100 protein-coding genes, 1 other RNA gene and 1 pseudogene (2 of these 102 cut by a window edge) are annotated in these 113553 nt (G+C 70.5%); 76 read left to right on the top strand and 26 right to left on the bottom strand.

The genetic code is table 11. The features are described 5' to 3' along the window. Positions 1-219: the end of an ABC transporter permease gene (locus HNQ70_RS09340; RefSeq protein ID WP_183966610.1), read on the top strand. Its footprint begins 564 nt before the window's first position; 219 of the gene's 783 nt are visible here — the last part of the coding sequence; its start codon lies off the left edge, out of view; the stop codon is at positions 217-219. A 41-nt stretch (positions 220-260) separates the two neighbouring features. Further along, positions 261-668 (top strand): divalent-cation tolerance protein CutA, encoded by a 408-nt coding sequence (cutA, locus tag HNQ70_RS09335; protein WP_183966608.1) that lies wholly within the window; start codon positions 261-263, stop codon positions 666-668. Between the two features lie 139 nt (positions 669-807). Here the strand turns inward: cutA and HNQ70_RS09330 are convergent, their stop codons facing one another. From HNQ70_RS09330 to yihA, 3 genes are read right to left on the bottom strand one after another with little or no spacing between them, the layout of a single operon-like run. Further along, on the bottom strand, positions 808-1911 hold the full coding sequence (locus HNQ70_RS09330; protein ID WP_183966606.1) for a magnesium transporter CorA family protein: 1104 nt from the start codon (positions 1909-1911) through the stop codon (positions 808-810). 21 nt (positions 1912-1932) lie between these two features. Next, positions 1933-2958 (bottom strand): porphobilinogen synthase, encoded by a 1026-nt coding sequence (gene hemB, locus HNQ70_RS09325; protein ID WP_183966604.1) that lies wholly within the window; start codon positions 2956-2958, stop codon positions 1933-1935. Continuing rightward, positions 2945-3625, bottom strand: coding sequence for a ribosome biogenesis GTP-binding protein YihA/YsxC (yihA, locus tag HNQ70_RS09320; RefSeq protein WP_183966602.1), 681 nt, complete (start codon positions 3623-3625; stop codon positions 2945-2947). The genes hemB and yihA overlap by 14 nt, the downstream gene beginning before the upstream one ends. An 82-nt stretch (positions 3626-3707) precedes the next feature. Between yihA and HNQ70_RS09315 the strand changes: the two genes are divergently transcribed. The 3 genes from HNQ70_RS09315 (at position 3708) to HNQ70_RS09305 (ending at position 6073) form a co-directional block, all read left to right on the top strand. Beyond that, positions 3708-4364: a c-type cytochrome gene (locus HNQ70_RS09315; protein ID WP_183966600.1), complete on the top strand. Its 657-nt coding sequence runs from the start codon at positions 3708-3710 to the stop codon at positions 4362-4364. A 106-nt stretch (positions 4365-4470) separates the two neighbouring features. Then, the gene (msrP, locus tag HNQ70_RS09310) at positions 4471-5442 is read left to right on the top strand and encodes a protein-methionine-sulfoxide reductase catalytic subunit MsrP (RefSeq protein ID WP_425504348.1); all 972 of its coding nucleotides are present in this window, start codon (positions 4471-4473) and stop codon (positions 5440-5442) included. A gap of 10 nt (positions 5443-5452) precedes the next feature. Further along, positions 5453-6073 (top strand): protein-methionine-sulfoxide reductase heme-binding subunit MsrQ, encoded by a 621-nt coding sequence (locus HNQ70_RS09305; RefSeq protein WP_246434852.1) that lies wholly within the window; start codon positions 5453-5455, stop codon positions 6071-6073. On the opposite strand, the gene lysA is transcribed toward HNQ70_RS09305, so the two are convergent. The 3 genes from lysA to HNQ70_RS09290 all read right to left on the bottom strand — a co-directional run bounded on the left by lysA (position 6043) and on the right by HNQ70_RS09290 (position 9946). Continuing rightward, positions 6043-7302 carry a diaminopimelate decarboxylase gene (lysA, locus tag HNQ70_RS09300; protein WP_183966594.1) on the bottom strand — a complete coding sequence of 420 codons (1260 nt, stop codon included), beginning with the start codon at positions 7300-7302 and terminating at the stop codon, positions 6043-6045. The genes HNQ70_RS09305 and lysA overlap by 31 nt on opposite strands. Positions 7303-7372: 70 nt before the next feature. Next, entirely contained in the window at positions 7373-7522 is a 150-nt protein-coding gene (gene lptM, locus HNQ70_RS09295) for an LPS translocon maturation chaperone LptM (RefSeq protein WP_183966592.1), read from the bottom strand. 69 nt (positions 7523-7591) lie between these two features. Then, the gene (locus tag HNQ70_RS09290) at positions 7592-9946 is read right to left on the bottom strand and encodes a penicillin-binding protein 1A (protein ID WP_343060709.1); all 2355 of its coding nucleotides are present in this window, start codon (positions 9944-9946) and stop codon (positions 7592-7594) included. A gap of 377 nt (positions 9947-10323) precedes the next feature. Between HNQ70_RS09290 and HNQ70_RS09285 the strand changes: the two genes are divergently transcribed. The 10 genes from HNQ70_RS09285 (at position 10324) to HNQ70_RS09240 (ending at position 21659) form a co-directional block, all read left to right on the top strand. Then, positions 10324-11382, top strand: coding sequence for a pilus assembly protein PilM (locus HNQ70_RS09285; RefSeq protein ID WP_183966588.1), 1059 nt, complete (start codon positions 10324-10326; stop codon positions 11380-11382). Continuing rightward, complete coding sequence (locus HNQ70_RS09280; RefSeq protein WP_183966586.1) at positions 11379-12071, top strand: PilN domain-containing protein; 693 nt, start codon at positions 11379-11381, stop codon at positions 12069-12071. Before HNQ70_RS09285 ends, HNQ70_RS09280 begins: the two co-directional genes overlap by 4 nt. Before the next feature lie 5 nt (positions 12072-12076). Then, a complete protein-coding gene (locus HNQ70_RS09275) occupies positions 12077-12790 on the top strand; it encodes a type IV pilus inner membrane component PilO (RefSeq protein WP_183966584.1) in 714 nt (237 codons plus the stop codon). Continuing rightward, positions 12787-13308, top strand: a complete 522-nt coding sequence (locus tag HNQ70_RS09270) for a pilus assembly protein PilP (protein ID WP_183966582.1) — start codon at positions 12787-12789, stop codon at positions 13306-13308. The genes HNQ70_RS09275 and HNQ70_RS09270 overlap by 4 nt, the downstream gene beginning before the upstream one ends. Beyond that, positions 13305-15533, top strand: coding sequence for a type IV pilus secretin PilQ (locus tag HNQ70_RS09265; RefSeq protein ID WP_246434851.1), 2229 nt, complete (start codon positions 13305-13307; stop codon positions 15531-15533). Before HNQ70_RS09270 ends, HNQ70_RS09265 begins: the two co-directional genes overlap by 4 nt. 74 nt (positions 15534-15607) lie before the next feature. Then, positions 15608-17461 carry an Ig-like domain-containing protein gene (locus HNQ70_RS09260; RefSeq protein WP_183966580.1) on the top strand — a complete coding sequence of 618 codons (1854 nt, stop codon included), beginning with the start codon at positions 15608-15610 and terminating at the stop codon, positions 17459-17461. A 90-nt stretch (positions 17462-17551) separates the two neighbouring features. Further along, positions 17552-18115, top strand: a complete 564-nt coding sequence (locus HNQ70_RS09255; RefSeq protein ID WP_246434850.1) for a shikimate kinase — start codon at positions 17552-17554, stop codon at positions 18113-18115. Beyond that, positions 18108-19190, top strand: a complete 1083-nt coding sequence (aroB, locus tag HNQ70_RS09250) for a 3-dehydroquinate synthase (RefSeq protein WP_183966578.1) — start codon at positions 18108-18110, stop codon at positions 19188-19190. The genes HNQ70_RS09255 and aroB overlap by 8 nt, the downstream gene beginning before the upstream one ends. Further along, positions 19190-20374, top strand: a complete 1185-nt coding sequence (locus HNQ70_RS09245; protein ID WP_183966576.1) for a deoxyguanosinetriphosphate triphosphohydrolase — start codon at positions 19190-19192, stop codon at positions 20372-20374. Before aroB ends, HNQ70_RS09245 begins: the two co-directional genes overlap by 1 nt. 88 nt (positions 20375-20462) lie before the next feature. After that, positions 20463-21659, top strand: a complete 1197-nt coding sequence (locus tag HNQ70_RS09240) for an MFS transporter (RefSeq protein WP_183966574.1) — start codon at positions 20463-20465, stop codon at positions 21657-21659. A gap of 85 nt (positions 21660-21744) precedes the next feature. On the opposite strand, the gene HNQ70_RS09235 is transcribed toward HNQ70_RS09240, so the two are convergent. Then, positions 21745-22806, bottom strand: coding sequence for an alcohol dehydrogenase catalytic domain-containing protein (locus HNQ70_RS09235; protein ID WP_183966572.1), 1062 nt, complete (start codon positions 22804-22806; stop codon positions 21745-21747). Positions 22807-22963: 157 nt separating this feature from the next. Here HNQ70_RS09235 and HNQ70_RS09230 point away from each other — a divergent pair, with 157 nt between their 5' ends. The 6 genes from HNQ70_RS09230 to HNQ70_RS09205 all read left to right on the top strand — a co-directional run bounded on the left by HNQ70_RS09230 (position 22964) and on the right by HNQ70_RS09205 (position 32209). Beyond that, entirely contained in the window at positions 22964-27832 is a 4869-nt protein-coding gene (locus HNQ70_RS09230; protein WP_246434849.1) for a glutamate synthase-related protein, read from the top strand. 64 nt (positions 27833-27896) lie between these two features. Beyond that, positions 27897-29384, top strand: coding sequence for a glutamate synthase subunit beta (locus HNQ70_RS09225; RefSeq protein WP_183966569.1), 1488 nt, complete (start codon positions 27897-27899; stop codon positions 29382-29384). A 175-nt stretch (positions 29385-29559) separates the two neighbouring features. Further along, on the top strand, positions 29560-29994 hold the full coding sequence (locus tag HNQ70_RS09220) for a DUF2306 domain-containing protein (RefSeq protein WP_183966567.1): 435 nt from the start codon (positions 29560-29562) through the stop codon (positions 29992-29994). A 12-nt stretch (positions 29995-30006) separates the two neighbouring features. After that, positions 30007-30288 (top strand): 2TM domain-containing protein, encoded by a 282-nt coding sequence (locus tag HNQ70_RS09215; protein ID WP_183966565.1) that lies wholly within the window; start codon positions 30007-30009, stop codon positions 30286-30288. After that, positions 30285-31403 carry a histidine kinase gene (locus tag HNQ70_RS20520; protein ID WP_183966563.1) on the top strand — a complete coding sequence of 373 codons (1119 nt, stop codon included), beginning with the start codon at positions 30285-30287 and terminating at the stop codon, positions 31401-31403. Before HNQ70_RS09215 ends, HNQ70_RS20520 begins: the two co-directional genes overlap by 4 nt. Next, complete coding sequence (locus HNQ70_RS09205) at positions 31400-32209, top strand: LytR/AlgR family response regulator transcription factor (RefSeq protein ID WP_183966561.1); 810 nt, start codon at positions 31400-31402, stop codon at positions 32207-32209. The genes HNQ70_RS20520 and HNQ70_RS09205 overlap by 4 nt, the downstream gene beginning before the upstream one ends. Before the next feature lie 120 nt (positions 32210-32329). Here HNQ70_RS09205 and HNQ70_RS09200 read toward each other — a convergent pair whose 3' ends face one another. Further along, positions 32330-32800, bottom strand: a complete 471-nt coding sequence (locus HNQ70_RS09200; protein WP_343060708.1) for a MaoC family dehydratase — start codon at positions 32798-32800, stop codon at positions 32330-32332. Between the two features lie 201 nt (positions 32801-33001). On the opposite strand from HNQ70_RS09200, the gene HNQ70_RS09195 reads away from it, so the two are divergent. Beyond that, positions 33002-33403, top strand: a complete 402-nt coding sequence (locus HNQ70_RS09195; RefSeq protein ID WP_183966557.1) for an RNA-binding S4 domain-containing protein — start codon at positions 33002-33004, stop codon at positions 33401-33403. 54 nt (positions 33404-33457) lie between these two features. Continuing rightward, the gene (locus HNQ70_RS09190) at positions 33458-34069 is read left to right on the top strand and encodes a histidine phosphatase family protein (RefSeq protein WP_183966555.1); all 612 of its coding nucleotides are present in this window, start codon (positions 33458-33460) and stop codon (positions 34067-34069) included. Between the two features lie 75 nt (positions 34070-34144). On the opposite strand, the gene HNQ70_RS09185 is transcribed toward HNQ70_RS09190, so the two are convergent. From HNQ70_RS09185 to HNQ70_RS09140, 10 genes are all read right to left on the bottom strand, one after another. Further along, a complete protein-coding gene (locus tag HNQ70_RS09185) occupies positions 34145-34459 on the bottom strand; it encodes a hypothetical protein (RefSeq protein ID WP_183966553.1) in 315 nt (104 codons plus the stop codon). Positions 34460-34486: 27 nt separating this feature from the next. Further along, complete coding sequence (locus HNQ70_RS09180) at positions 34487-34984, bottom strand: FixH family protein (protein WP_183966551.1); 498 nt, start codon at positions 34982-34984, stop codon at positions 34487-34489. Positions 34985-35000: 16 nt separating this feature from the next. Beyond that, positions 35001-36431, bottom strand: coding sequence for a cytochrome c oxidase accessory protein CcoG (gene ccoG / locus HNQ70_RS09175; protein WP_183966549.1), 1431 nt, complete (start codon positions 36429-36431; stop codon positions 35001-35003). A 148-nt stretch (positions 36432-36579) separates the two neighbouring features. Beyond that, positions 36580-37506, bottom strand: a complete 927-nt coding sequence (gene ccoP / locus HNQ70_RS09170) for a cytochrome-c oxidase, cbb3-type subunit III (RefSeq protein ID WP_183966777.1) — start codon at positions 37504-37506, stop codon at positions 36580-36582. Positions 37507-37521: 15 nt separating this feature from the next. After that, a complete protein-coding gene (locus HNQ70_RS09165) occupies positions 37522-37677 on the bottom strand; it encodes a cbb3-type cytochrome oxidase subunit 3 (RefSeq protein ID WP_183966776.1) in 156 nt (51 codons plus the stop codon). Between the two features lie 2 nt (positions 37678-37679). Beyond that, the gene (ccoO, locus tag HNQ70_RS09160) at positions 37680-38288 is read right to left on the bottom strand and encodes a cytochrome-c oxidase, cbb3-type subunit II (RefSeq protein ID WP_183966547.1); all 609 of its coding nucleotides are present in this window, start codon (positions 38286-38288) and stop codon (positions 37680-37682) included. Between the two features lie 25 nt (positions 38289-38313). Then, complete coding sequence (gene ccoN, locus HNQ70_RS09155) at positions 38314-39756, bottom strand: cytochrome-c oxidase, cbb3-type subunit I (RefSeq protein WP_183966545.1); 1443 nt, start codon at positions 39754-39756, stop codon at positions 38314-38316. A gap of 117 nt (positions 39757-39873) precedes the next feature. Then, entirely contained in the window at positions 39874-40164 is a 291-nt protein-coding gene (gene ccoS / locus HNQ70_RS20635) for a cbb3-type cytochrome oxidase assembly protein CcoS (protein ID WP_183966543.1), read from the bottom strand. Between the two features lie 18 nt (positions 40165-40182). Continuing rightward, positions 40183-42696, bottom strand: a complete 2514-nt coding sequence (locus tag HNQ70_RS09145; protein WP_183966541.1) for a heavy metal translocating P-type ATPase — start codon at positions 42694-42696, stop codon at positions 40183-40185. After that, positions 42696-43460 (bottom strand): sulfite exporter TauE/SafE family protein, encoded by a 765-nt coding sequence (locus HNQ70_RS09140; protein ID WP_183966539.1) that lies wholly within the window; start codon positions 43458-43460, stop codon positions 42696-42698. The genes HNQ70_RS09145 and HNQ70_RS09140 overlap by 1 nt, the downstream gene beginning before the upstream one ends. A 148-nt stretch (positions 43461-43608) precedes the next feature. On the opposite strand from HNQ70_RS09140, the gene mtnA reads away from it, so the two are divergent. Together mtnA and HNQ70_RS09130 are read left to right on the top strand one after the other, a co-directional pair. After that, the gene (gene mtnA, locus HNQ70_RS09135; RefSeq protein WP_183966537.1) at positions 43609-44730 is read left to right on the top strand and encodes an S-methyl-5-thioribose-1-phosphate isomerase; all 1122 of its coding nucleotides are present in this window, start codon (positions 43609-43611) and stop codon (positions 44728-44730) included. Beyond that, positions 44727-45428 carry a class II aldolase/adducin family protein gene (locus HNQ70_RS09130; protein ID WP_343060707.1) on the top strand — a complete coding sequence of 234 codons (702 nt, stop codon included), beginning with the start codon at positions 44727-44729 and terminating at the stop codon, positions 45426-45428. The genes mtnA and HNQ70_RS09130 overlap by 4 nt, the downstream gene beginning before the upstream one ends. Here the strand turns inward: HNQ70_RS09130 and uvrA are convergent. After that, positions 45413-48316 (bottom strand): excinuclease ABC subunit UvrA, encoded by a 2904-nt coding sequence (gene uvrA / locus HNQ70_RS09125; RefSeq protein WP_183966773.1) that lies wholly within the window; start codon positions 48314-48316, stop codon positions 45413-45415. The genes HNQ70_RS09130 and uvrA overlap by 16 nt on opposite strands. 107 nt (positions 48317-48423) lie before the next feature. Between uvrA and HNQ70_RS09120 the strand changes: the two genes are divergently transcribed. The 4 genes from HNQ70_RS09120 to selB all read left to right on the top strand — a co-directional run bounded on the left by HNQ70_RS09120 (position 48424) and on the right by selB (position 53612). Further along, positions 48424-49638, top strand: a complete 1215-nt coding sequence (locus HNQ70_RS09120) for an MFS transporter (RefSeq protein ID WP_246434848.1) — start codon at positions 48424-48426, stop codon at positions 49636-49638. Between the two features lie 79 nt (positions 49639-49717). Continuing rightward, the gene (ssb, locus tag HNQ70_RS09115; RefSeq protein WP_183966535.1) at positions 49718-50254 is read left to right on the top strand and encodes a single-stranded DNA-binding protein; all 537 of its coding nucleotides are present in this window, start codon (positions 49718-49720) and stop codon (positions 50252-50254) included. A gap of 111 nt (positions 50255-50365) precedes the next feature. Beyond that, entirely contained in the window at positions 50366-51559 is a 1194-nt protein-coding gene (locus HNQ70_RS09110) for a CaiB/BaiF CoA transferase family protein (protein WP_183966533.1), read from the top strand. A gap of 94 nt (positions 51560-51653) precedes the next feature. After that, on the top strand, positions 51654-53612 hold the full coding sequence (selB, locus tag HNQ70_RS09105) for a selenocysteine-specific translation elongation factor (protein ID WP_183966531.1): 1959 nt from the start codon (positions 51654-51656) through the stop codon (positions 53610-53612). On the opposite strand, the gene gdhA is transcribed toward selB, so the two are convergent. After that, a complete protein-coding gene (gdhA, locus tag HNQ70_RS09100) occupies positions 53606-54949 on the bottom strand; it encodes an NADP-specific glutamate dehydrogenase (protein ID WP_183966529.1) in 1344 nt (447 codons plus the stop codon). The two genes, selB and gdhA, sit on opposite strands and share 7 nt — an antisense overlap. A 284-nt stretch (positions 54950-55233) precedes the next feature. On the opposite strand from gdhA, the gene HNQ70_RS09095 reads away from it, so the two are divergent. From HNQ70_RS09095 to clsB, 6 genes are all read left to right on the top strand, one after another. After that, complete coding sequence (locus HNQ70_RS09095) at positions 55234-55584, top strand: FmdB family zinc ribbon protein (protein WP_183966527.1); 351 nt, start codon at positions 55234-55236, stop codon at positions 55582-55584. A 69-nt stretch (positions 55585-55653) separates the two neighbouring features. Next, the gene (locus tag HNQ70_RS09090) at positions 55654-56301 is read left to right on the top strand and encodes a DUF502 domain-containing protein (protein ID WP_343060719.1); all 648 of its coding nucleotides are present in this window, start codon (positions 55654-55656) and stop codon (positions 56299-56301) included. A gap of 35 nt (positions 56302-56336) precedes the next feature. Continuing rightward, complete coding sequence (aspS, locus tag HNQ70_RS09085) at positions 56337-58133, top strand: aspartate--tRNA ligase (RefSeq protein WP_183966525.1); 1797 nt, start codon at positions 56337-56339, stop codon at positions 58131-58133. Positions 58134-58212: 79 nt separating this feature from the next. Continuing rightward, positions 58213-58701 carry a dihydroneopterin triphosphate diphosphatase gene (gene nudB / locus HNQ70_RS09080; protein ID WP_183966523.1) on the top strand — a complete coding sequence of 163 codons (489 nt, stop codon included), beginning with the start codon at positions 58213-58215 and terminating at the stop codon, positions 58699-58701. Continuing rightward, a complete protein-coding gene (locus HNQ70_RS09075; protein WP_183966521.1) occupies positions 58694-59614 on the top strand; it encodes an endonuclease/exonuclease/phosphatase family protein in 921 nt (306 codons plus the stop codon). Before nudB ends, HNQ70_RS09075 begins: the two co-directional genes overlap by 8 nt. Then, positions 59611-60846 (top strand): cardiolipin synthase ClsB, encoded by a 1236-nt coding sequence (gene clsB, locus HNQ70_RS09070; protein WP_183966519.1) that lies wholly within the window; start codon positions 59611-59613, stop codon positions 60844-60846. Before HNQ70_RS09075 ends, clsB begins: the two co-directional genes overlap by 4 nt. A gap of 36 nt (positions 60847-60882) precedes the next feature. Here the strand turns inward: clsB and HNQ70_RS09065 are convergent, their stop codons facing one another. Both HNQ70_RS09065 and HNQ70_RS09060 read right to left on the bottom strand, forming a co-directional pair. Further along, positions 60883-64314, bottom strand: coding sequence for a CHAT domain-containing protein (locus HNQ70_RS09065; RefSeq protein WP_183966517.1), 3432 nt, complete (start codon positions 64312-64314; stop codon positions 60883-60885). Next, positions 64307-65578 carry a ComEC/Rec2 family competence protein gene (locus HNQ70_RS09060; RefSeq protein WP_183966515.1) on the bottom strand — a complete coding sequence of 424 codons (1272 nt, stop codon included), beginning with the start codon at positions 65576-65578 and terminating at the stop codon, positions 64307-64309. The genes HNQ70_RS09065 and HNQ70_RS09060 overlap by 8 nt, the downstream gene beginning before the upstream one ends. Before the next feature lie 139 nt (positions 65579-65717). Here HNQ70_RS09060 and HNQ70_RS09055 point away from each other — a divergent pair, with 139 nt between their 5' ends. Further along, positions 65718-66596, top strand: a complete 879-nt coding sequence (locus HNQ70_RS09055) for a DUF429 domain-containing protein (RefSeq protein ID WP_183966513.1) — start codon at positions 65718-65720, stop codon at positions 66594-66596. A gap of 44 nt (positions 66597-66640) precedes the next feature. Here the strand turns inward: HNQ70_RS09055 and HNQ70_RS09050 are convergent, their stop codons facing one another. Then, the gene (locus tag HNQ70_RS09050) at positions 66641-67399 is read right to left on the bottom strand and encodes an HpcH/HpaI aldolase family protein (RefSeq protein ID WP_183966511.1); all 759 of its coding nucleotides are present in this window, start codon (positions 67397-67399) and stop codon (positions 66641-66643) included. A 184-nt stretch (positions 67400-67583) separates the two neighbouring features. On the opposite strand from HNQ70_RS09050, the gene HNQ70_RS09045 reads away from it, so the two are divergent. From HNQ70_RS09045 to HNQ70_RS09015, 7 genes are all read left to right on the top strand, one after another. Beyond that, complete coding sequence (locus tag HNQ70_RS09045; RefSeq protein WP_246434847.1) at positions 67584-68228, top strand: TetR/AcrR family transcriptional regulator; 645 nt, start codon at positions 67584-67586, stop codon at positions 68226-68228. Positions 68229-68252: 24 nt separating this feature from the next. After that, a complete protein-coding gene (locus HNQ70_RS09040; RefSeq protein WP_183966508.1) occupies positions 68253-70034 on the top strand; it encodes an acyl-CoA dehydrogenase C-terminal domain-containing protein in 1782 nt (593 codons plus the stop codon). Between the two features lie 86 nt (positions 70035-70120). Continuing rightward, a complete protein-coding gene (locus HNQ70_RS09035; RefSeq protein ID WP_183966507.1) occupies positions 70121-70597 on the top strand; it encodes a DUF2147 domain-containing protein in 477 nt (158 codons plus the stop codon). A gap of 77 nt (positions 70598-70674) precedes the next feature. Beyond that, positions 70675-73083, top strand: a complete 2409-nt coding sequence (locus HNQ70_RS09030) for a 3-hydroxyacyl-CoA dehydrogenase/enoyl-CoA hydratase family protein (RefSeq protein ID WP_183966505.1) — start codon at positions 70675-70677, stop codon at positions 73081-73083. Positions 73084-73106: 23 nt separating this feature from the next. Beyond that, positions 73107-74336, top strand: coding sequence for an acetyl-CoA C-acyltransferase (locus HNQ70_RS09025; protein WP_183966504.1), 1230 nt, complete (start codon positions 73107-73109; stop codon positions 74334-74336). Further along, positions 74336-75205 (top strand): alpha/beta hydrolase family protein, encoded by an 870-nt coding sequence (locus tag HNQ70_RS09020; protein ID WP_183966502.1) that lies wholly within the window; start codon positions 74336-74338, stop codon positions 75203-75205. The genes HNQ70_RS09025 and HNQ70_RS09020 overlap by 1 nt, the downstream gene beginning before the upstream one ends. Next, positions 75205-76053 carry an SGNH/GDSL hydrolase family protein gene (locus HNQ70_RS09015; RefSeq protein WP_183966500.1) on the top strand — a complete coding sequence of 283 codons (849 nt, stop codon included), beginning with the start codon at positions 75205-75207 and terminating at the stop codon, positions 76051-76053. Before HNQ70_RS09020 ends, HNQ70_RS09015 begins: the two co-directional genes overlap by 1 nt. On the opposite strand, the gene HNQ70_RS09010 is transcribed toward HNQ70_RS09015, so the two are convergent. Further along, a complete protein-coding gene (locus tag HNQ70_RS09010) occupies positions 75998-77119 on the bottom strand; it encodes a calcium/sodium antiporter (RefSeq protein WP_183966498.1) in 1122 nt (373 codons plus the stop codon). The two genes, HNQ70_RS09015 and HNQ70_RS09010, sit on opposite strands and share 56 nt — an antisense overlap. Before the next feature lie 41 nt (positions 77120-77160). Continuing rightward, complete coding sequence (locus HNQ70_RS09005; protein WP_183966495.1) at positions 77161-77553, bottom strand: acyl-CoA thioesterase; 393 nt, start codon at positions 77551-77553, stop codon at positions 77161-77163. A gap of 104 nt (positions 77554-77657) precedes the next feature. Between HNQ70_RS09005 and HNQ70_RS09000 the strand changes: the two genes are divergently transcribed. The 31 genes and pseudogenes from HNQ70_RS09000 (at position 77658) to lpxC (ending at position 109908) form a co-directional block, all read left to right on the top strand. Beyond that, complete coding sequence (locus HNQ70_RS09000; protein WP_183966493.1) at positions 77658-79505, top strand: ABCB family ABC transporter ATP-binding protein/permease; 1848 nt, start codon at positions 77658-77660, stop codon at positions 79503-79505. Between the two features lie 63 nt (positions 79506-79568). Continuing rightward, entirely contained in the window at positions 79569-80459 is an 891-nt protein-coding gene (locus HNQ70_RS08995) for a transporter substrate-binding domain-containing protein (RefSeq protein WP_183966491.1), read from the top strand. A 118-nt stretch (positions 80460-80577) separates the two neighbouring features. Continuing rightward, positions 80578-81303, top strand: coding sequence for an amino acid ABC transporter permease (locus HNQ70_RS08990; RefSeq protein WP_183966489.1), 726 nt, complete (start codon positions 80578-80580; stop codon positions 81301-81303). Beyond that, complete coding sequence (locus HNQ70_RS08985) at positions 81303-81989, top strand: amino acid ABC transporter permease (protein WP_183966487.1); 687 nt, start codon at positions 81303-81305, stop codon at positions 81987-81989. Before HNQ70_RS08990 ends, HNQ70_RS08985 begins: the two co-directional genes overlap by 1 nt. A 67-nt stretch (positions 81990-82056) precedes the next feature. After that, the gene (locus HNQ70_RS08980; protein WP_183966770.1) at positions 82057-82788 is read left to right on the top strand and encodes an amino acid ABC transporter ATP-binding protein; all 732 of its coding nucleotides are present in this window, start codon (positions 82057-82059) and stop codon (positions 82786-82788) included. Positions 82789-82876: 88 nt separating this feature from the next. Beyond that, on the top strand, positions 82877-83941 hold the full coding sequence (locus HNQ70_RS08975) for a tartrate dehydrogenase (RefSeq protein WP_183966485.1): 1065 nt from the start codon (positions 82877-82879) through the stop codon (positions 83939-83941). A 193-nt stretch (positions 83942-84134) separates the two neighbouring features. After that, positions 84135-85112 (top strand): tripartite tricarboxylate transporter substrate binding protein BugD, encoded by a 978-nt coding sequence (locus tag HNQ70_RS08970; protein ID WP_183966483.1) that lies wholly within the window; start codon positions 84135-84137, stop codon positions 85110-85112. 137 nt (positions 85113-85249) lie between these two features. Then, positions 85250-86080, top strand: a complete 831-nt coding sequence (locus tag HNQ70_RS08965) for an energy transducer TonB (protein ID WP_183966481.1) — start codon at positions 85250-85252, stop codon at positions 86078-86080. Positions 86081-86099: 19 nt separating this feature from the next. After that, positions 86100-86858 carry a MotA/TolQ/ExbB proton channel family protein gene (locus HNQ70_RS08960; RefSeq protein ID WP_183966479.1) on the top strand — a complete coding sequence of 253 codons (759 nt, stop codon included), beginning with the start codon at positions 86100-86102 and terminating at the stop codon, positions 86856-86858. A 1-nt stretch (position 86859) separates the two neighbouring features. Next, positions 86860-87282, top strand: coding sequence for an ExbD/TolR family protein (locus HNQ70_RS08955; protein WP_183966477.1), 423 nt, complete (start codon positions 86860-86862; stop codon positions 87280-87282). A gap of 7 nt (positions 87283-87289) precedes the next feature. Continuing rightward, on the top strand, positions 87290-88582 hold the full coding sequence (locus tag HNQ70_RS08950) for a glycerate kinase type-2 family protein (RefSeq protein ID WP_183966475.1): 1293 nt from the start codon (positions 87290-87292) through the stop codon (positions 88580-88582). A 31-nt stretch (positions 88583-88613) separates the two neighbouring features. Beyond that, positions 88614-89654, top strand: a complete 1041-nt coding sequence (gene pyrC / locus HNQ70_RS08945; RefSeq protein WP_183966473.1) for a dihydroorotase — start codon at positions 88614-88616, stop codon at positions 89652-89654. A 15-nt stretch (positions 89655-89669) separates the two neighbouring features. Next, positions 89670-90404, top strand: a pseudogene (locus tag HNQ70_RS08940) (DUF3025 domain-containing protein); the annotation flags it as partial. Positions 90405-90480: 76 nt separating this feature from the next. After that, positions 90481-90920, top strand: an RNA gene (gene rnpB, locus HNQ70_RS08935) — RNase P RNA component class A. A 290-nt stretch (positions 90921-91210) separates the two neighbouring features. Beyond that, entirely contained in the window at positions 91211-91639 is a 429-nt protein-coding gene (mraZ, locus tag HNQ70_RS08930; RefSeq protein ID WP_183966471.1) for a division/cell wall cluster transcriptional repressor MraZ, read from the top strand. A 17-nt stretch (positions 91640-91656) separates the two neighbouring features. Beyond that, positions 91657-92658, top strand: coding sequence for a 16S rRNA (cytosine(1402)-N(4))-methyltransferase RsmH (gene rsmH / locus HNQ70_RS08925; RefSeq protein WP_183966769.1), 1002 nt, complete (start codon positions 91657-91659; stop codon positions 92656-92658). Next, positions 92655-92954 (top strand): cell division protein FtsL, encoded by a 300-nt coding sequence (ftsL, locus tag HNQ70_RS08920; protein ID WP_183966469.1) that lies wholly within the window; start codon positions 92655-92657, stop codon positions 92952-92954. Before rsmH ends, ftsL begins: the two co-directional genes overlap by 4 nt. Next, positions 92951-94684: a peptidoglycan D,D-transpeptidase FtsI family protein gene (locus HNQ70_RS08915; protein WP_183966467.1), complete on the top strand. Its 1734-nt coding sequence runs from the start codon at positions 92951-92953 to the stop codon at positions 94682-94684. The genes ftsL and HNQ70_RS08915 overlap by 4 nt, the downstream gene beginning before the upstream one ends. Positions 94685-94686: 2 nt before the next feature. Further along, positions 94687-96282, top strand: coding sequence for a UDP-N-acetylmuramoyl-L-alanyl-D-glutamate--2,6-diaminopimelate ligase (locus tag HNQ70_RS08910; protein ID WP_343060705.1), 1596 nt, complete (start codon positions 94687-94689; stop codon positions 96280-96282). Next, on the top strand, positions 96275-97651 hold the full coding sequence (locus HNQ70_RS08905; protein ID WP_343060703.1) for a UDP-N-acetylmuramoyl-tripeptide--D-alanyl-D-alanine ligase: 1377 nt from the start codon (positions 96275-96277) through the stop codon (positions 97649-97651). Before HNQ70_RS08910 ends, HNQ70_RS08905 begins: the two co-directional genes overlap by 8 nt. Further along, on the top strand, positions 97651-98820 hold the full coding sequence (mraY, locus tag HNQ70_RS08900) for a phospho-N-acetylmuramoyl-pentapeptide-transferase (RefSeq protein ID WP_183966466.1): 1170 nt from the start codon (positions 97651-97653) through the stop codon (positions 98818-98820). The genes HNQ70_RS08905 and mraY overlap by 1 nt, the downstream gene beginning before the upstream one ends. 8 nt (positions 98821-98828) lie before the next feature. Then, positions 98829-100346 (top strand): UDP-N-acetylmuramoyl-L-alanine--D-glutamate ligase, encoded by a 1518-nt coding sequence (gene murD, locus HNQ70_RS08895; RefSeq protein WP_183966464.1) that lies wholly within the window; start codon positions 98829-98831, stop codon positions 100344-100346. After that, positions 100340-101533, top strand: a complete 1194-nt coding sequence (ftsW, locus tag HNQ70_RS08890) for a putative lipid II flippase FtsW (protein ID WP_183966462.1) — start codon at positions 100340-100342, stop codon at positions 101531-101533. Before murD ends, ftsW begins: the two co-directional genes overlap by 7 nt. Then, positions 101530-102594, top strand: coding sequence for an undecaprenyldiphospho-muramoylpentapeptide beta-N-acetylglucosaminyltransferase (gene murG / locus HNQ70_RS08885; RefSeq protein ID WP_183966460.1), 1065 nt, complete (start codon positions 101530-101532; stop codon positions 102592-102594). The genes ftsW and murG overlap by 4 nt, the downstream gene beginning before the upstream one ends. Before the next feature lie 10 nt (positions 102595-102604). Next, positions 102605-104026: a UDP-N-acetylmuramate--L-alanine ligase gene (gene murC, locus HNQ70_RS08880; protein WP_183966458.1), complete on the top strand. Its 1422-nt coding sequence runs from the start codon at positions 102605-102607 to the stop codon at positions 104024-104026. Further along, complete coding sequence (locus HNQ70_RS08875; protein ID WP_183966456.1) at positions 104016-104969, top strand: D-alanine--D-alanine ligase; 954 nt, start codon at positions 104016-104018, stop codon at positions 104967-104969. The genes murC and HNQ70_RS08875 overlap by 11 nt, the downstream gene beginning before the upstream one ends. After that, entirely contained in the window at positions 104966-105820 is an 855-nt protein-coding gene (locus tag HNQ70_RS08870; protein ID WP_343060702.1) for a cell division protein FtsQ/DivIB, read from the top strand. The genes HNQ70_RS08875 and HNQ70_RS08870 overlap by 4 nt, the downstream gene beginning before the upstream one ends. 38 nt (positions 105821-105858) lie before the next feature. Then, positions 105859-107091: a cell division protein FtsA gene (gene ftsA / locus HNQ70_RS08865; protein WP_183966454.1), complete on the top strand. Its 1233-nt coding sequence runs from the start codon at positions 105859-105861 to the stop codon at positions 107089-107091. Between the two features lie 74 nt (positions 107092-107165). Further along, a complete protein-coding gene (gene ftsZ / locus HNQ70_RS08860) occupies positions 107166-108332 on the top strand; it encodes a cell division protein FtsZ (protein ID WP_183966452.1) in 1167 nt (388 codons plus the stop codon). Between the two features lie 93 nt (positions 108333-108425). Then, positions 108426-108929, top strand: coding sequence for a peroxiredoxin (locus HNQ70_RS08855; protein ID WP_183966450.1), 504 nt, complete (start codon positions 108426-108428; stop codon positions 108927-108929). 49 nt (positions 108930-108978) lie between these two features. Then, positions 108979-109908 carry a UDP-3-O-acyl-N-acetylglucosamine deacetylase gene (gene lpxC / locus HNQ70_RS08850; protein WP_183966448.1) on the top strand — a complete coding sequence of 310 codons (930 nt, stop codon included), beginning with the start codon at positions 108979-108981 and terminating at the stop codon, positions 109906-109908. A 36-nt stretch (positions 109909-109944) separates the two neighbouring features. Here lpxC and HNQ70_RS08845 read toward each other — a convergent pair whose 3' ends face one another. Then, positions 109945-110394, bottom strand: a complete 450-nt coding sequence (locus tag HNQ70_RS08845; protein WP_183966446.1) for a hypothetical protein — start codon at positions 110392-110394, stop codon at positions 109945-109947. 183 nt (positions 110395-110577) lie between these two features. On the opposite strand from HNQ70_RS08845, the gene secA reads away from it, so the two are divergent. Continuing rightward, positions 110578-113370, top strand: coding sequence for a preprotein translocase subunit SecA (secA, locus tag HNQ70_RS08840; protein ID WP_183966444.1), 2793 nt, complete (start codon positions 110578-110580; stop codon positions 113368-113370). A gap of 55 nt (positions 113371-113425) precedes the next feature. Further along, positions 113426-113553, top strand: partial view of a bifunctional glutamate N-acetyltransferase/amino-acid acetyltransferase ArgJ gene (gene argJ / locus HNQ70_RS08835; protein ID WP_183966436.1) — the 5' portion only. The gene runs 1102 nt beyond the window's last position; only the first 128 of its 1230 coding nucleotides appear in the window; the start codon lies at positions 113426-113428; its stop codon lies beyond the right edge, outside the window.

The following is a 113553-nucleotide window of genomic DNA, read 5'->3' as shown; positions in this document are numbered from 1 at the left end:
TTCCTGTCCGGCGTCTACTACCCGGTGGATCGCCTGCCCGAATGGCTGTCCCCGCTGGCGTCGGTGCTGCCGCTGGCGGCGGCGGTGGAGCTTGCGCGTCCGCTGGTGCTCGGGCGCCTGCCGGAGGCGCCGCTGTGGCCGATCGCGCTGCTCGTGGCCTACGCGCTGATCGGTTTTCGGGTGGCGGTGGCGCTCACGCGTCGCCGCTTCGTCGCCTGAGCGCGCGCGGCGGTCCCGGGCAGGCTCGAAACGGAGGAATCATGTCAGACCAGCCCGATCCGGAACGCAAGGCCCCGCTGCCGGTCCCCGAGCCGGTGCGCATCCCGCCCCCGAATTCGATGCTGGTGGTGTTCACCACGCTTCCGGACGAGGAAACCGCCAACGAGATTGCCGATGTTCTGGTCGGCGAGCACCTGGCGGCCTGCGTCACCGTGATGGCCCCGTGCCGCTCGGTGTATCGCTGGAGGGGCGAGGTGGAGGAGGCAGGGGAGGTTCCGCTGCTGATCAAGACGGCAGCCGACCGCTATCCGGCGCTGCAGGCGCGGCTCAAGGAACTCCATCCCTACGATGTGCCGGAGATCCTCGCCTGGCGACCTGACGCGGGCTGGCCCGGCTACGCCGACTGGGTGATCGCCGAGACGCGCGCGCCCAGGCGGTGGCCGCGCTGACCGGGGCACTGACTGAGCGGGCACTGACACCTGGGCACTGACACCTGGGCACTGACACCTGGGCACTGACACCTGGGCACTGACCGGGGTGTCCCGCCTCCCCGTGCGGCCTGCGGGACAGCAAGGGCCTGCAGATCCCTCAGGGCGCTCCGCCGTCGCTCGGCCGCGCAGGCCTGCTGCGGCGTTGCGCGCTGGGTGCGCTCAGGTATCGACGCGCGCGGAACCAGGAGACCAGCAGCAGCGCGATCGCGGCCATCGCGCCGATGGCAATCCAGAAGCCGGCGCGCGCGTGCAGCCCCGGGATGAACTCGAAGTTCATTCCGAAGATGCCGGTGATCAGCGTGAGCGGCATGAAGATCGCCGTGATCGTGGTCAGGGTCCGCATGATCTCGTTGGTCCGGTGCGTGGTCGACGAGAAGTGCAGCTGGATTGCCGACTCGAGCGAATCCTGCAGCCTGCGGGCGTGGGCGTGCACCCGATGGATGTGGCTGACGACGTCGTTCGCGCGGACCTGGAGGGCGTCCGACAGCGCGCCCGGCCCGGTCGCCGCGCCCGCATCGCCATCCTGGTGCTCGAGTTCGAGGCGATCGTCCAGCCATTCCTGGAGCGCGTCGAGCTGCTCCTCGCAGAGCTGCTCCAGCTTGCGCAGTTCGCCGCGTGCCTCCAGCAGCTGGTACCAGTCGCGGAAGGGCCGGCGGGGATCGAGCAGCCTGCGCTGCCAGCGCTCCAGCTGGGCAGTCAGCGGGTGGCGGAGTTCCAGGTAGCGGTCGACCATGTTGTTCAGCAGCCGCAGCATCAGCGCCTCGGGACTGTCAGGCAGGCGCTGGCGCCCCGGGGCGGCGTTGAGCAGCCGCTCGCGCAGCGCTGGGACGGTGCGGCTGTCCGGGGCGCGCACGGTCACCAGGCAGCCCGGCAGCAGGAAGAACACGGTGGGCCGGGTCCGCACCCTGGTAGGCCCCTCGTCCTCCGGCCGGTCCTCGCCCGGCGAGCGCAGCGCCAGCCCGCGGAACACGATCAGCTCGTAGTTCTGGGTGGAATCGAAATACGAAGGATGGGCCGGGTTCTCGGCGTCCAGCAGATGGTCCTCGAACACGAAGGTGCCGGTGAGCCGATGGACGTCGGCGACCCAGGCTCGTGCCTCCTCGTAGCGGCAGTCGATCCACAGCAGCTCGCCTGGCGCGAGGCTGTCGGGCGCCGCGTCCAGCGGCCGGGCGAGGCCCGCGCGGATCGACAGGAACTGCATCGGGGTTCTCCGGGCTGCCGCTCAGCCCCGCGCCTCGCGCAGCCAGCGCGCGGCGTCCAGGGAGAAGTAGGTGAGGATGCCGTCCGCCCCGGCGCGGCGCATCGCGAGCAGCGACTCGAGCACCACCGCGCGCTCGTCCAGCCAGCCGTTCTGTGCGGCGGCCTTGAGCATCGCGTACTCGCCGCTGACCTGGTAGACGTAGGTGGGCACGCGGAAGGTGTCCTTCACCCTGCGCAGCACGTCCAGATAGGGCATGCCGGGCTTGACCATCACCATGTCCGCGCCTTCCTGAAGGTCGAGCGCCACCTCGCGCAGCGCCTCGTCCGAGTTGGCGGGATCCATCTGGTAGGTCTTCTTGTCGCCCTTGCCCAGGTTGCCCGCGGATCCGACCGCATCGCGGAAGGGTCCGTAGTAGGCGGAGGCGAACTTCGCGCTGTAGGCCATGATCCGCGTGTGGATGTGGCCGTCGGCTTCGAGCGCCGCGCGGATCGCTGCGATGCGCCCGTCCATCATGTCGGAGGGCGCCACGATGTCGACGCCGGCCTCGGCCTGCACGAGCGCCTGGCGAACCAGGATGGGCACCGTGCTGTCGTTGATCACGTAGCCGGAGTCGTCGATGACGCCGTCCTGGCCGTGGCTGGTGTAGGGATCGAGCGCCACGTCGCAGAGCAGTCCGAGTTCTGGGAAGCGCTGCTTGAGCGCACGCACGGTGCGGGGCACCAGGCCCTCGGGGTCGGTCGCAGCGATGCCGTCTGGCGTCTTGAGGGACGGGTCGATCACCGGGAACAGCGCGAGCACGGGCACCCCGAGCTCCAGGCATTGCTCGGCGACGCCGAACAGCTGGTCGGGGCTCAGCCGCTCGACACCGGGCATCGACGGCACCGGCTGGCGCTGGCCGCTGCCCTCCGTCACGAACACCGGGTAGATGAGGTTGTCCGGCGACAGGCTGTTCTCGCGCATCATCCTGCGGGAGAAATCCTGGCGGCGCATCCGGCGCATGCGGATCGCGGGGAAGCGGGCGGCGGAGCCGGGATCAGCTGGGTTCATCGGTGGGACCCTCCGGGGGTTGCGGTTGCGGTTGCGTGGATGCGGTCTCGGCGGCAGCGGCCTCGAACCACTGCTCGATGATGGCGCGGGCTTCATCGACGCCCTTGCGGTTCTCTGCGGAGAACAGCACGACCGCTGCGTCCGGGCGGGCGTGCTGCTCGGCGAGCTCGGCGAGCACGGCGCGCCGGGCTGCGGTCTGCTGCGCGGTGCCGAACTTGTCGCACTTGGTCAGCAGCACCAGCAGCGGCAGGCGCGACGGCAGCCAGCCGAGCATCCGCCGGTCGAGATCGGTGAACAGACGGCGGATGTCGATCATCAGCACCGCGGCGCGCAGCGGGGGGCGGTCGCGCAGGTAGTTGCCCGCCAGCACGTCCCAGGCCCTGCGAACCTCGCCAGGCGCCTGCGCGTAGCCGTAGCCGGGCATGTCGACCAGGAAGCCCTCGGGCGGGTCGGTCTCGCGGCCTATGGCGTAGTAATTCAGCGCCTGGGTGCGGCCGGGCGTGCTGCTCGAGAACGCGAGCCTTCGGCGCCTGCATAATGCGTTGATCGCAGAGGACTTGCCGGCGTTCGAGCGGCCGATGAAGGCCACCTCGGGCAGGCCCTCGCGTGGCAGCTGCCGGAGGTGGGCGACGGTGGTATGGAATCGGGCTGAAGGCAGGGCTGGCATTTCGCGCACGCCGCGTTGGTCGCGACGGCTCGCTATTGTAGAATCGGGAGTTTACGTGACCCATACAGGCTGTGAGAGCGCGATGAAGGCAACAGTGCAATTCGGTTCGGGTTCGGTGCGCGCAGCGGCGCTTGCCCTGGTGTTGGCAGCGTCGGGCGTGCAGGCGCAATCCGGCCCGGCGAAGGTCGATCTCGCCAAGGGCGAAGCGATCTCTTCGCAGGTCTGCGTTGCGTGCCACGCTGCGGACGGCAACAGCCCCACGCCGGCCAATCCAAAGCTCGCCGGCCAGCACGCCGACTATCTCTACAAGCAGCTGATGGACTTCAAGGTCAAGCAGGGCGCCAAGGAGGCAGCCCGCGCCAACGCCATCATGGCCGGCTTCGCGGCTGGCCTGTCCGACGAGGACATGCGCAACGTGTCTGCCTACCTTTCGAAGCAGGCACTGAAGCCTGCGGCGGCTGCGAACAAGGACATCGTCGAGCTCGGCCAGAAAATCTACCGCGGCGGCATCGCGGCCAAGAACGTGCCGGCGTGCGCGGGCTGCCACAGCCCCAACGGGGCGGGAATCCCGTCGCAATATCCGCGCCTGGCGGGCCAGTACGCCGAGTACACCGACGCGCAGCTGGTCGCCTTCCGCCAGGGGCTGCGCAAGAACAGCACCCAGATGACCGACATCGCCGCGCGCATGTCCGACGTCGAGATCAAGGCGGTCTCCGAGTACATCGCCGGCCTGCGTTGAGCACCATGGGCGCCCGCCCGTGGCGCCCTGGAGCGCGGGCCGCGGCGCGCGACGCAGCCCGGTAAGATCGGCGCGCGGGCGCCGACACACGGGCATTCTTCGGGGAATGTCACGCATGCTGCTGCGCAACCGTCGCGATTCCGACCCCCTCCCTTCCGAGATCACGCCTCGTGCCGTCTACGCGGGCAGGCGCCGTCTGCTGGGCCTCGCCGCCGCCGGGCTGGCCCTGTCGCCGCAGGCGCGGCTCTGGGCGGCGCAGCGCGAAGGCGCCGCTGCGCGGCTCGAGACTCGGCCAGGGCCGCACTCCACGCTCGAAAAGCCCACCTCGTACCGCGACGTCACCGGCTACAACAATTTCTACGAGTTCGGCACCGACAAGGAAGACCCCGCCCGTCGCGCCGGCGCGCTGAAGACCCGCCCCTGGACGGTTTCCGTCGAAGGCGAGGTCCGGCGCCCGAAGGTCTTTGGCATCGAGGAACTGCTGGCGCTCGCGCCGATCGAGGAGCGCGTCTACCGGATGCGCTGTGTCGAAGGGTGGTCGATGGTCATTCCCTGGGCGGGGTTTCCGCTGGCCGAGCTCGTGCGTCGGGTGGAGCCCACCGGCAATGCGAAGTACGTCGAGTTCGTCACGCTGGCCGACCGTGCGCAGATGCCCGGCCTGCGCTCCGACGTCCTTGACTGGCCCTATGTCGAGGGCCTGCGGATGGACGAAGCCGTCCATCCTCTGACGCTGCTGACGCTCGGGCTCTACGGCGAGCTGCTGCCGAAGCAGAACGGTGCGCCGGTGCGCATCGTCGTGCCCTGGAAGTACGGCTTCAAGAGCGGCAAGTCCATCGTCAGGATCCGTTTCGTGGAGAAGCAGCCACTGACAAGCTGGAACCGGGCAGGGCCGCAGGAGTACGGCTTCTACTCGAACGTCAACCCCGAGGTGAGCCACCCGCGCTGGTCCCAGGCGACCGAGCGGCGGATCGGCGAGGACGGGTTCCTGCAGCGCAAGCGGCCCACTCTGATGTTCAACGGCTACGCCGACCAGGTCGCCCCGCTGTATGCCGGAATGGACCTCCGCCGCTTCTTCTGAGCTGCGGCGGATGCGCCCCGGGCCGTCGCCGGCCCTGCGCGTGCTCGTCTTCGCGGCCTGCCTGCTGCCCCTGGCGCGGCTCTTCGTGCTCGGCTGGAGCGATGCGCTGGGCGCGAATCCCGTCGAGTTCGTCTCGCGCTCCACCGGTACCTGGACCCTGGTGATGCTGTGCCTGACCCTGTCGGTGACGCCGCTGCGCCGGCTCAGCGGCTGGAATGCCGTGATCAGGCTGCGCCGGATGCTCGGGCTGTTCGCCTTCTTCTACGGCTGCCTGCACCTGCTGTGCTATGTCTGGTTCGATCAGTGGTTCGACGGCATGGCCATCCTCGTCGATCTGCTCGAGCGGCCGTTCATTGCCGCGGGCTTTGCCGGCTGGCTGCTGATGCTGCCGCTGGCGCTCACCTCGAATGCGGCGATGATCCGCAGGCTGGGGCGCCACTGGGCCGAGCTGCACCGCGCGGTGTACGCGGTGGCGGCGCTGGGCGTGCTGCACTTCTGGTGGCACAAGGCCGGCAAGAACGATCTCGCCGAGCCGATGATCTATGCGGCGGTGGTGGGGGTGCTGCTGGGCTGGCGCCTCTGGCGGCGCCAGCGCGCGGCTCAGTCGGGCAGCCGCCGCTCGAGCGCGTAGAGCGACTCGACGGTTTCCCGCTCGCGGATCAGGTGCGCCTGGCCGCGATCCACCATCACCTCGGCGGCGCGCGGCCGCGTGTTGTAGTTGGAGCTCATCGCCATTCCGTAGGCCCCCGCCGAGAGCACCGCGAGCAGGTCGCCCTCCTCGAGCGCAAGCGCGCGGTCCCGGCCGAGCCAGTCGCCAGATTCGCAGACCGGGCCGACCACGTCCCAGCGCAGCGCCGTTCCGGGGCGGTCGACGACCGGAACGATCCGGTGGAAGGCCTCGTAGAGCGCGGGGCGCATCAGGTCGTTCATCGCTGCATCGACCACCGCGAAGTTGCGCGCGTCGTTCGACTTCAGGTACTCGACGCGGGTAAGCAGCAGTCCCGCGTTGCCGACGATCGACCGGCCGAACTCGAACATCACCTCCAGGCCGCGGACCGCCGGACTGGCGTCGATGCGCGCGAACACCGCGTCGAGGAGTGCCTGTCGCGACGGCGGGCGTTCGCCGTCATAGTCGATGCCCAGCCCGCCGCCGAGGTCGAGGTGGCGCAGTGCGATCCCCTGCGCGGCCAGCTGCCCGGCCAGGTCGATGATCCGGTCGAGCGCCGCGACAAAGGGTGCGAGCTCGGTGATCTGCGAGCCGATGTGGCAGTCGATCCCGGTGACCTCGATGCCGGGTAGCGTCGCGGCCTCCCGGTAGACGGCAATGGCAGCGTCATGGGCGATGCCGAACTTGTTCTCGCGCAGGCCGGTGGAGATGTAGGGATGCGTGCCCGCGTCGACGTCCGGGTTGACGCGCAGCGACACCGGCGCCCGCCGGCCGCAGGCGGTGGCGATGGCGGACAGCCGTCGCAATTCGCTGGTCGACTCCACGTTGAAACAGCGAACGCCGGCTTCGAGCGCGAAGCGGATCTCGTTGGCGCTCTTGCCGACGCCGGAGAACACCACCCTGGACGCGTCCGCGCCGGCGGCCAGCGCACGGCGGAGTTCGCCGCCGGAGACGATGTCGAAGCCGGCTCCGGCGCGCGCCAGCAGGTCGATGATCGCCAGGTTGGAGTTCGCCTTCATCGCATAGCAGACCAGCACCTCGCGTCCGGCTGCCGCGCGGGAGAACTCGCCAAAGGCCTGCTCGATGGCGGCGCGGGAGTAGACGTACACCGGGGTTCCGAAGCGTTCGGCGATCTCGGTGAGGGCGACGCCTTCGGCGTGCAGCCGGCCGTTGCGTGTTTCAAGCCAGTCCATGGGTACGGAGTCCGGAGAAGGAGGGTGCGTGCGTCGCGCCCGCCGGGCGCGGCGAGCGGGAACGGCTGGGTCAGCGTGCGGGGAGTTGCTGGGGCGTCACGCCGGCGGCTGCCGGGCGGGGCTTGGACGGGTCCGGCAGGTACAGCGGCCCGCGCTGTCCGCAGCCCGCCGCAAGCGAGAGGACGGCTGCGAGCGCGCCGAGGGCAATGATGGATTTCATCGTTCGAGTCTATCGCATGAGGCACTGCGCTGCAGGCCCCGGACGGGCGTCCGGAGACCCGCGCGGGGCTCAGATGCCTGGGTCGTGCGGCATGGCGGGCGTTGGCCGCAGCCACGACGGCAGGTAGGTCGCATCCGGGCCGCTTCCCGGGTCCGGCTCGGGCTCGGGCACCCCGATCGACCTGGTGCCCTGGCCCGGCGTGGTCTCGGAGTAGTACCACTCGCCATTGATGTTGGCGACCCCTGGCGGCGGAGACAGGCCCTGTTCGGGAACCGTGCCCAGCGCATGAGCCATGTAGGACATCCAGATCGGCAGCGCCAGCCCCCCGCCGGTCTCGCGGTCACCGAGCTTGCGCGGCTGGTCGAAGCCGACCCAGGTCACCGCGGCGATCTCGGGCTGGTAGCCCGCGAACCAGGCGTCGTGCGAATCGTTGGTGGTGCCGGTCTTGCCGGCGATGTCGGAGCGCTTCAGCGCGCGCGCCCTGGTGGCAGTGCCAGTGCGGACCACGTCGCGCAGCATGGTGCTCATGATGAACGCATTGCGTTCGTCGATGGTGCGCAGCGCGGGATCGCCGGCCCGGCCAGGCTGCGCAAGCGCGAGCAGCCGCCCCTGCGAATCAGTGATCCGCGCGACGATGTAGGGCGACACCCGGTAGCCGCCGTTGGCGAAGACCGAGTACCCGCCGACCATCTGCCACGGGGTCACCGAGCCAGCGCCCAGCGCCATCGTCAGGTAGGCGGGGTGGCGGGAGCGATCGAAGCCGAAGCGGGTGACGTAGTCCTGCGCATAGCGCGGCCCGATCGAATCCAGGATCCTCACCGAGACGAGGTTCTTTGACTTCACCAGGCCCCGGCGCATCGTCATCGGCCCTTCGAAGCGGCCATCGTAGTTCTTGGGCTCCCAGGCCTGGCCGCCGGTCCGCGAGGCGTCGAGCGTGAAGGGGGCGTCGTTGACCAGCGTGCTGGTCATCACGCTCTTCTCGAGGGCGGCGGAATAGACGAAGGGCTTGAAGGCCGAGCCGGGCTGGCGCCACGCCTGGGTGACCCGGTTGAACTTGTTCCGGTTGAAGTCGAAGCCGCCGACCAGCGCACGGATCGAGCCGTCGGCGGTATTGGCGGCCACCAGCGCGGCCTGCACCTCGGGAAGCTGCGTGATCTGCCATCCGCCGTTGCCGGCGTCGACGATGCGCACCAGCGACCCTCTGCGCAGGCGGCGTTCCGCCGGCAACCGGTCGCCGAGCGCGGCTGCGGCGAACTTCAGGCCGGCATCGCGGATCTCGATGACATGGCCGTCGCCGCGGCTGACCTTGACCGACTTCGGTCCGGCCGCGAGGACCACCGCGCCGAGAAAATCGTCGACGTCGCGCGCGCGCTCGACCGCGTCCTCGATCCGCTCCTCCGCATCGGCCGCGTCTGCGGGCAGTTCCACGAAGCCCTCGGGGCCGCGATAGCCATACCGGCGGTCGTAGTCGAGCACGCCCGCCCGGACCGCGGCGTTCGCTGCGCGCTGGTCGGCAGACAGCACGGTCGTGTAGACGTTGAGGCCGGCGGTGTAGATGTCCTCGCTGAACATTTCGTAGGCGAGCTGGCGAGCCAGCTCTGCCACGTAGGGCGCGCTCAGCTTCGGGTTGTTCGACGGTGCGGAGAAGCGGAGCTTCTCGGCAAGCGCCTGCTCGTAGGCGGCCTGCGTGAGGAAGCCTGCCTCGAGCATCCGGCCAAGGATGTAGCGCTGCCGCTCGGTGGCGCGCTTTGGATTGACCAGCGGGTTGTAGAGCGACGGCGCCTTGGGCAGCCCGGCGAGCATCGCCGCCTCCGCGGCCGACAGCGAGGACAGCGGCTTGCCGAAGTAGACCTGCGACGCGGACGCGAAGCCGTAGGCCCGCTTGCCGAGGAAGATCTGGTTCAGGTAGAGCTCGAGGATCTCGTCCTTGCCCAGGCTTTCCTCGATGCGCAGCGCCAGCAGGATCTCGTAGATCTTGCGGGTGTAGGTCTTCTCGCTCGAGAGGAAGAAGTTGCGCGCCACCTGCATCGTGATCGTGCTCGCGCCCTGGTCGCGTCCGCCCGAGAACACGTTGCTCAGCGCGGCGCGCGCGATGCCGACCGGATCGACGCCGCCGTGCTCGAAGAAGCGCGCGTCCTCGGCCGCGAGGATGGCGTTCTTCATGACCGGCGGGACGTCCTGGATGCGCACGAAGCTGCGGCGTTCCTCGCCGAATTCGCCGATCAGCACGCCGTCGGCGGTGTAGACCCGCAACGGGATCTTGGGACGGTAGTCGGTGACCGCCTCCAGCGAAGGCAGGCGGTCGTTGGCGAGCAGCGCGGCCAGCGACAGGCCGAGCAGGCCGGCCAGCGTGGCGAGGGCGGGAACCGCCACCAATGCCACCAGCAGGTACCACCAGGCGAAGCCGCGGGAACCGCGCGCCACCGGCGCGCAGGCAGCCCTGCCGGAGGCGAAGCGATCCGGGGGGCGGTCGGGCTTTGGGGGTATGGAGTGCATCTTGGAGGAGGGGCCGTCCGCGCCCCGAGGCGCCCGGACGTCGGGCTGCGATTATAAGCCGCCCCCCGATCCGGCGCTGCGAGGTGCGCAATTGCCTCGAAAAACGTGAATTCCTGCCGGATGGTCGGGAACGTACGACGGAAGGACGTTGCCCCCGGGTGCCCTGGGTGTCGAAAGACTTTACAGTACTCGAACGGGATCGGAAGTGCCTGGAGAGCTTCTGAATGGCTCCAGGAAGTGTCTGATTCGAAACGGTTTTTACGAAGTCTTTGGGGGTCTGCGTGGCGCTCGCACTGAACAGTTTCATGCGCAAGGCATCGCCGGCGTTACTCGGGATCGACATCAGTCCCTCGAGCGTCAAGGTGGTCGAGCTCGAGCCCGGGCAGAAGGCCGCGATGCGCCTGCGCCGGTATGCGATCGAGCCGATCGCCCGGGGCGCGATCGTCGATGGCAACGTCGAGCAGCCCGAGCAGATCGCCGAATCCCTGGCGCGGGCCCTGCGCCGGATGGGGACCCGGACGCGCGACGCGGCGCTCGCGCTGCCGACCAGCGCGGTGATCACCAAGCGGATCACCCTGCCCGCGGGCCTGGGCGAGGAAGACTACGAGATCCAGGTGGAGAGCGAGGCCAGCCAGTACATCCCCTTCGCGATCGAGGAGGTCAACCTGGACTTCCAGATCCTGGGGCCGACTGCCGGCTCCGAGGACGATGTCGACGTGCTGCTGGCGGCGTCGCGTAAGGAGAAGGTCGAGGACCGGGTCGCGGTCGCCGAGATGTGCGGCCTCAAGCCGGTGGTGATGGACGTGGATTCCTACGCGGCCCGCAAGGTGCTGGACCAGATCGCCAGGGGACTGCCCAACGGCGGCCAGGGCGAGGTGCTCGCCCTGTTCGACATCGGCAGCCTGGTGACCACGGTGACCATGGTGCTCAACGGGCAGACGGTGTTCGAGCGCGAACAGGCCTTCGGCGGCATGCAACTCACCCAGGACCTGGTGCGGCTGTACGGCCTGATGCCCGAGGAGGCCGAGGCGCGCAAGAAGAGCGGCGACCTGCCGGAGAACTACGCGCTGGACGCGCTCCAGCCCTTCATCGAGCACGGCGTTGCTGAAATCTCGCGCGCGCTGCAGTTCTTCTTCACCTCGACCCCCTACACCCGCGTCGACCGGATCTGCCTGGCCGGCGGCGCCTGCGTGGTCCCGGGGCTGGCCGAGGCGATCGCCGAGCGCACCGGCGTAGCCACCGCGATCCTCAACCCCTTCGGCGGGATGGAGGTCGACTCGACGGTCCGGGACAAGCAGCTTCGCCAGGAGGCGCCGGCGCTGCTGACGGCCTGCGGCCTGGCAATGCGGAGGTTCGACGCATGACGATCCGGATCAACCTGCTCCCGCACCGGGAGCTGCGCCGGGAGCGGCGCAAGAAGGACTTCATCGCGATCCTGGTGGCTACCGTGGTCGCCGGGGCCGGGATCGCCGCGCTGGTGGCGCTGGGAATCGGCGGTAGCATCGATGCGCAGCAGGCGCGCAACGACTTCATCAAGCGCGAGAACGCCAAGCTCGACGAGCAGGTCAAGGAGATCGCGAGGCTGCGCGAGGACATCGACTCGCTCAAGGCGCGCCAGCTGGCGGTGGAGAACCTCCAGCGCGATCGCACGCTGCCCGTCCACGTGATGGACGAGCTGGTCAGGCGCACGCCTGACGGCATGTTCTTCCGGCAGCTGCGGCAGGCCGACCGGAAAGTGACGCTGACCGGGCTGGCGCAGTCCAACGAGCGGGTCTCGAACCTGCTGCGCAGCCTGGCCAACGAGACACCGTGGCTCGAGCGGCCCGAGCTCGTGGAGATCAAGGCGATCACGCTGGGCAAGCCGGATCCCCGCGACAAGGACGCCCAGGGGCGCCGGGTCTTCGAGTTCTCGCTGAACGCGACGATCAAGGCGGTGGACAAGGCCGGCGAGGCCGATGGCGCCGCGCGGCAGGCGGGAGACAAGGGCGCCCCGGCTCCGGCGAAGCCCGCCCGGCCGGTCGCTCAGGCGTCGGCGGTTCTGGCTTCCAGGTGAGCATGATGGCGAAATCGATCGGATCAATCGACCTGCGCGCCATCGGCGCGCAGTTCAGCGGCCTGCAGGGCCGCCATCCCGGGCTGTGGCCGCTGGCCCCCAGGGTTGCGCTGCTGGTGGGCCTCCTGGTCGCAGTGCTGGGTCTGGCCTGGGCCGGCTACTGGCGCGACCAGCTCGCCGAGCTGGAGGCCGGCCAGGACCGCGAGGTCAAGCTCAAGGCGGAGTACGCCGACAAGCTGCGCCAGGCGGTCAACCTCGACGTGCTGCGCGCCCAGAAGGAGCAGGTGTCGGTCTACGTCGACCAGCTCGAGAAGCAGCTGCCCAGCAAGGCCGAGATGGACGCGCTGCTGTCGGACATCAACCAGGCCGGCGTGGGCCGCGGCCTGCAGTTCGAGCTCTTCAAGCCGGGCCAGGTGGTGCTGCGCGAGTTCTACGCGGAGCTGCCGATCAACATCCGGCTGGTGGGCGGCTTCCATGACCTGGGGGCGTTCACCAGCGACATCTCCAACCTGGCGCGGATCGTCACCCTCAACGACATGCACATCCAGCTCAACGACAAGACCGGCCTGCTGACCATGGACGCGGTGGCCAAGACCTTCCGCTACCTGGACGCCGACGAGATCGCCGAGGCCCGCAAGCAGGCGCAGCAGGCGCGGCTGGCCGAGGCCAAGGCCGGCAAGGGCGGCAAGCGCAGCGCAGCCAAGGGAGGCGGCAAATGAGCATGCGTCTGGCCGGCACGGTGATGACCGCGGCGCTGCTGCTCGCCGGCTGCGGCGGCGAGCAGCAGGAACTGCGCAGCTGGATGGAGGATCAGCGGCGCAGGACGCCGGTGGTCAACGAAAAGATCGATCCGCCCAAGCGTTTCGAGCCCTTCCGCTACGCGAACACGGGCGATGCCGATCCCTTCTCGCAGGGCAGGCTGGCGCTGCGCCCGGGCGAGTCCGGCGCGGGCGCGATGCAGCCTGACATGAGCCGGCGCCGCGAGGCGCTGGAAGGCTATCCGCTGGAGTCGATCCGAATGGTGGGGCACCTGAGCGACCGGCGCGGCAGCTTCGCGCTGCTGCAGGCGGAGGGCATGGTCTACCGGGCGCGCGTGGGCAACCACGCCGGCCAGAACTTCGGCGTGATCACACGGGTGAGCGAGTCGGAAGTGAAGTTGAGGGAAATGGTCCGCGATGCGGCCGGTGAATGGTCAGAACGCGAAACGGCGCTGCAGCTTCAGGAGAGCACGAAATGACAAGACCGATGGCTGCCGGCGGCGTTGCCGGGCGTCTCGCCCGGCGATTCCTCGCCACGGTTCTCGCGCTGCACGCGGCTGCGGCGTTCGCCCAGTCGAACGCGATCGAATCGGTGACCAGCGCGATGCAGGGCGGCGCGACCCAGTTGCGCATCCAGCTCAAGGAAGCCCCGGCGGGCCAGCCCGCGAGCTTCTCGGTGAACAGCCCGCCGCGGGTGGCGCTCGACTTCGCCGACACGACCAACGCCGCGGGGCAGAGCTCCTTCGACCTGCCGCAGGGCGACGTGCGCAATGTCGCGATCGTCCAGGCGGGCAGCCGTTCGCGGGTCGTGCTCAACCTCAAGCGGCCGCTGAGCTACACCACCGCGGTCGAGGGCAAGTCGGTGCTGGTCACGCTGACGCCGGCGGCTGCGGCCGCCACGCAGGCGGCTGCGCCGGCCTACAGCTTCGCCAAGGGCGATTCGGCGGCCACCACCCACGCGGTGCGCGATCTCGACTTCAGGCGCGGCAAGGACGGCGAGGGCCGGGTGGTGGTCGAGCTGTCCGACCCGGGCGTCGGCGTCGACATCCGCCAGCAGGGCGAGACCATCGTGGTCGACTTCCTGCGCGCCCGCCTGCCCGAGAACCTGCGCCGCAGGCTCGACGTGGGCGACTTCGGCACGCCGGTGCGTTCGGTGCGCGCCTCCGAGGAGGGCGGCCGGACCCGCATCGTGATCGAGCCGCAGGGCAAGTGGGAGCACAACGCCTACCAGAGCGACACCCAGTTCGTGGTCGAAGTCCGTCCGGTGCGCGAGGATCCGTCCAAGCTCGGCGGCGTGCGCGGCTACCGGGGAGATCGCCTGTCGCTGAACTTCCAGAACGTCGACGTGCGCTCACTGCTGCAGGTGATCGCGGACTTCACCAACCTGAACATCGTCACCAGCGACTCCGTGGCCGGCACCCTCACGCTGCGCCTGAAGGACGTGCCCTGGGACCAGGCGCTGGACATCGTGCTGCAGTCCAAGGGCCTGGACATGCGCAAGAACGGCAACGTCATCATGGTGGCGCCCGCCGAGGAACTCGCCACCAAGGAGAAGCTGGACCTGGAATCGCGCAAGCAGCTCGCCGAGCTCGAGCCGATCCGCTCCGAGGCCTTCCAGCTGAACTACCAGAAGGCTGAGAACGTGGTGAAGCTGCTCACCCACGAGAAGCAGCGCGTGCTGTCCAAGCAGGGCAGCGCGGTCTCTGATCCCCGCACGAACAAGGTCTTCGTGCAGGACACCGCCTCGCAGCTCGAGGAGGTGCGCAAGCTGATCGCCCAGGTCGACGTGTCGGTGCGCCAGGTGCTGATCGAGGCGCGGATCGTCGAGGCCGACGACCGCTTCTCGCGCAACCTGGGCGCCAAGCTGGGCTTCAACGACCTGCGCTCCTCGGTGTACCGCACCGTCGGCGTGACCAATCCGGTCACCGGCCAGCTGACCGCGATGAACGTCCCGGTCAACGGCGCCGGCAGCCGCATCGGCGGCGGCACCTACGGTTCGGTCGCCGGCAACCTGCAGGGCGTGGCGGACATCTCGTCGCAGAACGGCTCCGGCCTGCCGGGGCTGAACGCGGTGGGCCTGGGCCGCGCGACCGCGCTGGAGAACACCAACTTCATCAACCTGCCGGCGGCGGCGATCAGCGGCGTCTCGCCCGCCTCCTTCGCGATCAGCCTGTTCGGTTCCTCGCTGACCCGCTTCCTCAACCTCGAGATCTCGGCCCTGGAAGCCGACCAGCGCGGCAAGGTGGTGTCAAGCCCGCGGGTGCTCACCGCCGACCAGACCAAGGCGACGATCAAGCAGGGCACCGAGGTGCCCTACCAGAAGGCCACGTCGAGCGGCGCCACCTCGATCGAGTTCCGCGAGGCAGTGCTGAAGCTGGAGGTGACGCCGCAGATCACTCCCGAGGGCAACGTGATCATGGAGGTGGAGGTCAACCGCGACGCGCTCGGCGCGCTGACGCCGGGCGGCTACGCGATCGACAAGCGCTCGGTGCGCACCCAGGTGCTGGTCGAGAACGGCGGCACAGTGGTGATCGGCGGCATCTACGAGCAGGTCGAGCGCAAGACCGAGAACAAGGTGCCGCTGCTGGGCGACATCCCGGTGGTCGGGAACGTGTTCAAGAACACCCAGCGCCGCAACGACCGCACCGAGCTGCTGGTGTTCCTGACCCCGCGGGTGGTGTCGGACACGGCGCTGGCGCGCTGAGGACGGGCCGGCGGCGCAGCGCGCTGCGCCGGGGCCGGATGAATTCCAACGAAAACAGGGAAGAGAGAAACACGATGCATAGTCCAAGGCGAATCCTGGCCGCGCTCGCGGCCCTGGCGACCGTCGCCCTCGTCGCAGCCTGCGGCGGCGGCGGCGCGGGTGGGCAGGGCGACGGCGGCAGCGTCGGCGCCCCCAGCGAAGCAACTGCGCTGGAGCTGGCCACCAGTGCTCCGTCGATCGGGTCCGACGGCCGCAGCACGGCAACCATCACCGCCTTCGTCAAGGACGGCGCCAACCGCTCGATGGCCAACCAGACGGTCGAGTTCGGCACCGGCGACGCGGGCGCGGTGCTGCAGGTGGTGTCGGCGCGCACCGACGCCAGCGGGGTCGCCTCGGCGACGCTGAAGATCAGCGACCAGACCAACCGGACGATCACCGTCACCGCCCGCTCTGGCGCGCTGGTGCGGACCGTGGACGTGGCCGTGGTCGGCACCACGCTCAACGTGAACGGCCCTGCCAGCCTGGTGCTGAACGCGCCCACCGAGTTCACCATCGGCCTGAGGGATTCATCGGGTGCCGCGCTCGTCGGCAAGCAGGTCGGGCTCGCGTCGGCGGCCGGCAATACGCTGAGCGCCGCCACCGTGATCACCGACGCCGCCGGCCAGGCGCGCGTGCTCTTCACGGGCACCCGTCCCGGCGCGGATACCCTGACGGCCTCCGCGCTGGGCGCCAACGTGAGCACGCCGCTGGAGGTGGCCTCTACCCAGGTGGCATTCGCGTCGCCGGCGCCGGGCCAGGAGATCCCGGTCGCGACGCTCCAGACGGTCAGCGTGAACTTCACGCTCGCCGGCGCTCCGCAGGCGGGCCAGGTTGTGCAGTTCACCGCGACCCGCGGCACGCTGGGCGCGGCGAGCGCGGTCACTGACGCTGCCGGCAACGCCAGCGTGACCATCCAGTCCGCCACTGCCGGCGCGGCCACCATCACCGCGCTCGCAGGCAGCGTGGTCAGCTCGCAGTCGGTGGAGTTCGTCAGCCGCACGCCGGCCAAGCTCGCGCTGCAGGCCAGCCCGGCGAACGTCGGCGTCAACCTGTCGCCCGCCAGCACCAACTCTTCGCAGCTGATCGCGGTGGTGCGCGACGCGTCCGACAACCCGGTCAAGGGCCAGACGGTGAGCTTCTCCGCGCTGTCCGACCCGAGCAATGGCCGGATCGAACCGGCGATCGCCACTACCGACAGTTCGGGCGTCGCCACCGTCGCCTTCTTCCCCGGCGCGAACTCCTCCGGGTTCAACCAGATCGTGCTGAAGGCGGAGCTGCCGGGCAAGGGCATCTCCGGCTCCACCAGCCTCACCGCGTCCAAGCAGGAACTGGTGGTGCGCGTGGGCACCGGCAACCAGATGGAGGAAATCGACATCGCGACCAACTCGATGCCCTGGTCCGCTGTGGTGACCGACTCCAGCGGCAACCCGGTCGCCGGCGCGAGCGTGCAGGCTTCGCTGGTCGCCACTGGCTACAGGAAGGGCACCTACGTCTGGAGTCTCGGGCTGAAGCGTTGGGTGCAGACCGGCGTGTTCGAGTGCATCAGCGAGGACATCAACGGCAACCTGAGGCTGGATGCCGGCGAGGACGTCAACGGCGACGGGCTGCTCACCCCGGGCAACGTGGCCGCGGTGGTGGTCAGCTCGGACGGCGCGCGCACCGACGCGAACGGGCTTGCGAGCATCCGCGTGATCTATCCGAAGGACTTCGGCAACTGGGTGGACGTGCGCCTGCGCGTGACGATCACCACGATCGCCGGCACCGAAGGCTCGGATCAGCGCTCCTTCACTCTGCCAGTGCTCGCCAAGGACGTGACCAACGAGCAGGTCACCCCGCCCGGGACGCCGTCGCCCTTCGGCATGGCGCCCGACTGCTCGACCACCGACTGATCGGACCAGGTTCGGGTTCCCGGGCCGGCGGCCCGGAGCGCAGCGCGCGCTCCGGGCCGCCGGCCCTTCCGCTTGCGATAAGCTTCCGGCATGACCGAAGCGCAGGATTCCGCACTCGAGCGCCCGATCTTCCTCGTCGGCATGATGGGGTCGGGCAAGTCCACCGTGGGCAGGCGACTGGCCGCAGTGCTGGGCCGCCCCTTCATCGATGCCGACCGCGAGCTCGAGAGCCGCTGCGGCGTGCCTATCGCCACCATCTTCGACCTCGAGGGCGAGGACGGATTCAGGCGCCGCGAAGCGACGCTGATCGACGACCTCACCCGCCAGTCCGGGCTGGTGCTCGCCACCGGCGGCGGCGCGGTGCTGCTCGAGGAGAACCGGCGCAACCTGCATGAGCGCGGCTGCGTCGTCTACCTGAGCGCCACGGCCCAGGACCTCTGGCTGCGCCTGCGGCATGACCGCGCGCGGCCGCTGCTGCGCACCCCTGATCCGCGCCGCCGGATCGCCGAACTCGTCGATGCGCGCGGCCCGCTGTACGCGCAGTGCGCCCACCTCACCGTCTCCACCGGCCGCCAGCCGGTGGAACGCGTCGTCGCGGAGATCGTCGCCGCGCTGTCCGATTGCCCCACTCCGGATCTCGTCAAGAATGCGTGAAGTCGTCGTCCCCCTCGCCCAGCGCAGCTACACCATCGCCATCGGCGAAGGCCTGCTCGACCGGCGCGACCTGCTGGCCCCGATCGTCGCCGGCCGCCAGGTCGCGATCGTCAGCAACGTCACCGTGGCGCCGCTGTACGCAGCCCGGCTGCGCGCGGCGCTCGAGCCGGACGCCGACTGCGTCATCGAGGTGGCGCTGCCCGACGGCGAGGCCCACAAGCACTGGGGGACGCTGAACGCGATCTTCGACGCGCTGCTCGAACATCGCTTCGACCGCAGCGCAATCCTCGTGGCGCTGGGCGGCGGCGTGGTCGGCGACATGACCGGTTTCGCGGCGGCCGTCTACCAGCGGGGCATCGACTTCATCCAGGTGCCCACCACGCTGCTGGCCCAGGTGGACTCGTCGGTCGGCGGCAAGACCGGCATCAACCATCCGCTGGGCAAGAACATGATCGGCGCCTTCCACCAGCCGCGGCTGGTGCTTGCCGACGTCGGCTGCCTGGCGACGCTGCCGGAGCGCGAACTCTCCGCGGGGCTCGCCGAGGTGATCAAGCACGGCGCGATCGCCGACGCTGCCTACCTGGATGCGGTGGAACGCGCGCTGCCGGCGCTTCTTGCGCGCGATCCGGGCGCGCTCGCGGACACGGTGGCCCGCTCCTGCGAGATCAAGGCCGGCGTGGTCGGCAGCGACGAGCGCGAGTCCGGCCTGCGCGCCATCCTCAATTTCGGCCACACCTTCGGCCACGCGATCGAGGCGGGCCTGGGCTACGGCGAGTGGCTGCACGGCGAAGCGGTGGGGGCGGGAATGGTGATGGCGGCCGATCTGTCGCGCCGCCTTGGGCTGCTGGACGCGGCGGCGGCCGGGCGGCTGCGCGATGCGATCGCCGCGGCCGGCCTGCCGGTCCGCGGGCCGGCCTGGCCAGCCGACCGTTACGTGGAACTGATGAGCGTGGACAAGAAGGCCGAGCGCGGCACGCCCAGGTTCGTCCTGCTCGAGGGGCTGGGCCGGGCCTGCGTGCGCCGCGCGCCCGACGACGCGGTGCGCGAGACCCTCGCCGCCTGCGCCCCCGGCTGATGGACGGCGCGCGGCCGCAGTCGGAGCGTCCGGCGGGCGTCCGCTGGCGCGCGCCCCATGCGGCCGATCCCGGCGCGAGCCGCGGCCGCAGGGTCGCCGAGCGCAGCGCGCCGACCCGCAACGAGTTCCAGCGCGACCGCGACCGGATCGTCCATTCCACCGCCTTTCGCCGCCTCGAGTACAAGACCCAGGTCTTCCTGAACCACGAGGGCGACCTGTTCCGGACCCGGCTCACCCACTCGATCGAGGTGGCGCAGATCGCGCGTTCGATCGCCCGCAGCCTGGGGCTGGACGAGGACCTGGTGGAGGCGGTGTCGCTGGCCCACGACCTCGGGCACACGCCCTTCGGCCATGCCGGGCAGGACGCTCTCAACGAATGCATGCGCGGCCACGGCGGCTTCGAGCACAACCTGCAGTCGCTGCGGGTGGTCGACGAGCTCGAGCAGCGCTATGGCGGCTTCGACGGGCTCAACCTGTGCTTCGAGACCCGCGAGGGCATCCTGAAGCATTGCTCGGCCGCCAACGCGCGCCGGCTCGGCGAGCTCGGCGAACGCTTCCTGCTCGGCCGCCAGCCTTCTCTCGAGGCGCAGGTGGCCAATCTCGCCGACGAGATCGCCTACAACAACCACGACGTGGACGACGGCCTGCGCTCCGGGCTGATCACCCTGGACCAGCTGCTCGAGGTCGAGCTGTTCGCGCGGCATGCGCGCGCCGCGCGCGGCGAGTTCCCTGACATCGCCGGCCGGCGGCTGGTGCACGAGACCGTGCGCCGGATGATCAACGACCTGGTCGTCGATCTGCTCGACGAGACCGGGCGGCGCATCTCGGATGCCGCGCCGGATTCGGTCGACGCGGTGCGCGCGGCCCCCGCGCTGGTGGCGTTCTCCGATGGGATGCGCGTCCGATCGGCCGAGCTCAAGCGCTTCCTGCACAGGGAGCTGTACCGCCACGAGCGGGTGATGCAGGTGATGGCGCGCGCGCGGGAGGTGGTTCATTGCCTGTTCGACGCCTTCATCGCCGACACCTCGAGGCTGCCGGATGCGCACCGGGAGCGTGCCGAACTGCTTGGCCCGCGGGCGATCGCCGACTACATTGCTGGGATGACCGATCGCTTCGCGCTGCGCGAGCTCCAGCGGCTGGGGCTTCCGGGGGCGGGCGAGCCCTGGCCCTGGGCCGGGGTCTAGCCGGTTGCGGCGGCGCCCGCAGCGAACGGGCGCCGGTGCGGGACGCGGCGCCGCGCTGTGCGGCCCGGCAACGCCATGGGAGGAAGGGATGGGCCAGCATTCGCCGACGTCGCTGCTGCTGAACATTGGTCATGCGATCGACCACATGTTCCTGCTGATCTTCGCCACCGCGGTGGTGTCGATCGCGCAGGAGTTCGGCTTCTCCCGCTGGGAGGACCTGATGCCCTACAGCGTGGGCGCCTTCTTCCTGTTCGGGGTCGGCTCGCTGCCCTCGGGGCGCCTTGGCGACCTCTGGGGCCGGCGCGCGATGATGATCGTCTTCTTCTTCGGAATGGGGCTGTCCGCCATTCTTGTCTCGCTGACCAGCGGGCCGTGGTCGATGGCCGCCGCGCTGGCGCTGCTGGGCGCCTTCTCGTCCATCTATCACCCGGTGGGCATTCCGATGCTGGTCCAGGGGGCGCGCAATCCGGGGATGACGATCGGCATCAACGGCCTGGCCGGCAACCTGGGGATCGCCGTGGCTGCGCTGGTCACCGGCTTCCTCGTCAAGTACATCGGCTGGCGTGCGGCCTTCGCGGTGCCGGGCGTGGTCTGCCTGCTGTGCGGCATCGCCTTTGCCCGGGTGGCGCCGCGGGAGAGCGAGCCGCCGGCGCGCCGCACCACCCGGGTGGTGGCGCTGCCGCGGGCGACGATGCTGCGCATCGTCGCGGTGATGACCCTGACCGCGATCTCCAGCAGCCTGCTGTTCAACTTCACCACCAACGGCAACGGTCAGCTGCTGCGCGAGCGTTTTGCCGGCATCGTCGAGGATCCGGCGACGCTCGGCGCGATGCTGGCGGCGGTCTACGCAGTGGCTTCGTTCGCGCAGGTGGTGGTGGGCCGGCTGATCGACCGCTTTCCGCTGCGCCGCATCTACCTCGGGGTCGTGCTGGCGCAGCCGCCCCTGCTGGCGCTGGCGGCGGTCGCCGAGGGCTGGTGGCTGCTGGCGCTGCAGGCGGGCTTCATGGTGGCGATCTTCGGCGCGATCCCGTTCACGGATGCCATGATCGTCCGCTACGTCGACGACCGGATGCGCTCACGCGTCACCGGCATCCGGCTGGCGATTTCGTTCGGCGTCAGTTCGCTGGCGGTCTGGCTGCTCGGCCCGGTCGTTAAGGAGGCGGGCTTCGGGGCGCTGCTGTTCGCGATGGCGGGCATCGCGGTGTTCACGCTGCTGTGCGTGCTGTTCCTGCCGGAGCCGGAGCGCGAGGACGCGGCCGGCGCGCAGGCGGGGGCGGCGGTCTGAGGATCGGCGAAGAGGCGATCCCTTCGCGCGCTGCCGGCCGGAGCCCGTTCACGGCTGCCTGAACAGGGCCCGGCCGCCGCCGGGATCAGGGAGTCAGCACCGCCCGGCCGGGGAAATTTCCGGCGTGCAGGCGTCCGATCACCTCGTTGACCGAGTCCAGCGGCAGGGTCTTCACCGGCAGCGGCGGCAGCACGCCGGTCTGCGCGATCTCGAGCAGCTCGCGCAGCTCGCCGCAGGTGCCGACCATCGAGCCCTGGATCGTCACTGCCTTGAACACCACCACCGCCGGCACCACCGGCGTCGAGCCGCCGATCAGCCCGACCGAGACCATCTTGCCGCCCTTGCGCAGCGCATTGAAGCCGTAGGCGAAGGACTCGCCGGTGCCGACGAAGTCGACCACTGCGTCGACGCCGCCGCCGGTCGCCTTGGCAAGCGCCTTGGCCGCATCGGCGTCGTTCGGGTCGAGCGTCTGGCTGGCGCCGGCCTCGACGGCCAGCGGCCACTTGGCCTGGTCGATGTCGGCGACGATCGGCGAGATGCCGAGCACGTGCTTCGCAAAGCGCACCCCCGACAGGCCGACGCCGCCGGCGCCCAGGATCAGCACGGTCTGGTCCGGCCGCATCGGCGCGAGCTTCTTGAGCGCCGCATAGGCGGTGAGGCCGGAGCAGGCATACGGCGCAGCCTGCTCGAGCGGCAGCTTGCCCGCCGGGATGCAGTACTTGGCGTCGGGCACGAACACGTACTGCGAGAAGCCGCCGTCGAGCTGCAGGCCGAGGTTGCGCGGCGCCGAGCACAGGTTCTCGCGGTCGCTGGTGCAATAGGCGCATTTGCCGCAGCCGATCCACGGATACACCACCACCTTGTCGCCGACCTTGACTCCGGTGGCGCCGGCGCCCAGCTCGGTGACCTCGCCGGCGATCTCATGGCCAAGCACGCGCGGCGCGGCCACGCCGCGGGACAGGTCGATCTTGCGGCCGGTGCCGGTGTCGACGAAGCCGTCGTAGAGCATCACGTCGGAATGGCAGACTCCCGCCGCCAGGATGCGGACCACCACCTCCCCTGCGGCGGGCTCGCGCAGCGGTTCCTGGGTGTCGACCATGGGCTGTCCGTGCTGGACGAGCTTGAAGCAGCGGCACATCGGGCGCATTAAATTGTCTCCGTTCCGGTATTTGAATTCGAATTCATGACGAATATACTAGTAGGTTCGACTTGCTTTGCTGCACTGCACAGTGGGGCAGAAGCCATCGCCAACCTCATCGCCAACTCGTTGGCGACCAATTGTAAACGGACTGCGGAGCGCCGCCATGCGAGCAGATGAACACCGGATGAACGAGGAAACCGACGTCTGCGAGCATCGCAAACGACCCGACGGCAGGGGGGCTGGCGGGTCGCTCGAGGCGGGCGTCGCCCCCGAAGCGCAGGGTCTCTACGACCCCGCCAACGAACACGACGCCTGCGGCGTTGGCTTCGTGGCCCACATCAAGGGCAAGAAGAGCCACCGCATCATCGAGCAGGGCCTGCAGATCCTGCTCAACCTCGACCACCGCGGCGCGGTGGGAGCCGATCCGCTGATGGGCGACGGCGCAGGCATCCTCACCCAGATTCCCGACCACTTCCTGCGCGAGGAGATGGCGCGCCAGGGCGTGACGCTGCCGCCCGCCGGCGAGTACGGCGTCGGGATGATCTTCCTGCCGAAGGAGCACGCCTCGCGGCTGGCCTGCGAGCAGGAGGTCGAGCGCGCGGTGCGCGGCGAAGGCCAGGTGCTGCTGGGCTGGCGCGACGTGCCGGTCGACACCAGCATGCCGATGTCTCCGGCGGTGCGCGCCCGGGAACCGGTGATCCGCCAGGTCTTCATCGGCCGCGGCCCGGACGTGATGGTCACCGACGCGCTCGAGCGCAAGCTGTATGTGATCCGCAAGCTGGCCAGCCACAAGATCCAGGCGCTGAACCTCAAGCACGGCAAGGAATACTTCGTGCCGTCGATGTCGGCGCGCACCATCGTCTACAAGGGCCTGCTGCTGGCCGGGCAGGTCGGCGAGTATTACCGCGACCTGCAGGATCCGCGCTTCGTGTCGGCGCTGGCGCTGGTGCACCAGCGCTTCTCCACCAACACCTTCCCCGAGTGGCCGCTGGCCCACCCCTACCGGCTGGTGGCGCACAACGGCGAGATCAACACGGTCAAGGGCAACTACAACTGGCTGCGCGCCCGCGAGGGCGTGATGAAGTCGCCGGTGCTCGCCGACGACCTGAAGAAGCTCTACCCGATCGTCTATGCGGGGCAGTCCGACACCGCCACTTTCGACAACTGCCTCGAGCTGCTGGTGATGGCCGGCTACCCGATGGCGCACGCGATGATGATGATGATCCCGGAGGCGTGGGAGCAGCACACGCTGATGGATCCGAAGCGGCGAGCCTTCTACGAGTTCCACGCCGCGATGATGGAACCCTGGGACGGGCCGGCGGCGATCGCGTTCACCGACGGCCGACAGATCGGCGCAACGCTCGATCGCAACGGCCTGCGCCCGGCGCGCTACTGCGTGACCGACGACGACATGGTCATCATGGCCTCCGAGGCCGGCGTGCTGCCGATCCCTGAAAGCCGCATCGTCAAGAAATGGCGCCTGCAGCCCGGCAAGATGTTCCTGATCGACCTCGACCAGGGCCGCATCATCGACGACGCCGAGCTCAAGAACCAGCTGGCCAACAGCAAGCCCTACCGCGAGTGGATCGAGGCGATCCGCATCAAGCTCGACGAGATCGACGTGGCGCGCGACCCGGCCGAGGTGGAGCGCGAGGCGCAGGGGCCGACCGCCGCCGCCGCCCAGCGCGCCGAGGACATCGCCGGCGAGGTCTCGCAGCGCACGCCTGCGCCCACGGTGACGCTGCTCGACCGCCAGCAGGCCTTCGGCTACACGCAGGAGGACCTGAAGTTCCTGCTGACGCCGATGGCCGCCGCGGCCGAGGAGGCGATCGGCTCGATGGGCAACGACTCGCCGCTGGCGGTGCTGTCGAACAAGAACAAGCCGCTGTACAACTACTTCAAGCAGCTGTTCGCGCAGGTCACCAATCCGCCGATCGACCCGATCCGCGAGCAGATGGTGATGTCGCTGGTGTCCTTCATCGGCCCCAAGCCGAACCTGCTCGACCTTAACAACACCAACCCGCCGATCCGCCTCGAGGTGTCGCAGCCGATCCTCGACTTCGACGACATCGAACGCATCCGGCACATCGAGCGCTACACCAGCAACAAGTTCAAGTCCTACGAGCTGAGCGTCTGCTACCCCGACGCCTGGGGCAAGGAAGGCATCGAGGCGCGGCTGGCCTCGCTGGCCGCCGAGGCCGAGGACGCGGTGCGCTCCGGCTACAACATCCTGGTGGTGTCCGATCGCCGCATCGACCGCGACAACGTCGCGATCCCGGCGCTGCTGGCCACCAGCGCGGTGCACCAGCATCTGGTGAACAAGGGCCTGCGCACCAGCGCCGGCCTGGTGGTCGAGACCGGCTCGGCGCGCGAGGTGCATCACTTCGCGCTGCTGGCCGGCTACGGCGCCGAGGCGATCCACCCCTACCTCGCGATGCAGACGCTGGCCGAGCTGCACAAGGCGCAGCACGGCGGCGCCGACGCCGAGAAGGCGGTCAAGAACTACGTGAAGGCGGTCGGCAAGGGGCTGATGAAGGTGATGTCCAAGATGGGCATCTCCACCTACATGAGCTACTGCGGCGCGCAGATCTTCGAGGCGATCGGCCTGTCGAAGTCGCTGGTGGACAAGTACTTCACCGGCACCGCCAGCAACATCGAAGGCATCACGGTGTTCGACGTCGCCGAGGAGGCGCTCCGGCTGCACCGCGCGGCCTTCGGCGGCGACCCGGTGCTGGCCGGCATGCTCGACGCCGGCGGCGAGTACGCGTACCGGACTCGCGGCGAGGACCACATGTGGACGCCGGATTCCATCGCCAAGCTGCAGCACGCAACGCGCAGCAACAGCGCGGCCACCTACCGCGAGTACGCGAAGCTGATCAACGACCAGAGCGTCCGTCACATGACGCTGCGCGGCCTGTTCGATTTCCGCTTCGACGCGTGCGCCCCGGCGCCGCTGGACGAGGTCGAGCCCGCCAGCGAGATCGTCAAGCGCTTCGCCACCGGCGCGATGTCGCTCGGCTCCATCTCCACCGAGGCACACACCACGCTGGCGGTGGCGATGAACCGGATCGGCGGCAAGTCGAACACCGGCGAGGGTGGCGAAGACCCGATGCGCTACCGCGCCGAGATGCGCGCGGGGCACGCGGTGATCAAGGACGGTGATTCGATCGGCACCGTGATCGGCGCCGACCGGATCGAGAGCGACGTCGCGCTGAAGAATGGCGATTCGCTGCGGTCGCGGATCAAGCAGGTGGCCTCGGGCCGCTTCGGCGTCACCGCCGAGTACCTGTCGAGCGCCGACCAGATCCAGATCAAGATGGCCCAGGGCGCCAAGCCCGGCGAGGGCGGCCAGCTGCCGGGTCACAAGGTGTCCGACTACATCGGCATGCTGCGCTACTCGGTGCCGGGCGTCGGCCTGATCTCGCCGCCGCCGCACCACGACATCTACTCGATCGAGGACCTGGCGCAGCTGATCCACGACCTGAAGAACGCCAACTCGCGCGCCTCGATCTCGGTCAAGCTGGTCTCCGAGGTCGGCGTGGGCACGGTCGCGGCCGGCGTCTCCAAGGCGAAGGCCGACCATGTGGTCATCGCCGGCCATGACGGGGGCACCGGCGCCTCGCCGCTGTCGTCGATCAAGCACGCGGGCACGCCCTGGGAGCTCGGCCTGGCCGAGACCCAGCAGACCCTGGTGCTCAACCGCCTGCGCAGCCGCATCACGGTGCAGGCCGACGGCCAGATGAAGACCGGCCGGGACGTGGTGGTCGGCGCACTGCTGGGCGCCGACGAATTCGGCTTCGCGACCGCGCCGCTGGTGGTCGAGGGCTGCATCATGATGCGCAAGTGCCACCTGAACACCTGCCCGGTGGGCGTGGCCACGCAGGATCCGGTGCTGCGCCGCAAGTTCCTGGGCAAGCCCGAGCACGTCGTCAACTACTTCTTCTTCGTCGCCGAGGAAGTGCGCGAGCTGATGGCGAAACTCGGCATCCGCAGGTTCGACGACCTGATCGGCCGTGCCGACCTGCTCGACACCCGCAAGGGCATCGAGCACTGGAAGGCCAAGGGACTGGACTTCAGCCGCGTGTTCGCGGTTCCGCCGGTGCCGGCCGACGTGCCGCGCCGCAAGGTCGCCGACCAGGACCACGGGCTGGCTGGCGCGCTCGACAACAAGCTGATCGATCTCGCGCGCCCGGCCCTGGAGAAGAAGGAGAAGGTGTCCTTCATCCTGCCGATCGCCAACGTCAACCGCACCGTGGGCACCATGCTCTCCGGCGAGGTGGCGCGCCGCTACGGCCATGACGGACTGCCGGACGACACCATCCACGTGCAGTTCAAGGGCAGTTCCGGCCAGAGCTTCGGCGCGTTCGTCGCGCGCGGCATCACGCTCGACCTGGTCGGCGAGGCCAACGACTACGTCGGCAAGGGCCTGTCCGGCGGCCGGATCATCGTGCGGCCCACCAACGACTTCCGCGGCAACGCCGTCGAGAACATCATCGTCGGCAACACCGTGCTGTACGGCGCCATCGAGGGCGAGGCCTTCTTCAGCGGCGTGGCGGGCGAGCGCTTCTGCGTGCGCAACTCCGGGGCCACCGCGGTGGTCGAGGGCACCGGCGACCACGGCTGCGAGTACATGACCGGCGGCACCGTGGTGGTGCTCGGCGAGACCGGGCGCAACTTCGCGGCCGGCATGTCCGGCGGCATCGCCTACGTCTACGACCCCGATGGCCGCTTCGCGGACCGCTGCAACCTGGCGATGGTCGGCCTGGAGAAGGTCCTGTCGACGGCGCAGCAGCTGCAGACTGTGGAGCCCGCCATCTGGCATCGCGGCGAGTGCGACGAGATCATCCTGAAGGGACTGGTCGAGAAGCACTTCAAGTACACCGGCAGCGAGCGCGCGCGGGCCATCCTCGACGACTGGGAGCGTGCCCGCGACCTGTTCGTCAAGGTCTTCCCGGGCGAGTACAAGCGCGCACTGGGCGAGCTGCATGCGGCAAGCCAGCAGCGCCAGTCGCAGGAGAAGGCGCCGGCCTGAGGCCGGGCGTCCGCTCCGCACCCGTATCACGCGACCGATACAACATCAGGGAATCTGCGACGCCATGGGCAAGATCACCGGCTTTCTCGAGTTCCAGCGCCTTCAGGAGGCGGCAGAGGCCGCGCCGGAGCGCCTCAAGCACTACCGCGAGTTCGTGCTGCACCTCTCCGACAAGGAGGCGTCGCAGCAGGGCGCGCGCTGCATGGACTGCGGCATTCCGTTCTGCCAGAGCGGCTGTCCGGTCAACAACATCATTCCGGACTGGAACGACCTGGTCTATCGCGGCGACTGGAAGCTGGCGCTCGCGACGCTGCACTCGACCAACAATTTTCCGGAGTTCACCGGCCGGGTCTGCCCCGCACCCTGCGAGGCGGCCTGCACGCTGAACATCAACAGCGACCCGGTGGGCATCAAGTCCATCGAGCACGCCATCATCGACAAGGGCTGGGAGATGGGCTGGGTGCTGCCGCAGCCGCCGGCCCGCAAGACCGGCAAGTCGGTGGCGGTGGTCGGCTCGGGCCCGGCGGGGATGGCCTGCGCGCAGCAGCTGGCGCGCGCCGGGCACGAGGTCACGGTGTTCGAGAAGAACGACCGGATCGGCGGGCTGCTGCGCTACGGCATTCCCGACTTCAAGATGGAGAAGTCGCACATCGACCGGCGCGTCGAGCAGATGGAGGCCGAAGGAGTGGTGTTCCGCACCGGCGTCTTCGTCGGCAAGGACGGCCAGCTCTCCGGAATCAGCAACTGGGCGAAGAAATCGGTCAGCCCCGCGAAGCTGCTCGAGGAGTTCGACGCGGTGGTGCTGACCGGTGGCGCCGAGCAGCCGCGCGACCTCCCGGTGCCCGGCCGCGAGCTCAAGGGAGTCCATTTCGCGATGGAGTTCCTGCCGCTGCAGAACAAGGTCGTCGCCGGCGACAAGGTGACGGGCCAGATCCTGGCCACCGGCAGGAACGTCGTGGTCATCGGCGGCGGCGACACCGGCTCCGACTGCGTCGGCACCAGCAACCGCCAGGGCGCGAAGTCGGTCACCCAGTTCGAGGTGATGCCGCAGCCGCCCGAGCAGGAGAACAAGACGCTGACCTGGCCCTACTGGCCGGTGAAGCTGCGCACCTCCTCGTCGCACGAGGAAGGCTGCGAGCGCGACTGGGCGGTCACCACCAAGGGCTTCAAGGGCGATGCCAAGGGCAACGTCAAGGCGCTGGTGGCGGCGCGCGTCGAGTGGCAGAAGGACGAGGCCAGCGGTCAGATGAAGATGGTCGAGGTGCCCGGCTCCGAATGGGAGATCCCCGCCGACCTGGTGCTGTTCGCGATGGGCTTCGTCTCGCCAGCGGCGCCGGTGCTCGACGCCTTCGGCGTGGCGAAGGACGGCCGCGGCAACGCGCAGGCCGGCACCGACGGTGAAGGCTGCTACGCGACCAGCGTACCGAAAGTGTTCGCCGCCGGCGACATGCGCCGGGGCCAGTCGCTGGTGGTCTGGGCCATCCGCGAGGGCCGCCAGTGCGCGCGCGCCGTCGACGAGTTCCTGATGGGGGCGAGCGAGCTGCCGCGCTGAGGCTCCTGCGCGCCAGCCTCGACGGCCTGCCGGTTGTTCGCACGGCAGGCCGTTTTTTCGTTCGCGCCGCGGCCGGGCAACTGGCGCCGCCTTGCCGCGCGTTCGTCGCAAACCTCCGCCGCGCGCGGTCAGGGCGCGCAGGATGGTCTCGTCCCCACCCCCAATGGAGAAGGCGATGAGCGCGTCGCTCCCCACCCCGATGATGGTCCACCTGTTCGCGGCGCTCGCCGCCCTGCTGCTGGGCGCCTGGCAGCTGCTTGCCGCCCGCCGCGGTGCGCGGCACCGCACGGTCGGGTATCTCTGGCTGCTCGCGATGCTGGTCACTTCGCTGTCTTCGTTCTGGCTCAGGAGCGGACTCGGCGTCGCCTGGCTCGCCGGCTTCAGCCCGATCCATGCGCTCTCCGTGTTCACGCTGGTCTCGCTCGCGATGGCGCTTTTCCACGCCCGCGCGCGCGATTTCCGGCGGCACCGGCGCTGGATTGCGGGTGCCTACGCGGGCCTCGTCGTGGCGGGGATCATCGCGGCGGCCTTGCCAGGCCGCGCGCTGCACGCGATGCTGTTCGTCGAGCTGCCCCGCCTGGTCGTTGCGGCGGCGGCGCAGCAGTTCTGACAGGAGGCCACGATGTCCCCGACCCTTCCGAACGATCCCGTGCTGCGCGAGGCGCAGCGGATTGCCGGCCGCAAGCTCGGCCTCCTCGTCCACGCGACCGTGTACCTCGTGGTCAACGGGATGCTGGTCCTCGTCGCCTGGTCCGCGGGCAGCGGAGCATGGCCCCTTTTCCCGGCAGCCGGCTGGGGCATCGGGCTGCTGGTGCACGCGCTGGTCGTGCTCGGCCCGTTCGACGCGATCCGCCGGCGGCTGGTCGAGCGGGAGGTCCGGCGCATCGAGAGCGGCCGCCGGTGAGTGCAGCCGGCATGCTGGGCGGCGTTGGTCGTTCGCTGCTGAGCGCCTGGACGCCGCGGCCGGACGGGCCCGGCTGGGCTCCCTGGGCCTGGACCGCAGCGATCAGTACGCTGGTCGCGCTCGCGCTCACCCAGTTCGTGCCGCGCACTGGGGGATTCGGCGCCAACCTGCTCGTCAGCCACTCGATCGGCTTCACGATCCACGCGCTCTTCGCGGGGCTCGGTCACGGACTGCGCTTTGACATGTTCACGCTGCCAGGCACGCTTCGCGCGGCCTATGTGGTCAGCGTGGTCCTCGCAGGCAGCTGGCTCGGCTACGCCGGCGCCACCTGGATGCGGCTCGGCGACGCGGGGCTGGTCGCCGCGCACCTCGGCCGCGCGTCCGGTTTCCTGCTGGCGATCCCGCCGGTCTGGGCCCTGCTGACGATGCTGCTCTTTGCCGGCGTAAACCGCCTGCGCGGACAGCAGCTGGCGCGGGAGCGCGAGCGCCGGGAACGGGCCGACGCGCAGCGCGAACTGATCGCGGCGCGCCTGCAGTTGCTCAACGCCCAGATCGAGCCGCACTTCCTCTACAACACGCTGGCGGGCGTCAGCGCGCTGATGCAGGCGGACCCTTCTGGCGCGCAGCGGCTGCTGGACGCGCTGGTCGTCTACCTTCGTTCTTCGTCGCGCAACATGTCCGCTTCTCTCGTCACCCTGGCGCAGGAGCTGGAGTCGGTGCGCGGTTACCTGGGGGTCATGCAGCTGCGGCTCGGCGCCCGGCTCTCGGTACGTTACGCGGTGCCGCCGCAGGCGGAGCGCCTGCAGCTGCCTCCGGCCTCGCTGCTCACTCTGGTGGAGAACGCCATCAAGCACGGGATCGAGCCGAGCCGCCAAGGCGGCTCGATCGAGGTGCGCGCAGTTCCGGCCGGTGCAGGCTGGGCGCTGGAGGTGGAGGACGACGGGCAGGGGCTCGGCGTCGCCGGGCTTGCGCAGGCGACCGGCGGAACGGGGCTCGCCAACCTCGGCGAGCGCCTGCGGCTCGCCCTCGGCGAGGGGGCCGGGGTGGTGCTCGAAGCCGGGCCGCGAGGGGGTGCCGTTGCCCGGATGCGCCTGCCGGGAGTGGCGGCCCGATGAGCGGCAGCCTGCACGCGACCGCGGTGATCGCCGAGGACGAACCGGCGCTGGCCGACGCGCTGCGGCGCATGCTCGCCCAGGCCTGGCCGGAACTGGACGTGCTGCGCGTGGCGCACAACGGTGACGACGCGCTCGCCGCGATCCGGGCGCTGAGTCCCGACGTGGCCTTTCTGGACATCAGGATGCCCGGACCGAGCGGGCTTGAGGTCGCCGCCGCGCTGACAGGGCTCGCCAGTCCGCCCGCGCTGGTGTTCGTCACCGCCTACGATCAGTACGCGGTGGAGGCCTTCGAGGCTGCCGCGGCGGACTACCTGCTCAAGCCGGTGTCCTCCGACCGCCTCGAGCGATGCGTGGCCCGGCTGCGGAACGCGCTCGCACAGCGCACACCGGGCTCGTCCACCGAAGACCTGGGCAGGCTGCTCGCGCTGCTGCAGCGCCAGCTGCCTGCAGGCGGCGCGGGACAGGGCTGGCTGCGCTTCCTCCGGGCGAGCGTCGGCGACGTGATCCGCCAGATCCCGGTGGAGGAGATCCTGTACCTGCAGGCGCAGGACAAGTACGTCTCGGTGGTGACCCGTGACGCCACCGCGCTGGTGCGGATTCCGCTGTCCGAACTGGCCGCGTCGCTGGATCCGGCGCGCTTCGCGCAGGTTCACCGCTCGACGATCGTGAGCCTCGATGCCATCGACACGATCCGGCGCGACTTCGCCGGACGCACCTTCGTGCATTTGCGGCCCGCCGCGGCGGGCGGGCGCGAGGTCCGGCTCGCGGTGAGCCGGCAGTACGCGGCGCAGTTCAGGGCGATGTAGGCGCAGGTGGCGCAGGTGGCGCAGGTGGCGCAGGTGGCGCAGGTGGCGCAGGTGGCGCAGGTGGCGCAGGTGCGCGCCGCGCGAAGGGCGGGCCGCAGCGGTTGTGCCGCTGGCGGCCGGTCAGGACGCTGCGGCGCTGCGGCAGCGGTACATCCCCCAGCCGCGGATGCTCATCACGACCTCGTCGTCCTGGTTGATCGCCTCCTGCAGCAGTTCGATCACGCCCCGGTCGGGCTTGGTCTGGGATTGCTTCGAGGCCAGCACCGTGGCGCGCACCCTTAGGCGATCGCCGGGCCGGACCGGCTTGACCCAGCGGAGCTCGTCGATTCCCGGCGAGCCCATGCTCGAGAGCGGCGAGATCATGTGGTCGACCGCCATCCGCATCATCAGCGAGCCGGTCAGCCAGCCGCTGGCGATCAGGCCGCCGAAGATGCTCTGCTGCGCGGCCTCCTTGTCGACATGGAAGGACTGCGGGTCGTAGCGGGTGGCGAACTCGACGATCTCCTCCTCGGTGACCGTGCAGTTGCCGTACTCGAAGGTTTCACCGACCTGGTAGTCCTCGAAATAGCGTTCCTTGATCGGTACCGTCACGTGGACTCCTGGTGTGGGTTCGGCGCGCCGCCGTCGGCGCCCCGGATATTGCAGGCTTGGCGGCGAAGCGCGGAGCGACACTCCGGATCCGGCCATGCGGGGCGCTAGTATGCCTAAAATGCCGGCTAGGCACCGACTTTATGCTGCAACGCCGCATCCGCAAATCGAGCGGATTGCCGTTGCCAGCCGGATCAGGACGCGATGAGCGACGACCTACGCATCGACAAGTGGCTCTGGGCGGCGCGCTTCTTCAAGACTCGCGGGCTTGCGCGCGAGGCGATCGAGGGCGGGCGAGTGCTGGTCGGCGGCGACCGCGTCAAGCCCTCGCGCCAGGTCCGGATCGGCGACGAGATTCGCGTGCGGGGCGCCGAGGTGGAGCGCACGGTCCGGGTGGCCGCGCTGTCGGGCCTGCGCGGGCCGGCGCCGGTCGCCCAGGCGCTCTACGAGGAGACCGAGGCATCGGTGCGCGCGCGGGTCGAGGCGCAGGCGCGCCGCGCGCTGGCGGCGGACCCGGCGGCAGCGATCGAGCACGGCCGCCCGACCAAGCGCGACCGTCGTCTCATCGGGCGCTTGCGCGACGCGCGGCGGGAGGGCGCGGAATGAGCCACGGCCTGCGAGGGGGCGCGAAATGAGCGACGGCCTGCGGGAGGGCCTGGCATGAGCCACGGCCTGCGGAGCAGGCGCGCCCTGCTGGCGGCTGCGGCGCTTCTGCCTGTGTCGCGCCTGCTGACGGCGTCGGCGCCGGCGCAGGCCCAGTCCATCGGCCGTTTGGAGCTCGACGGCGCGGCGGCGCGACTGCGCACTGGCGGATGGGTGCTGATGATGCGCCATGCGCAGACCGAGCCCGGCATCGGCGATCCGCCCGGTTTCCGGCTGGACCGCTGCGCGACGCAGCGCAATCTCTCGGAGGCTGGCCGCCGGCAGGCGCGGGCGGCTGGCGAGGCGCTGCGTGCCGCGGGCATCGTGCCTTCGCTGGTGCGCTCGAGCGCCTGGTGCCGCTGCCGCGAGACCGCGGAACTCGCTTTCGGCCAGTACGAGCCCTGGCCGCCGCTCGATTCCTTCTTCGAGGACCGGGCCCGGGAGCCTGCGCAGACCGCCCAGGTGCTGGCCTTCGCGCGCGAGCTTCGTGCGCCTGCGAACGCAGTGCTGGTCACCCACCAGGTCAACGTGGTCGCTGCGCTGGGGGTATCGCCGGCGCAGGGCGAGATCGTTGCGGGACGGTGGGAGGACGGCGGGATGCGGGCGATGTTCGTGTTCAGGCCTGCGTGACACGCGCCGCGGGGAAGCGCGGGAATGCCCCGGGATAGTCGTGCGCGGTCCGGCGCTGCGCCGGGCGCCGCGGGCTCAGCGCCCGATCAGCGCCTTGTCCTGGTGCTTGCGGTCTTCGGGCGTCTGCAGCAGCTCTGCAGGCGGCTGGCCGCCGTGCGCCAGCAGGTAGGTCAGCCCGCTCGAGATCGTGAACAGGCCCCAGAACACGAAGAAGCCGATCGTGTAGGCGGCCTCCCGGCTGTCGGCGAGATGCAGGCCGACCACGTCGAGCTCTTGGGGGTCGATCATCGAGAAGAAGACGCCTTCAGCGACGATGGACATCAGGAATGCCGGCCACAGCACCTGCATCAGGATGCGGCCCACCTTGCGATCACCGATCGGCTTGTTCACGATGTTCCCTGTGGGTTGAGCTGGCGGTCACGGCCGCGGCGCGGCGATTTCGAGCGCGTTGGCGAATCCGGCGGCGCTGCCGGTCAGCCGCCAGGTGCGGTCCGGGTCTTCGATCATCACGTTCCAGCGGCCGTCCAGCGGCAGCTCCTGCAGCGAACGGTACAGGCCGCCGCCTGCGGCCGCCAGCATCAGCGTGCGGTCCAGTTCCGAACGCGTGGCATGGAGCACATGCACCGTCACGAAGGGCGGCAGCGCCGCTCCCGTCGAGCCGGTCAGGCGCAGTTCCGCCCCGCCGGGGGCGCGCGACAGCGTCGCGGCCAGCCCAAGCGACTGCGCTGCGCGATCCCTGGCGAGCTGCATGTTGATCGCCCTGCCTTCGCGGTAGTAGTCATCCACCACCAGCGAATTGTTGGTGGTCGCCGCGAGCCAGAAGGTGATCACGCCTCCCACCAGCGCGGTGGCCGGCATCAGCATCAGCAGCCAGGGCCAGAGCTGGCGGTACCAGGGGACGCGGGAATGGGTCATCGTGCCTGCCATTGCATCACCGGGGGACGTAGAAGGTGGATTTCTCGTCGACCGTCACCGAGGGGTCGGCGGTGTCGACGATGCTGAAGCGGATCGTGTTGCTGCCCGGCGCGCCCTTGCCAGGCTGCACCCGCACCCGCACCGGCACCATGCGGTTGCCGGCCGCGTCCACCGCCACCTCGGGGTCGGAGGCGACGAAGATGGTGTCGATGCCATCGACCGAGATGCGGAAGCGCCGCGCGGACTCGGCGCTGTTGATGAACTGCAGGCGATAGACGTTCTCGATGAGACCGTCCTCGACTTCCCGGCCCAGCGTGCCCCGGTCGCGGATGATGTCGACCTTGAGCGGCACGCGCAGCGCCATGTGGGTGAACAGCGCGATGGTGATCGCCGCCAGGACGCCCGTGTAGACCAGCACGCGCGGGCGGAACACCCTGCGCCAGAGCTGGCTGCGGTTCCAGCCGTTGGCGAGGCCGTTCTCGGTGTCGTAGCGGATCAGCCCGCGCGGGTAGCCCATCTTGTCCATCACCTGGTCGCAGGCGTCGATGCAGGCGGTGCAGCCAATGCACTCGTACTGGAGCCCCTTGCGGATGTCGATGCCGGTCGGGCAGACCTCCACGCACAGGCCGCAGTCGATGCAGGAGCCCAGCCCCAGCGCCGCCGGGTCGGCCTTGCGCGAGCGCGAGCCGCGCGGCTCTCCGCGGTCCCGGTCGTAGGTGACGATCATCGTGTCCTTGTCGAACATCGCGCTCTGGAAGCGCGCGTACGGACACATGTACTTGCAGACCTGCTCGCGCAGGAAGCCGGCGTTGCCGTAGGTGGCAAAGCCGTAGAAGATCACCCAGAAGGTCTCCCATGGGCCGGTGCCCAGCGAGGCGATATGGCTCAGCAGCTCGCGGATCGGCGTGAAGTAGCCGACGAAGGTGATGCCGGTCCACAGCGCGACCGCGATCCAGAGCGCGTGCTTGAGCACCTTCAGTCCGAGCTTGCGCGCGGAGGCCGGCCCCTTGTCGAGCTTCATGCGCTTCTGGCGGTCGCCCTCGACCTTGCGCTCGATCCACATGAAGATCTCGGTGTAGACCGTCTGCGGGCAGGCGAAGCCGCACCACAGCCGGCCCGCGACCGCGGTGAACAGGAACAGCGCCAGCGCCGAGATCACCAGCAGGCCCGTCAGGTAGATGAAATCCTGCGGGTACAGCACGGTTCCGAACAGGTAGAAGCGCCGCGCCTCCAGGTCGAAGAGCACTGCGGCGCGATCGTTCCAGGTGAGCCAGGGCACTCCGTAGAAGGCGATCTGCGTCAGCCACACCAGCAGCCAGCGCCAGCCGGCAAACCAGCCGGTCACCGCGCGCGGATAGATCTTCTGGCGGACCTCGTAGAGATCGACCTCGCCGCTCTTCCCGCCGGTGGCGGTCGCGGTCGCGGGCTTCAGGGGAGGGGATGTCATGGTGCGCTGCCGAAGGGGTGCTGCGGGGAAGTGGCGTCCCTGCGGCGGGGGACGCCTGCGGCCAGCCCCGGGGGGTTGGCCGGTGGAACCCGCTGCCGCCCGTCGCGGCCTAGCTGCCGTGCCGACGAGTGCACCGGGCTCCGTCCGGTCACTGCTGCGCGGACGCCGAGCGCGCTGGGGTGTTGGACATTCCCCAGATGTACGCGGCGAGGACGCGGATCTTGCCTTCGCCCAGCAGTTCGCCGAAGGCGGGCATCTGGTTGTTGCGGCCGTTGTTGATGGTCTCGACGATCGACGCCAGCGAGCCGCCGTAGAGCCAGGTCTTGTCGGTCAGGTTGGGGGCGCCCAGCGCGGGGTTGCCCTTGCCCTCGGGTCCGTGGCAGGCCGCGCAGGCTGCGAACTTGGCCTGGCCGCGGGCCGCCTTCAGCGCATCGTGGCCGCTGCCGGACAGCGAGAGCACGTAGCTGGCGACGTCCTCGACGTCGGCTGCCGTGCCCACCGCCGCGGCCATCGGCGGCATCACGCCGTTGCGGCCTTCGCGGAGGGTCTGCTCGATGGCCGGCGGCTCTCCGCCCCAGATCCAGTCGTTGTCCGCCAGATTCGGGAAGCCCTTGCTGCCGCGCGCATCGGAGCCGTGGCACTGCACGCAGTAGGTCAGGTACAGGCGCTCGCCCATCGCGCGCGCCTCCGGGTCGGCGGCGACCTGCGACACCTCCTGCTGCAGGTACTTGGCGAACAGCGGCTCGTAGACCGCCTTGGCCTTGGCGACCTCGTTGTCGTACTGCCCGGTGGAACTCCAGCCGAAAGCCCCCTTGTTCGAGCCGAAGCCCGGGTACAGCACCAGGTAGAGCACCGCGAAGACGATGGTCAGGTAGAACAGCCAGATCCACCAGCGGGGGAGCGGGTTGTTGTATTCCTCGAGGGTCTCGTCCCACTTGTGGCCGGTGGTCTCGACCTCGCCGCCCCCGGTGCGCTTCTTGGACAGGATGAAGGTCAGCCAGAAACATGCGACCAGCCCGAGGCCGGTCAGCACCATGATGTACACGCTCCAGCCGGAGCTCGTGAAGTCCGCGATCATTTCTTGTTCTCCTCAGGCGTGACCGGAGCGGTCGTCGTCGGCGAAGGGCAGGTTGGCCGCCTCGTCGAAGCGCTTCTTGCGGCGGGGCCCCCAGGCCCAGACGACGATTCCGATGAAGGTGGCGAAGCTGACCGCTGCGATCAGCCCGCGAACCACGTTGATGTCCATGGTCACTGCACCTTCTTCAGGCTGGTGCCCATCACCTGCAGGTAGGCGATCAGCGCATCCATCTCGGTCTTGCCTTTCAGTTCCTCGGGCGCCTTGGCGATTTCGTCGTCGGGGTAGCCATGGCCGAGCTTGTTGAGCGCACGCATCTTCGCCTGGATGTAGCCGTCGTCGGCCTGTGCGCGCGCCAGCCACGGATAGCCGGGCATGTTCGACTCGGGCACCAGGTCGCGCGGGTTCATCAGGTGGATGCGGTGCCATTCGTCGGTGTAGCGGCCGCCGACCCGGGCCAGGTCCGGCCCGGTGCGCTTGCTGCCCCAGAGGTGCGGGCGGTCGTAGACGAACTCGCCGGCCACCGAGTAATGGCCGTAGCGCTCGGTCTCCGCGCGAAACGGGCGGATCATCTGCGAATGGCAGTTGTTGCAGCCTTCGCGGATGTAGACGTCGCGGCCGCTGAGCTGCAGCGCGTTGTACGGCTTGAGCCCCGCGACGGGCTCGGTCGTGGACTTCTGGAAGAACAGCGGGACGATCTCGACCAGACCGCCCACGCTGACCACCAGCAGGATCAGCACGATCATCAGGCCGATGTTCTTTTCGATTGCATCGTGTTTCATGACGATTTCTTCTCCTGGCGGCCGGTCAGGCGTGCGCGACGACGGCGGGGATGCGCGCATCCTCGGCCTTGCCGACGGCGATGGTCTTCATCACGTTGTAGAACATGATCAGCATGCCGGTCAGGTAGAGCAGCCCGCCCACGAGGCGGATCACGTAGTACGGGTAGGTGGCCTTCACCGATTCGACGAACGCGTAGGTGAGCGTGCCGTCCGGATTGGTGGCGCGCCACATCAGGCCCTGCATGACTCCGGCGATCCACATCGCTGCGATGTAGAGCACGACGCCGATGGTGGCAACCCAGAAGTGCAGCTCGATCAGCCGCTTGCTGTACATCTCGGTGCGGCCGAACAGGCGCGGGATCAGGTAGTAGATCGAGCCCATCGTGATGAAGCCGACCCAGCCCAGCGCGCCGGAGTGCACGTGGCCGACCGTCCAGTCGGTGTAGTGCGACAGCGCATTGACCGTCTTGATCGACATCATCGGCCCCTCGAAGGTGCTCATGCCGTAGAACGACAGCGAGACGATGAGGAACTTCAGGATCGGGTCGTTGCGCAGTTTGTGCCAGGCGCCCGAGAGGGTCATGATGCCGTTGATCATGCCGCCCCAGGACGGCGCCAGCAGCACCAGCGAGAAGATCATGCCGATGCTCTGCGCCCAGTCGGGCAGCGCGGTGTAGTGCAGGTGGTGCGGGCCGGCCCACATGTAGGTGAAGATCAGCGCCCAGAAGTGCACGATCGACAGCCGGTAGGAGTACACCGGCCGCTCGGCCTGCTTGGGAATGAAGTAGTACATCATTCCCAGGAAGCCGGCGGTGAGGAAGAAGCCCACCGCGTTGTGGCCGTACCACCACTGGATCATCGCGTCCTGCACGCCGGCGTAGGCCGAGTAGGACTTGGTGAGCGAGACCGGGATGAACGCGCTGTTGACGATGTGCAGCAGCGCGATCGTCAGGATGTAGGCGCCGAAGAACCAGTTGGCCACGTAGATGTGCGGCGTCTTGCGCTTGGCGATGGTGCCGAAGAAGACGATCGCGTAGCTGACCCAGACGACCGCGATCAGCAGGTCGATCGGCCACTCGAGCTCGGCGTATTCCTTGCTGCTGGTCAGGCCCAGCGGCAGGGTGATTGCCGCGGCGACGATCACCAGCTGCCAGCCCCAGAAGGTGAAGGCGGCCAGCGGTCCGAGGAAGAGCCGGGTCTGGCAGGTGCGCTGCACCACGTAGTACGAGGTCGCGAACAGCGCGCTGCCGCCGAAGGCGAATATCACCGCGTTGGTGTGCAGCGGCCGCAGCCGGCTGTAGGTGATCCAGGGGAGGTCGAAGTTGAGCGCGGGCCACGCGAGCTGGGCGGCGATGATTACGCCGACCAGCATGCCCACCACTCCCCATATCACGGTCATGACCGCGAACTGCCTGACAACCTTGTAGTTGTAGGAGTCCGCGCCCGCAGCGACAGGCTGACTGCCCATATTGTTTTCTCCCTCAGAGATGAGACCGGCGGCTTCGTTGGCAGCCTACAAGAATTACGGCGCCTTGCGGCGCCACCGGAAGGTATCTTGCACGCTGCACTGCCGCATTGACAATGATCAAGCCCGGCCGCGGGGGGAGTCGGAGGAGGCTTCGGCGCCACGTTCGACTGCTGCGGCGCGGCCCGCCCTGCCGGTGTCGCCGGTGTCGCCCGCCGCGCCTTGTGCGCCGTCCGCCTCGTCCGGTGCGGGCCGTCCGCGGTTCCCGGGACGGTCGTCGTCCATCAGGATGCTGTGGGCTGGTCCTTCCATGTCGTCGAACTGGCCGCTGTCGGACATCCGGAAGAAGAGCCAGACTGCGAGCGCGACGATGGCCAGGCTCAGCGGGATCAGCAGGTAGAGGGATTCCATCGAGGTTCCGTCGGCTGCTCAGCGCCGCGCACCCGGCGCGCCGAGCCGCAGCCGCAGTGCGTTGCCGACCACCAGCAGGGAGCTGGCGGACATGCCGACCGCGGCGAGCCAGGGGGGCACGTAGCCCAGCGCGGCGGCGGGGATGGCGGTGAGATTGTAGGCGGTGGCCCAGCCCAGGTTCTGCAGCACGACACGGCGCGTGCGCCGCGCCAGGCCGAGCAGGCGCGGAACCATGTCGAGGTTCGGCGACAGCAGCACCGCGTCGGCCGAGGTGCGCGCCAGCGCGGTGGCCTGCCCGACCGCGATCGAGACGTCGGCGGCGGCGAGCACGGGGGCGTCGTTGATGCCGTCGCCCACCATCAGCACGCGCCCCCCGTCACGCTGCAGCGCGCGGACATAGTCCAGCTTGTCGGACGGCGAGGCGCCGGCACGGACGCGCGTCACGCCGAGCGCCTCGGCGACGGCGGCGACGGCGTGGGTGTGGTCGCCGGACAGCAGATGCACCCGCAGGCCGTCCGCGGCGAGGCGGGTCACCGTCTGCGCTGCGTCGGCGCGCAGTTCGTCGCGCAGCTCGAAGCGGGCCAGCACGCCGGTGCGCGCGGCGAGCCAGACCTCCGAGCCGCCTGCGCCGGCGTCCACGGGCAGCGGCGTCCACTGCGCGACGAAGCTGCGCGAGCCCAGCCGCAGGCGGCGGCCGCCGATGTCGGCCTCCACGCCCAGCCCGGGGTGCTGTTCGATGCCGGTCGCCGCGGCCCGGCCGTCGGTGGCGCCGGCCGCCTCGACCAGCGCTCGCGCCAGCGGGTGCGGCGAACCGGCTTCCAGCGCGGCGGCCAGCGACAGCGCCTGCCCGCGGTCCAGCCCATCCCAGGTCTGGAGCCGGGCGAGCCGGGGGCGGCCCTCGGTCAGCGTGCCGGTCTTGTCGAAGACCACGTCGGTGGCTGCCGCCATGGTTTCCAGCGCGCGGCCGCTGGCGACCAGGGCGCCATGCCGGGTGGCTGCACCGGTGGCGGCGGCAAGCGCCGCCGGGGTCGCCAGCGACAGCGCGCAGGGGCAGGAGACGACCAGCACCGCGATCGCCACCGGCAGCGCGCGCTCGGGGTCGGTGAACCACCAGGCCGCGAACACCGCGGAGGCGAACAGCAGCAGGCACAGGACGAACCAGCCGGCGACCCGGTCCGCCGCCAGCGCAATTGCGGGCTTCTCGATCGCTGCGCGCTCGATCAGCCGCTCGATCGTCGACAGCGTGCTGTCGGCGCTGCGGCGCAGCACCCGCAGGTAGAAGGGATTGCCGGCGTTGATCGCGCCGCCGGGCACCTCGTCGCCGGGGCGGCGCAGCACCGGGATCGACTCGCCGGTGAGCAGCGACTGGTCGATGGAGGTGGTGCCGGCCAGGATCACTCCGTCGACCGCGATCCGGTCGCCGGTCGCCACCCGCAGCAGGTCGCCCGGCTCCACGCGGATGGCCGGAACTGCCTCTGCCTCGGCCGCGGCGAGTTGCCCCTCGTCCGGATGGGCGCCGACCCCCACCAGCCGCGCCACCCGCTCGGGTAGCGCCGCCGCCATCGCGTCGACCGCGCGGCTGGCGCGGCGTCGGGCGATCCACTCCAGGTAGCGGGCAGCGAGCAGCAGGAAGGCGAACATCGTCACCGAGTCGAAATAGACCTCGCCCTTGCCGGTGACGGTCGCCCACGCGCTCGCGGCGAAGGCCGCGCCCATGCCGAGCGCCACCGGCACGTCCATTCCCAGGCTGCGGGCGCGCAGGTCGCGCAGCGCGCCGGCGAAGAAGGGCTGGGCCGAGTACAGGATCACCGGGATCGTCAGCAGCAGGCTGGCCCAGCGCATCAGCTGTTCGTACTGCCACTCGATGTCGCCCGGCGCCGCGGTGTAGACCGGCACCGCGTACATCATCACCTGCATCATGCCGATCCCGGCGACGAACATGCGCCGGAACAGCGACCGGGTGGTCCGCGCCAGCTGGGCCTCGCGCTGCTGCGCGTCGTAGGGCATGGCCCGGTAGCCGATCGCGCCGACGCGCGCCAGCAGCGTCGACAGCCGGGTGCGCGACGGGTCCCAGCGCAGGACCGCGCGCTCGGTGGCGAAGTTCACCGATGCTGCGGTCACGCCGGGCTGCGCCGCCAGGGTGCGCTCGATCAGCCAGACGCAGGCGCCGCAGCGCAGGCCCTCCAGCATCAGCGTGGTCTCGGCGCTGGCCGCGTCGCCGCGCACGAAGCGCGACTGCACGTCCGGCTCGTCGTAGAGGGCCAGCGCCTCCAGTTCCGGCGGCACCGCGCTGGGGCCCGCGGCGGGCTCGGTGCGGTGCCGGTAGTAGTCGTCCAGGCCGGCGTCGACGATCGCCTGCGCAACCGCCTGGCAGCCGGCGCAGCACATCTCGCGCTCGGCGCCGTCGAGGCGGACGCGCCAGCGGCCGCCCGCGGGCACCGGCAGTCCGCAGTGGAAGCACGCCGGCGAGCCGGCGACGGTGGCGGCAGCGGCGGTCGGCGCGGGCGCCGGGGCGGTCAGCGAGGTGGGCATCAGAAGAAGCTCAGGCAGGCGTCGACGATCTGGTGGACGTGCGCCAGCGGGTCCAGGCGCGCCAATCCGGCGAGCCCGAAGGCGATCACCAGCAGGCCCGCCGCGATGCGCACCGGGCGCTTGCCGAGCCATCGGCCGGCGGCGTGCGCGGACCAGCCCAGCGCGAGCAGGTTGGGCAGTGTACCCAGCCCGAAGGCCAGCGCCAGCGCAGCACCGTCGAGCGCGCTGCCGCTGACCAGCGCAGCGATCAGCACGCCGTAGACCATTCCGCAGGGCACCCAGCCCCATACCATTCCCGCTGCGAAGGCGCGGCCGAAGCGGTCAGCGGCCAGCAGCCGCGAGGCGAGCGGGCGCAGCGTCCGCCACAGGCCCTGGCCGGCCACCTCGAGCACCGCGACCGAGCGCAGCGCGCCGGTCAGGTACAGGCCCATTCCCACCAGCACCAGGTTGGCGGCGATGAAGGCCACCTGCTGCACCGGCAGCACCCCGCGCGCCAGGAAGGCGGCCGAGCCGACCGCGCCGGCCAGGCCGCCGGCGATGGTGTAGCTGAGGATGCGGCCCAGGTTGTAGCCCAGCAGCACCGGCAGCGGGGTCTGCGTCCGCTCCGGGACGATCGGGATCACCCGCGGTGGCGCGCGTTCCGGCCTCGCGCGCCGGCCAGCGGCCATCGACATCACCGAGACGATGCCGCCGCACATGCTGGCGCAATGCAGGCCGCCCAGCAGGCCCACGAGGAACACGGAAATCAGGGTGACGTCGGTCATCGTCTTCAGCCGCGGGCGCCGGCAGGGGCGCCCCGGTCGCCTACAATCGGCGCCAGGAACCCCGCCGCGGCCGAGAGCGGCCACCGGGCGGGAACGAACAACCCGGCAGCTTAGTGCCTGCCGGAAGACCCTGCCAGGACAATCCTCAATGTCGAGCACCGCTCCCCGCACCCTCTGGATCGACGCGCAGGGCCGGCTGCTCACGCGCGACCAGACCCTGCTGCCCTTCGAGGACGTGCTCCTCGAGCTGGGCGGCGAGGAGGACTGCGCACGGGCGATCAGGACGATGCAGGTCCGGGGCGCGCCGCTGATCGGCGCGGTCGCCGCCTACGGGCTGGCCTTCGCGTTGCGCACCGACCCGACCGATGCCGGCCTGGCGCGGGCGCGCGATGATCTGCTGGCCACGCGCCCCACCGCGGTCAACCTGCGCTGGGCGCTGGACCGGGTTTCCGCCCGGGTGGCGGCGCTGCCCGCGGCCGCGCGCGCGCAGGCCGCCTGGTCGGAGGCGGCTGCAATCTGCGACGACGATGCTGCCTGCAACCGGTCGATCGGCCTGCACGGCGCGGCGCTGCTGGCGCCGCTGCGGCGCGCGGGCGCTGCGCTGCAGGTGCTCACCCACTGCAATGCCGGGCGGATCGCGACCGTGGCGCACGGCACGGCGCTGGCCGCGGTCTACGCGCTGGCCGAGGCCGGCGTGCCGGTGCACGTCTGGGTCGACGAGACCCGGCCCCGCAACCAGGGCGCCAGCCTCACCGCCTGGGAACTTGGCGACCGCGGCATCCAGCACACCGTGATTTCCGACAACGCGGCGGGGCTGCTGATGCGTCAGGGCCGGGTGGACGCGGTGATCGTTGGCTGCGACCGGGTCGCAGCCAACGGCGACGTCGCCAACAAGGTGGGCACCTACCTGAAGGCGCTGGCGGCGGCCGACAATGCGATTCCCTTCCACGTGGCCTGCCCGATCTCGAGCATCGATCCCGGCACCGCCGACGGCGAGGCAATCGAGATCGAGGCTCGGGATCCCCGCGAGGTCACCCACATCCGGGGACGCGGGCCGCAGGGCGGGATGGTCGAGGTGCAGCTGACGCCGGACGGCAGCCCCGCCTTCAATCCGGCCTTCGACGTCACGCCGGCCAGGCTGGTGGCGTCCCTGATCACCGAGCACGGCCCGACGGATGCCTCTCCCGAGGGCGTCCGGGCCGCCCTCGGGCGCTCCGCAGCGGAGGGCGCCCGGCCGGCCGGCGCGTCGCCGTCGCAGGAGGCCCGGTGAGCGGCCGCCAGGACACGGTGCTGGCGTGCGAGGACGACGCGCGCGCCGCAGTCGTCGACGCCTGCCTGCGGATGAACGCGCTCGGCATCAACCAGGGCAAGGCTGGCAACGTGTCGCTGCGCTGGGACCGCGGCGCCGCCGAGGGCATGCTGGTCACCCCGTCGGCACTCGCTTACGAGCGGATGGATGGCGACGACATCGTCTGGATGGCCCTGGCCGCCGGTGAAGGGATGCCGGCAATCGACGGCCTGCATCCGCCGTCGAGCGAGTGGCGCATCCATCGCGACCTGTACCTTGCGCGCCCGCAGGCCGGGGCGGTGGTCCATGCCCACCCTCCGTTCGCCACCACGCTCGCCTGCTCGGCGCGCGGCCAGGCCGGCGGAATTCCCGCCTTCCACTACATGGTGGCGGTGGCCGGGGGCGACGACATCCGCTGCGCGCCCTATGCGACCTTCGGTACGCAGGAGCTCTCGGCCGGCGCGCTGGCCGCGCTGCAGGGCAGGCGGGCCTGCCTGCTGGCGAGCCACGGGATGCTCGCCTTCGGCGCCTCGCTGGAGGCCGCGCTGGCGCTCGCGGTGGAGGTGGAGGCCCTGGCGCGGATGTACTGGCAGGCGCTGCAGCTGGGCGATCCGGTGATCCTGGACGACGCGCAGATGCTGCGCGTGCTGGAGCGATTCGAGGCCTACGGCGAGCGCTGAGCCTGAGCCTGGGTCGAGGTTTCGCTGAGCTGGCTGCCGCGCCGCAGCGCCGCCGCCAGGTAGCGCCCCGTGTGGCTCCCGTCGACTCCGGCGACCTCCTCGGGCGTGCCCTGGGCCACCACGCGGCCGCCGCCGGCGCCGCCCTCCGGGCCCATGTCGATCACCCAGTCGGCGGTCTTGATGACGTCGAGGTTGTGCTCGATCACGACCACGGTGTTGCCAGCGTCGCGCAGCGCGTGGATCACGCGCAGCAGCAGGGCGATGTCCTCGAAGTGCAGGCCGGTGGTCGGCTCGTCGAGGATGTACAGGGTGCGTCCGGTGCCGCGCTTGGACAACTCCTGCGACAGCTTCACGCGCTGCGCCTCGCCGCCCGAGAGCGTGGTTGCGCTCTGCCCCAGGCCGATGTAGCCGAGGCCCACCTCCAGCAGCGTGTGCAGCCGGCGCGCGATCAGCGGCACGCTGGAGAAGAAGCCGGCGGCCTGCTCGACGGTCATCGCCAGCACGTTGGCGATGCTCTGCCCCTTGTAGAGGACTTCCAGGGTCTCGCGGTTGTAGCGCTTGCCGTGGCAGGTGTCGCAAGGCACGTAGAGATCGGGCAGGAAGTGCATCTCCACCTTGATCATCCCGTCGCCTTCACAGGCCTCGCAGCGGCCGCCCTTCACGTTGAAGGAGAAGCGCCCCGGACCGTAGCCACGCTCGCGCGCGATCGGCGTCTCGGCGAACAGCTCGCGAATGGGTGTGAACAGCCCGGTGTAGGTGGCCGGGTTCGAGCGCGGCGTGCGGCCGATCGGGCTCTGGTCGACCGCGATGATCTTGTCCAGGTGCTCGAGGCCGTCGATGCCGTCGTGCGGCGCGGGCTCCGCCTGTGAGCGGTACAGGTGGCGCGCGACCGCGTTGTGCAGCGTGTCGTTGACCAGCGTGGACTTGCCCGAGCCGGACACGCCGCTCACGCACACCAGCAGTCCGAGCGGGATGTTGACGGTGACCGAAGCGAGGTTGTTGCCGCGCGCGCCGCGGATCGTCAGCCGGCGCTCGCCGGGCGGGGCGCGCAGGGCGGGCACTTCGATCCGGCGGCTGCCCGACAGGTACTGCCCGGTCAGCGAGCCGGGCGTCGCGGCAATGTCGTCCGGGCGGCCCTGGGCCACCACCTCGCCGCCGTGGATGCCCGCGCCCGGGCCCATGTCGACCACCCAGTCCGCCGCGCGGATCGCGTCTTCGTCATGCTCGACCACCAGCACCGTGTTGCCGAGGTCGCGCAGATGGCGCAGGGTCTCGATCAGCCGGTCGTTGTCGCGCTGGTGCAGGCCGATCGAGGGTTCGTCGAGCACGTACATCACGCCGGTGAGCCCCGAGCCGATCTGCGACGCGAGCCGGATGCGCTGGGCCTCGCCGCCCGACAGCGTCTCGGCGGAGCGGTCCAGCGACAGGTACTCCAGGCCGACGTTGTTGAGGAAGCGCAGCCGGCTGGCGATCTCGCGGATGATGCGCTCGCCCACCGCGTGCCGGGCGCCGGGCAGGTCCAGCGTGTCGAACCAGGCCAGCGCCTGGCGCAGCGTCCAGCGTGACACCTCCCAGATCGGCTTGTCGGCGCCGCGCGGCCCCACGCGCACGAAACGAGCGTCCAGGCGCAGGCGGGTGCCGTCGCAGGTCGGGCAGGGCTGGGTGTTGCGGTACTTGGCGAGCTCCTCGCGCACGTTCGCCGAGTCGGTCTCCCGGTAGCGGCGCTCGAGGTTGGGGATCACGCCCTCGAAGGCATGTTCGCGCACCACCGAGCGGCCGCCGTCGCCGAGGTAGTCGAACGGGATGCGCTCGCTGCCCGAGCCGTGCAGCACCACGTGGCGCACGCGCTCCGACAGCTGCTCGAAGGGGGTGTCGATGTCGAAGCCGTAGAACGCCGCCAGGCTCTGCAACAGGCGGAAGTAGAACTGGTTGCGCCGGTCCCAGCCCTTGATCGCCCCCGAGGCCAGGCTCAGGTTCGGGAACAGCACCACCCGCTTCGGGTCGAAAAACTGCACCGCGCCAAGGCCGTCGCACTCCGGGCAGGCGCCCAGCGGGTTGTTGAACGAGAACAGCCGCGGCTCGAGCTCGCGCAGCGCGTGGCCACAGTCGGGGCAGGCGAAGCGGTTGGAGAAGAGCTGCTCGGTTCCGTCGTCCATCTGCTGGACGATCACGCGGCCTTCGCCGAGGCGCAGCGCGGTCTCGAAGGACTCGGCCAGCCGCTGGCGCAGCCCGGGCGCGACCTTGATCCGGTCGATCACCACGTCGACCGCGTGGCGCTGCCTGCCGTTGAGGGCCGGCCCTTCGCCTTCGAGTTCCTCGATGCGCGCCTCGGCCTGGCCCTCGGTGCGGATGCGCACCCGCACGAAGCCCTGCGCGCGCAGGTCGTCGAACAGGTCGACGTGCTCGCCCTTGCGGTTCGACAGCACCGGCGCGAGGATCATCAGCCGGGCGCCCTCGGGCCGCGCCAGCACCGAATCCACCATCTGCGCGACGCTCTGCGCCTCCAGCGCGTTGGCGGGATGCTCGGGGCAGTAGGGCGTGCCGGCGCGCGCATAGAGCAGGCGCAGGTAGTCGTGGATCTCGGTGACCGTGCCCACCGTGGAGCGCGGATTGTGGCTGGTCGCCTTCTGCTCGATCGAGATTGCGGGCGACAGGCCCTCGATCAGGTCGACGTCCGGCTTCTCCATCAGCTGCAGGAACTGCCGCGCGTAGGCCGACAACGACTCCACGTAACGGCGCTGTCCCTCCGCATAGAGGGTGTCGAACGCGAGCGAGGACTTTCCGGAGCCCGACAGCCCGGTGATCACCACCAGGCGGTTGCGGGGGAGGTCGAGGCTGACGTTCCTGAGATTGTGGGTGCGCGCGCCGCGGATGCGGATCTGGTCCATCGGGCGGATCTGGTCCATCGGGCAATCGACCGGCAAGGCCGCGTCGAAAAGGCAATCGGCTAATATACCGCGTTGCACCATCGCCCGCCCGTCCGCCCCTCCCTGCGATGACCTCCTCCCCCGAGCGCATGACCGCGCGCGAGCTGCGCGCCAGCACTTCGCTGGCCTCCATCTTCGCGCTGCGCATGCTTGGCCTGTTCCTGATCCTGCCGGTGTTCGCGGTACACGCCCGCGGCCTGCCCGGCGGCGAGAGCGCCGCGCTGGTGGGTCTCGCGCTGGGCGTCTACGGGCTGACGCAGGCGATCCTGCACCTGCCTTTCGGGCTGGCCTCGGACCGTTACGGGCGCAAGCCGGTGATCGTCGCGGGGCTGATCCTGTTCGCGGTGGGCAGTTTCGTCGCTGCGGGCGCGGACACCGTGGCCGAGGTGATCGTCGGCCGGGCGATCCAGGGTGCCGGCGCGATCTCCGCCGCGGTCACCGCTTTCATCGCCGACAGCACCCGCGACTCCCAGCGCACCAAGGCGATGGCGATGGTCGGCGGTTCCATCGGTCTCACCTTCGCGCTCTCGATGGTGCTGGCGCCGGCCCTCTACGGCGCGATCGGCATGGACGGACTGTTCAATGCAACCGGCGTGCTCGCGCTGCTGGCCATCCTGGTGGTGCTGTTCGTGGTGCCCCCGGCGCCCGCCGTCGAGCACGAGACGCCCGCCGGCGGCGCGACGAGCCTGCGCCAGGTCGCCATGGACGCCGACCTGCTCAGGCTCAACCTCGGCATCATGGTGCTGCACACCGTCCAGATGGCGATGTTCGTCGTGGTCCCGGGCTGGCTGGTGGAGCGCGCGGGGCTGCCGCTGGCGCAGCACTGGCAGCTCTACCTGGGCGTGGTGCTCGCTTCGTTCGCGCTGATGCTCCCGCCGCTGTTCTGGAGCGAGCGCCGCGGGCGCCTGCGCGAGGTGTTCCTGGGCGCGGTCGCGCTGCTGCTGGCGGTGGCGCTGATGTTCGCCCTTCAGCCTGCCGGGCTATGGCCTCTGGCGGGCTTGCTGCTGCTGTTCTTCGCAGGGTTCAATGTGCTCGAGGCGAGCCTGCCTTCCCTGGTCTCCCGGCTCGCGCCGGCCGACGCCAAGGGCGCCGCACTGGGCATCTACAACACCACCCAGGCGCTGGGGCTGTTCGTGGGCGGTGCGCTCGGCGGCCTGGTGCAGTCGCGCTGGGGGGGCGGGGCGGTGTTCGCGATGTGCGCCGTCCTGCTGGTGGTATGGTTGGCGGCAGCTTTCGGGCAGCGTCGCTGGCCCGGGCGGACTCGCGCGGCAGCGCCCGCCTGAGCCGGGCGGCCCCCGCCCAGTCCGCATCGCACACACGCAAGAAACTCGTACCGGCGGCACGCCCGCCACGGAGGAATACATGGCTTCGGTCAACAAGGTCATCCTGATCGGCAACGTCGGGCGCGACCCGGAAACCCGCTACGCGCCCGGCGGCGGCGCCATCTGCAACGTGTCCATCGCGACCACCCGCACCTGGAAGGACAAGGCCTCGGGCGAGAAGCGCGAGGAGACCGAATGGCACCGCGTGGTGTTCTTCGACCGCCTCGCCGAGATCGTCCAGGAGTATGCCAAGAAGGGCCGTGCCCTCTACGTCGAGGGCCGCCTCAAGACCCGCAAGTGGCAGGACAAGGACGGGGTCGAGAAGTACTCCACCGAGATCGTCGCCGAAGAGATGCAGCTGCTCGGCTCGCGTGACGGCGGCGGCGGTGGCGGCGGTGGGGGCAGTGGCGAGGGCGGCGGCTATTCCCGCGAGCCCGCGCAGGGCAGCGGTGGCGGCTTTCCCCGTGAGCGTGCACCGGCCGGTGGCGGCGGCGCTGGCGGTGGCCGCTCGCCCGCGCCGTCCAAGTCCGGGCCGGACGACAGTTTCGGCAACATGGACGACGACATTCCGTTCTGACCCGCATCGCATCGCCGGCACGCGAGAACGGCCTGGGGTCCATTGACTCCAGGCCGTTTTTCTTCGAATGTTGCCGATCCCCGAATTGCCGCATCCCCGCGAGGTCGAAGCTTGAACGCACCGCTCGAAGACATCACCATCCTGGACCTCAGCCACGCGCTGGCCGGGCCCTTCTGCTCGACGATGCTTGGCGACTTCGGCGCCCGCGTCATCAAGATCGAGCCGCCCACCGGCGACATCGCTCGCGCCTGGGGCGTGCCGATGACCGAGCACGACACCTCCTACTTCGTCAGCCTGCACCGCAACAAAGAGGGCGTGTGCATCGACCTGAAGTCCGACGAAGGCCGCGAGCTGTTCTTCGAGATGGTGAAGAAGGCCGACGTGGTGCTCGAGAACTACCGCACCGGCACCCTCGCGAAGCTCGGCATCGACTACGAGGCGGCGCGCCAGCACAACCCGGGAATCATCTACTGCTCGGTCTCGGGCTTCGGCCAGGACGGCCCCTATCGCGACCGCCCGGCGCTCGACCTGATCCTGCAGGCCGAGAGCGGCATGATCAGCGTCACCGGCGAGCCCGGCGGCTCGGGCGTGCGCTGCGGCGTCTCGGTTGCCGACCTCACCGCGGGAATGAACGCTGCCATCGGCATCCTGATGGCGCTGCGGGTCAAGGACAAGACCGGCGAAGGCCAGTCGATCGACGTCTCCATGATGGAGGGGCAGATGTCGCTGCTCGGCATCATGATCGGCAACTACCTGGCCGACGGCATCCTCCCCAAGCCGATGGGCACCGCCTATTCGGCGCTGCTGCCCTACCAGACCTTCCACACGCAGACACGCGACATCGCGCTGGCGGTCGGCAGCGAGAAGCTCTGGAAGATCTTCTGCCCGGCGATCGGGCATCCGGAACTCGCCACCGATCCGCGCTTCCGGCGCAACTCGGACCGCATCGGCAATGCGCCGGCGCTGATCGAACTGCTGCAGGGCATCCTGCTCGAGCGCAGCTACGAGGAATGGGAGGCGCTGATGCTCGAGCACGGCATCCCGGTCGGCGCCATCAACGACATCGCCACCCTGGTCGAGCACCCGCAGGTGAAGGCGCGCGGCTCGCTGGTGGAGATGGACCACCCGAGGGCGGGCAAGGTCCGGATCGTCGGCGTGCCGATGCGGCTGTCCCGGACGCCCGGCAAGGTGCGCACGCCTTCGCCCAGGCTGGGCGAGCACACCGTGCAGGTGATGCGCGAGTTCATGGGCATGTCCGAAGAGCGCATCGAGGAGCTGGCCGGCAAGGGCGTGCTGGTCGCTTGACGAGCGCCGCTGCGCCTCAGGGCGGCCGCGTGCCAGCGGGTCCGTTTGCCACGCTCCTGGGCGGCCGCGTGCCAGCGGATCCGGCAGTCGCGCCATGATCGTCGCGACCGCGGGTCACGTGGACCATGGCAAGACCAGCCTGGTGCGCGCCCTCACTGGGGTCGACACCGATCGCCTCGAGGAGGAGCGGCGCAGGGGCATGTCGATCGACCTGGGGTTCGCGTATGCGGACCTGGGCGGGGCGCTGCCGGTCGGCTTCGTCGACGTGCCCGGCCACGAGCGCTTCCTGCGCAACATGCTCGCGGGGGTGGCTGCGATCGACTTCGCGCTGCTCGTGGTTGCCGCGGACGACGGGCCGATGCCGCAGACCCTGGAGCACGTGGCGATCCTCGGCCTGCTGGGCGTGCGCCGCGGCGCCGTCGCGCTGACCAAGGTCGACCGGGTCTCGCCGCAGCGGCTCGAGCAGGCGCGCGCCGAGATCGACGCCGCGCTGGCCGGGGGGCCGCTGGCCGGCGCGCCGCTGTTTCCGGTGGCCACGCCCACGGGCGAGGGGGTGGCGCAGCTGCGCGCGCACCTGGCCGCGGAGGACGGCGCGCGCGCGGCCCGCCCGCCGTCCGGGAATTTCCGTCTGTCGATCGATCGCAGCTTCACGCTGGCCGGCGCCGGGCTGGTGGTGACCGGGGCGGTGTTCTCCGGGCGGGCCGAGCTGGGCGAGTCCCTGCTGCTGTCGCCCCGGGGCATCGAAGTGCGGGTCCGCGCGATCCATGCGCAGGGCCGGCCGGCCGGCGCGGCGAGCGCCGGGCAGCGCTGCGCCCTCAACCTCGCCGGTGCTGACCTGCGAAAGGCGGAGATCTCGCGCGGAGACTGGCTGGTGGCGCCGCGGGCGCACGCGCCCACCGATCGCATCGACGTCCGGGTCGATCTGCTCGCCGATGCGCCCGGACCGCTGCCCCATTGGGCGCCGGTGCAGCTGCACCTCGGTTCGGGGGTCTGCAATGCGCGCGTTGCGCTGGCCGACGGCCGCAGCCTGCACCCCGGCGAGCGGGCGCTGGCGCAGCTCGTGCCCGAAGCGCCGCTGTGCGCGCTGCGCGGCGACCGTTTCGTGATCAGGGATCCTGCCGCGCGGCGCACCCTGGGCGGCGGCCTGGTGCTCGATCCCTTCGGGGTGCAGCGCGGCCGCGGCAGTCCGGCGCGGATCGCAGCCTTGCGGGCGATGGAGCGCGAGGAGCCGCATGAGGCGCTCGGCGCGCTGCTGGCCGCGACGCCGGAGGGCGTCCGGCTCGACCGCTTCGAGCGCGCCTGGAACCTGGATGGCGACGAGGCCGCCCGCCTGGCTGCCGGCGTGCCGATGCAGCGCTTCCGGGATGCGGACGCCGGCGAATGGGCGCTCGCGCCCGCCGCCTGGGAGGCGCTGCGCGCGCGGCAACTGGAGGCGCTCGACGCCAGTCACGCACGGCACCCCGAGCGGCTCGGCCCGACCGAGGCAGCGCTGGCGGCCGAGGCCGGCCTGCGCCGGCCGACGCCGGCCTCGCGCGCCGCGCTGCGCTCGCTGCTCGCGGAGTCGGCACTGGTCCGCGACGGCCCCAGCCTGCGGCGCCCCGGGCACGTCCCCAAGCTGCCGCCGGAGGATGCGGCGCTGCTGACGCGGGTGAGGGAGCTTCTGGCGGGCGCGGGCCTGCGCCCGCCGATCGTCGGCGAACTCGCCGCATCGCTCGGCGCCGAGCGCGCCGCCCTGCTCGAATCGCTGGATCGCATCGCGCGCACCGGTCAGCTGGTGCGGATCGCGCCCAACCGGTTCTTCCTGCCGGCCACCATCAACGCGCTGGTCGAGACGGCGCGGACGCTGTCCGCGGAGTCGGCGGACGGAAGCTTCGACGCTGCGGCATTTCGCGACCGTTCCGGCATCGGCCGGAACCTGACGATCGAGGTGCTGGAGTACCTGGATCGGAGCGGCTTCACCCGCTTCACCCGGAACCGCCGCTGGATGACCGGCGCCGTGCCGCCGCGCCCGCCGGCGCAGGCGGCAGGCGCGTGTTCAGGCCTCGATCAGTAGAGGCCCTGGGCGATCATCGCGTCGGCGACCTTGACGAAACCGGCGGTGTTGGCGCCATCGACGTAGTTGATGAAGCCGTCGTCCTTGCGGCCGTAGCGCACGCAGTTGTCATGGATGTCGCGCATGATCAGCTGCAGGCGGGCGTCGACTTCCTCGCGCTCCCAGGGCAGGCGCTGCGCGTTCTGCGTCATCTCGAGGCCCGAGGTGGCGACACCGCCCGCGTTGGCGGCCTTGCCCGGGCCGTAGAGCACCTTGGCGCCGACGAACACGTCCGCCGCTTCCAGGGTGGACGGCATGTTCGCGCCCTCGGCGACGCACTTGACGCCGTTCCTGACCAGCTCGCGGGCCGCGTCACCGTCGAGCTCGTTCTCGGTGGCGCAGGGCAGGGCGACGTCCACCGGCACGCCCCAGGGGCGCTTGCCGGCCTCGAAGCGCAGGTTCAGGCGCTTGGCGTAATCCTCGACCCGGCCGTAGTGGACGTTCTTGACGTCCATCAGCTCGGCGAGTTTTTCCGGCGTGAAGCCGTCCTCGTCGATCACGGTTCCGGTGGAGTCCGACACCGTCACCACCCTGGCGCCGAAGGCCATGGCCTTCTCGACGGCGTACTGCGCCACGTTGCCAGAACCCGACACCGAGACCCGCAGGCCCTCGAGCGTCATCGCGCGGGTGGCCAGCATCTGCTCGACGAAGTACACCAGGCCATAGCCGGTGGCTTCGGGGCGGATCAGGCTGCCGCCGAAGGACAGGCCCTTGCCGGTGAACACGCAGGCGGCGTTGTTGGTGAGCTTCTTCATCATGCCCGCCATGAAGCCCACCTCGCGGGCGCCCACGCCGATGTCGCCGGCCGGCACGTCGGTGTCCGGGCCGAGGTGGCGGTGGAGCTCCACCATCAGGGCCTGGCAGAAGCGCATCACCTCGCCGCGGCTGCGGCCCTTGGGGTCGAAGTCGGAGCCGCCCTTGGCGCCGCCCATCGGCAGCGTGGTGAGCGCGTTCTTGAAGGTCTGCTCGAAGGCGAGGAACTTCAGGATCGACATGTTCACCGACGGGTGGAAGCGCATGCCGCCCTTGAAGGGCCCGATCGCGGAGCTGTGCTGGATGCGGAAGGCACGGTTGACGTGCACGTCGCCGTGGTCGTCGGTCCAGGCAACCCGGAACTGGATCGCGCGCTCGGGCTCGACCAGGCGGTCGAGCAGGCCTGATTCGGCGTAGCGGGGATGGGCGGCGATGAAGTCCCAGAGGCTGGACATCACCTCGTGGACGGCCTGGAGGAATTCCGGCTGGTGCGGATCGCGCGCCTTGACCGAATCGAGAAAATCCGAAAGCTGGCGGTACTTCATCGACGGTTCCCTTTCTGGTCCCTGGTTCTTCCTGAGCTCCCGGTGCCGCGGATTGCGGCACGCCCGGTGCGTGGCGGCCTGCCTGGTCGGCAGGAGCCCGATGAAGATGCAGGGAGACGAGAAGCGGAACCCTGGGCGCCGGCGCGCAGCACCGGAGCGGTGCGCCCGAGACTATACCGGTGGAGAAACCGCACCGCAATGAACCGGACACAGGGCCGTTGCGTGGAAAGCGAGGTTTTCCAACTACAATCAAAGGTTTCCCGAAACTCAGGGCAAATACCGACATGCCGATCTTCGCCTATCGCTGCGACAGCTGCGGGTTCGAGAAGGACGTGCTCCAGAAGCGCGCCGACCCGCCCCTGACCGAATGCCCGACCTGCGGGCAGCAATCGTTCAACAAGCGGCTCACTGCCCCGGCCTTCCAGCTCAAGGGCAGCGGCTGGTACGTGACCGACTTCCGCGACAAGGCCAAGCCCGCCGCCGGCGGCGAAGCCGGCGAGGGCGGAGCCGGCACGCCGGCGTCGGCGGCGGTGCCCGCCGCTGCGCCGGCAAGCACGGCAGCCGCGCCGGCGGCTGCGCCGGCAGCCGCTCCTTCGCCAGCGCCTGCAGCAGCGCCCGCCACCAAGCCCGCCTGATTCCTGCGCGGGCGCCGCCCGCGTGCGAGAGGAAACGCCATCAACACGCCATCGCCCCACAAGGCCTCCATCCGCAGCTACTTCGTTGCCGGGCTGCTGCTGCTGGTGCCCCTGGTCATCACGCTGTGGGTGCTGGGCTTCATCGTCGGCACCATGGACCAGAGCCTGCTGCTGCTGCCCGCCGGGCTGCAGCCGGAGGTGCTGTTCGGCCGGCGCATTCCCGGCCTGGGCGTCATCCTCACGCTGCTGATCATCTTCGGCACCGGCCTGCTGGTGCGCAATTTCATCGGCGAGGCGCTGGTTCGCGTCTGGGAGGCGGTGCTTGCGCGGATTCCCATCGTGCGCTCCATCTACTCGAGCGTGAAGCAGGTGAGCGACACCGTGCTCTCGCCGAACGGGCAGGCCTTTCGCAAGGCGCTGCTCGTCCAGTATCCCCGCGCCGGCGTCTGGACCATCGGCTTCCAGACCGGCTCGCCGGCGGATGAAGTGCGGGCGCACATCGTCCAGGAGATGGTTTCGGTGTACGTGCCGACCACGCCGAACCCCACCTCCGGTTTCTTCCTGATGGTCCCGCGCGACGAGGTGATCGTGCTGCAGATGAGCGTCGACGAGGCGCTCAAGTACGTGGTCTCGATGGGGGTGGTCGCCCCGGTCGCCCGTCCGGGCGTCGTCTATCCGCACCGCCCCGCCGCGCCCGGCCAAACTCCGCGCGCCTGATCGGCGCCGTCCCCGTTTTCCTGGAGAACAAAAGCATGCGCACCTGTTACGCCGGTCAAGTGTCGGCTGAGCATCTCGACCGCGAGGTCACGCTCTTCGGCTGGGTCCACCGGCGTCGCGACCATGGCGGCGTCATCTTCATCGATCTGCGCGACCGTGAGGGCCTGGCGCAGGTGGTCTGCGATCCGGACCGGGCGGAGGTTTTCGCGACCGCCGAGCGCATCCGCAACGAGTTCTGCGTCAAGGTCACCGGGCGGGTGCGCAGGCGCCCCGAGGGCACGACCAACTCGAACCTGAAGAGCGGCGAGATCGAGATCCTCTGCCAGCAGCTCGAGATCCTGAATCCGTCGGTGACGCCGCCCTTCCAGCTCGACGACGAGAACCTCTCCGAGACCACGCGCCTGACGCACCGGGTGCTGGACCTGCGCCGTCCGCAGATGCAGCGCAACCTGATGCTGCGCTACCGGGTGGCGATCGAGGTGCGCAAGCATCTCGATGCGCTCGGCTTCGTCGACATCGAGACGCCGATGCTCACCAAGAGCACGCCCGAGGGCGCGCGCGACTACCTCGTGCCCTCGCGCGTCAACGCCGGGCAGTTCTTCGCGCTGCCGCAGTCGCCGCAGCTGTTCAAGCAGCTGCTGATGGTGTCGGGCTTCGACCGCTACTACCAGATCACGAAGTGCTTCCGCGACGAGGACCTGCGCGCCGATCGCCAGCCGGAGTTCACCCAGATCGACTGCGAGACCTCGTTCCTGTCCGAGACCGAGATCCGCGATATTTTCGAGACGATGATCCGCCACGTTTTCCGCGCGGCGATCGGCGTCGACCTGCCGGACCCGTTCCCGCAGATGGCTTACTCCGAGGCGATGGCGCTGTACGGCTCCGACAAGCCCGACCTGCGGGTGCAGCTGCGCTTTACCGAGCTCACCGACGTCATGAAGGACGTCGACTTCAAGGTGTTCTCGGCAGCGGCCAACATGGACGGCGGACGCGTGGTGGCGCTGCGCGTGCCGGGCGGCAGCGAGATGAGCCGCAGCGAGATCGACGGCTACACGCAGTTCGTCGGCATCTACGGCGCCCGGGGCCTGGCCTACGTCAAGGTCAACGACGCTGCCAAGGGCCGCGACGGCCTGCAGTCGCCGATCGTCAAGAACCTGCACGACGCCGCGATCGCCGCGATCCTCGAGCGCACCGGCGCGCAGTCGGGCGACATCGTCTTTTTCGGCGCCGACCGCGCCAAGGTGGTCAACGATGCGATCGGCGCGCTGCGCAACCGCATCGGCCATTCGGAGTTCGGCCGCCGCACCGGACTGATGCAGGGCGACTGGAAGCCGCTGTGGGTGGTCGACTTCCCGATGTTCGAGTACGACGAGGAAGATGCCCGCTGGGTGGCCTGCCATCATCCGTTCACCGCACCCAAGGACGGCCACGAGGACTACCTGCAGGACGACCCGGGCAGGTGCCTGGCCAAGGCCTACGACATGGTGCTCAACGGCTGGGAGATCGGCGGCGGCTCGGTGCGGATCCACCGCGAAGAGGTGCAGAGCAAGGTGTTCCGCGCGCTGAACATCGGCGCCGAAGAGGCACGGGCCAAGTTCGGCTTCCTGCTCGACGCGCTGCAGTACGGCGCGCCGCCGCACGGCGGCATCGCCTTCGGCCTGGACCGCATCGTCACGATGATGACCGGCGCCGAGTCGATCCGCGACGTGATCGCGTTCCCGAAGACTCAGCGTGCCCAGTGCCTGCTCACGCAGGCGCCGTCGGCGGTCGACGAGAAGCAGCTCAAGGAGCTGCACATCCGGCTGCGCCAGGTCGAAGCGACCAAGGCTTGACGGGTCAGGGCGGAGCGCGGCCCGCAGGCTGTAGGATGGCGGCGGGCCGCATCGGCGGCCGTCGCACAGAGGGAAGCTCGTGGGCAACAAGATTCCCGTTTCCGTCCTGGTCGTGATCCACACGCCCGACCTGCGCGTGCTGCTGCTCGAGCGGGCCGATCACCCCGGGTTCTGGCAGTCGGTCACCGGCAGCGTCGATCGGGCGGACGAGCCGCTCGAAGAGACCTGCCGGCGCGAGGTGCTCGAGGAGACGGGCATCGACGCCGGCCGGCACGTCCTGCGCGACTGGCAGCTGCAGAACCGCTACGAGATCTACCCGACCTGGCGCCATCGCTATCCCGAGGGCGTCACGCACAACACCGAGCATGTCTTCGGGCTGCTGGTGCCGGAGCCCCTGCCGGTGCGGCTGGCGCCGCGCGAGCACCTGGCCTTCGCGTGGCTGCCCTGGGAGCAGGCGGCCGAGCGCTGCTTCTCCCTGTCCAACGTGGAGGCCATCCGCGCATTGCCGGCCCGTATCCGGGGCAGCAATGCGGCAGGGGCGGCGGCAGCGGGGCGCGCCGATGGCTGAAACGGGCGCCAGCAGCCGCAAGGCGCCCAAGGCCGCCGACTCCGACCTCAGCCTGCGGGTGGCCACCTACAACATCCACAAGGGCGTGGTCCGCGACCTGTTCGGGCTGCGCCGCGTGCCGCGCATCCACGAGCTGCGCGCCCGGCTGCACGACCTGCAGGCCGACCTGGTCTTCCTGCAGGAGGTCCAGGGCCGCCATGAACGCAATGCCCAGCGCTTCGAGCACTGGCCGGTCGAGCCGCAGGACCAGTTCCTGGCCCGCTCACCCACGCTCAAGCACAGTTTCGAGGTGGCCTATGGGCAGAACGCCACCTACCTGCACGGTCATCATGGCAACGCGCTGCTGTCGAGGTTCCCCATCGTCGGCCTCGAGAATCGCGACGTGTCCGACCACGCGCTCGAGAAGCGCGGCATCCTGCACTGCCTGGTCACGCTCCAGGGGCGGCAGGCGCATTGCTTCGTCGTGCACTTCGGCCTGTTCGCGCGCAGCCGGGAGCGCCAGGCGCAGGTGCTGATCGACTGGATCGACCGCGAGGTGGCGGCGGATGCCCCGCTGATCATCGCCGGCGACTTCAACGACTGGCGCAACCAGCTGTCGCAGCGCTTCGCCGAACGGCTGGGCGTCCAGGAGGTCTTCGACGTCGCCAGGCCGCGGGGCGTCACCGAGCGGGTGGCCCATTTCGTCCGCGACCGGAGCCTGTCGCCGGGGCAGGAGGCGCAGGACAGGGTCGCCCGCCTGCCGAGGATGGTCCGCACGGCACGCACCTATCCGGCGCTGGTTCCCTGGCTGCGCATGGACCGGATCTACACGCGCGGCTTCCGGATCAGCGCAGCGCAGGTGCTGCGCGGACCGGAATGGGCGCAACTCTCCGACCACAGCCCCCTGGTGGCGGACCTTTCCCTGCACCCATGAGCCGACGCCACCTCGCTTCCCGCGCCTGGTACGACAGCCTCAGGCCGGTGCGGCAGGGCGGGCACGAGGTGGTGCTGCTCGAGGGCGGAGGCGAGTTCTTCCCGGCGCTGATCGAATCGATCGACGCGGCGCGCGCGCACGTCTCGCTCGAGACCTACATCTTCTCCGACGACCCGAGTGCGCGCGCGGTCGCCGCCGCGCTCGCCGCCGCCGCGCGGCGCGGCGTCCAGGTGCGGGTGGTCGTCGACGGCTTCGGCACGCCGCGGCTCGGCGGGGAAGTGGCGCGGATGCTGGCCGCCGGCGGCGTGTCGTTGGAAACCTACCGGCCCGAGCCGCGCGGCTTTGCGCTCGACCGGCGGCGCCTGCGGCGCCTGCACCGGAAGCTCGCGGTGATCGACGGGCAGGTGGTGTTCGTCGGCGGCATCAACCTGCTCGACGATCACGTCGACCCGAACCACGGCGCGCTGGAATCCCCGCGTTTCGATTTCGCAGTGAGGGTGCGGGGTCCGCTCGCAGCCACCGCGCAGCTCGCGGTGCAGCGGCTCTGGTGGGAGCTCTCCATCGTGAACCAGCCCTCGCGACTGCTGCGCAGGCAGGCGCGCGAGCAGATGGAACTGTCGGCGGCGGTGGTGGGTGACGTCACGCCGGCGGGCAGCGTCGAGGCCATGCTGGTCCTGCGCGACAACTTCCGCTTCCGCCGCGAGATCGAGAACCAGTACCTGCGGGCGATCGGCCGCGCGCGGCGCGAGGTGCTGATCGCAAACGCCTATTTCTTTCCCGGGCGGCGGATGCGCGAGTCGCTCAAGGCGGCCGCGGCCAGCGGGGTGCGGGTGCGGCTGCTGCTGCAGGGTCGGGTCGAGTACCGGCTCCAGCACTGGGCCTCGCAGGCGATGTACGACGAACTGCTGCGCGCCGGCATCGAGATCGTCGAGTACCGGGCCAGCTTCCTGCACGCCAAGGTGGCGGTGATCGACGACTGGGCGACGGTGGGTTCGTCGAACATCGATCCGTTCTCGCTGCTGCTGGCGCGGGAGGCGAACGTGGTCGTCGAGGACGCCGGCTTCGCGGCGCAGCTGCGCGCGCGCATCCTCGCCGCGATCGACGAGGGCGGCGCCCCGGTGGCGCTCTCCCACCATGCACGACGGGCCTGGCCGATGCGGCTGCTGCACCGTCTGTCCTACCAGCTGCTGCGCCTCGCGGTCGCGCTGAGCGGCGCCACCGCCGGCTACTGACACGAGGGGCGCAGAGCCGAACGGCGGCGATCCGGGCTACATCGGCCCGCAGGCACCGGGCCCGGCGATCTGCACGCGTTCGAGCCGGCCGCTGCGGTTGATCTCGATCTGGCGGTCCGCGGACATTGCGGCAAGCGTGTTCGCGAGCACTTCGGCCTGCAGCCCGGTCAGCGCGCTCAGCGTCATCGTCGTGCACGGACCCTGCTGCAGCGCGCCGTAGACCAGCCGCCGGCGCGCCAGCTCCACTGCGCTGCCGATCTCCAGGAACATCTGCCCGGGCTCGCCCGTCGGCCTGGCGGCCTGTTCCAGCAGGCGGCGTACGCCGCCTGGCGTGAGCTGAGGCAGCAGCGACCACACCATCACCGCGGCGGCCATCGCGTGCATGGCCGCCGCGCTCGAGCCGATGAAGCCGCCGGCGCCGGGGGAGGCGATCACCGCGGCCAGCGGCGTGTTGCCGAGCTGGTCGTCCATGAACAGGTCCGGCTTGCCGCGCGCTGCCGACCAGCCCGAGTACGGCGCCCGCCTGCCGTCGGGCTGCGCCGCGCCGATCGCGAAGACCTCGGAGTACGCGCCCGGCACCGTGAGGCGGCCCGGCGCCGGATCGTTGCCGCCGGCGCCGATCAGCAGGCTGTGGTGGATCATGCCCTGCAGCAGCGGCACCTGCGGGTCCCGTGAACGGTGCTCGCCGAAGCCTTCCTCGGCGATCACCAGGCCGTAGTCGAGCAGCACGATGTCCGGGCGCATCGGCCCCAGCCGTTGCAGCCAGCCGACGATCTGGCCGATCGTCGTCCTGCCCTCGTCGTCGAAGGCAGGCGATTCATGGATCAGGTAGGCCAGCGCACCGCCGCCGGCGCCCATGTCCGCAGTCACGCGGCCGCCGACGCCGTGGCGGATCGCCAGTTGCGTGAGCGCGGTGGCGGCCTGCTCGGGGTCGGTAAGGTGCGGGCCGGCCACCGCGATGCGCATCGGCCGTTCGCCGCGGCGCCGGCCGGCCAGCGGCCGCTGCCCTGTCGCGGTCACCCGCGTGGCGGGGGCCAGCTCGCCGACGATGCGCTCGAGGTCGGCGCGCGGATCGCGGATCGCCTTCAGCTCGAGCTCCTCCCAGAGGTCGGCGCGCGCGCCCAGCCGCGTCCACAGCCTGGACAGGTAGTCCTCGCCGTAGCGCAGCAGCCCTGGCAGGTTGCGGCGCAGCCAGCGCCAGGTGTCCTGCCAGGACAGCGGCGCCAGCCGCAACTCGAACACGTCGTCGCCGGACAGTTCGATCAGCCCGCGCAGCGGCTGGTTGGCGGTCAGCGCGGTGCGCACCCCGGCGCGGCGCTCGACCAGAATCTGCAGCGCGGTGGCAGCGGCCTCGCGCAGCCGCTCGAGGTGGGCGATGGCCGCCACGATCCGACCGGTGTCGGTGCCGCCGGCGGCACGCATCGCCAGGACGGTCAGCGAGGCTTCCAGCTGAGCTTCCCCAGCCGACTGCGACAGCACGTCGACCAGCGCCTGCTCCAGCGCTTCGGCGAGGCGGCCGGCCAGCCGGTCCGGCAGCCCGGGCAGGCTTTCCGCCAGCACTCGAAGCCCCGGGTCGATGCGCTGCTCCGGCAGCGGCAGTCCAGCCTGCTCGGCCTCGGCGCGCCGCTGCAGCGCGGTCAGCAGGGCTTCGGCGTCGGCGGAGATCACCTCGTCTGGAGTGCCGCCGCGGCGCATCGCGATGCGCCCGGCCATCCAGGCGGCGGCCGCGCCGCGCAGCAGCACCGCCTGCAGCTGGTCGAGCTGGCCGAGGTCGTCCACCGCGACCACGCAGCGCAGCTGCACCACGTCCCCCACCAGCCGCTCCCACCAGTCGCGCAGCGTCCAGCGCTGGTCGCGCACCGGCGGCGTGCGCCCTGCGCGGCGCAGCAGCTCGTCGGCCAGCTCGCACATCCGGCGCAGGGTGGAGTCCGGCTCGATCGCGAGCAGAGCGCCGACGTCGGGGACTGCGTCCCTGCCGAGCCCTGCGCAGGCCTTGTGCACCTCCGGCATCAGACGGCGCATGTGGACGAACAGGATCAGGTCCACGCTGCCGCGCAGTTCGTCGAGCGCCCGGTCGATCAGCATCGTCTTGCCGGTGCCGGCCGGGCCGGTGACGATGATCACGCGCTCGCGCGCCTTGCCCGACAGCACCTCGACCACCTGGCGCAGCGCCAGGTCGCGCGCCAGGAAGCGCTCCGAGGACTGGACCAGGCCCAGCGTGAGCTCGACCGCGGAGCGGTCCGGCCGCGGCTGGCCTTGCGGGGCGGGCGGCAGCAGCGCGACGGGCTCGTCGGCGCCGACGAACAGCACCGGCACCGACCAGTCGAGCACCGGCACGCCGATGCGGGCATCGCCCTGCATCGCGCCGCGGGCAATGCGCAGCGCATCGACCACCGAGTAGCCCGACGACAGCCCCTGGTAGAGGAAGCGCGTGAACACGCGCTCGGTGCTCAGCGGCAGCACCGCCTGCATGCCGACCACGTTCGGGCAGGCACCCTGCACGCAGCGGTCGGCCAGGCTGAGCAGATCGCGCCAGCCCACCGCGCGGCCGATGTCGACGCTGGCCGGATCGTCGCGCGGGCGCGCGGTCTCGCAGCCGGCGAACACCGCCAGCCGCAGGTCCGGGCACAGCCGCAGCAGCTCGATCAGCCGCTCGCTGACCAGCGTCTCGGCCCGGCCCATCCGGTCCTCGAGGATGATGCGGTCGGGCAGCGCGTGGCCCACGTAGTGGAAGACGTGGTAGCCGCGCTGCTGCGAGGCGATCCGATGGCGCAGGTTGTCCACCGTGGGGCGGTCCTCGACGTCCATGCGCAGGAGGCCGGCGCGCACCATCGGCGCCAGCTCGTTCATCAGGTTGCGCTTCACCTCGAAGATGTCGAAGTCGTAGCGGCCCTCGGTATCGGCCGGGAACACCGGACTGGACAGCACGACCAGCAGGTTGATCGGCGTGTGCAGCGGGCGCGGGCGCGTTGCGTAGGAGCGGCCGCGCGCCATCCGCACCACCTGGACGTCGGGCGCCAGCACCAGGTAGCGGCCGGAGGCGTCGTCGCCATACTCGGGGTCGGGCAGCAGCTCCCAGGGCAGCGAGGCCATGTGCGGAGAGGCCAGCACCCTGACCAGCAGTCGCGCGCCCTTGTTGGCGGCCACGCCGCGCGTGGCGTGGAACAGCCGCAGCACCATCGGCTCGCCGAACACCAGGGTGCCGAGCGCGGCGGCCAGCGCGGGGCGGGGCTCGGGCTCGGCGAACGCGATCGAGTCGGCGTAGTCGTAGACCAGGTCGAGCAGGTCCGACAGCCGGGGCACCTCGGGGTCGGCGCGCGGCACGCTGTGCACGAAGCCCACGCTGGACCGGGCCGAAAGCCAGGGCAGGCCCTCGGGGCCGATGCTGATCGTCAGGTCGAAGAGCTCGAAGCGCTGGCCTTCGTCGCGGTCCGTCGCTTCGGCGGACGGTGTGCGCGGCTCAGCCACGCGCGCCCCTGCGGCGGGCGGCGGGCTTCGCGGGGGCCGGGGCCGGATCGGCGCCGTGCGGCGGCGGCGCGGCGCGCTTGCGGCCGCGGGGGCCGCCGGCATCCGCAGCGGTCGCCGCGGTCGCCGTCTGGCCCGCTTCCCGGTCGCCCTCGAAGCGCAGCAGCAGCCCGCCGGCCGGTCCGGTGCGGCCGGGCGCGTCGGGGAACACGCAGTGCCAGAGCGGATGGAAGTGCGGCTCCGCCAGCCGCAGCGTGGTTGCCACCTTGTAGTTGCAGTGGAACTCCGGCGGGCTCGCGGGTCCGCTGCGCTCGGCGATCAGGCTCGCCGTCTCCACGTCCGGGTGGCCGAACACCGCGCCGCTGGTCGAGATCAGCCAGCGGCGGCAGGCCACCAGGTCCAGCCACTTCGCGTCCACGTTGCTCATGCTGCCGTGGTGCGGCAGCTTGATCGCCGACAGCTGCAGCTTCGGCACGTGCCGTTCGCGGCACAGGCGCTCCAGGGTCTCGGCCAGCGTGCGGGCGTGCGCATCGGCGGCGAACAGCACCGCCGCGCCGTCGAATTCGAACAGGAACGAGATGCTCGATCCGTTCGCGGGGGCGCGGTCGTCGCCGTAGTTGCGGCCTGCGAACACCGCGGGGCCGGCCGGGGGCCGGTACTCGCGGCGCTGCTGCAGCCGGCGCACCGCTTCGGCCGCGTCGCCCGGGGCGAAGTCGCGGATCGCAGCGCCCCAGCGCGCGCGCAGGCGCTTGAGGTCGGCCCAGGTCGGGCCGAGCAGGGTCAGCGTCGCGCCGCCGGGTAGCTGGTGGCGGGGCAGTGGCGGGGGATCCTGGTGCTCGGGCACGTCGGGCACCCGCACGGCCTGGCCTTCGAACGCGCGGTTCCAGCAGGCCTGCATCGTCTCGTCCAGTGCAAGCAGTCCGCCCAGGAATTCGCCCTGCAGCGGCGCGTAGGCATCGCGCTCGGAGCTGGGCAGGTGGCGCCATGTGTTGAACCAGATCTCGTCGAAGTGCGCCCCCAGGCGCTTGCGGTCCTGCAGCAGGATCAGCGCGCCGTCGATGTGGTCGGCATCGATGTGGCTGATCACGAACAGCGCGAAACGTCGCTGCGCAGCTGGCAGCGCCTCGATGCGCCGCTGCAGCCCGTCGGCATAGGCATGCGCCGGGCCGCCGTCGATCAGCAGCCGGTGCTCGGCCCGTCCGGCGCCACCCCATTCGACCCAAAGCGCATCGCCGTGCGCCGCGGGCAGCATCTCGACAGAGAGCATCGCTGCCTCCCCATGCGCCGTCGCGGATGGTGCCGCCCGGGAGGGCCAGGCCGGCGCTCTTGCCATTGATGCTGATGGCGCGCTCCCGGTACATCGATGAGCCAGTATACGGCTGTGCCGCCCACCGGGAGGGAACACCGTGCATCTCGACGACAAGGCTGCGGACCGGCAGTCGGACGGGCAGTCCGCACCGCAGGTCTTCGGCATCGACTTCACTTCGGCGCCGCGGCCGCGCAAGCCGATCACCGTGGCGGTCGGCGAGCTGCGCGCGGGGCGTCTGAAGCTGCTCGGTCTCGAGACCCTTGCAAGCTTCGCAGCGTTCGAAGCCCTGCTCGCGCGACCGGGCCCCTGGGTCGGCGGCTTCGACTTCCCCTTCGGTCTGCCGCGCGAGCTGCTCGAGCACCTGCGCTGGCCGTGCCAGCCTGCGGCGGGCGAGGGCGCGTGGGCGCGCATGGTCCGGCACCTGGAGGCGATGCCGCGCGCGCAGATGGTGGCGGCCTTCCGCGGCTGGTGCGACGCCCGCCCGGCCGGCGCGAAGTTCGCGCACCGCGCCACCGACCGGCTCGCCGGTTCCAGCCCGTCGATGAAGTGGGTCAACCCGCCGGTCGCCTTCATGCTGCAGGCGGGCGCGCCCCGCCTCCTTGCGGCCGGAGTCAGCGTCCCGGGAGTGCACTCCGGCGATCCAGGCCGGGTGGCGCTGGAAGCCTATCCGGGCGTGCTCGCCCGTTCGGTGCTCGGCCGGGCCTCGTACAAGAGCGACACGCGCGCAGGGCGGACCCCGGAGCGCGCGCAGGCCAGGCATCGCCTGCTCGACGCCCTGCAGGCCGGGGCGCTGCTCGGGCTTGCGGTCGAGCTGCCGGACGCGCTTGCCGCGGTCTGCGCGGAGGACCCGAGCGGCGACCTGCTGGATGCGGTGCTGTGCGCGGTGCAGGCCGCCTGGGCCTGCGCCCGCAGCGATTCGAACTACGGACTGCCGCCGTATATCGATCCGGTGGAGGGCTGGATCGCGGGCGTGTGAAACGCGCCGGGCCCCGCGGCCTGCGGGCGCCCGGCGGACAGGTCCTATCCGCGGATCGCCTTGACTCCGCGCTGCGCGGCTTCGCGCAGGATGGACGCATCGTTGGCATGCACCACGAAGTCGAAGCCGGCCGCCTTCATCTCGACGGCGAACTCCACGCTGACGCAGAAGATTCCCGCCAGCTTGCCGGCCCCGTGGGCAGCCGCAAGGATGCGGGCCAGGGCGTCCGAAAGCGGCGGCTTGCGCCATTCGGGGGCGGGGGACACGCCCAGCGCCAGGCTCAGGTCGCTCGGGCCCACGAACACTCCGTCGAGGCCCTCGACCGCGCAGATCGCGTCCAGGTTCTCGAGCCCGCGGGGCGTCTCGATCATCGCCCAGGCGAGGATGGTGTCGTTGGCATGGGCGAAGTAGTCCGCGCCGCCGTACAGAAACCCGCGGGTCGGGCCGAACGAGCGGGTGCCCGCCGGCGGGTAGCGGCAGGCCGAGACCAGCGCGCGCGCATCGTCGGCGCTGTCGATCATCGGGCAGACGATTCCGTAGGCACCAGCGTCGAGCAGCTTGTTGATCTCGAAGAAGTTGTTGGCCGAGCAGCGCGCCATCGGCGTCGCGTCGGTCGACGACAGCGCCTGCAGCATCGGCAGCGCGGCGTCCAGGTAGATGGGGCCGTGCTGCAGGTCGACGACCACGGTGTCGTAGCCGCAATGACCCATCACCTCGGCTGCGTAGGAGTCGGGGATCGCGCACCAGCCGCCGATGGCGGTCTGTTTCGCGGCAAAGAGCTGCTTGAGCTTGTTCGGGCGCATCGGTTCTCCGGCGGCGGGCAGGGGGGCCTCAGGATAGCGCGACGCCCGCGGCGCTCGTTCCGGTCCGCTGCTGCGACGCATCAATAGAGCGGCCGCTCTAGAAAGCCCCGCCTGCGGGCTGCGCCGTTTGACAAGCTGTTCCAGGACAAGAATAGTACGACCGTTCGTAAATTCTCCGGATCCAATGCGGCCACTGTCGATGAAGAAGGGCGAGCAGACGCGGGCGGCGATCGTCGAGGCCGCGCTCGGGGTCGCGGCCAGCCACGGCCTCGAGGGCATCACCATCGGCGGGCTCGCCGAGCGGATGAAGATGTCCAAGAGCGGCGTGTTCGCCCATTTCGGCTCGCGCGAGGACCTGCAGATCGCGGTCCTCAAGGCCTACGAGCGGCGCTTCGTCGACGACGTCCTGATGCCGGCCCTGCGCGATCGGCGCGGCCTGCCGCGGCTGCGCGCGATGTTCGGCCGCTGGATCGAGCGCAGCGCCCTCGAGGCCGCCCGCGGCTGCATCTGGGTTTCGGGGGCGAGCGAATACGACGACCGGCCCGGCGCGGTCCGCGAGGAACTGGTGGCGATGGTCCGCTCCTGGCAGCGCGAGCTGTCCCGCGCGATCCAGCAGGCGATCGAGGCCGGCGAGCTGGTTGCCGGCACCGACCCCGCGGACCTGGTGTTCGACCTGTACGGAGTGATCCTCGTGCTGCATCACGATGCCCGCCTGCTGAACAACCCGGAAGCCGCGCTGCGCGCGCGGCGCGCCTTCGATCGACTGCTGCGCGCCTATGGCGCGGCGCCGGATTCGAACGATCGTCCCATTTCAACCCAGACACGCTGACCCGGTCCAAAGGAGCACACGCACATGGCCCAGTACACCACCCCGCTTCGTGAAATGCAGTTCGTGCTGCACGAACTCCTCGAAGTCGAGAAGCAGTACCAGGAGATGCCCAGGCATGCCGAGGTCGGCCGCGAGCTGATCGACCAGGTGATCGAGGAGGGCGGGCGCTTCTGCGCCGAGGTCCTGCACCCGATCAACCGCAGCGGCGACGAGGAAGGCTGCACGATGACCGGTGACGGCGAGGTGCGCACGCCCAAGGGCTTCAAGCAGGCCTGGGATACGTACGTCGCGGGCGGCTGGCCGGCGCTGTCGGCCGATCCCGACTTCGGCGGCCAGGGCCTGCCGCACACGGTGCAGACCGCGATGCAGGAGATGATGAACGCCTGCAACCAGGCGTTCACGATGTACCCGGGCCTGACCCACGGCGCCTACCAGGCGCTGCTCGCCCACGGCACGCCGGAGCAGAAGGCGCTGTACCTGCCCAAGATGGTGTCCGGCGCGTGGACCGGCACCATGTGCCTGACCGAGCCGCACTGCGGCACCGACCTCGGCCTGCTGCGCAGCAAGGCCGAGCCCCAGGCCGACGGCAGCTACCGGATCACCGGCACCAAGATCTTCATCTCTGCCGGCGAGCACGACCTCACCGCCAACATCCTCCACCTGGTGCTGGCGCGGCTGCCGGACGCGCCTGCCGGCACCAAGGGCATTTCGCTGTTCATCTTGCCCAAGTTCCTGCCTGACGCGCAGGGCGAGCCGGGCGCGCGCAACGCGGTGAAGTGCGCGCGGCTCGAGAACAAGATGGGCATCCACGCCAACGCGACCGCGGAGCTCAATTTCGACGGCGCCACCGGCTGGATGGTGGGCGAGCCGAACAAGGGCCTGAACGCCATGTTCGTGATGATGAACGGCGCGCGGCTGGGCGTGGGCATGCAGTCGCTGGGGCTGATGGAGGCCGCCTACCAGGCCTCGGCCGCGTATGCGAAGGACCGCCTGCAGATGCGCTCGCTCACCGGCCCGAAGGAGCCGGGCAAGGCGGCCGACCCGATCATCGTGCACCCGGACGTGCGCCGCATGCTGCTCACCCAGCGCGCCTGGACCGAGGGCGGCCGTGCGCTCGCGTACTGGGTTGCGCTGATGATCGACCAGTACGAGCACCATCCCGACGAGGACGTGCGCAAGGAGGCTTCCGACCTCGTTGCGCTGCTGACCCCGATCGTGAAGGCCTTCACCACCGACAACGGCTTCCAGTCGACGGTGCTCGCGCAGCAGGTGTTCGGCGGCCACGGATTCATCCGCGAGACCGGCATCGAGCAGTACGTGCGCGACGCGCGCATCAACATGATCTACGAGGGCACCAACGGCATCCAGTCGCTGGACCTGCTGGGCCGCAAGGTGCTGGGCGACAACGGCGCGAAGCTGCGCAAGCTGGGCGCGCTGGTCAAGGACTTCGTCGAGGCCGAGGGCACCGACCACGCGATGGCCGAGTTCGTGAACCCGCTGGCCGACCTGGCCGGCAAGATCGAGAAGTTCACGATGGAGATCGGCATGAAGGCGTTCGGCAACCAGGATGAGGCGGGCGCCGCTGCGGTGGATTACCTCCGGGTGGCCGGTCACTTCGTGCTGTCCTATCTGTGGGCGCGGATGGCGAAGCTGGCGCTGGCGCATCCGGACGACGACTTCTACAAGGCGAAGCTGTCGGTGGCGCGCTTCTACTTCGCGAAGCTGCAGCCCGAGACCGCGATGCTGATGCGCACCGCCCGGGCCGGGGCGGCGCCGCTGATGGAACTCGACGCGGAGCTCTTCTGATTCGATGATGTCGATGGCGCGGCGCGGCGCGGCCCGGCCCTGCGGGGCGCGCCGCATCCGATGACGTCGAAACCGAGGAGATCTCCATGTCGAACATCCCAGGCCGGGCGTCCGGCCTTCGCCGGGCTGCGGCCCCGCTGCTGCTTGCCGCCATCGCCTTCGCAGGTGCGGGCATGGCCGGCGCCCAGGACCTGTCGTCGCCCGTGGGTCTCTGGAAGACCATCGACGACGAGAGCAAGCAGCCCAGGTCGCTGGTGCGCATCGTCGAGCAGGAAGGCGCGCTGGTCGGGCGCATCGAGAAGATCCTCACCGACAAGACCGACGCCCGCTGCGACCGCTGCACCGACGAACGCAAGGACCAGCCGGTGCTGGGCATGACCATCGTCACCGGCATGAAGCGCGACGGCGAGCTGTGGGACGGGGGCAGCATCCTCGATCCCAACAACGGCAAGGTCTATCGCAGCCGGATGAAGCTGCTCGAGGGCGGCAGGAAGCTCGAGGTGCGCGGCTACATCGGCGCGCCGCTGTTCGGGCGCAGCCAGACCTGGCTGCGCGAGGAATGAACCCAGCGCGCGGCCCGCTCGCGGGCTGCGCGCCCGGCGCTCGAGGGGCGCGCCGGATGAATCCAACGGAGGACGACTTGTCCAATTTCATCGTCAGGAAGGTCGCCGTGCTCGGGGCCGGCGTCATGGGCGCGCAGATCGCCGCCCATCTGGTCAACGCGAAGGTGGACGCGATCCTCTTCGACCTGCCCGCCAAGGAAGGCCCGAAGAGCGGCATCGCGATCCGCGCGATCGAGGGCCTGAAGAAGATCAACCCGGCGCCGCTCGGCCACCCGGACCTGGCTTCGTACATCCGCCCGGCCAACTATGACGATGACCTCGAGCTGCTGCGCGGCTGCGACCTGGTGATCGAGGCGATCGCCGAACGCATGGACTGGAAGCACGACCTCTACCGCAAGGTGGCGCCCTTCGTGGGTTCGGAGGCGATCTTCGCGACCAACACTTCCGGCCTGTCGATCGGTGCGCTCTCCGAGGGCGTGCCCGCCGAGCTGCGGCCGCGCTTCTGCGGCGTTCACTTTTTCAACCCGCCGCGCTACATGCACCTGGTGGAACTGATCGCCACGCCGGCCACGCAGCCCGAGATCCTCGACCGGCTCGAGACCTTCATGACCACGGTGCTTGGCAAGGGCTGCGTGCGCGCCAAGGACACGCCCAACTTCATCGCCAACCGCATCGGCACCTTCGGCATGTTCGCCACCTTCGCCGAGGCCGCCAAGGCCGGCCTGGGTTTCGACGTGGTCGACGACCTCACCGGCGCGAAGCTGGGCCGGGCGAAGTCCGGCACCTTCCGCACCGCCGACATCGTGGGCCTGGACACCATCGGCCACGTGATGAAGACCATGCAGGACCAGCTGAAGGACGATCCCTTCGCGCCGCTGTACTCGACGCCCGAGGTGTTCTCGGCGCTGGTCGCCAAGGGCGCGCTCGGCCAGAAGACCGGCGCCGGCTTCTATCGCCGCGAAGGCAAGGCGGTGCTGCGCTTCGATCCGGCCAAGGGCGACTACGTGCCGGGCGGCGCGAAGGCCGACGAGACCGTGGCCCGCATCCTGAAGAAGAAGGACCCGGTGGAGCGGCTCAAGCTGCTGCGCGAGTCCGCCAATCCGCAGGCGCAGTTCGTCTGGGCCATCCTGCGCGACTCCTGGCACTACGCGGCCTGCAAGCTGGAGGAGATCGCCGACAACGCGCGCGACGTCGACCTGGCGATGCGCTTCGGCTTCGCGATGGAGCAGGGGCCCTTCGAGGCCTGGCAGCAGGCGGGCTGGGGCCAGGTGGCCGACTGGATCAGGGCGGACATCGATGCCGGCCGCGCGCTGGCGAACGTGCCGCTGCCCGCCTGGGTGTTCGAGGGGCCGGTGGCGCAGCGCGGCGGCGTGCACCAGCCCGAAGGCTCGTGGTCACCGGCGCGCCAGGCCTTCGTGCCGCGCTCCGCGCACCCGGTCTACCAGCGCCAGCTGTTCCCGGTGACGCTGGCGGGCGAGCAGGCGCCCACCGGCCAAACCGGCGGCAACACGGTGTTCGAGGACGAGTCGATCCGGTTATGGACGCTGGACGGCCGTGGCGTCGACGACGTGCTGGTCGCGTCGATCCGCACCAAGGTGCATGCGATCGGCCCGGGCGTGATCGCCGGGCTGCTCAAGGGACTGGAGCTTGCCGAGCGCGACTACAAGGGCCTGGTGATCTGGTCGCCCGATGACCCGTTCTCGTACGGAGCGGACCTGCAGGCGCTGCTGCCGGTGTTCATGTCCGGCGGCGTCAAGGCCATCGAGCCGGTCGTCAAGGAACTGCAGGACGCGCTGCTGCGAATGCGCTACGCGCAGGTGCCCACGGTGGCCGCGGTCGCCAACATGGCGCTCGGCGGCGGCTTCGAGGTCGCCGCCTACTGCGCGCGCCGCGTCGCGCACCTGGAGAGTTACATCGGCCTGGTCGAGGTGGGCGTGGGCCTGATCCCGGCCGGCGGCGGCCTCACCTTCGGCGCGCGCCGCGCGGCCGAGGAGCAGGCGGCGGCGCCCGACGCCTACCTGCTGGACTTCCTGAAGAAGTATGTGCTCGCCGCGGCCACCGCGCAGGTGTCGCGCTCGGCGATCGAGGCGCAGGCGATGGGCTACCTGCTGCCCGACGACCGCATCGTCTTCCACCGCCAGGAGTTGCTGTACGCGGCGATCCGCGAGGCGAAAGCGATGCACGACGCCGGCTACCGGGCGCCGCGCAGGTCGATGATCAGGGTGGCCGGCCGCACCGGCATCGCCACCGTGGCCGCGCAGCTGCTGAACATGCGCGAGGGCGGGCTCATCTCGGCGCACGACTTCCACCTGGGCCGCACCATCGCCGAGGTGATGTGCGGCGGCGACGTCGAGCCCGGCTCGGTGGTGGACGAGGAATGGCTGATGGCCCTGGAGCGCAAGGCCTTCTGCGGCCTGCTGAACCACCCCAAGTCCCAGGAACGGGTGATGGGCATGATGCAGACCGGCAAGCCGGTGCGCAACTGAACGGCGAACGAGGAGAACAGCAGATGAGCAAACAGATCCAGGACGCCTACGTCGTCGCCGCGAGCCGCACTCCGATCGGCAAGGCGCCCAAGGGCACTTTCCGCAATGTCCGCCCCGACGACCTGCTGGTCCATGCGATCCGCAGCGCGCTGGCGCAGGTGCCGGGGCTCGACCCTGCGGTGATCGAGGACGTGATCGCCGGCTGTGCGATGCCCGAGGCCGAGCAGGGCCTGAACGTGGCCCGGGTGGCCGCGCTGCTGGCCGGGCTGCCCAACTCGGTGGGCGGCGTCACGGTCAACCGCTTCTGCGCGTCCGGCCTGACCGCCGTGGCGATGGCGGCCGACCGCATCCGCGTCGGCGAGTCCGACGTGATGATCGCCGCCGGCTGCGAATCGATGAGCATGGTGCCGATGATGGGCAACAGGCCGTCGATGAACCCGCGCGTGTTCGAGCGCGACGAGAACCTCGGCATCGCGTTCGGCATGGGCCTGACCGCCGAGCGGGTCGCGAAGCAGTGGAACGTGAGCCGCGAGGCGCAGGATGCCTTCGCGCTGGAGTCGCATCGCCGCGCGATCGCCGCCCAGCAGGCCGGCGAGTTCGCCGACGAGATCTGCCCGGTGGAAGTGGTGGAGAAGTTCCCCGACCTCGCCACCCGCGAGATCGAAGTGCGCACCCGCACCGTGTCGCTCGACGAAGGCCCGCGCGCAGACTCCTCGGCCGAGGGCCTGGCCAGGCTGCGTCCGGCGTTCGCAGCGCCGAAGGATCCCACCGGCAAGGCCACCGGAATGGGCAGCGTCACCGCCGGCAACAGCTCGCAGACCTCGGACGGCGCGGGCGCGCTGATCCTGGTCTCGGAGCGCATGCTCAAGCAGTTCGGGCTCACGCCGCTGGCGCGCTTCGTGTCCTTCGCGGTGCGCGGGGTGCCGCCGGAAATCATGGGAATCGGCCCGAAGGAGGCGATCCCCGCAGCGCTGAAGGCCGCCGGCCTGAAGCAGGATGACCTGGACTGGATCGAGCTCAACGAGGCCTTCGCCGCGCAGTCGCTGGCGGTGATCCAGGATCTCGGGCTCGACACTGCCCGCGTCAACCCGATGGGCGGCGCGATCGCGCTGGGCCATCCGCTCGGCGCCACCGGCGCGATCCGCTCGGCCACGGTGGTGCATGCGCTGCGCCGCCGCCAGCTGAAGTACGGCATGGTGACGATGTGCGTGGGCACCGGCATGGGCGCGGCGGGGATCTTCGAGCGCATGTGATGGCTGCCGGGCTGCGGCTCGAACTCTCGGCGGGCGACGGCTCCAGCGTCGTCGCCCACCGCTTCGACGCGGCGGCGCCGGCCGGCGTCGTCGTGATCGGCGCGGCGCTCGCGGTGCCGCAGGCCTTCTACTTCGACTTCGCCGCGTGGCTCGCGCAGCAGGGCTTCACCGCGCTGACCTTCGACTATCGCGGTGTCGGCCACGCGGCGCCTCGCTCGCTGCGGGGCTTTCGCGCCAACATCGACGACTGGATCCGTCACGACTACGAGGCCGTGGTGGTCGAGGCGCGCCGGCTGGCCGGCGGGCGGCCGCTGACGGTGGTGGGGCACAGCATGGGTGCCCAGCTGGTGCCGCTGCTGCCATCGGCGCGGGAGGTGGACGCGATGGTCGCGGTGGCCGGCGGCAGCGGCCACTGGCGCGGCTTCATGCCGCCGATGTGGCCGTTCATGCTCGCGATGCACCACGTCGCGGTGCCGGTGGCGCTGCCGGTGGCCGGCTACTTTCCGGGCCGCCGGCTGAAGATGATCGGCGACCTGCCGTCTGGCGTGATGCGCCAGTGGCGGCGCTGGTGCCTGCACCCGGACTACCTGGTCGGCGTCGAGCCGGGCGCCCGCGAGGCGTACGCGCGCGCGGCCTTCCCGATGCTTTCGCTGAGCTTCACCGATGACCGGATGATGCCGCAGCGGAACGTCGAGGCGCTGCATGCGCACCTGCCCGGCGTGCGCCGCGAGACGCGGCGGTTCTCGCCCGCCGACGCCGGCGGGCCGATCGGCCACATGGGGTTCTTCCGGCGACGCTACCGGGACAGCCTGTGGCCGGTGGCGCTGGACTGGATCGCCGCCCGCCGCCGCGGCGCGGAGGCTACCTGATGCTGCTGCTGGCCGCCAAGCTCGCGCTGGCCCCGCTGCTGATCCTGCAGGGGAGCCGGGTGCGGCGGCTGGCCACGCGCCTGCCCGAGGCGGCGGGCGAGCGCGAGGCGCTGCTGGGGAGCGGCAGCGGCGGCGGCGAACCGCTGCGGCTGCTGATCGTCGGCGACTCCGCCACCGCGGGTGTGGGCGCGGCGCACCAGCGCGAGGCGCTGGCAGGACGGCTTGCGGAGCGGCTGCTCGAGCGGCTTCCCGCGCGGGCGGCTGCGCTGCGCTGGCGGCTGGTCGCGCGCTGCGGCGCCACCACCGCCGACGCGCTGGCGCTGCTCGAGGCCGATGCGGCCGCAGGCACGGCGGCCGCCTTTCCCGCCGACGTCGCGGTGCTCGCGGTCGGCGTCAACGACGTCACCGGCCAGTTGCCGGTGGGCCGCTGGCTGCAGCGGATGGAAGCCATCGCCCGCCGTCTCGAGCGCGAGCACGGCGTGCGGCTGCTGGTCATCTCGGGCCTGCCGCCGATGCATCTCTTCCCCGCGCTGCCGCAGCCGCTGCGCTGGTACCTGGGGGCGAGCGCCAGGCGCTACGACCGCGCGCTTCGGAAGTGGGCCTCCCGGCGCCCGCGCACCGTGTTCGTGCCCCTGCCCGCGATGACCGATCCCGCGCTGATGGCCTCCGACGGTTTCCATCCCGGTCCGCCCGCCTACCGCGCCTGGGCGGACGCGCTGGCTGCGGGGATCGTGGCGGCCGGAATCGACGCCGCCCGGGCCGGCCGGAGCGAGCCTGCTCCGGTGGGCGGGCTCAGTGCTGGCGGGTCTCGTGCGGATGCGGGCGGAGCATCGCCGCCACCAGGGTGACGATCGCCAGCGGAATCACGAAGGACATCATCGCCTTCGAATAGGCGGACAGCGCATCGTGGTCGGCCGCCGCGAGGATCAGGTAGGCGGTGTAGGCAGCGTAGAGGGCCACGAACAGCGAGCCTTCCCAGCGGGCGATCTCCCTGCCCGAGATGACCACCGGGATGCAGGCGATCGCCGCCGCCAGCATTACCCAGAGGTCGAAGTTCACCACCGCTGCCGGCACCGCCAGCCCGCCGTTCGACACCAGGCCGGCCAGACCCAGGCAGCCGAGCAGGTTGAAGGTGCAGCTGCCCACCACGTTGCCCACCGCTATGTCGCGCTGGCCGCGCAGCGCTGCGAGCGCCGAGGTGGCCAGCTCCGGAAGCGAGGTGCCGGCGGCGACGATGGTCAGGCCGATCACCAGGTCGCTGACCCCCAGTGCGCGGGCGAAGCCGCTGGCCGCCGACACCAGCCACTGGGCGCCAAGCACCAGCAGGCCCAGGCCCACGGCGATCGCCAGCAGCTGCATCGGCAGCTTCGCCAGCAGGTCGCGCCCGCCGCTACCGAGGCCATCGGCGGACTCGCCCTGCGATGCCGGATCGCCGGCCGGGGCGCCCTGTGACGTGCCGCCCGAGGCTTCGCGCCGGCCCTGCACGATCAGGAAGACGACATAGGCGGCGAGCAGCGCCAGCAGCAGCCCGGCCTCCAGCCGGTCGATCGTGCCGTCCAGCGCCAGCGCGACCAGCACCAGCGACGCGCCGATCATGATCGGCACCTCCTGGCGGATCACCTGCGAATGCACCACCAGCGGCGCCACCAGCGCGGACAGCCCGAGGATGCCGAGCACGTTGAAGATGTTGCTGCCGACGACGTTGCCGACCGCGATGTCGTTGCGCCCGTCGAGCACGGCGCCCACCGACACCGCGACTTCCGGCGCGCTGGTGCCGAAGGCCACCACGGTCAGGCCGATCACCAGCGGCGACAGTCCGAAGGACAGCGCCAGCCGCGAGGCGCCGCGCACCAGCACTTCGGCGCCGGCGATCAGGGCGACGAGTCCGCCAGCGAACAGGAGGAGGTCGGTCATGGGGCTTCGGTGTCCTTTGGTGCCTGACGCAGGCTGGCGGCTCAGGCCGAGTCGACTTCGCGCTTGCGGCCCTGGTCGTCGATCGCGACGAAGGTCAGCGTGGCCTCGGTGACCTTGACCACCACCGGCGCCGCCGGGTCGCGCTCGGCGATCACTTCGACGTGCACGGTGATCGAGGTGCGGCCCACCCGCTCGATGCGCGTGTAGAAGCTGACCACGTCGCGGATCGAGATCGGCTGCTTGAACAGGAAGGAGTTGACCGCCACGGTGGCGACGCGGCCCCTTGCGCGGCGGGCCGCGGCAACGCCGCCGGCGATGTCCACTTGGGACATCACCCAGCCGCCGAAGATGTCGCCGTTGCCGTTGACGTCGGCCGGCATCGGCGTCACCCGCAGGGTCAGTTCGTGGTCGACGGGGTGGTGGATGGCTTCCATGGCGGTCCTTGGGGAATGATCCCGAATCCTAACGGTTAGGGCCCCCGTTCACACCATGCCGTTCCTCGGCCGGGCGCGTTCCGCCGGACTGCTAGCATCGGCGGATGAGACACCGCGCTTCCTCGACCGTTCCCCTGCCGGCGCCTGCGGGCGCCGCGCGCAGCGACTGGCACACCATCCGCACGCTGCTGCCCTATCTCTGGGCCTACCGCTGGCGCGTCGGTCTGGCGCTCGCCCTGATGGTGGCCGCGAAGGCCTCGGTGGTCGGCGTCCCGGTGCTGCTCAAGGGCATCGTCGATTCGCTCTCGCCAGGGCAGTCGGCCGCGCTGGTGGTGCCGGTCGGGCTGGTGCTCGCCTACGGCGCGCTGCGGCTGGCGAACACGCTGTTCACCGAGCTGCGCGAGCTGGTGTTCGCCCGGGTCACAGAGAACGCGGTGCGCACCGTGGCGCTGCAGGTCTTCGGCCATCTGCACTCGCTGTCGATGCGCTTCCACCTCGAGCGCCAGACCGGCGGGCTGACCCGCGACATGGAGCGCGGCACCCGCGCGATCTCCTCGCTGGTGTCCTTCACGATCTACAGCGTGCTGCCCACCCTGGTCGAGATCGGACTGGTGGTCGGCTACCTCGCGCTCAACTACGACCTGTGGTTCGCCGGGATCACGGTCGGGGCGCTGGCGCTGTACATCCTGTTCACCGTGCTGGTCACCGAGTGGCGCACCCACTTCCGGCGCACGATGAACGAGCTCGACTCCAAGGCCAACTCGCGCGCCATCGACTCGCTGATCAACTACGAGACCGTCAAGTACTTCGGCAACGAGGAATTCGAGAGCCGGCGCTACGAGGAGACCCTGCGGCGCTACGAGCGCGCCCGGCTGCGCAGCCAGGCCTCGCTGTCGGCGCTCAACGTGGGGCAGTCGGCGATCATCGCGGTGGCGGTGACGCTGATGGTCTGGCGCGCCACGGCGGGCGTGGCCGAAGGCAGGATGACGCTGGGCGACCTGGTCCTGGTCAACGGCTTCATGATCCAGCTCTACGCGCCGCTCAACTTCCTGGGGGTGCTGTACCGGGAGATCAAGCAGGGGCTCACCGACCTGGAGCGGATGTTCGGGCTGCTGCGCGCCAACCGCGAGGTCGAGGACGGAACCGACGCGCCGGCGCTGCGGGTGTCGCACGGCCCGGAGGTGCGCTTCGAGCGCGTCAGCTTCGCCTACGACTCCGACCGGCCGATCCTGAGCGAGGTGGATTTCACGATGCGCCCCGGCACGATCACTGCGGTGGTCGGGCCCAGCGGCGCCGGGAAGTCGACGCTGGCCCGGCTGCTTTATCGCTTCTACGACGTCAGCGGAGGGCGCATCCTGGTCGACGGCCAGGACATCCGCTCGGTGACCCAGCACAGCCTGCGGGCGGCGATCGGCATCGTTCCCCAGGACACCGTGCTGTTCAACGACACGCTGGGCTACAACGTGGCCTACGGCCGGCCGGGCGCCAGCGCCGCCGAGATCGAGGATGTCTGCCGCTCGGCGCAGCTGCACGGCTTCATCGCGCGCTTGCCGCAGGGCTACGAGACGCCGGTCGGCGAGCGCGGGCTCAAGCTCTCCGGCGGCGAGAAGCAGCGCGTGGCGATCGCGCGGATGCTGCTGAAGGATCCCGCCATCCTGGTGCTCGACGAGGCCACTTCGGCGCTGGACACGCGCAACGAGCAGGCCATCCAGGGGGCGCTGCGCACAGCCGCCGCCGGCCGTACCACGCTGGTGATCGCGCACCGCCTGTCGACGGTGGTCGACGCGGACCGCGTCCTGGTGCTGGACCACGGGCGCATCGCAGAATCGGGCACCCATGCTGCGCTGCTCGAGCAGGATGGCGTCTACGCGCGGATGTGGGAGGCGCAGGCCCAGCAGCCCGAGGAGCCGCCGGCGCTGCCCGACGCCGAAGGCGCGTCGGTGCCGGCCTGAGCCGGACACGCAGCCACGGCCGTATACTTTTCCGCTCCGGGATCCATACTTGGGAACAACGCAATGACCAGCAGCAAGCTCGCGATCGCACTCGTCCTCGGCGCACTGGCCAGCGGCGCCGCCGCCCAGGAGCTCACCGGCACCCTGAAGAAGGTCAAGGAGCTGGGCGCCATCACCGTCGGCCACCGGGAGTCGTCGATCCCGTTCTCCTACCTGGACGACAAGCAGCAGCCGATCGGCTATGCGATGGACCTCTGCATGAAGATCGTCGATGCGGTGAAGGCGGAGCTCAAGATGCCCGGCCTGCAGGTGAAGCTGCAGCCGGTGACCTCCAGCAACCGCATCCCGCTGCTGCAGAACGGCACCATCGACCTCGAGTGCGGATCCACCACCAACTCGGTGCAGCGGCAGCAGCAGGTGGCCTTCGGCCCCACCTACTTCGTGATCAACGTGACCGCCGCGGTCAAGAAGAGCTCGAACATCAATTCTCTTGCCGACCTGAACGGCAAGACCATCTCCACCACTTCCGGCACCACCTCGGTGCCGCTGCTGAAGGCCTACGAGAAGACCGCGCACGTCGACGTGCGCGAGATCTACGGCAAGGACCACGCCGAGTCCTTCCTGCTGATGGCCGACGACCGCTCAGCGGCGTTCGTGATGGACGACATCCTGCTGGCCGGCCAGATCGCGAACTCCCGGACGCCGGAAGCCTTCAGGATCCTGGCCGACTCGCTGCGCCAGGAGCCCTACAGCATGATGCTGCGCAAGGACGATCCGCAGTTCAAGGCGCTGGTCGACCGCAGCGTCGGCGCGGTGATGAAGTCCGGCGAGATCGACCGCATCTACGCGAAGTGGTTCACCAGCCCGATCCCGCCCAAGGGAATCAACCTGAACTTCCCGGCGACCCAGCCGATCAGGGACGCGTTCGCCAACCCCAACGACAAGGGCGTCTGACCCGAGGCCCGCGGGCACTTTTCGGCGAGGCCGGCCGCCCCCTGGGCGTTCCGGCCTTTTTACTGCAGGCGCGCAGACACGAGGCGCGCGGGCGGGGCGGCAGCAAGGGAGCGTTCGGATGGATCTCGGCATCTTCCTGGAGCTCAACGCCGACGGCGACCGGACCTGGTGGCAGTCGCTCGCCGGCGGGCTGGGCTGGACGCTGTCCACTGCCGTCCTCGCGGGGCTGATCGCCTTCTTCCTGGGCTCGGTCCTGGGCGTCGTGCGCACCACGCGCCGGAAGTGGCTGGTGCGGCTTGGCAACGCCTATGTCGAGCTGTTCCGCAACATTCCGCTGATCGTCCAGTTCTTCGTCTGGTACTTCGTCGTGCCGGGGCTGATCCCCGCGGTCAAGAGGTGGGTGATCACGCTGGATCCCACCGAGCACCAGTTCGCCACTGCGGTGGTCTGCCTGGGGCTGTTCACAGCCGCGCGGGTCAGCGAACAGGTCCGCTCGGGCATCCAGTCGCTGCCCGGCGGCCAGCGCTCCGCCGGCTACGCGCTGGGCCTCACCGAGTGGCAGACCTACCGGCACGTGCTGCTCCCAATGGCCTACCGGATCGTGATTCCGCCGCTCACTTCCGAGGCGATGAACCTGATCAAGAACACCGCGGTGGCGTACTCGATCGGGCTGGCCGAGCTCTTCTTCCGCACCCGCGAGATGGGCGAGATGACCTTCCGCTACTTCGAGGCCTTCGCGGCGGCTACGCTCGCCTACGTGGCGATCGCCATGGCAGCGAACCGGGTGATGGCCTGGGTCGAGCGGCGCGTCGCGGTGCCCGGCTACATCGGCGGGCGCAAGTGATGGACGGCCTCGATTTCGACGTCGTGGCCCGCACCTGGCCCTACCTTCTGTCCGGGCTGCGGTACACGCTGCAACTGACCGCGGTGGCGGCGCTCGGGGGCATCGTGCTGGGCACCCTGCTTGCGATGGCGCGGCTGTCGTCGATCCGGCCGCTGGCGCTGGCGGCGGCGGGCTACGTCAACCTCATGCGCTCGGTGCCGCTGCTGCTGGTGATCTTCTGGTTTTATTTCCTGCTGCCCGTCGTGCTGCAGTCGATCACCGGCGCGGAGCGGCCGCCGCAGATCGGCGCCGAACGCTCCGCGTACATCACCTTCATCATGTTCGAGGGAGCCTACTTCTGCGAGATCATGCGCGCGGGCATCCAGAGCATATCCAAGGGGCAGGTGGGCGCCGCCTACGCGCTGGGGCTGAACTACTGGCAGTCGATGCGCCTGGTGGTGCTGCCGCAGGCCTTCCGGAACATGCTGCCGCTGCTGCTCACGCAGACCATCGTGCTGTTCCAGGATGTCTCGCTGGTCTCGCTGCTGAACGTGACCGACTTCGTCGGCGCGGCCGGCAAGATCGCCCAGCGCGACAGCCGCATCGTCGAGATGTACCTGTTCGTGGCGGTGGTCTACTTCGTGCTCTGCTCGCTGCTGTCGATGTTCGTGCGCCGGCTGCAGGCGCGCATCGCCATCGTCCGGTGAGCCTGCACAGTTCCGCGCGGGCGGTCCCCGCGCCCGCGAACACCCTTCGGAGTCCGACGACATGGCGATGATCGAGTTCAGGGACGTCAGCAAGTGGTACGGCAGCTTCCAGGTGCTGACCGGCTGCAGCACCAGCATCTCGAAAGGGGAGGTGGTGGTGGTCTGCGGCCCTTCCGGCTCCGGCAAATCCACGCTGATCAAGTGCGCCAACGGCCTGGAGCCCTTCCAGGAAGGCGAGATCCTGGTCGACGGAGTATCGGTGGGCGCGAAGGCCACCGACCTGCCGAAGCTGCGCTCGCGGATCGGCATGGTGTTCCAGCACTTCGAGCTGTTCCCGCACCTGTCGGTGATGGACAACCTGACGCTGGGCCAGGTGCGCGTGCTGGGGCGCGGGCGCGACGAGGCGCTGGGCAGGGGCCTGGCGCTGCTCGAGCGTGTGGGCCTGAAGGCGCACGCGGACAAGTTCCCGGGCCAGCTCTCGGGGGGGCAGCAGCAGCGGGTCGCGATCGCGCGGGCGCTTGCCATGGACCCGATCGCGATGCTGTTCGACGAGCCCACCTCCGCGCTCGATCCCGAGATGGTCAGCGAGGTGCTCGACGTGATGGTGGCGCTGGCCCGCGAAGGCATGACGATGATGGTGGTGACCCACGAGATGGGCTTCGCGCGCAAGGTGTCCGACCGGGTGGTGTTCATGGATCAGGGGCGGATCGTCGAGGACTGCACGAAGGATGAATTCTTCGGCACGCAGCGCAGCCCGCGGGCGCAGGAATTCCTCTCCAGGATCCTGAGCACCCACTGAGCAGCTACTGAGCCTTGCGCGCCGGGCGCGCGGGCGACGGGCCGAAGTACACTTCCCCGCTCCTGGAACGGGCAAGCGCGGAGCGGACATGGGCAGGCATCGGATCGCAGTCATCCCCGGAGACGGCATCGGCAGGGAGGTGGTTCCGGAGGGGCTCAGGGTGCTCGAGGCGGCGGCCCGCAGGTTCGGCATCGGCCTGCACTTCGACCACTTCGACTTCGCCAGCTGCGACTGGTACGAGAAGCACGGTCAGATGATGCCCGCCGACTGGAAGGCGCAGATCGGCGGCCATGACGCGATCTTCTTCGGCGCGGTCGGCATGCCCGACCGGGTGCCCGACCACATTTCGCTGTGGGGCTCGCTGCTGCTGTTCAGGCGCGAGTTCGACCAGTACGTGAACCTGCGTCCGGTGCGGCTGATGCCGGGCATCCCCTGCCCGCTGGCCGGGCGGCAGCCCGGCGACATCGACTTCTACGTGGTGCGCGAGAACACAGAGGGCGAGTACTCGTCGGTCGGCGGCAGGATGTTCCCGGGCACGGACCGGGAGTTCGTGCTGCAGGAGGCGGTGTTCACGCGCACCGGGGTCGACCGGGTGCTGCGCTACGCGTTCGAACTCGCCGCGCGGCGTCCGAAGCGTCACCTGGTCTCCGCGACGAAGTCGAACGGCATCTTCATCTCGATGCCCTACTGGGACGAGCGCGTCGAGGCGATGCGGGCCGACTATCCCGGCGTCAGGGTCGACAAGTACCACATCGACATCCTGGCCGCGCACTTCGTGCGCAACCCGCAGTGGTTCGACGTCGTGGTGGCTTCCAACCTCTTCGGCGACATCCTCTCGGATCTGGGGCCGGCATGCACCGGCACGATCGCGATCGCTCCCTCGGGCAACATCAATCCCGAGCGCAGGTTCCCGTCGCTGTTCGAACCGGTGCACGGCTCCGCGCCGGACATCGTCGGCCAAGGCATCGCCAATCCCATCGGCCAGATCTGGTCCGGCGCGATGATGCTGGATCACCTGGGGCATCGCGAGGCGCACGATGCGATCGTCGCGGCGATCGAGCGCGTCACCGCGGACGGGCCGCGCACGCCGGACATGGGCGGCAGCGCCACCACGCAGGCCGTCGGGCGGGCGGTGGCGGACGCACTGGGCTGACGGCGGCCCGCGCTGGACTGCCGCACGCGTTGCGGCCGCTTTTTCTCCAGGTTAACCCTCGCATTTCCGGCGAAAAGCGGCTTTTTGGGCAGGAGGCGCCGCCTTGCGCGGCTAGACTGGCCTGACCGGTCGCGGGGCGTCCACGCGACGAGCATCGGCGCCCGGCGGCCTCCTCAGACTCAGGAGACTACCGATGATGCGTTCAATCCTTGCCGCGGCGCTCGCCGCGGGCTTCACGCTGGCGACCGTTCCTGCCTCGGCGCAGCAGTTCCCCTCCCGGCCGGTGACCGTCGTGGTTCCCTTCGCCGCGGGCGGCCCGACCGACACCGTGGCCCGCAGCGTCGCGGCGGGCATGGAGAAGGCCCTCGGCCAGTCGGTGATCGTCGAGAACAAGCCGGGCGCCGGCGGCACGCTCGGCGCTGACAACGTGGCCAAGGCGGCCCCGGACGGCTACAGGGTGCTGGTCTGGCATATCGGCATGTCGACCTCGCCGGCGCTCTACCGGCGCCTGTCCTTCGATCCGCTGAAGGACTTCGAGTACGTCGGGCTGATCAACGACGTGCCGATGACGCTGCTGGTGCGCCCCTCGCACCCCTCTAAGAACCTCGCCGAGCTGGTCACCTGGGCCAAGGCCAACACCGACAAGGCGACGCTGGCCAACGCCGGCCTGGGCGCGGCTTCGCACCTGTGCGGGCTGATGTTCCAGCAGGCGATCGGCACTCAGCTGGTCACGGTCCCCTACAAGGGCACCGCGCCGGCGCTCGCGGACCTGATGGGCAACCAGGTCGACGTGCTCTGCGACCAGACCACCAACACCACGCCGCAGATCAAGGGCGGACGGGTGCGCGCGCTGGCGCTGACGGCGCCGAGCCGCCTGGCTTCGCTGCCGGACGTCCCGACGGCGGCCGAGGCCGGGCTGAAGGGCTTCGAGCTGGGCATCTGGCACGGCATGTACGCGCCGAAGGGCACGCCGAAGCCGGTGCTCGACAAGCTGGTGTCGGCGATGCAGGCGGCGCTGGCCAGTCCGGAGGTGAAGAACCGCTTCGCGGAGCTCGGTTCGGTGATCTACCCGGTGGCCCAGCAGACGCCCGAGGCGCTGCAGAAACACCTGAAGGCCGAGATCGACAAGTGGGGGCCGGTGATCCGCAAGGCCGGGGTCTACGCCGACTGATCGGGGCGCGGGCGGCGCAGGCCGGCCTGCGCCCGCTGGCCCACCGCGGGGGTGACCCACCGCGGGGGTGACCCGGCGGGCGGCGCCGACATCGTTTTGTAATGCGAGTCATTCTCATTGCAGTATGATGTCGGCCCATGAATCCGCAGCGCCCTTTCGCAACGCCCTCCCGCCCGGCGATCCTTGCCGCGCTGGCGGCGCTCGTCCTGCATGCAGGGGCTGGATTCCTGGCCCTGAGCGTGCCCGGCGAACAGGTGGTCCAGCCGCCGGTGCCGCTCGAGGTCCGCTTCGTCGTCGAAGCGCCGCCCGCGGCTGTGCCGGCGCGGCAGCCGCAGCCGCAGTCGCAGACCAGGGCGAAGCCCGAGCGCAAGCCGGAACCCTCCAGGCCGCCAGAGCGCAAGCCGGAGCCGCGGCCAGCGGTGCGCAGGTCGCCTCCGGAGCAGAGCACGCCGCGGCCGTCCCCTTCGGAGACGCTGGTCGCTGACAGCGCCCGCGCAGCGCCCGAGGCACCGATGGCGCCGGCGCCCCAGCCCTCGCCCTCGCCTCCCGCAGCGCCCCTGGCGCCCGTAGATACGGCGCCTGCGGCCCCGGCCCCGGCCCCGGCGCCCGTCGCCGCGGCCCCCGCGCGCACCGCACCGGCGAGCCCGCCTGCAATCGCCGTCCCTGCCAGCGGGCCGGCGACCAGCGCGCCGCGCTTCGACGCCGCCTACCTGGCGAATCCGCCGCCCGCGTATCCGATGATCTCCCGGCGCCTCGGCGAGGAGGGCAGGGTGCTCCTGCGGGTCCACGTCGAGCCCGACGGGCGCGCTTCCAGCGTCGAGCTGCGCGATTCCTCCGGCTTCGGGCGGCTGGACGACGCGGCCTTGCGCGCCGTGCGCGGCTGGCGCTTCGTTCCCGCCAGGCGGGGCGAGCAGGCGGTCGCCGCCTGGGTGCTGGTCCCGATCAATTTCACGCTGAAGAATTCATGATGTCCTCGAGAGGCCTGCAATGAGCACCGAACTCGGTTTTGCCAACTTCCTCGCCCAGTCGGACGGGGTGGCCCGCTTCATCCTGGCCGTGATGCTGCTGATGTCGCTGGGCTCGTGGTTCCTGATCTTCCGCAAGGGCGCGCGCGCGCTGGCTGCGGGGCAGCGCAGCCGGCGTTTCCTGCAGGCGTTCTGGGATGCGCCCAGCCTGGAGGCGGTGCGCGGCCAATTGCGCGAGGACGGCCCCGGGGATCCCTTCTCCAACCTGGTGCGCCAGGGCTTCGTCGCGGTCGAGCAGCATCGCCGGCGCGACGAGGCCAGGCGGCTGGTCGACGCAGGGACCTCCGACGAGTTCCTGACCCGCGCGCTCAAGCGCTCGATCGGCGAGGACGTGGCACGCCTGGAGTCCGGGCAGACCTTTCTGGCGACCGTGGCGTCCACCGCACCCTTCGTCGGGCTGCTCGGCACCGTGTGGGGCATCTACCATGCGCTGGTGGCGATCGGCGCCGCGGGCGACGCCGGCCTGGACAAGGTCGCGGGGCCGGTCGGCGAGGCGCTGATCATGACCGGGCTCGGCCTGGCGGTGGCCATCCCAGCGGCAGTGGCATACAACTTCTTCGCGCGCTCCAACCGGCGCGTGCGCGCCGCGCTGGAATCCTTCGCCTACGATGTCTTCGCGTTCCTGGGTACCGGCGCAAAGGGGCAGCCCGCCCCGGTGACCGATCTTGCGCGCGAGCGCGCCCGCACAGGGGCGCGGCCGGCGGTGCTAGGGGAGGCCTGAGATGGCATTCGGATCGATGGGCGGCGACTCGGATGGCGAACCGAACGCCGAGATCAACATGGTTCCTTTCATCGACGTGATGCTGGTGCTGCTGGTGATCTTCATCGTCACCGCGCCGCTGCTCACGCACACGGTGAAGCTGGAGCTGCCGCGCGCCGCGAGCAGCGTCGAGCAGGCGCCTGCCAGGCCGCTGCGCGTCTCGATCGACGCGCAGGGCAAGGTCTGGTGGGAGGGGGCGGTCATCGGCGCGCAGGCGCTGGACGCGCGCTTCGCCGAGCAGGCGGGGCGCGAGCCGGCGCCGGAGCTGCAGATCCGCGCCGACCGCAGCACGCCCTACGAGAACGTCGCGCGGGTGATGTCGGCTGCGGCGCGCAACGGACTGACCCGGATCGGCTTCGTCACCGACCCGTCGGAGCAGCGGTAGCGCAGCCATGAGCGTCGCCGCGCCGCGCGAGCTGCTGCTCGACAGCTTCCGCGCCGCGATCGCGGCCGCCGATCCCCTGCGGATCCTGGCGGCGGTGCTGCCCGGGCCGACGGAGATCGCGGGCTTTCGCCGCACCCTGGTGGTCGGCGCGGGCAAGGCTGCGGCGAGCATGGCGCTGGCCGTCGAGCGGCACTGGCCGGCGCAGGCGCGGCTCGACGGGCTGGTCGTCACCCGGCACGGGCACGGACTGCCCTGCGCACGGATCCGCGTCGTCGAGGCCGGCCACCCCATGCCGGACGCCGCGGGCGAGGAGGCTGCCGCCGGCATCCTGGCGGCGGCCGGGCAACTCGGCGAGGAAGACCTGCTGCTGGTTCTCCTGTCGGGCGGCGGCTCCAGCCTGCTCGCGCTGCCGGCGCCGGGCGTGCCGCTGGCCGATCTGCGTGCGACCACCGGGCTGCTGCTGGCCAGCGGCGCGCCGATCCAGGAGATCAACACGGTGCGCAAGCACCTGTCGCGCATCCAGGGCGGGCGGCTCGCCGCGGCGACCCGGGCCCGCGTGCTCGCGCTGCTGGTGTCGGACGTGGCGGGCGACGACCTGTCCTCGATCGCCTCGGGCCCCTGCGCGCCAGATCCGGGCAGCTTTGCCGATGCGCTGGACGTGCTGCGGCGCTGGCGCGTCGATGCGCCCGAGCCGGTCCTCGCGCACCTGCGCCGCGGGCTGGAGGGGCGGGAGCCGGAGACGCCCAAGCCGGGCGACGCCGCCTTCCTGCGCGTCGAGCACCGGCTGGCCGCCACCGCCCACGCCAGCCTGCAGGCCGCCGCGCGGGTGTTCGAGGCCGCGGGCGTGCGGCCGGTGGTGCTCGGCGACACGGTGACAGGCGAGGCGCGCGACGTGGCCGCGGTGATGGCGGCGATCGCGCGCGAGATCTCGCTCCATGGCCAACCCTTCCGTCGGCCGGTGGCGCTGATCTCGGGCGGCGAGTGCACGGTCACGGTCAGGGGGCGCGGGCGCGGCGGGCGCTGCGCTGAGTTCACGCTGGCGCTGGCGCAGTCGATGGCCGGCGTCGGGCAGGCCTGGGCGATCGCCGCCGACACCGACGGCATCGACGGAACCGAGGACAATGCTGGCGCGCTGCTGGGGCCGGACACGCTCGCGCGCGCTGCGCGCGCGGGGCTCGATCCCCGGCGGATGCTGGACGACAATGACGCCTGGAGCTTCTTCGCCGCGCTGGGCGACCTGGTCGTGACCGGGCCCACGCGCACCAACGTGAACGACTACCGCGCCATCCTGCTGGCGTGAACCCCGACGATCGAACAGGCCGACTTCCCGCATGAATCCCACCGAGATCACCCTGGTCCGCCCTGACGACTGGCACCTGCACCTGCGCGACGGCGACGCCCTGTCGGCCGTGGTGGGGGCGAGCGCTGCCCAGTTCGCGCGCGCGATCGTGATGCCCAACCTGCGCCCGCCAGTGACCACGCTGGCGCAGGCCCTCGCCTACCGCGAGCGCATCCTGGCAGCGCTGCCCGCCGGCAGCGACTTCACGCCGCTGATGACCCTCTACCTGACCGACAACACGCCGGCGGCGGAGATCCGCGCGGCCTGGGAGAGCGGCCTCGTGCAGGCGGTCAAGCTTTACCCGGCCGGCGCCACCACGAACTCCGATGCCGGCGTCACCGACGTCGCCAGGGCCGCCCCCGCGCTCGAAGCGATGCAGGCGCTCGGCATGCCGCTGCTGGTCCACGGCGAGGTCACCGACCCCGAGGTCGACGTGTTCGACCGCGAGCAGGCCTTCATCGACCGGGCGATGATCCCGCTGCGCCGCGACTTCCCTGGCCTGCGGATCGTCTTCGAGCACATCACCACCGAAGAAGCGGCGCAGTACGTGCGCGACGCCGACGAGGGCATCGGCGCGACCATCACCGCCCACCACCTGCTCTACAACCGCAACGCGATCTTCTCCGGCGGGCTGCGCCCGCACTGGTACTGCCTGCCGGTGCTCAAGCGCGAGCGCCATCGCCTCGCGCTGCTGCAGGCGGCGACCGGCGGCAATCCGCGCTTCTTCCTCGGCACCGACAGCGCGCCCCACGCGCAGCGGCTCAAGGAGCACGCGGCGGGCTGCGCGGGCTGCTACACCGCGCCGCATGCGCTCGAGCTGTACGCGGCGGCCTTCGAGCTCGCCGGCGCCCTTGATCGCCTCGAGGGTTTCGCCAGCCTGCACGGCCCGGCGTTCTACCGGCTGCCGGTCAACCGGGGCAGCGTCACGCTGCGCCGGGAGCCGTGGACCATCCCGGAGTCGCTGCCGTTCCCCGGCGACGCCATCGTTCCACTGGCCGCCGGCGAGCCCCTGGCCTGGCGCCTGGTGCGCTGAGAAGCGCCGCGCGCCGTGGACTCGCCCTGGAGCGCGCCCTGGTTCGCCCCCTACCGGCCGCTGCTCGACGAGGTGGGCGATGACGCGCTTGCCGGGCGCTGGCCTGCCTGCGTCGAGCACCTGAACGCGCTGTCTCAGGCGCGCGGCCTGCGCAACGGCAGCGGCCGGCCGCTGCGTTTCGGTGCGCCGGACGCCGCGGGCGCGCAGGCCTACGAGGCCCACATCTGGGCAACCGGCGAGGTGCCCACCCGCATCTGCGCCGAAGGCGGCTGGCACGATCTCTTCAATGCGCTGGTCTGGCTTGCCTTCCCGCGCATCAAGTCGCGGCTGAACGCGCTGCAGGCCGCGCGGATCGCCGCCGACGGCGTCGGCGCGCGGCGCGGCGCGCTGCGCGACGCGGCCACGCTGTTCGACGAGAACGGCCTGCTGCTGTTCACCGACGACGCGGCGCTGGCCGATGACCTGCGCGCATTCGACTGGCAGGCGCTGTTCGCGGACGGCCGCCAGCGCTTCATCGAGCGCGCCCGGGTCGTCGTGTTCGGCCATGCGCTGCTCGACAAGCTGCGCGCCCCCTACAAGGCCGTCTGCGGGCATGCCTGGGTGATGCCGCGGCCGGCGGCCGGGGCTGGGGCCGGACCGGGGGCCGCCGGAGCCCCGGATGCCGACGAGGCGGTCGCTGCAGCCCTCGGCGCCGACGCGCTGCGCAGTGCGGCCTTCTCCCCCGTGCCGGTGCTGGGCATCCCCGGCTGGTGGCCGGGCAACGAGGCCGCAGGCTTCTACGACGATGCCGCGGTCTTCCGGCCGGGGCGGCGGTACAATCGCGGCCGGAGCGGGCTGGACGGTCGCTGGCGGGGTTTCCCGCTGGAGGAAGGTCCGGACTCCACAGGGCAGGGTGCTGGTCAACGGCCAGGCGCAGCAAGTCGAAAGACCCAAGGCGACGGAAAGTGGCACAGAGAACAGACCGCCGAAGGTGAATCCTGAGGGCGCCCGGCCGGTGAATTCCGGCCGGAGTCCACGGGGCTCGCCAGGCAAGGGTGAAACGGTGAGGTAAGAGCTCACCGCGTACGTGGCGACACGGACGGCACGCCAAACCCCACCCGGAGCAACACCGCATAGGCACGCGTTCCGGCCGCAAGGCCGGGCAGGGCGGCCCGCCCGAGCGTGCGGGTTGGTGGCTAGAGCGCAGGGGCAACCCTGCGCCCAGAGGAATGACCGTCGGACCGGGCGACCGGTCGACAGAATCCGGCCTACAGGCCCGCTCCGACTCCCCGCCGCGCACGGCGCCAGCCGCGCGCGCATCGCATCCCCGCCCGGGGTGCGTCAGACATCACTTTGACAGTCTGACGTAGAGCCTTAATTTTCAAGCATTTTCCCCTGGCGACGATTTCTCATGACTCGCGCCTAAGTCCTTGTCCCCATTGGGAAATTCCAGTGCGACTTGCTCCGTCCTGAACTATTCGATACAGTGGGGCCAAGTGTGAAAATGTGGCGAAAAGTGGGGTTCGGAGCAGATTTCGAGCCGTTCCGACAGCCCGAAGTGACTCGGTCCAAAAGACATGTTCCAGGGGAGTTCAGCGCTGTCGCTCGATGCCAAGGGTCGGCTCACCGTCCCTGCGCGGCATCGTGACGCCCTCTCGGAGCAGAGCGATGGGCGTCTCACGCTGACAAGGCACCCGGACGGGTGCCTGCTGCTGTTTCCCCGCCCCGTCTGGGAGGTCCATCGCGAGCGGATCGCGGCGCTGCCGATCTCGGCGCGCCCGTGGCAGCGGATCTTCCTGGGCAGCGCCACGGACGTGGACATGGATGGCGCCGGACGCATTCTGGTCTCGCCCGAGTTGCGGCAGGCGGCCACGCTTGCAAAGGAAGTGATGCTGCTCGGCATGGGCAGCCATTTCGAGATCTGGGATGCGAAGGCGCTGGCGGTGAAGGATCAGGAAGCGATCGCCGCCGGTGTTCCCGAAGCGTTGGCGAACTTCTCTCTCTAGGCGATCGATTGGACGCGATGAACGCCGAGCCGGGGCACCTGCCGGTCCTGCTCGAGGAAGCCGTCATGGCGCTGCGGATCCGCGCCGACGGGGTCTATGTCGACGGCACCTTCGGTCGCGGTGGGCACAGCGCGGCAATTCTCGCGCGCCTCGGGCGCGCGGGCCGGCTGCTGGCGATCGACCGCGACCCCGAGGCGGTGGCGGCGGCGCGTCGCTGGCAGGAAGAGACCGGGGATGCGCGGTTCTCGATCGCGCATGCGCGCTTTTCCGAACTGGGCGACGTGCTGGACGATCAGGGAGTGGCCGCCGTCGACGGCGTGCTGCTGGACCTGGGCGTGTCCTCGCCGCAGCTCGACGATCCGTCCCGCGGATTCAGCTTCCGCGCGGACGGTCCGCTCGACATGAGGATGGATCCGACGCGCGGCATGTCGGCGAGCGAGTGGTTGAACAAGGCGTCGGAAGACGAAATAGCCGAGGTGGTGAGGGACTATGGGGAAGAACGGTTTGCTGTTCCGATTGCAAAGGCGATTGTTGCTCGCCGCGGGGACGCCGACGCCGGCGCCGCGTTTCAGACCACAGGAGAGCTTGCCCGCCTCGTGGCGGGCGTCGTCCGGCGCCGCAGCAAGAGGCCGGAGGTGGGCAAGGACCCGGCCACACGCACCTTTCAGGCTCTACGGATTTTCCTCAATCAAGAGCTTGAGGAGCTCGCGGGAGTACTGAACACCGCGGTCGATCGGCTGCGCCCGGAAGGGCGTCTGGCGGTGATCAGTTTTCACTCGCTGGAGGACCGGATCGTCAAGCGCTTCATCGCCCGCGAGAGCGGCCGGGATGCGCCGCGCGACCCGGTGCGCGGCACGCTGCTGCCAGGCGCCCCGATCCGGCTCGCGCCGGTGGCGCGGGTGCTGCCGGGGCCGCTCGAGACCGGGGGCAACCCGCGCGCACGATCCGCGGTGCTCAGGGTGGCCGAGCGCCTCGACGACGGGCTGGCCGGATCGCCGGTCGCGACGGGCGCGCAATGAGCCGGCTCAACATCCTGCTGGCGGGACTGCTGGTGGTCTGCGCGCTCGGACTGGTCACCTCGCAGCACCGCGCGCGCACCCTGTTCATCGACCTCGGTCAGGCGCAGAGCCAGGCGCGCCAGCTCGACGTGCGCTGGAATCGCCTGCGCCTCGACCAGAGCCGGCTTGCGACCTCCTCGCTGATCGACTCGAAGGCGCGCGCCGGCCTGTCGATGCAGCCCTCGACGCCGCAGCGCACCCTGTACCTCACCGTCGAGACGCCCACCGAGCGGACCGCGATGGGGCGCGCGCGATGAGCCGGGGCGTGCCCTTCGCCGCGAACCCGCTGCTCGCAGTCAAGCTGCCGGCATATCGGTCGCGCCTGGTGATGCTGCTGGTGGCCCTTGCCTTCCTGGCGCTGGCGCTGCGCGCCGTCTACCTGCAAGCCGTCTCCGACGATTTCCTGCAGCGGCAGGGCGAGGTGCGCTACGGCCGCACCATCGAGCTGCCCGCCTCGCGCGGCCAGGTGCTCGACCGCAACGGTGTGGTGCTTGCCAAGAGCCTGCCGGCGCAGGCCGTCTGGGCCTCCCCGGAGGACCTGAAGGCCAGTCCCGAGCAGCTCAAGCGTCTTGCCGCGCTGCTGGAAATGCCGGAGCGCGAGCTGCGCAGCCGCCTCGCCGACGAGGACAAGACCTTCGTGTACCTGAAGCGCCAGGTGGAGGCGCCGGTCGCCGAGCAGATCGCCGAGCTGCGGATCCCCGGCGTCCACCAGCGCAAGGAATACAAGCGTTACTACCCCGAGGGCGCGGCGCTCGCGCACGTGGTCGGCTTCACCAACGTGGAGGACGCCGGCCAGGAGGGCATCGAGCTCGCCCACGAACGCATGCTGGCCGGCACCGCCGGCAGCCGCCGGGTGATCCGCGACCGTCTCGGCCGGGCCATCGAGGACGTGGGCGCGATCCGTCATCCGCGCGACGGCGGCGACCTGCAGCTGTCGATCGACTCCAAGATCCAGTACCACGCCTACTCGGCGCTGCGCGACGCGGTGGCCGCGCACAAGGCGAAGGCCGGCGCGGTCGTCGTCCTCGATGCGCACACCGGCGAGATCCTCGCGCTGGCCAACCTTCCCACCTACGACCCCAACGAGCGGCGCCAGTTGTCGGGCGCGCAGCTGCGCAACCGGGTGATGACGGACACCTTCGAGCCTGGGTCGACGCTCAAGCCCTTCACCACTGCGCTCGCGCTGGACGGCGGCAAGGTCACGCCGAAGACTGTGATCGACACCGCGCCCGGCAGGCTGAAGATCGGCTCCGCCACCATCGGCGACTCCAAGCCGCACGGCGCCCTGACCGTCGAGGAAGTGCTGCAGAAGTCCTCGAACGTCGGCACCGTGAAGCTTGCGATGACGATGCCGCCGCAGCGGATGTGGGAGCTGTTCACCGGAGTCGGCTTCGGGCAGGCGCCGCAGATCGGCTTCCCCGGCGCAGTCGCCGGGCGGGTGCGTCCGCATCGTTCCTGGAAGCCGATCGAGCACGCGACGATGTCCTACGGCCACGGGATCTCGGTCTCGCTGGTGCAACTCGCCCGGGCCTACACGGTGTTCACCAATGAGGGCCGGCTGCTGCCGCTGACCATGCTCAGAAGCGACCAGTCGGTGCCGGGCGTGCAGGTGGTCAGCCCGAAGACGGCGCGCGCGGTCAGCCACATGCTGGAGCTGGCCGCCGGTCCCGGGGGCACGGCGCCCAAGGCGCAGGTGGCCGGCTATCGGGTGGCCGGCAAGACCGGCACCGCCTACAAGCAGGAGAACGGACGCTACGTGCGCAAGTACATCGCCTCCTTCGTCGGATACGCGCCGGCGTCCGATCCGCGACTAGTGGTCGCGGTGATGATCGACGAGCCCACCGCCGGACAGCACTACGGCGGCCAGGTGGCGGCGCCGGTCTTCTCGCGGATCGTGGGCGATGCGCTGCGGGCCCTGCGGGTGCCGCCGGACGCGCCGCTGTCGAACCAGATGATCCCGGCGAACCCGGTACAGGAGAGCATGTAGCCGTGACTTCCGACGCGAATGGCATCCGGGCCGTGGCCGATCCGACGGCGGACATCAGTCCGCTGGAGCCCTGCGCGGCGGCCGAGCTGGTCCCGGAAACGGCGCTCGAGCTCGGCGCATGGCTGCGCGCGACGCTTCCCTCCGGCGCGGCGCTGCAGGCCGACAGCCGCCTGGTGCGGCCGGGCGACGCCTTCTTCGCCTATCCCGGCCTGCGCATCGACGGACGCGGCTTCATGGCCGACGCGCTGGCGCGCGGCGCTGCGGCCGTCGTCGTGGAGGCGGACGGGGCTGCGCCCCTGCCCGAGGCCAGCGTGCCGATGCGCGCCTGCGCCGGCCTGCGTACGCTGGCCGGCAGCATCGCCAGCGCCTATCACGGCCGGCCGAGCGAGGGGCTCGACCTGATTGCGGTCACCGGCACCAACGGCAAGACCAGCGTCTCGCAGTGGGTGGCGCGCGGCCTCGCCGAGTTCGGCCGTCGCAGCGGTGTGATCGGCACGCTGGGCAGCGGGCCGGTCGGCAGCCTCGAGCAATCCTCCGGGCTGACCACGCCGGATGCGCTGGGGCTGCAGTCGACGCTGGCGCGCTTCGCGGCCTCGGGCGTCGATTCCGTAGCAGCGGAGGCCTCGTCGATCGGCCTGGACCAGGGGCGGCTGAACGGCACCCGCATCGCGGTGGCGGCGTTCACCAACCTGTCTCGCGATCACCTGGACTACCACGGCACGATGGAGGCCTACGCGCAGGCCAAGACGCATCTGTTCGCCTGGCCCGGGCTGCGCGCGGTGGTGGTCAATGGCGACGATCCGGCGGGGCGGCTGATGCTCGCCGCCACGCGGACCGGACCCAAGGCGCCGCAGCGGATCGTCTACGGCCTGAACCCCGGGCGCCACGGCGCGCGCGGCGACAGGACGCTGATCGCCGAGCGCGTGTTCGAGGACGGCTCGGGCATCCAGATGACTCTCAGCGGCGACTTCGGGTCGGCCGACCTGCGGCTGCGCCTGCTCGGGCTCTTCAACGTGTCGAACGCGCTTGCGGCCGCGGGCTGCTGGCTCGCGCTGGGGCATACGTTCGAGCGCGTCGTCGAGGCGCTCGAGCGTCTCGATTCCGTGCCGGGGCGAATGCAGACCATCCAGGAGGATGGCGCGCCCCTGGTCGTGGTCGACTACGCGCATTCGCCGGATGCGCTGGACAACGTGCTGGTCAGCCTGCGTTCGGTGGCGGTGCGCCGCGGCGGCCGCCTGTGGTGCGTGTTCGGCGCCGGGGGCGATCGCGACATCGGCAAGCGCGCCCAGATGGGCCTGGTGGCCGAGCGTGCCGCCGATCACCTGGTGATCACCAGCGACAACCCGCGCAGCGAGTCGCCGTTCCGGATCGTTTCCGACATCCGCGCGGGACTGATCCGCGAGCCGGCGCTGACCGAGCTCGACCGGGCTGCCGCGATTCACGCGGCGATCGCCCGCGCTGCCGTGGCGGACGTGGTGCTGGTCGCCGGCAAGGGGCACGAGAACTACCAGGAGATCGCCGGCGCGCGCCTGCCGTTCTCCGACGTCGAGGTGTCCCGCGCCGCGCTGCGGGCGCGCAGGGAGGTCCACGGTGTTTAGCCTGCGCGAAGCTTTCGGATGGCTGTCCGCGGGGCGGCTGATCGGCGACGGCAGCGTCCGCGTGACCTCGGTCTGCACCGACACGCGGGCCTTCCGGCCGGGCACGCTGTTCGTCGCGCTGCGCGGCGAACGCTTCGACGCGCATGAATTCGTCGCCGGCGCGCAGGAATCGGGTGCCGCCGCGGTGGTGGTCGAGCGCTGGATCGACGGCATGCGCGGTCCCGCGCTGCTGGTCCCCGACGCGCGCCGCGCCCTCGGCGAACTCGCCGCCGGCTGGCGCAGGCGCTTTGCGGTCCCGCTGCTGGCGGTCACCGGCAGCAACGGCAAGACCACGGTCAAGGAGATGCTGGCGTCGATCCTGGCGGTCCGCTACGGCGACCAGGGCCGGCTGGCCACCCAGGGCAACCTGAACAACGAGGTCGGCGTGCCGCTGACGCTGTTCGGCCTGCGGCCGGAGCACAGGGCCGCAGTGATCGAACTCGGCATGAACCGCCCGGGCGAGATCGCCTGGCTCGCCGAGATCGCGAAGCCGACCGTCGCGCTGGTCAACAACGCCCAGCGCGAGCATCAGGAGTTCATGGGCTCGGTCGAGGCCACCGCGCGCGAGAACGGTTCAGTGTTCGGTGCGCTGGACGCGGACGGCGTGGCCGTCTTCCCGGGTGACGATCCGCACGCCGGTCTCTGGCGGTCTCTCGCCGGGAGCCGCCGCTGCGTCGAGTTCGGCCTGGGCGGAGCCTTCGAGGTCCGGGCCGCGGAGGATGCGCGGCCCGAAGCGTTCACGCTGGAGGTCGCGGGCGGACGCGCCGAAGTCCGGCTCTCGATCGATGGCGCGCACAACGTGCGCAACGCGCTCGCTGCCGCTGCCTGCGCGCATGCGGCCGGCATCGGCGTCGAGGACATCGCCGAGGGGCTGCGCCGCTTCAGGCCGGTGCGCGGACGGCTGGTGCGACTGGAAAGCGCCGCGGGCGCGGCGCTGATCGACGACAGCTACAACGCGAACCCTGATTCGGTGCGCGCCGCGATCGAGGTGCTGCGCGATCGCCCCGCGCCGCGCGTGCTGGTGCTCGGCGACATGGGCGAGGTCGGCGATCGCGGTCCGGAGTTCCATCGCGAGGTCGGCGCCCATGCCGCGCAGTGCGGAATCGGCCATCTTCTCGCCCTCGGCGAGGCGACCCGCGACACCGTCGCCGCCTTCGGCCGCGGGGGCGAACACTTCGCCGACGTCGACGCGCTGATCGCACGCGCCCGGGGCCTGGCGGTTGCGCAGGCCACGGTGCTGGTGAAGGGCTCGCGCTTCATGCGCATGGAGCGGGTCGTTGCGGCGCTCGCCAGCCAACGTGGCGATGCCGGGGCGGGGGAGCACCACTGATGCTGCTCGCTCTCGCCCAATGGCTGGCCCAGGACATCCGGGCTTTCTCGGTCTTCAACTACATCACGCTGCGGGCGGTGCTCGCGACGCTGACCGCGCTGCTGATCGGGCTGCTGTTCGGCCCGCTGCTGATCCGCAAGCTGCTCGAGCTGAAGATCGGTCAGGCGGTCCGCCAGGACGGCCCGCAGACGCACCTGGCCAAGTCGGGGACGCCCACGATGGGCGGCGCGCTGCTGCTGATCGGCATCGGCGCCTCCACCCTGCTCTGGAGCGACCTTTCCAACCGCTTCGTCTGGGTCGTCCTGCTGGTCACGCTCGGTTTCGGCTGGATCGGCTGGGTCGACGACTACCGCAAGGTCGTCCACAAGGACCCGCGCGGGATGGCAGCCAGGGAGAAGTACTTCTGGCAGTCGCTGATCGGTATCGTCGCCGCGGTCTACCTGGCGTTCGCCGTTCCGGCCCAGTCCAATGCCCAGGCGCTGGACCTGTTCGTCAACTGGGTGATGAGCGGCTTCGCGATCGACCTGCCGCCGAAGGCTGACCTGATCGTCCCCTTCTTCAAGAACATTGCCTATCCGCTGGGCGTGTTCGGCTTCATCGGGCTCACCTATTTCGTGATCGTCGGCACCAGCAACGCCGTGAACCTCACCGACGGCGCCGACGGCCTGGCGATCCTGCCCTCGGTGCTGGTCGGCTCGGCACTCGGCGTGTTCGCCTACGTGAGCGGCAACGCGGTGTTCTCGAAGTACCTGCTGATCCCTTTCATCCCGGGGGCAGGGGAACTGACCGTGTTCTGCGGCGCGATCGCCGGCGCGGGGCTGGCCTTCCTGTGGTTCAACGCCTACCCGGCACAGGTGTTCATGGGCGACGTGGGCGCGCTGGCGCTGGGCGGCGCGCTGGGTACGATCGCGGTGATCGTCCGCCAGGAGATCGTGCTGTTCATCATGGGCGGAGTGTTCGTCGCCGAGACCGTCTCGGTGATGATGCAGGTTGCCTACTTCAAGTACACGAAGCGGCGCTACGGCGAGGGCCGGCGCATCTTCAGGATGGCGCCTCTGCATCATCATTTCGAGGTTGGCGGCGTCAAGGAAAGCCAGGTCGTCGTGCGCTTCTGGATCGTCACGATGATGCTCGTGCTGTTCGGCCTCTCCACGCTGAAGCTGCGGTGAGCCGTCCCATGACCGAGCGCTCCGCCCCCGCGCAGCTCCGGCTCTTCGACCTGGACGGGCGCAGCGTGCTCGTGCTCGGACTGGGCGAGTCCGGACTCGCGATGGCGCGCTGGGCAGCGCAGCGCGGCGCCCGGGTGGCGGTGGCCGACACCCGCGCCGAGCCGCCGCAGCTGGGCGCGTTGCGCGCGGCGGTGCCCGAGGCGCGCTTCTTGTCCGGACCCTTCCGGCCGGAGCTCCTCGACGGCATCGACGCGCTGCTCTGGAGCCCCGGCCTGTCGATCGAGCGCGGCGACTCGGCCGGTTTCCACGCGCTGGCCCGCGAGCGCGGCGTCGCGGTGCTGGGCGAGATCGAGCTGTTCGCACAGGCGCTGGCCGGCCTGCGGGACGAGGGCTATTCGCCGAAGCTGATTGCGATCACCGGCACCAATGGCAAGACCACCACCACCCGGCTCGTTGCGCACTTGTGCGCCCACGCGGGTCGCAGCGTCGCGGTCGCCGGCAACATTGCGCCGGCGGCGCTGGACGTGCTGCGCGAGGCCGCGGCCGGCGGCTCGCTGCCCGGGATCTGGGTGCTCGAGCTGTCCAGCTTCCAGCTGGCCCTCACCGAGAGCCTGATGCCCGATGCGGCGGCGGTGCTCAACGTCAGCCAGGACCATCTCGACTGGCATGCGTCGATGGACAGCTACATCCAGGCCAAGCGCCGCATCTATCGCAACGCCGCAGTCTGCGTGTTCGACCGGGACGACTCCGCCACCGAGCCGCCGCGGCCGGCGCCGGCCCTGCGCGACGCCGGCCCCAGGCTGCGCAGTTTCGCGTTGAGCGCGCCCGCCGCCGCCGGCGAACTGGGCGTCGTCCACGAGGGCGGGCTGCGCTGGCTGGCCGAGGCGGTGCCAGGCGAGGAACCGCCGGGGCGCCGGCGCCGGGAGCCGGCGCCGCCGGTCGTGCGCAGGCTGATGCCCGCCGACGCGCTGCGGGTGCGCGGCGGACACAACCAGCGCAATGCGCTGGCGGCGCTGGCGCTGGCGCAGGCGGCAGGCGTGCCGATGTCGGCGCTGCTGCACGGCCTGCGCAGCTACGAGGGCGAACCGCACCGCTGCGCTCTGTTGGCGACGATCGGCGAGGTCGAGTACTACGACGACAGCAAGGGCACCAACGTCGGGGCTACGGTGGCCGCGCTGACCGGCCTTGGCCGCCGCTGCGTCCTGGTGGCGGGCGGCGACGGCAAGGGCCAGGACTTCTCCCTGCTGCGCGAACCGGTGCGCGGACATGCGCGCGCCGTGGTGCTGATCGGCCGCGACGCGCCCGCGCTGCGCGCAGCACTGGCCGACACCGGCGTGCCGCTGACCGACTGCGCCAGCCTCGAGGAGGCAGTGCGCTGCGCGGCGGGCCTGGCCCGTGCCGGCGATGCGGTGCTGCTCTCGCCGGCGTGCGCCAGCCTGGACATGTTTCGCAACTACGAGCATCGCGCCCAGGTCTTCGTCGACGCGGTGCGCCGGCTCGCCGAGGATGCGGGGCAGCCATGCTGAGCCTCAGGTGGCCCGGACGCGGGGCGCCCCGGCAGGGAATGCGCGGCACGCATGCCGCGAGCGCGCAGCCCGTCGACGTCGCGCTCGTCTGGGTGGTCGCGTCGCTGCTGACGATCGGCATCGTGATGGTCTACTCGGCGTCGATCGCGCTGCCGGACTCGCCGCGCTTCGCCAACTACCGGCCCACGCATTTCCTGGTGCGGCACCTGTTCGCGGTGTCGTTGGGCGTCGGCATGGGCCTGCTCGCCTTCGCGGTGCCGATGCGGATCTGGCAGCGCTGGGCGCCGCTGCTGTTCCTCGCGGGCCTCGTGCTGCTGGTGCTGGTGCTGATTCCGGGCGTGGGCAAGGTGGTCTACGGGGCGCGCCGCTGGCTGTCGCTGTACGTGCTCAATCTGCAGCCCTCCGAGCTGATGAAGCTGTTCGTGGTGCTGTACGCGGCCGACTACACGGTCCGCAAGCAGGACTACATGCAGCACTTCAAGAAGGGCTTCCTGCCGATGGGGGCCGCAGTGGCGCTGGTCGGGCTGCTGCTGCTGCTCGAGCCGGACCTGGGCGCCTTCATCGTCATCTCGTCGATCGCGATGGGGGTGCTGTTCCTCGGCGGCGTCAACGGCCGGCTCTTCGCCGGCCTGGTGGTCATCGCGCTGTCCACCTTCGCGCTGCTGATCCTGATGTCGCCGTGGCGGCGCGACCGGATCTTTGCCTACCTGGACCCCTTCGCCGACCCGCTCGGCGCGGGTTACCAGCTCACCCACTCGCTGATCGCGTTCGGCCGCGGCGAGTGGTTCGGGGTCGGTCTGGGCGGGTCGGTCGAGAAGCTGCACTACCTGCCGGAGGCGCACACCGACTTCCTGCTGGCGGTGATCGGCGAGGAACTCGGGCTGGTCGGCGTGCTGGTGATCGTCACGCTGTTCTACTGGCTCACGCGCCGCGCCTTCGAGATCGGCCGGCAGGCGATCGCGATCGACCGGGTCTTCGCGGGGCTGACCGCCAAGGGCCTCGGGCTGTGGATCGGCTTCCAGGCCTTCGTCAACATGGGTGTCAACGTCGGCCTGCTGCCCACCAAGGGCCTGACGCTGCCGCTGATGAGCTACGGCGGCACCGGCATCCTGGTCAATTGCGTCGCGCTGGCCGTGCTGCTGCGGGTGGACTTCGAGAACCGCCGGATGATGCGGGGGATCGGATGACCCGCACCGTGATGATCATGGCGGGCGGCACCGGCGGTCACGTGATGCCGGGACTCGCGGTGGCGCACCTGCTGCGCGAGCGTGGCTGGCGCGTGCTCTGGATGGGAAATCCCGCCGGCATGGAGGCCACGCTGGTGCCGAAGCACGGCATCGACATGCGCTGGGTGCGCTTCGGCGGCCTGCGCGGGAAAGGCTGGGCCACCCGGCTGATGCTGCCGGTGAACCTGCTGCGCGCCTTCTGGCAGGCGCTGGGCGCGCTGCGTGAGTCTCGGCCCTCAGTGGTGCTCGGCCTGGGCGGCTACATCGCCTTCCCGGGCGGGATGATGTCGGCGCTGCTGGGCATTCCGCTGGTGCTACACGAGCAGAACTCGGTTGCCGGTCTGGCCAATCGGGTGCTGTCGCGCCTTGCGGACCGCGTGCTGGTGGCCTTCCCCGACGCGCTTCCCGGCGCCGAATGGTGCGGCAACCCGGTGCGCGCGGAGATTGCTGCCGTCGCGCCGCCGGAGCAGCGCTTCGCTGGCCGCGCGGGGCCGCTGCGGCTGCTCGTCGTGGGCGGCAGTCTTGGCGCGCAGGCGCTCAACGAGACGGTGCCCAGGGCGCTGGCGCTGCTGGCGCCCGGCGAGCGGCCCCGTGTCGTCCACCAGAGCGGTCGCGCGCACCGCGCGGCGCTCGAAGAGCACTACCGGAAGGCCGGCGTCGACGCCGAAGTGGTGGAGTTCATCGACGACATGGCGCAGGCCTACGCGCAGGCGGATCTTGTGGTCTGCCGGGCGGGGGCGATGACGGTGTCCGAACTGGCTGCGGTGGGCGCGGCGAGCCTGTTGGTGCCCTACCCGCATGCGGTCGACGACCACCAGACCGGCAATGCGCGCTTCCTCTCGGAGCGCGGCGCAGCGCTGCTGGTGCCGCAGGCCGGGCTCGACCCGGAGCGGCTGGCCGGCCTGCTGCGCGCGCAGTCCCGCGACAGCCTGCTGGAGATGGCGCGCAAGGCCCGGGCGGCGGCGCGGCCCGACGCGGGCGACCGCGTTGCCGACGTATGCGAGGCGATCGCAAGGAAATGAAGCAGAGCCCATGAAGCACAAGGTCAACCACATCCATTTCGTCGGCATCGGCGGCGCCGGCATGAGCGGGATCGCCGAGGTCCTGCTCAACCTCGGCTATCTGGTCACCGGATCGGACATCGCCAGCAACGCGGCCACGCGCCGGCTGGTGTCGCTCGGCGCCGATGTGAAGCTGGGCCACGCGAGCGCCAACATCGAGGGAGCGGACTGCATCGTCACTTCGACGGCGGTGCGCGGCGACAATCCCGAGGTGATTGCGGCCCGTGCGGGCCGGATCCCCGTCGTGCCGAGGGCGCTGATGCTCGCCGAGCTGATGCGGCTCAAGCAGGGCATCGCGATCGCCGGCACGCACGGCAAGACGACGACCACCAGTCTGGTCTCGTCGGTGCTCGCCAAGGGCGGGCTCGACCCCACCTTCGTGATCGGCGGGCGGCTCAACAGCGCCGGCGTCAACGCCCGCCTGGGCAGCGGACACTACATCGTGGTCGAGGCCGACGAGTCCGACGCCTCCTTCCTGAACCTGTCGCCGATGATCGCAGTGATCACGAACATCGACGCGGATCACATGGAGACCTACGGCCACGACTTCGCGCGGCTGAAGCAGGCCTTCGTCGAGTTCACGCAGCGGCTGCCCTTCTACGGCGCCGCAGTGCTGTGCATCGACGATGCGAACGTGCGCGAGATCATGCCCTTCGTGTCCAAGCCGGTGCTGACCTACGGGATGTCGCCGCAGGCGCAGTTCCGGGCGGTCGACGTGCGCGCCGACGGCGCCCGGATGCGCTTCACGCTGCTGCGGGAGAACAGCGAGACGCGTCCGCCGCTCGAGGTGCTGCTGAACGCGCCGGGCGAGCACAACGTGCGCAACGCGCTGGCCGCGATCGCGGTCGCCGACGAACTGGGCGTGGAAGACGAGGCGATCCTCGCTGCGCTCGCGGAGTTCCACGGCGTCGGCCGCCGCTTCCAGCACTACGGCGAAGTGCCGGCGCGCGACGGCGGCAGCTTCACGCTGATCGACGACTACGGCCATCACCCGACCGAGATGGAGGCGACGCTGGCCGCAGCCCGCGGCGCCTATCCCGGCAGGCGGCTGGTGCTGGTCTTCCAGCCGCACCGTTACACGCGCACCCGCGACCTCTTCGAAGACTTCGCACGGGTGCTGTCGACCACCGACGCGCTGCTGCTGGCCGAGGTCTACGCGGCCGGGGAGGCGCCGATCGTCGCCGCCGACGGCCGCTCGCTGGCGCGCGCGGTGCGGGTGGCCGGGCGAGTCGAGCCGGTCTTCGTCGAGGACATCGCCGAGCTTCCGGCGGCGATCCTGGACCTGGCCCGCGACGGCGACGTGGTGCTCGCGATGGGGGCGGGTTCGATCGGCGGCGTGCCGGCGCTGGTGCGCGAGGCAGCCGGGGCAACGGAGGTGGGCGATGTCCGGTGACGCGAAGGGCGGTTTCGGCAAGGTGGCGGTGCTGTTCGGCGGCGATTCGGCCGAGCGCGAGATCTCGATCCGCTCCGGGTCGGGCGTGCTCGAGGCGCTGCGCCGCCAGGGCGTCGACGCCCATGCCTTCGATCCTGCCGGGCGCCCGATGGACGACCTGCGCCGCGAGGGCTTCGAGCGCGTTTTCATCGCGCTGCACGGCCGCTACGGCGAGGACGGCACGGTGCAGGGGGCGCTCGAGCTGCTGCGCATCCCGTACACCGGCTCCGGCGTGATGGCCTCGGCAGTGGCGATGGACAAGGTGTTCACCAAACGGATCTGGGGCAGCCACGGCCTGCCGACCCCCGCCTTCGAGGTGGTCGGCCGCGCACAGGAACTGCGCGGGATTGCCGAGCGGCTCGGCCTGCCGCTGATCATGAAGCCGCCGCACGAGGGATCGACGATCGGCCTGACCAAGGTGCAGGACGCTGCGGATCTTGAGGAGGCCTTCGCGCTGGCCGCCCGCTATGACGACCAGGTGCTGGTCGAGCGCTTCGTCGAGGGACGTGAGTTCACCGTCGCGATCCTGGGGCAGGGCGAGGGCGCGCGGGCGCTGCCGGTGATCGAGATCCAGGCGCCGGGCGGCAACTACGATTACCAGAACAAGTATTTCGGCAACGAGACCCGCTACCTGTGTCCGGCACCGCTGGCGCCGGCGGTCGAGGACGAGATGCGCCGGCTCTCGGTCGAGGCCTTCCGCTCGCTCGACTGCGAGGGCTGGGCGCGCGTCGACGTGATGCTGGACCGCGACGACCGGCCCTGGCTGCTGGAGATCAACACCTCGCCTGGCATGACCGACCATTCGCTGGTGCCGATGGCCGCCCGGGCGGAGGGCATGTCCTATGACGAGCTGGTGCTCGTGCTGCTCGAGAGCGCACGGCTCAAGGTCGGAGCCGCCGCGTGAGGAACCGCAGCCGCCGCCCCGGCAGCGTCTCGGCAGGGACGCTGTCCCTGAACCCGTGGCACAACGTCGGGGTACTGCACGCCTGCGCCAACGCGCTGCTGGGCCTGACGCTGGCCGCGGCGCTGGCGGTGGCGGCGACCTGGCTGGTGCACCTGCCGGCCTTCGATCTGCGCGGCGTGTCGATCGAGTCGGCCGAGGGCAGCCAGCTGCGCCACGTGTCCACCCCGCTGCTGCGCGCCTCGGCCCTGCATCGCGTCGACGGCAATTTCTTCACCGTCGACCTGGATGCCGTGCGCCACGGCTTCGAATCGGTCCCCTGGGTGCGCAAGGCAACGGTGCGGCGCATCTGGCCGGACCGGCTGCTGATCGGCATCGAGGAGCACCGTCCGCTCGCCATGTGGGGCGACGGCAGGCTGATGAACACCTATGGCGAGCTCTACGCCGCCAACCTCGCCGAGGCCGAGGAAGACGGACCGCTGCCGGAACTGTCGGGTCCGGCGGGCAGCGAGCGCGCCGTGCTGGAGCGCTACGCCGAACTCGTGGGCTGGATCCAGCCGCTCGGCCTGCGCCCGGTCGCCGTGTCCCTATCGCAGCGCTACGCCTGGTCGACGAAGCTGGACGACGGCACCACGCTGCTGCTCGGCCGCGAGCAGGGCGTGCCCCTCGAGGAGCGGGTCCGGCGCTGGGCGTCGGTGTACCCGCGGGTGATGGCGCGGCTCGACGGACAGCCCGAGGTGGTCGACCTGCGCTACCCGAACGGGTTCGCAGTGCGGGCGGTGAACGTGCTGGCGGTCGAGGAAGGAGCCGCGTCTCGGGCGAGCGCGGCAGGGTCGGGGCAGCGGCGTCGCTGACACGGACACTGGAACGAAAGAAAGAGCGGGTATACGCAATGGCAAGGGACACCAGCGATCTGATCGTCGGGCTCGACATCGGGACCTCGAAGATCGTCGCGATCGTGGCGCAGATGCTTCCGGACGGGCGCTACGAAATCGTCGGGCTCGGGCAGCATGAGTCGAAGGGCCTGAAGAAGGGCGTCGTCGTGAACATCGAGTCGACCGTGGCCTCGATCCAGCGCGCCCTCGAAGAGGCCGAGCTGATGGCCGACTGCAAGATCCGCACCGTGTACACGGGGATCGCCGGCAGCCACATCCGCAGCTTCAATTCCAGCGGCATGGTCGCGATCAAGGACAAGGAAGTCACCGAGGCCGACATGGCCCGCGTGATCGAGACCGCCAAGGCGGTGAACATTCCCACCGACCAGCAGATCCTGCACGTGCTGCCGCAGGAGTTCATCGTCGACGGCCAGGAGGACATCCGCGAGCCGATCGGCATGAGCGGCGTGCGCCTGGAGGTCAAGGTCCACATCGTCACCGGTGCGGTCTCGGCGGCCCAGAACATCGTCAAGTGCGTACGCCGCTGCGGCCTCGAGGTGCAGGACCTGATCCTGCAGCCGCTGGCCTCGAGCATGTCGGTGCTCACCGAGGACGAGAAGGAGCTGGGCGTCGCGCTGGTCGACGTCGGCGGCGGCACCACCGACATCGCCATCTTCACCGGCGGCGCGATCCGCCACACCGCGGTGCTGCCGATCGCGGGCGACCAGATCACCAACGACATCGCGATGGCGCTGCGCACCCCGACCCCCGAGGCCGAGGAGATCAAGCTGCGCCACGGGCTGGCCAAGCAGGTGCTCGCCGATCCGAACGCCAAGATCGAGGTGCCCGGCCTTGGCGACCGCGGCCCGCGGCAGCTCTCGCGCCAGGCGCTGTCGGCGGTGATCGAGCCGCGCGTCGAGGAGCTCTACGCGCTGATCCACCAGGTGATCCGCGAGTCCGGCTACGAGGAACTGCTCTCGTCCGGGATCGTGCTCACCGGCGGCTCGGGCCTGATGCCGGGCATGGTCGAGCTCGCCGAAGACGTCTTCCTGAAGCCGGTGCGCCTGGGCATGCCCTCGTACGTCGGCGGCCTCGCCGACGTCGTGCGCAACCCGCGCTACGCGACCGCGGTCGGCCTGCTCGAGGAGGCCCGCGCGCAGCGGCTGCGCGGCCGCAAGGTCGCCGAGCAGTCGGGCTCGTTCAAGGAAACGCTGCGCCGGATGAAGGACTGGTTCCTCGGGAACTTCTGAGCGTCCAGCGCCGCATCGAAACCAGACACCCCCACCCCCACCCCCACCCCACCCCCGAGCCGAGGAGGCAAGACATGAACTTCGAAATGATTCACACCGATGTTGAAGGCGCCATCATCAAGGTGGTAGGCGTAGGCGGCGCCGGCGGCAACGCGATCAACCACATGATCGGCCGCGGCGTCCAGGGCGTCGAATTCATCGCGTTGAACACCGACCGCCAGGCGCTGGTGCGCTCGCAGGCCGAACGCATCCTCCAACTGGGCGAACTGGGCCTGGGCGCCGGCGCCAGCCCCGACGCGGGCCGCGCCGCGGCCGAGAACGCGCGCGAGCGCATCCGCGAGGCGCTGACCGGGGCCAACATGGTGTTCCTGACGGCCGGCATGGGCAAGGGCACCGGCACCGGGGCCTCGCCGGTGGTCGCCGAGATCGCCAAGGAGCTCGGCATCCTCACGGTCGGCGTGGTCACCAAGCCCTTCCACTTCGAGGGCAACCGCAAGATGCAGATCGCCGAATCGGGAATCGACCAGCTCGTCCAGCACGTCGATTCGCTGATCGTGGTCCTCAACCAGAACCTCTTCGATGTGATGGACGAGGACGCCAGCCTCGAGGACGCCTTCCGTCGCGCCGACGACGTGCTGCACAACGCGGTGGCCGGCATCGCCGAGATCATCAACGTGCCCGGCCTGGTCAACGTCGACTTCGCCGACGTCCGCACCGTGATGGGCGAGCAGGGCAAGGCCATGATGGGGATCGGCGAAGCCTCCGGGCTGGACCGCGCCCGCCTGGCGGCCGAGCAGGCGGTGGCCTCGCCACTGCTCGACGGCGTCGACCTTTCCGGCGCGCGCGGCGTGATCGTCAACATCACCGCCAACCGCAGCCTGAAGCTGCGCGAGACCAACGAGGTCATCAACACCATCAAGGCGTTCTGCGCCGAGGACGCGACCATCATTCACGGCACCGTCTTCGACGAGGCGATGGAAGACCGGCTGCGCGTCACGGTGGTGGCGACCGGCATCGGCCGCCAGGCAAGCGCCGGCCGTCCGGTGCTGGTGCAGGCTCCCGCGCTGCGCACGGGCACCGACAACGCCCCGGTGGGCGGCCACGGCGACTACGGCCGCCTGGACCAGCCGGCGATCTGGCGCAACCCGCGCGCATCCGCGGCCGCGCAGGTGGCGGCACTGCAGGAGAGCGGGGTCGAGCGCTTCGACATCCCGGCCTTCCTGCGCAAGCAGGCGGACTGAGCGGGGGGACGGGGGAGTGCCCGGCAGGCTTGCCGCTTTGCCTCTACAATCTTCTGTCTTCCGGCCATCGGCCGCACACAAGGAGACTTAAAGATGACGATCAAGGTCGGTGACACCCTGCCGGACGCGACGCTGCGCGAGTACATCGAGGTCGAGGGCAACGGCTGCTCGATCGGGCCGAACGCCTTCAAGGTGGCCGACATGGTCAAGGGCAGGAAGATCGCCATTTTCGGCCTGCCCGGCGCCTACACGCCCACCTGCTCGGCGCAGCACGTGCCCAGCTACCTGAAGAACTACGAGCAGCTCAAGGCCAAGGGGGTCGATGAGATCTGGTGCGTCTCGGTCAACGACGCGTTCGTGATGGGCGCCTGGGGGCGTGAGCAAGGCACGGCGGGCAAGGTCCGGATGATGGCCGACGGCGCTGCCGAGTTCACCAAGGCCTGCGGGCTGGAACTGGACCTGACGGGCGGCGGGCTGGGGCTGCGCTGCAGGCGCTTCTCGATGCTCGTCGACGACGGCGTGGTCAAGGCGTTGAACCTCGAGGAAGGCGGCAAGTACGCAGTCTCGGGCGCCGAGACCCTGCTCGGCCAGATCTGATGGATGGAGCAAGGGCGGCCGCGTGCGCGGCCGCGTCGGGTGAACGGCAATGATGCGGCAGCGCACGGTGAAGCAGCGGGTGAGCACCACGGGGGTGGGGCTGCACTCGGGTCAGCGCGTCGAGCTGACGCTGCGTCCTGCCGCGCCCGATACCGGAATCGTCTTCCGGCGGGTCGATCTCGACCCGCCGGTCGACATCCCGGCGCGCGCCGACCGGGTCACCGACACCCGGATGGCGTCCACGCTCACCGCGGCCGACGAGGGCCCGGGGCGCGAGGTCCGCGTGGCCACGGTCGAGCATCTGATGTCCGCGCTCGCGGGCCTGGGCATCGACAACCTGTACGTCGACGTCACCGCGCCCGAGATTCCCATTCTGGACGGCTCGGCAGGCTCCTTCGTGTTCCTGGTGCAGTCGGCCGGCGTCATCGAGCAGGCCGCCCCCAAGCGATTCATCCGCGTGCTCGAGCCGGTCGAGGTGCGCGAGGGCGACAAGTGGGCGCGGCTGGAGCCGCATTTCGGCTACCGGCTGGAGTTCTCCATCGAGTTCGGCCACCCGGCGATCGACGCCACCGGCCAGCGCTTCGAGATCGACTTCGCCGACACCTCCTACGTCCGCGAGATCGCGCGGGCCCGCACCTTCGGCTTCATGCAGGACGTCGAGACCATGCGCTCGATGGGCCTGGCCCAGGGCGGCAGCCTGGACAACGCGATCGTCATGGACGAGTACCGGGTCCTCAATGCCGAGGGCTTGCGCTACGACGACGAGTTCGTGAAGCACAAGATCCTCGATGCGATCGGCGACCTGTATCTGGTCGGCCATCCTCTGCTGGCCTGCTACAAGGCGAACAAATCCGGGCACGCCCTGAACAACCGGCTGCTGCGCGAGCTGCTCGCCAACGAGCATGCGTGGGAGATCGCCACCTTCGGCGAAAAGCGCGAGGCCCCGAAGCTGTTCGCCTTCGACTGGAGCACCGCCTGAGCGGTGGTCATGGCCGGCGCTGCCGGCCACCCAACTTCATCTCTGGCGCCGCTGCCGCGCCTGCGAGCGCAGCAGGTCATCGAGCGCCTGGCGCAGCGCCGGCGAAGCCGTGCTCTCGGCAAGCGCGCGCAGTTGTTCCAGCGCAGCTTCCGGGATTGGCGGCTTGATCCGCGGCGCAGGCGGCGGCGGGACGCTTCCCCTGGAGCGGGGCCGGAACCGGACCTTCGCCAGCTGCCATCCCCGGGCCCGCAGGCAGGCCAGGATCGAGGGCTCCACCTGGCGCAGCTTGGCCGCGGCGGCAGCGCCCTGCGCGCCCACCAGCAGCGTCTCTTCCTCCACGCCCAGCACCTGCAGGCCAAGCGCAGGCGCGCAGAGCTGCAGGTCGGCCTGCAGGTCGAGCAGGCGGCGGGCGCGGTCGGTCAGTTCCTTGAAGCCGGGCTGCTGGCCGAGCCAGCCGAGCGGGTGGCGCGGTGCGTTTGAGCTCATCGTGGCAGACGTGGCGGTTCTCTGGCTGGCACAGCGTAGCACCGGCGCGCCCGCCAGTCTGGCCCTCTCGCGGCCCCCGCGCAGCCGCCGGTCCGGCCGCGCGGGGGCCAGACCGGTCCGCGTGCTAGACTTTTGCGCTTTGGCAGTGGTGGGGCGCCTTAGACGCGCGCCGCCCGATCCGCGATGATCCAGGGTTTCCTCACTAAGTTCTTCGGCAGCCGCAACGAGCGGGTGCTCAAGGGCTTCCGCAAGCCGGTCGCTGCAGTCAACGCGCTCGAGCCGTCCATGCAGGCGCTCTCCGATGAGGAGCTCGCCGGCAAGACCGTCGAGTTCCGCGAGCGCGTGGCAAACGGCGAAGCGCTCGACGACCTCCTCCCGGAGGCCTTCGCGGTCTGCCGCGAGGCCTCCCGGCGGGTGATGGGAATGCGTCACTTCGACGTCCAGCTCGTCGGCGGCATGGTGCTTCACTCTGGCCGCATCGCCGAGATGCGCACCGGCGAGGGCAAGACCCTCACCGCGACGCTCGCGGTCTACCTGAACGCGCTCGCCGGCAAGGGCGTGCACGTCGTCACCGTCAACGACTACCTCGCCAGCCGCGATGCGGAGTGGATGGGCCGGCTCTACCGCTTCCTCGGCATGTCGGTGGGCACCATCCTCTCGCAGCAGCCGACCTCCGCCAAGCGCGAGGCCTACGCTGCCGACATCACCTACGGCACGAACAACGAGTTCGGTTTCGACTATCTCCGCGACAACATGGAGTACTCGGGCGGCGACCGCCGCCAGCGCGCGCTCCATTACGCGATCGTCGACGAGGTCGATTCCATCCTGATCGATGAGGCGCGCACGCCGCTGATCATCTCCGGTCAGGCCGAGGACCACACAGAGACCTACCGGAGCATCGACGCCCTGCCGCGGCTGCTCGACGCGATGGCCGCCGAACCCAAGTCCGGCGAGCCGGACCCGCCCGGCGACTACTGGGTCGACCGCAAGGCGCACCAGGTCCACCTGTCCGAGGCCGGCCACGAGAAGGCCGAACGCATCCTCTCAGAGATGGGCCTGCTGGCCGCAGGGGCGAGCCTGTACGACGCCGCCAACATCAGCCTGATGCACCACCTGATGGCTGCGCTGCGCGCGCACACGCTGTTCCACCGCGACCAGCAGTACGTGGTGCAGAACGGCGAGGTGATCATCGTCGACGAGTTCACCGGGCGCCTGATGCCCGGGCGCCGCTGGTCCGAAGGACTGCACCAGGCGGTCGAGGCCAAGGAAAAGGTGCAGATCCAGGCCGAGAACCAGACGCTGGCCTCGATCACCTTCCAGAACTACTTCCGCATGTACGGCAAGCTGGCCGGCATGACGGGCACGGCCGACACCGAGGCCTACGAGTTCCAGGAGATCTACGGGCTCGAGACGGTGGTGATCCCCACCCATCGCCCGATGATCCGCCAGGACCGGCAGGACCAGGTCTTCCGCACCACGCGCGAGAAGTACGGCGCCATCCTGGCCGACATCAAGGACTGCCATGCGCGCGGCCAGCCGGTGCTGGTGGGCACCACCTCGATCGAGAGCTCCGAGCTCCTGTCGGGAATGCTCGAGAAGGAAAAGCTGCCGCACCAGGTGCTCAACGCCAAGCAGCACGAGCGCGAGGCGCAGATCGTCGCGCAGGCCGGTCGTCCCGGCGTGATCACCATCGCCACCAACATGGCGGGGCGCGGCACTGACATCGTGCTGGGCGGCAACGTCGAGAAGCAGGTCGACCTCCTCGTGGCCGACGGTACGGTGCCCGAGGAAGGCAAGCAGGCCAGCATCGAGAAGCTGCGCGGCGAGTGGGAGTCGCTCCACGCCCAGGTGCTGGCCGCCGGCGGACTGCACATCATCGGCACCGAGCGCCACGAGTCCCGCCGGATCGACAACCAGCTGCGAGGCCGCGCCGGACGCCAGGGCGACCCCGGCGCGTCGCGCTTCTACCTGTCGATGGAAGACCCGCTGCTCAAGATCTTCGCCGGCGACCGGCTCAAGGCGATCATGGATCGCCTGAAGCTGCCGGAGGGCGAGGCCATCGAGGCCGGCATCGTCACCCGCTCGATCGAGAGCGCGCAGCGCAAGGTCGAGGCCCGCAACTTCGACATCCGCAAGCAGCTGCTCGAGTACGACGACGTCGCCAACGACCAGCGCAAGATCGTCTACGCCGACCGCAACGCGCTGCTGGAGTCCGAGGACTTCTCCGAGCGCATCCGCGACCTGCGCCACCGGGTGTTCACCGACCTGTTCCGCCAGCACGTCCCCGAAGGCAGCCTGGACGAGCAGTGGGACATCGCCGGCCTGCAGAAGGCGCTGTCCGAGGAATGGCACCTCGAGGTGCCGCTGCTCGACATGACCCGCGAAATGCCGGACGCGCCGGAGGGCGACCTCCTGGAACTCGTGCTCAAGGCCGCGGACGAACAGTACGAGGCCAAGGTCGGGCAGGTGGGCGCAGAGGGCTTCGCGGGCTTCGAGCGCTCGGTGATGCTGCAGACCATCGACCAGCACTGGCGCGAGCACCTGTCGTCGCTCGACTACCTCCGCCAGGGCATCCACCTGCGGGGCTATGCGCAGAAGAACCCGAAGCAGGAGTACAAGCGCGAGGCCTTCGAGCTCTTCAGTCTGATGCAGGAGCGCATCCGCAACGACGTCATCCGCATCCTGATGACGGTGCGCATCCAGTCTCCCGAAGAGGTGGAGAAGGTCGAGGACGAGATCGCTCCCTCGTACGCCAACGTGCAGTACACGCATGCCGACTTCGACGAGGCTGCGGCCGCCGCGGAGGGCTCGGACCCCGAGTCGATCGCGCTGGCGCTGCAGCAGGCGCCGGCAGCGGAGCATGACGACGCGGGCCAGCAGCCGGCCAGGCGCCCCGGCGCCAAGGTCGGGCGCAACGATCCCTGTCCCTGCGGTTCGGGCAAGAAGTACAAGCAGTGCCACGGGCGGCTGGGATGATCCGCTGAAGGGGCCGGACGGGCAGTAGAATCGCGGTTTTTCCCGGAGCGAGCCGATGCCCGTCAACCTGAAAGCCCCCGATCCCGCCGCGCTGCACGCGGTTGCCGGCGTCGAGCTCGGCACCGCCCGCGCGCAGATCCGCAAGCCCGGCCGGCGCGACGTCCTCGTGCTGCGCCTCGCCGA

The organism is Quisquiliibacterium transsilvanicum, assembly GCF_014202215.1.
Lineage (GTDB): Bacteria > Pseudomonadota > Gammaproteobacteria > Burkholderiales > Burkholderiaceae_E > Quisquiliibacterium > Quisquiliibacterium transsilvanicum.
The sequence above is the reverse complement of the archived record's forward strand: the minus strand, read 5'-3'. Positions and strand labels throughout refer to the sequence as shown.

Excerpts from the sequence above, each read along its gene's own strand:
- cutA (WP_183966608.1), top strand. The coding sequence starts at position 261 with ATGTCAGACCAGCCCGATCCGGAACGCAAGGCCCCGCTGCCGGTCCCC.
- HNQ70_RS09330 (WP_183966606.1), bottom strand. The coding sequence starts at position 1,911 with ATGCAGTTCCTGTCGATCCGCGCGGGCCTCGCCCGGCCGCTGGACGCG.
- hemB (WP_183966604.1), bottom strand. The coding sequence starts at position 2,958 with ATGAACCCAGCTGATCCCGGCTCCGCCGCCCGCTTCCCCGCGATCCGC.
- yihA (WP_183966602.1), bottom strand. The coding sequence starts at position 3,625 with ATGCCAGCCCTGCCTTCAGCCCGATTCCATACCACCGTCGCCCACCTC.
- HNQ70_RS09315 (WP_183966600.1), top strand. The coding sequence starts at position 3,708 with ATGAAGGCAACAGTGCAATTCGGTTCGGGTTCGGTGCGCGCAGCGGCG.
- msrP (WP_425504348.1), top strand. The coding sequence starts at position 4,471 with ATGTCACGCATGCTGCTGCGCAACCGTCGCGATTCCGACCCCCTCCCT.
- HNQ70_RS09305 (WP_246434852.1), top strand. The coding sequence starts at position 5,453 with ATGCGCCCCGGGCCGTCGCCGGCCCTGCGCGTGCTCGTCTTCGCGGCC.
- lysA (WP_183966594.1), bottom strand. The coding sequence starts at position 7,302 with ATGGACTGGCTTGAAACACGCAACGGCCGGCTGCACGCCGAAGGCGTC.
- lptM (WP_183966592.1), bottom strand. The coding sequence starts at position 7,522 with ATGAAATCCATCATTGCCCTCGGCGCGCTCGCAGCCGTCCTCTCGCTT.
- HNQ70_RS09285 (WP_183966588.1), top strand. The coding sequence starts at position 10,324 with ATGCGCAAGGCATCGCCGGCGTTACTCGGGATCGACATCAGTCCCTCG.
- HNQ70_RS09280 (WP_183966586.1), top strand. The coding sequence starts at position 11,379 with ATGACGATCCGGATCAACCTGCTCCCGCACCGGGAGCTGCGCCGGGAG.
- HNQ70_RS09275 (WP_183966584.1), top strand. The coding sequence starts at position 12,077 with ATGGCGAAATCGATCGGATCAATCGACCTGCGCGCCATCGGCGCGCAG.
- HNQ70_RS09270 (WP_183966582.1), top strand. The coding sequence starts at position 12,787 with ATGAGCATGCGTCTGGCCGGCACGGTGATGACCGCGGCGCTGCTGCTC.
- HNQ70_RS09265 (WP_246434851.1), top strand. The coding sequence starts at position 13,305 with ATGACAAGACCGATGGCTGCCGGCGGCGTTGCCGGGCGTCTCGCCCGG.
- HNQ70_RS09260 (WP_183966580.1), top strand. The coding sequence starts at position 15,608 with ATGCATAGTCCAAGGCGAATCCTGGCCGCGCTCGCGGCCCTGGCGACC.
- HNQ70_RS09255 (WP_246434850.1), top strand. The coding sequence starts at position 17,552 with ATGACCGAAGCGCAGGATTCCGCACTCGAGCGCCCGATCTTCCTCGTC.
- aroB (WP_183966578.1), top strand. The coding sequence starts at position 18,108 with ATGCGTGAAGTCGTCGTCCCCCTCGCCCAGCGCAGCTACACCATCGCC.
- HNQ70_RS09245 (WP_183966576.1), top strand. The coding sequence starts at position 19,190 with ATGGACGGCGCGCGGCCGCAGTCGGAGCGTCCGGCGGGCGTCCGCTGG.
- HNQ70_RS09240 (WP_183966574.1), top strand. The coding sequence starts at position 20,463 with ATGGGCCAGCATTCGCCGACGTCGCTGCTGCTGAACATTGGTCATGCG.
- HNQ70_RS09235 (WP_183966572.1), bottom strand. The coding sequence starts at position 22,806 with ATGCGCCCGATGTGCCGCTGCTTCAAGCTCGTCCAGCACGGACAGCCC.
- HNQ70_RS09230 (WP_246434849.1), top strand. The coding sequence starts at position 22,964 with ATGCGAGCAGATGAACACCGGATGAACGAGGAAACCGACGTCTGCGAG.
- HNQ70_RS09225 (WP_183966569.1), top strand. The coding sequence starts at position 27,897 with ATGGGCAAGATCACCGGCTTTCTCGAGTTCCAGCGCCTTCAGGAGGCG.
- HNQ70_RS09220 (WP_183966567.1), top strand. The coding sequence starts at position 29,560 with ATGAGCGCGTCGCTCCCCACCCCGATGATGGTCCACCTGTTCGCGGCG.
- HNQ70_RS09215 (WP_183966565.1), top strand. The coding sequence starts at position 30,007 with ATGTCCCCGACCCTTCCGAACGATCCCGTGCTGCGCGAGGCGCAGCGG.
- HNQ70_RS09205 (WP_183966561.1), top strand. The coding sequence starts at position 31,400 with ATGAGCGGCAGCCTGCACGCGACCGCGGTGATCGCCGAGGACGAACCG.
- HNQ70_RS09195 (WP_183966557.1), top strand. The coding sequence starts at position 33,002 with ATGAGCGACGACCTACGCATCGACAAGTGGCTCTGGGCGGCGCGCTTC.
- HNQ70_RS09190 (WP_183966555.1), top strand. The coding sequence starts at position 33,458 with ATGAGCCACGGCCTGCGGAGCAGGCGCGCCCTGCTGGCGGCTGCGGCG.
- HNQ70_RS09180 (WP_183966551.1), bottom strand. The coding sequence starts at position 34,984 with ATGACCCATTCCCGCGTCCCCTGGTACCGCCAGCTCTGGCCCTGGCTG.
- ccoG (WP_183966549.1), bottom strand. The coding sequence starts at position 36,431 with ATGACATCCCCTCCCCTGAAGCCCGCGACCGCGACCGCCACCGGCGGG.
- HNQ70_RS09165 (WP_183966776.1), bottom strand. The coding sequence starts at position 37,677 with ATGGACATCAACGTGGTTCGCGGGCTGATCGCAGCGGTCAGCTTCGCC.
- ccoO (WP_183966547.1), bottom strand. The coding sequence starts at position 38,288 with ATGAAACACGATGCAATCGAAAAGAACATCGGCCTGATGATCGTGCTG.
- ccoN (WP_183966545.1), bottom strand. The coding sequence starts at position 39,756 with ATGGGCAGTCAGCCTGTCGCTGCGGGCGCGGACTCCTACAACTACAAG.
- ccoS (WP_183966543.1), bottom strand. The coding sequence starts at position 40,164 with ATGGAATCCCTCTACCTGCTGATCCCGCTGAGCCTGGCCATCGTCGCG.
- HNQ70_RS09145 (WP_183966541.1), bottom strand. The coding sequence starts at position 42,696 with ATGCCCACCTCGCTGACCGCCCCGGCGCCCGCGCCGACCGCCGCTGCC.
- HNQ70_RS09140 (WP_183966539.1), bottom strand. The coding sequence starts at position 43,460 with ATGACCGACGTCACCCTGATTTCCGTGTTCCTCGTGGGCCTGCTGGGC.
- mtnA (WP_183966537.1), top strand. The coding sequence starts at position 43,609 with ATGTCGAGCACCGCTCCCCGCACCCTCTGGATCGACGCGCAGGGCCGG.
- uvrA (WP_183966773.1), bottom strand. The coding sequence starts at position 48,316 with ATGGACCAGATCCGCATCCGCGGCGCGCGCACCCACAATCTCAGGAAC.
- HNQ70_RS09120 (WP_246434848.1), top strand. The coding sequence starts at position 48,424 with ATGACCTCCTCCCCCGAGCGCATGACCGCGCGCGAGCTGCGCGCCAGC.
- ssb (WP_183966535.1), top strand. The coding sequence starts at position 49,718 with ATGGCTTCGGTCAACAAGGTCATCCTGATCGGCAACGTCGGGCGCGAC.
- selB (WP_183966531.1), top strand. The coding sequence starts at position 51,654 with ATGATCGTCGCGACCGCGGGTCACGTGGACCATGGCAAGACCAGCCTG.
- gdhA (WP_183966529.1), bottom strand. The coding sequence starts at position 54,949 with ATGAAGTACCGCCAGCTTTCGGATTTTCTCGATTCGGTCAAGGCGCGC.
- HNQ70_RS09095 (WP_183966527.1), top strand. The coding sequence starts at position 55,234 with ATGCCGATCTTCGCCTATCGCTGCGACAGCTGCGGGTTCGAGAAGGAC.
- aspS (WP_183966525.1), top strand. The coding sequence starts at position 56,337 with ATGCGCACCTGTTACGCCGGTCAAGTGTCGGCTGAGCATCTCGACCGC.
- HNQ70_RS09075 (WP_183966521.1), top strand. The coding sequence starts at position 58,694 with ATGGCTGAAACGGGCGCCAGCAGCCGCAAGGCGCCCAAGGCCGCCGAC.
- clsB (WP_183966519.1), top strand. The coding sequence starts at position 59,611 with ATGAGCCGACGCCACCTCGCTTCCCGCGCCTGGTACGACAGCCTCAGG.
- HNQ70_RS09060 (WP_183966515.1), bottom strand. The coding sequence starts at position 65,578 with ATGCTCTCTGTCGAGATGCTGCCCGCGGCGCACGGCGATGCGCTTTGG.
- HNQ70_RS09050 (WP_183966511.1), bottom strand. The coding sequence starts at position 67,399 with ATGCGCCCGAACAAGCTCAAGCAGCTCTTTGCCGCGAAACAGACCGCC.
- HNQ70_RS09045 (WP_246434847.1), top strand. The coding sequence starts at position 67,584 with ATGCGGCCACTGTCGATGAAGAAGGGCGAGCAGACGCGGGCGGCGATC.
- HNQ70_RS09040 (WP_183966508.1), top strand. The coding sequence starts at position 68,253 with ATGGCCCAGTACACCACCCCGCTTCGTGAAATGCAGTTCGTGCTGCAC.
- HNQ70_RS09035 (WP_183966507.1), top strand. The coding sequence starts at position 70,121 with ATGTCGAACATCCCAGGCCGGGCGTCCGGCCTTCGCCGGGCTGCGGCC.
- HNQ70_RS09025 (WP_183966504.1), top strand. The coding sequence starts at position 73,107 with ATGAGCAAACAGATCCAGGACGCCTACGTCGTCGCCGCGAGCCGCACT.
- HNQ70_RS09020 (WP_183966502.1), top strand. The coding sequence starts at position 74,336 with ATGGCTGCCGGGCTGCGGCTCGAACTCTCGGCGGGCGACGGCTCCAGC.
- HNQ70_RS09015 (WP_183966500.1), top strand. The coding sequence starts at position 75,205 with ATGCTGCTGCTGGCCGCCAAGCTCGCGCTGGCCCCGCTGCTGATCCTG.
- HNQ70_RS09010 (WP_183966498.1), bottom strand. The coding sequence starts at position 77,119 with ATGACCGACCTCCTCCTGTTCGCTGGCGGACTCGTCGCCCTGATCGCC.
- HNQ70_RS09005 (WP_183966495.1), bottom strand. The coding sequence starts at position 77,553 with ATGGAAGCCATCCACCACCCCGTCGACCACGAACTGACCCTGCGGGTG.
- HNQ70_RS09000 (WP_183966493.1), top strand. The coding sequence starts at position 77,658 with ATGAGACACCGCGCTTCCTCGACCGTTCCCCTGCCGGCGCCTGCGGGC.
- HNQ70_RS08995 (WP_183966491.1), top strand. The coding sequence starts at position 79,569 with ATGACCAGCAGCAAGCTCGCGATCGCACTCGTCCTCGGCGCACTGGCC.
- HNQ70_RS08990 (WP_183966489.1), top strand. The coding sequence starts at position 80,578 with ATGGATCTCGGCATCTTCCTGGAGCTCAACGCCGACGGCGACCGGACC.
- HNQ70_RS08985 (WP_183966487.1), top strand. The coding sequence starts at position 81,303 with ATGGACGGCCTCGATTTCGACGTCGTGGCCCGCACCTGGCCCTACCTT.
- HNQ70_RS08980 (WP_183966770.1), top strand. The coding sequence starts at position 82,057 with ATGATCGAGTTCAGGGACGTCAGCAAGTGGTACGGCAGCTTCCAGGTG.
- HNQ70_RS08975 (WP_183966485.1), top strand. The coding sequence starts at position 82,877 with ATGGGCAGGCATCGGATCGCAGTCATCCCCGGAGACGGCATCGGCAGG.
- HNQ70_RS08970 (WP_183966483.1), top strand. The coding sequence starts at position 84,135 with ATGATGCGTTCAATCCTTGCCGCGGCGCTCGCCGCGGGCTTCACGCTG.
- HNQ70_RS08965 (WP_183966481.1), top strand. The coding sequence starts at position 85,250 with ATGAATCCGCAGCGCCCTTTCGCAACGCCCTCCCGCCCGGCGATCCTT.
- HNQ70_RS08960 (WP_183966479.1), top strand. The coding sequence starts at position 86,100 with ATGAGCACCGAACTCGGTTTTGCCAACTTCCTCGCCCAGTCGGACGGG.
- HNQ70_RS08955 (WP_183966477.1), top strand. The coding sequence starts at position 86,860 with ATGGCATTCGGATCGATGGGCGGCGACTCGGATGGCGAACCGAACGCC.
- HNQ70_RS08950 (WP_183966475.1), top strand. The coding sequence starts at position 87,290 with ATGAGCGTCGCCGCGCCGCGCGAGCTGCTGCTCGACAGCTTCCGCGCC.
- pyrC (WP_183966473.1), top strand. The coding sequence starts at position 88,614 with ATGAATCCCACCGAGATCACCCTGGTCCGCCCTGACGACTGGCACCTG.
- mraZ (WP_183966471.1), top strand. The coding sequence starts at position 91,211 with ATGTTCCAGGGGAGTTCAGCGCTGTCGCTCGATGCCAAGGGTCGGCTC.
- rsmH (WP_183966769.1), top strand. The coding sequence starts at position 91,657 with ATGAACGCCGAGCCGGGGCACCTGCCGGTCCTGCTCGAGGAAGCCGTC.
- ftsL (WP_183966469.1), top strand. The coding sequence starts at position 92,655 with ATGAGCCGGCTCAACATCCTGCTGGCGGGACTGCTGGTGGTCTGCGCG.
- HNQ70_RS08915 (WP_183966467.1), top strand. The coding sequence starts at position 92,951 with ATGAGCCGGGGCGTGCCCTTCGCCGCGAACCCGCTGCTCGCAGTCAAG.
- mraY (WP_183966466.1), top strand. The coding sequence starts at position 97,651 with ATGCTGCTCGCTCTCGCCCAATGGCTGGCCCAGGACATCCGGGCTTTC.
- murD (WP_183966464.1), top strand. The coding sequence starts at position 98,829 with ATGACCGAGCGCTCCGCCCCCGCGCAGCTCCGGCTCTTCGACCTGGAC.
- ftsW (WP_183966462.1), top strand. The coding sequence starts at position 100,340 with ATGCTGAGCCTCAGGTGGCCCGGACGCGGGGCGCCCCGGCAGGGAATG.
- murG (WP_183966460.1), top strand. The coding sequence starts at position 101,530 with ATGACCCGCACCGTGATGATCATGGCGGGCGGCACCGGCGGTCACGTG.
- murC (WP_183966458.1), top strand. The coding sequence starts at position 102,605 with ATGAAGCACAAGGTCAACCACATCCATTTCGTCGGCATCGGCGGCGCC.
- HNQ70_RS08875 (WP_183966456.1), top strand. The coding sequence starts at position 104,016 with ATGTCCGGTGACGCGAAGGGCGGTTTCGGCAAGGTGGCGGTGCTGTTC.
- ftsA (WP_183966454.1), top strand. The coding sequence starts at position 105,859 with ATGGCAAGGGACACCAGCGATCTGATCGTCGGGCTCGACATCGGGACC.
- ftsZ (WP_183966452.1), top strand. The coding sequence starts at position 107,166 with ATGAACTTCGAAATGATTCACACCGATGTTGAAGGCGCCATCATCAAG.
- HNQ70_RS08855 (WP_183966450.1), top strand. The coding sequence starts at position 108,426 with ATGACGATCAAGGTCGGTGACACCCTGCCGGACGCGACGCTGCGCGAG.
- lpxC (WP_183966448.1), top strand. The coding sequence starts at position 108,979 with ATGATGCGGCAGCGCACGGTGAAGCAGCGGGTGAGCACCACGGGGGTG.
- HNQ70_RS08845 (WP_183966446.1), bottom strand. The coding sequence starts at position 110,394 with ATGAGCTCAAACGCACCGCGCCACCCGCTCGGCTGGCTCGGCCAGCAG.
- secA (WP_183966444.1), top strand. The coding sequence starts at position 110,578 with ATGATCCAGGGTTTCCTCACTAAGTTCTTCGGCAGCCGCAACGAGCGG.